A 115,343-nucleotide genomic window follows, 5' to 3' on the forward strand; every position below is an offset into this window, starting at 1 on the left:
CATGCCCAATCGCCCGACGATTACGTCTCGCTGGGCCGCGACGTGGAAAGCCAGGTGCTGGCCCGTGCCATCCACGCCCATATCCACCGCCGCGTCTTCCTGAACGGCAACAAGACCGTCGTCTTCCCCGCATCTCCCGGAAGCTATGCATCAGAAAGAATGGGATGACCTCTTGATGTCGCATACGCAAGGGGGCAAGCTGAACTTTCCTGCCAGGAAAGCATCCCCCGCGACACGATGACCGAACCCAACGACAAACTGACACAGAACCCGCACGCCCTGCGCGACACCCCCGAACGCAACCTTGAGGTCGCAATCGGGCGTGTCGTGCGGGAATTACGCAAACGCCAGCGCATGACCGGCTCTGATCTTGCCCAGCAGACGGGGCTTTCGATCGGGATGCTGTCCAAGATCGAAAACGGCGTGATCTCATCCTCGCTGGGGACGTTGCAGGCTTTGGCCAATGCGCTGCGTGTGCCGCTGGTCCAGCTTTTCACCGGCTATGCCGAGCCGCGGGGCGCCATGCATGTCAAGTCCGGCGAGGGGGTGGAAACGCCCCGCGCGGGCACGCGGGCCGGGCACCAATATCACTTGCTGGGCCATATCGGCTCGAACAATTCCGGCGTTGTGGTCGAGCCTTACCTGATCGTTTTGTCCACCGAAAGCGACCGTTTCCCGACCTTCCAGCACGAAGGCATTGAGATGCTTTACATGCTGGAGGGCACGGTCGGTTATCGCCATGCCGATCAGGTCTATCGGCTTGAGCCGGGCGATACGCTGCTTTTCGACGCCGACGCGCCGCACGGTCCGGTGGACCTGATCGAACTGCCCGCAAAATACCTGTCGGTCATCACCTATCCGCAAAGCAAATGAAAAACCGGGCGCCTTGCAGCGCCCGGTGATTTCTTGTCGCGATCCGTGGCTTACTTCGCGGCGGCCATCGCGCCCTGACGCACCGGCTGACCTTCGGTCTGCAGCGGCACGGGCGCACCGGCATAGACGCCATCTCCCAGCCGATAGCCGACCTCGCCATGCTCGCTGGTGTCCAGCCCGTCGAACTCGGTTTCCGCATCGACGCGTAGCCCGACCAAAGCCCCGGTGATCTTCAGCGCGATCCAGGTGGTGACCAGCGACACCGCGATGCTGAAGCCCATGATCGCCAGTTGCGGCACCATCTGACCCATCATTGTGCGGCCTTCGGGAAAACCCGTGCCCCCCAGCGCAGGCGCGGCAAAGATCACCGTCAACACGCCGCCGACCGCCGCGCCGACGCCGTGGACGCCGAACACGTCAAAGCTGTCGTCATAGCCGAAGCGGCGTTTGACAACCTCGACCGCGAAGACGCAGACCGGCGCGGTCAGGAAGCCCACCGCCACGGCACCTGCCGGGCTGACGAAACCGCAGGCGGGCGTGATCGCGACCAGCCCCGCGATGGTGCCCGAAACCAAACCGAAGGTGCTGGCCTTTTTGCGGTGCACCATTTCGGTCACCATCCAGCCAAGCGCGCCTGCGGCCCCGCCCAGCATGGTGTTCAGCATGATCATCGTGGCAAAGCCGTTCGCGGCCAGCGCGCAGCCGCCGCAGAATGCCAGCCAGCCCACCCACAGCATCGCGCCGCCGGAATAGGTCATCGTCATGTTATGCGGTGCCATCATCGTCTGGCCGTAGCCCTTGCGCGGCCCGACGACCAGCGCACAGACCAGCGCGGCGATACCTGCGTTCAGGTGGACGACGTTACCGCCCGCAAAGTCTAGCACGCCGACATTGAAAACCCAGCCGCCGCCCCAAGCCATATGCGCCATGGGCACATAGTTGATCATCAGCCAGATCGCCATGAAGACCAGCACGGCCACGAACTTCATCCGCTCGGCAAAGGCGCCGACGATGATGGGCGGCGTGATCGCGGCAAACATCATCATGAACAGGATATACATGTATTCGGGGATCGTGCCGACCAGACTGTCCTGCGTCACCCCGGCCAGAAAGAACTTGGCCGTGCCGCCGATCACCGCGTTCAACGAGGTTTCGCCGTCAAAGACCAGCGAATAGCCGAAAAAGATCCACAAGACGCAGATCAGCGAGATCGACGCGAAAATCTGTGTCAGCACCGAAAGCGCGTTCTTGCTGCGCGCCATGCCGGCATAGAACAGGCCAAGCCCCGGCAGCATCATCAGCATGACGATCAGCGCGCAGGTGGCGACAAAGGCGGTGTCCCCTGAACTCAGCACCGGCGCGGCATCCTGCGCCAGTGCAAAAGACGGGAGGGCGGCCAGAAGCATGGCCGAGAGGCAGGCTTTCCTTAGGTTCATCGCAAGTTACCCATCATGGCAATATGATCGTCTTTGATGATGGGTCAGCCGGACGGGAAATAAAGTTTCTTCGTGATCAATCGGCCCACCCGCAGCGGATTCCGGGAAACTGCCGCCAACGGCGTCAGTCTGCCCGGAATCACGCCAGCACGGGAATCCCGCGCTATAGCCGTGCGGTCATTTCGGGCAGGCAAAAGTCGAAATCGCAGCCTTGTTCCGCCTGAAGGATCGACTGCCGATACAGGCGGGCATAGCCACGCAGGCCGGTTTCGGGTTCTGGCACGGCCTCGGCCAGCCGGCGGGCGATTTCCTCGGGCGCGACCTCAAGCACAAGGCTGCGTGCGCTCGCGTCCAGCGCGATCATGTCGCCATTGCGCACAGCCAGCAGCGGCCCGCCTGCCGCCGCCTCGGGCGAGATATGCAGCACGATCGTGCCGAAGGCCGTCCCGCTCATCCTGGCGTCCGAGATGCGGACCATATCCTTGACGCCCGCCCGTGCCAGCTTTTTCGGGATCGGCAGATAGCCCGCCTCGGGCATCCCCGGCGCACCGATGGGTCCAGCGCGTTTCAGCACCAGAATGTCGTCGGCGGTCACGTCCAGATCGGGATCGTCCAGCCGTTCGGCCAGATCGGCCAGCGATTCAAAGACCACCGCCCGCCCCCGATGTTTCAGCAGCGCAGGTGTGGCGGCAGCGGTTTTCAGGATCGCGCCGCCGGGCGCCAGATTGCCGCCCAAGACCACCATTCCTTCGCCCGCGACGACGGGATCGGCAGCGGTGCGCACGACGTTTTGCGGCCAAGCGGCAGGCGCGGTGTCCAGATTTTCGCCCAAGGTCTGTCCCGTCACCGTCAGCGCGTCCAGCCGCAGGCTGTCGCGGATTTCCCGCAGGATCGGGGCAAGCCCGCCCGCGTTGTGCAGATCCTCCATATAGCCCTGACCCGAGGGTTTCAGGTCCACCAGCACCGGCGTTTCGCGGCCATATCGGTCGATGCTGGCCAGATCGACCTGAATACCCAGCCGCCCCGCCATGGCGGTCAGGTGAATGATCGCATTGGTCGAACCACCCGCGGCCATCACGGTGCGGAACGCATTTTCGAAGGCGGCGGGCGTCATGATCTGGGACGGACGCAAGCCTTCGGCGGCCAAGGCAACGGCGCGGGTTCCCGTCATCTCGGCGATGCGGCGGCGTTCGGATGATACGGCGGGGGCTGTCGCGCCACCGGGCAGCATCATGCCCATCGCCTCGACCGCCAGGGCCATGGTCGATGCCGTGCCCATCACGCCGCAAGTGCCGATGGTGGGCGCCAGATTGCCGCTGACCTCGGCGATTTCATCCGCGTCCAGTTCGCCCGCGCGGAAACGGCCCCAGAAGCGGCGGCAATCGGTGCAGGCCCCAAGGCGTTCGCCGCGCCACGATCCCGCCATCATCGGCCCCGTCACCAGCGTGATCGCCGGGATGTCGGCGCTGGCCGCCCCCATCAGCAGCGCCGGGACCGTCTTGTCGCAGCCGCCAATCAGGATGACGGCATCCATGGGCTGGGCGCGGATCATCTCCTCGGCGTCCATGGCCATCAGGTTGCGCAGATACATGGTCGAGGGGTGGGTGAAGCTTTCCTGAAGCGAGATGATCGGGAACGGCACCGGGATCGCCCCGGCCAGCAGGACACCGCGCGACGCGGCCTCGATCAGATCGGGCATATTGCGGTGGCAGGCGTTGAAGCCCGAACCGGTGTCGACGATGCCGATCACCGGGCGGTCCAGCGCGCTGTCGGTATGGCCCATGGCCTTGATGAACGCCTTGCGCAGATAGGCCGCGAATTCCGCGTCGCCATAATGCGCCACATTGCGGCGCAGCCCTTTTGCCTTGGTCATGATCCATCCCCTTGGTGTTTCGAAATTGGTTGCAGCGCCCCGTCTTATTGTCAATATTATTATTAATAATTTGGAGAGCCCGATGCTGCTGATCGCCACCCCCCTGCCCGCCGCTGTTGGAACCCGCGCCTTGCAAGAATTTTCCGCAGCCGCCGCGCCGGAAAACATGACGCAGCTTGTCGCGCCCGAAGGCACGCGGGCCGTGCTGCTGTCCTCGCGCCAGCGCGTGGATGCGGCGGCGGTGGCGGCCCTGCCCGCCAGCATCGGGCTGATCGCGACATGCAGCGTTGGCTTTGACCATATCGACCTTGCCGCCTGTGCCGCACGCGGGATCAAGGTCACGAACACGCCCGACGTGCTGACCGATGCGACGGCGGAAATAGCGATGCTGCTGATCCTTGCCGCCGCGCGGCGGGCGCGGGAATATGGGCAGATCATGGATCAGGGCTGGGGCAAGGCCTTCGCGCTGAACCAGATGCTGGGGATGCAGCTTTCTGGCAAGGTGCTGGGCATCGTCGGCATGGGCCGGATCGGGGGAGCGGTGGCGTATCGCGCGCAAGCCTTTGGCATGACGATCCTTTATCACAACCGCAACCGCCTGCCGCAGGACGCGGAATGCGGCACATATTGCGCCGATCTGGACGACCTGCTGGCCCGTGCGGATGTGGTGTCGCTGAACCTGCCCGGTGCCGGCAACCAGCCCTTGATGACGGCGGCGCAGTTCGCGCGGATGAAACCCGGCGCAATCTTTGTCAACACAGCCCGCGGTGGGCTTGTCGATGACGATGCGCTGCTTGCGGCCCTGGCCTCGGGTCATCTGGGCGGCGCGGGGCTGGATGTCTTCCGGGGTGAGCCTGCCTTTGACCGCCGCTATCTGGACCAGCCGCGCGCCTTTCTGACGCCGCATATGGGCAGCGCCACTCTGGACACGCGCGAGGCGATGGGGCATCGCGCGCTGGACAATGTCGCGGCTTTCCTTGCGGGCCGCACCCCCGCCGATCTGGTCACGAGGGCAGCATGACCGAAGAACCCGACGCCACAGCCATCGCCCGACAGCTTGAGGAGGACATCGTCCTTGGCCGCATCCATCCGCGCGAAAGGCTGCCCGAGGATGCGCTGATGCAGCGGTTCGGGGCCAAGCGTCACGTCATCCGCCGCGCGCTGCACGAACTGTCGGCGACCGGCGTGCTGGAACATGTGCCCAACAAGGGCGCGCAGGTCCGCGCCTTTACCGAGGCCGAGGTGCGCGACCTATACGAGCTGCGCGAATTGCTGGAGACCACGGCCGCTGCCCTGATCCCCCTGCCCCTTGCGGTGGACGACCTGACCCGATTGCGTGCCGCGCAGGCCGCCCATGATGCGGCGCAGGATCCGGCGGCGATCTTTCGCGCCAATCTGGCCTTTCACCGCACGCTTTTCGCGTTATGCCCCAACCCCTTTCTGGTTGAGGCGCTGGAGGCCGCATCCGCCCGCGCCCATGGCATCCGCTTCGCCTCGCTTCGCGACCCTGCGGCGGTTCAGGCCGCGCGCCAACAGCATCACGCGATGATCGCCGCGGCACAGCATGGCCACCGCGACGATCTTGTGCAGCTTTGCCGCGAACATCTGCCCGCGTCACGCGCAGCTTATCTGGCCTATGCCGTGACACCGTAGTCGCGCAACGCGGTTTGCGGCGAAATCAGCCCGGCCTCCAGATCCGCCAGCACTTCGGCGCGCGGGCGGTCGTGGGCATCACCATAACCGCCGCCCGAGGGCGAGATGTGGCGAAACACGTCGCCTTTTCTTAGCGGGTAGGGTTTCGTGACCAGCACCGGCAGTTCAATGACCTTGCCGTCCTGCATCAGCACGCTGACAGGCCCCGTGCCCTCGGCCCCGCCAAACAGGCCATGCGGGCGGAAATCGCGTTTGTCGGAACGCAGCGACATCATCCCCGGCTGTTCGCCCAGATATTCGTATTCGCGAATAAAGGCGTTTCCGCCGCGATGCCGCCCCGCCCCGCCTGTATCGGGCACGATGCCATATCGGCGGATGCGCAGGGGATAAGATGCCTCGATCATCTCGACCGGGACATTGGCCTGATTGGCCCCCATATGCGGGACGCCGACCTGCCCGTCATGCTCGGCGCTGGCGCCCCATGTGCCCATGACGGTTTCGGTAAAGACGAAGGCGCGGCCCTCGTGCCAGCCCGCGAATGTCGGCACGGTCGAGCCGCCCATACCATCCGCCGTCACCCGATCGGGCAGCGCCTGCGAAAGAGCACCGAACATCGCGTCGATCACCCGATACCCGGTGATCCCGCGCGCGCCGCAAGGTGCCGGATGGACCGAATTCACCACTGTCCCCTTGGGCGCGGTCACCGTCACCACCCGCTCGAACCCGTGGCAATTCGGGATGTCGGATTGCATCACGGACCGCAAGGCGGTGTAGACCGAGGCCTTGGTAAAGGGCAGCGGCGTGTTCACCCCACCCGCCACCTGCGGCGACGATCCGGTGAAATCCACGCTGATCGTGTCATCATGGATCGTCACGGCAAGCTGGATGACGATGGGCTGCGGATCCGCGCCCAAGCCGTCCATGTGATCGGTGAAATGATAGGTGCCATTCGGCAGGTCGCTGATCTCGGCCCGGCCCAGACGTTCGGCATAGTCGTGCAGCTGTTCAGCCGCGTCCAGCACCTGTTCGATGCCGTGGCGTGCGACCAGTTCCAGGAATGACCGCCGCCCGGCATGGCTGGCCGCCATCTGCGCGCGCAGATCGCCATGCACCATGTCCGGCACGCGGACGTTCAGCCCGATGATTTCCCAGATCGCATGATTCATCACCCCCCCATCGCACAGCTTAAGAAACGGCAGGCGCAACCCTTCCTGATAAATCTCCTCGGCCCCCAAGGCGTTCGAGCCGGGGACGATACCCCCCACATCGGCATGATGGGCCAGCGTCGTGGTCCATGCGACAAGCTGCCCATCGTGAAAGATCGGCTCGACGATATAGATGTCGGGCAGGTGCTGGCCATCAGCGGCATAGGGGTCGTTGCCGATGAAGACGTCGCCCGCGCGGATATTGCCGTGATAGCGCCGCATCAGGTGCTGCATCGCGTCGTAGAAACTGCCCAGATGCATCGGCGTCGTGACACCCTGCGCCAGCGTCTGCCCCTTGGCGTCGCAGATCGCCGTCGAATAATCCATACTGTCGCGCACAATGGGCGAATAGGCCGCGCGCATCAGCATCAGGGCCATTTCATCGGCAATGGCGTCAAAGGCGTTCTTCATCACCTCAAGGCGGATGGGATCAATCTGGCTCATTCCGCGGCCTCGGTCGCGCGGGCATGGGCCATGGTGGGAAGGGTCACGACGATATTGCCCTGACGGTCAAGCGATGCGGTGCAATCGGGTGGCAAGATGGTCGTCCCTTCATATTCCTCGATGATGGCCGGGCCTTGGCGCGGGCCTTGGGCCAGCGCGGCGCGGTCGATGACGGCAGCGTCGATACGGCCCCATTCCGGCCCGAAATAGACGCTGCGGCTGTGTTCCGGTGCCGGGGTCCGCGCACGGTATTCCGGCAGACCGCCCGCAGCCTTGGGCACGCGGGCCGTGACGCGCAGGCTGACGATTTCCACAGGCGTATCGGTCAGGCGATAGCCATAGGTCCGTTCATGCGCCTGATCAAAGGCGTCGCGGGCCTGTGCGGCGGCATCGGCTGTCAGGTCCAGCCCTTGGGCAAAGGGCAGCGTCAGTTCGAACGCCTGCCCGCGATAGCGGAAATCGGCTTCATGGATCAGCGTCACGGCGTCGATGGGCCGCGACAGCTCTGCCGCGACTTGCTGACCAAGTGCCGCAAGATCACCTTTCAGCCGCGCCGGGTCCAGATCGTCGATCCGGCGCAGAAATGCCTTGGAGGCCGAGGTTTCAATATCCGCGTAAAGCAGTCCCAAGGCCGAGAAAACGCCCGCGCCGGGTGGCACGATCACCGTCGAAACGCCCAAGGCGCGCGCAAGCGAAACCGAATGGATACCGCCATTGCCGCCAAAGGCGATCATGGCGAAATCGCGCGGATCGCGGCCCCGGAAGGTCGTGACCGACTTGACCGCCCGCGTCATCACGGTCGAGACCAGCTCATGCACGCCATGCGCCGCGCGGTCGAGATCGATCCCCATGGGTTCGGCCACGACACGCATCAGCGCCTGACGGCTAAGATCGGGATCGACCGGCACCGCACCGCCAGCCAAGGCCTGCGGGTTCAGATAGCCCAGCACCATATTGGCATCGGTCACGGTGGGCTCGGTTCCGCCCAAGCCGTAGCAGGCCGGGCCGGGACGCGCCCCCGCGCTGTGCGGGCCGACCTTCAAGGCCCCCGCCCGGTCGCGCCAGACGATCGAGCCGCCGCCCGCCCCTACCTCGGAGATGTCGATCACCGGCAGTTTCAGCGCGTAACCGCCGCCCTTCGCCAGTTTCGAGGACAGGCTGATGCCGCCGCCCACCTCGTAATCATCGGCGCGCAGGAACTGCCCATCCTCGATCAACGACGCTTTGGCGGTCGTGCCCCCCATGTCAAAGGCGATGGCGTCGCGAAAGCCTGCTTGCAGCATGGCCGCACGCGCGCCGATCACCCCGGCGGCGGGGCCGCATTCGACGATCTGGGCGGGCCGCGCTGTCACGGTGCGGCTGTCGATGATGCCACCCGCCGAATGCATCATAAAGAATTGCGGTGGCAGCCCGGCCGCGGCCAGCCGGTCGCGCAGCGAATCCAGATAGGTCTTGACCGGCGGACCCACGAAGGAATTGATCACCGTGGTCGAGGTGCGTTCGTATTCCCTGATTTCCGGCAGCACATCGACCGACAGCGACACGAATAGCCCCGGCAGGCGTTCCGCCAGCAATGCACCGATGCGGCGTTCATGCGCGGGATTGGCATAGGAATGCAGCAGGCAGACCGCCACCGCCTCAATCCCCGCCGCCTGAATGGCGTCGATGGCGGCGTGAACGCTGGCCTCGTCCAAGGGCGTCAGCACCTCGCCCCGGAAATCGACCCGCTCGGAAACCTCGAAACGCCATTTGCGCGGCGACAGCGCCGGGGGCTTTTCGTAAAGCGGGTCGTAAAGGCGCGGCACGCGGATGCGCCGCATTTCCAGCACGTCGCGGAAACCTTCGGTGGTGATCAGCGCGGTCTTTGCGCCCTTCCCCTCAAGGATGGCATTGGTGGCGACTGTGCAGGCATGCATGACCTCGCCGATGTCGGCGGGGTCCAGATTTTCAACCTCGATCAGTTCCAGAATCCCCTCGGCCACGCCACGGGCGTAATCTTCGGGGGTCGAGGCGACCTTGCGCGTGGCGATGGTTTCATCGGCCCGGATCAGCGCAATATCGGTGAAGGTGCCACCGATGTCGGCGGCAATGCGCAGTTTTTCTGCCATGCTTACATGTCTCCCAGCAGCAGGTCGGGCACGAACAGCACAAGGCCGGGCGCATAGGCGATGATGACCAGAACGGCGATCAGCGGGATCAGGAAGGGCAGGATCGCGGTGCAGACCTGATCGAATGTGATCCGCGATATTTTGGTGACGATGAATAACGACACCCCCACCGGCGGCGACACGATGCCGATCAGCAGGCCGTAGACCATGATCAGGCCGAAATGCACCCGGTCGATTTCGAAGTGATCGACCAGCGGCATCATGATCGGGATCAGGATGACCATGGCCGGGATGTTTTCCAGGACCGTCCCGATGATCAGGAAGAACACGATCACGATGAACAGGAAGACGTATTTGTTATCCGTCAGCCCGATCACCGACTGCGCCAGACGCTGCGGCACCTGATCATATGTCAGAACCCAGCTCATCGCCGCAGAGACGCCGATCACCAGCAGTACCGATCCGAACAGCATCACCGTTTCGGACACCGCGTGCCGGATGCCGACAAAGGACAGCGTGCGATAGGCGATACCAAGGATCAGCGTATAGGCGCAGGCGATCACCCCCGCCTCGACCGGCGAGGCGACGCCCGAAATTACCGATCCGATGATGATCAGCGGCGCCAGCAATGCCCAGCCCGAGCGGCTGAATTCCCCCGCGATCTTGCGGATCGGCTGACGCGGCGTCAGCGGCACGTTGTAACGCTTGGCAACGACGCGGTTATAGACCATCAGCGCCAGCACCAGTACCGTCCCCGGCCCGATGCCCGCCAGAAACATCCGCTCGACCGAGACCTGCGCGCCAAAGGCGTAGATCAGCAGCGGAACCGAGGGCCACATGGTCGGCCCGATGACCGAGCTTGCCACCGTCAGCGCCGCCGCGAATGAGGTCGGGTAGCCGCGATTTTCCATCTGCTTGATGACAAGGTTGCCGATCCCCGCCACATCCGCGATGGCCGAGCCGGTAACGCCGCCGAAAAACAGCGAACAGACCACGTTCACCTGCGCCAGACCCGCCTTCATATGGCCGACCATGCTGTTGGCCAGCGCAAAGATGCGGTCGGTCAGCCCGATCGCGGTCATCAGGTGGCCCGCGAGGATGAAAAACGGGATCGCCAGCAGCGCCGGGCTGTCGATGCCTTCAAGGATGTTCAGCGGAAAGACGTAAAGCGTGCGGAAACTGTCGGCCAGCCCGATCTGGGCAATCGCCGCCAGCGTGCCGATGGCCAGAGACAGGATGACCGGCACGCCAAGCACCATCAGGCCGATGAACAGGCCGAATATCGTCAGGGCTACCATTGCAACTGCTCCGTTTCATCGGCGACGGTGACCGCGCGCCAGCCAAAGGCCAGCACGGCCAGTTCCAGCAGAAAATGCACCACGATCAGCGCCGCCGAGAGCACCATCGGAATCGACAGCCAGTAGCGTTGCAGGCCCACCAGCTCCATCACACCGCGCTGACGTGAAAGGATCTGTGGCAGTTCCAAGACCAGCACACCGCAGACCACGATGCCGCAAATGGCCGCGATCATCTGAAAGATGCGATTGGGGCCGGGTCCGAAACGCCCGACGAAAAAGCCCAGCGTAATGTCCATGCCCCGGCGATACATCGGAAAAAAGGCCATGAACACGCACCAGACCATCATGACCCCGGTCCAGGCAGAAACCCAAAGCAGGCTGCCAAAGCCGAAATTGCGCATGACGATATTGACCATGTTCAGCGCCAACATCAGTGCCAACAGGATTTCGGCGCAGGTCAGCATGATGGTGGCGATGCCGTCCATGATGCGGTCCACCGGGCCAAGCCAGCCCGGTTCCGTGCCGCTGTCGCGGCTTTTGGGATCAGCCATTGGGTTTGTCCTTCGCAGCCTCGGCAGCTTCCAGAAGTCCCTCGGGCAGCTTGCCCGCCGCGTCCTGTGCGGCATACCATTCGGACATATAGCCAAACAGCGGATCAAGCGGCATGTCGGTGATCGTCACGCCCTTGGCCTCGACCGCCGCGCGCATGGCATCGGCGTTTTCCTTGATCAGCTTGGCGCTGTATTCGCCCGCCTCGGCATGGGCCTGCAGCAGCGCCTTTTGGTTTTCTTCGGACAGGTCGTCAAAGGCTGCGGCGTTCATCATGAACGGCAGGCCCTGCCAGAATTCGTTGGTCTGGGTGATATAGGGGGCCTGTTCGTAAAAACCCATCGCGGTCACCAGCGCGGCGGGGCTGGTCACGGCATCGGCCAGACCGCTTTGCAGGCCCTGATATGTCTCGGTCCATGCCAGCATCGCAAGCTCCGCACCCAGATGCGTCCATACGTCGATGGCCAGCTGGTCGGGATACATGCGCAGCGTGATGGACTTCAGGTCTTCATAGCTGCTCATCGGCTTTTTCGAGATCAGCACGCGATAGGGGCCGCGCACCACCGCCATCGGTTCGCCCAAGGGGCGGACCCCGGCAGTTTCTTCGGCTTCCTGAAACCAGCCTTTCACAAGGTCGCTTTCAGTGTATTTCACCCATTCCTCGCGCGTTTGGAACAGAAACGGCGGGGCGACCCACTTGATGTCGGGAACCCATTTCTGCAGGAAAAAGGCGTCCTCGGCGTAAAGGTTTACGGTGCCCAGTTCCAGCTGCTCAAGGATCGCGGCCTCTTTGCCAAGCTGCTCCGAGGGGAAAACCTGCACGTCCATATCGCCGTTCGACAATTCCCGCGCACGGTCGGCAAAGAACTGGAAGACTTTCCCCTCGGGGCTGTCGGCAGGCATCTTGTGGGCAAAGCGCCACGTTTCGGCATTGGCCAGACCCGCGCCAAGCACCAGTGCGGCGAATGCCGTGGCCAAGGGCCGAATTGCAGTCATGAAGCTCATCCTGTTGGTCCCTTTATGGATTTGATGTGAAGGGCGGTTTTCCGCCTCTTGAGGTTGGTTTATTCAGCGGCCTCCTGTGCGGCGGGGACAGCGCCCCATCCGCCGCCACCGGGCGTTTCAAGGATCACCGTCTCGCCATCGTTCAAGGTCAGCGAACCCTTTGCGGCACGTTCCAGCTTTTCGCCCTTGGCATCCACGGTCCAGTTGCGGCCAAGGCTGCCGCTTTCGCCGCCATGCAGGCCATAGGGCGCAAAGCGGCGGCGGTCGGTTTGCAAGGATACCCGCGCCTCGTGCCCGACGATCTGGATGGCACGGATGATGCCTTCGCCGCCCGCGTTCAGCCCCGCCCCGCCCGAGCCGTCGCGCAGTTCATAGCGCACGCAGCGCAGCGGATAGCTGATTTCCAGCGATTCAATCGGCGTGTTCAGGGTGTTCGACATATTGGCGTGCACGCCCGACATGCCCTGACCCATGGGCCGCCCGCCCTGCCCGCCGCCCGAGGTCTCGATATATGTATAGGCGCGGCCATTGCGGGGATCGACGCCCCCGATGCCGATCAGGTTCATCGTGCCGTTCGACGCGGCGGCAATGCGTTCCGGCGCGATCTGGGCAAAGCCCTTCAGCACGGTATCGGCCAGACGCTGCGTGGTTTCGGTATTGCCAGCGCAAACTGCGGCGGGCGCCTGCGCGTCAAGGAAGCAGCCCTTGGGGATTTTGACCGTGATCGGGCGCAGCACGCCCGCATTCGGCGGCAGGCTGGCATCCGTCAGCAACTTCAGCGAATAAAAGATCGAGGACCAGCACATCGGTGCAACCGCGTTGACGTTGCCCCGAACCTGCGGGGAAGTGCCCTCGAAATCAAAGATGAAGGCGTCGTCGGTCAGCTCGATCCGCAGCCGGATCCAGACCGGATCGTCGCTTGAGCCGTCGCTGTCCAGGCAATCCTCGGTATACCAGACACCGCGCGGCAGTTCGGCCATACGGGCACGCATCCGCCGTTCGGTATAGTCAAGGATCGCTGCCATGCCTTGTTCCAGCGCATCGGCCCCGAAACGTTCGGCCAGTTCGGCCATCCGGCGTTCCCCGATGCGCAGCGCGGCCAACTGGGCGTTCAGATCGCCGCGCCGTTCGTCCGGGGTGCGGACATTGGCCAGCACCATGGTCATGATGTCCTGCTGCAACGCGCCTTTGCGATACAGCCGGACAGGCGGGATGATGATGCCTTCCTGATAAATCTCGATCGAGCGGCCCGGCATCGAGCCCGGCTCCATCCCCCCCACATCGGAATGGTGCGCACGGCTTGCGACATAGGCGACATGGCGTCCCCCGATGAAGACCGGGGCGATCAACGTGATGTCGGGCAGATGCGCGCCGCCGACATAGGGGTCGTTCACGATGATCACGTCGCCTTCGTCCAGCGCCCCCGTCACGTCCAGCGTCGGACGCACCGCCCGCAGCATTGATCCCAGATGCACCGGCACATGTTCAGCCTGCGCCACCAATTCGGCATCGGCGGTGAAGATCGCGCAGGACGCATCCATGCGCTCTTTGATATTGGGCGAAAATGCCGTGTGCTTCAGCACCGCACCCATTTCCTGCGCTGTCGCCTCAAGGGCGTTGCGCAGCACTTCAAGACGGATTGGGTCGAACTCGGTCACTCTGCGACCTCCACGATGATATTGCCCGAGGACAGGATTTCGGCGCGGTCGCCGGGATAAAGGATGGTGGTGGCCGACACTTCCTCGATGGCGGCAGGGCCATTCAGCACGTTTCCGGCCAGCAGCGCATCGCGCGACCAGACGCTGGCCTGATGCCAGGCGCCGGTGTCACCACTGTCGCCGGGTTCGAAATAGACCGGGCGCTGACCCCGCAACGCAGCTTCCGGCGGCGTCGCCGTTCCGGCGGGAATTTCGGGCAGCAGCGGTTTTTCGATGCGCCCGATGCCTGTCACGTTGAAACCCACCACTTGCAGCGGAACATCGGGGTCGGCATGGCCGAAGCGGGCCAGATGCGCGGCGTTGAAGGCATCGGGCAACGCCTGCCACCAGCCGGGCTGAGTGGGATCGGTCTGGATCGGCAGCGCGAAGCTTTGCCCGACATAGCGCAGGTCGATGCGGATCTCGATCTCGCGCCGGGCGGGGTCAACGCCGTCTTCGGACAGATGGGCGTCGGCGCGGGCGCGCAGCGCGTCGATCAGGGCCAGCGCGCCTTCCTTGCCCAACTGGGCATAGGGGATGATGTGGGTTTCGACGAAATCATGGCGCAAATCCGAGATAAGCTGGCCCATGGCGCACAGGATGCCGGGTGTCGGCGGCACCATCACGCGCGGCATCTTCAGATCGCGTGCCACCGGACTGCCATGCATCGGACCCGCGCCGCCAAACGGCACCAGCGCGAAATCGCGCGGGTCATAGCCGCGTTCCACCGACACGACGCGGATGCCGCGCACGATATTGGCGTGCGCCACGCGCAGGATGCCCGCCGCCGCTTCCTCAAGCGTCAGGCCCAGCGGTCCGGCGATGTCGCGCTGGATGACGCGGGCAGCGCTGTCTACGTCCAGCGCCATGCTGCCGCCCAGCCGCGAATTGGCGTCAAAGCGGCCCAGCACGATATTGGCATCCGTCACCGTGGGGCGGTCGCCGCCACGGCCATAGCAGACGGGACCGGGCACGGCCTCGGCGCTCATCGGGCCGACGCGCAGGGCGCCGCCTTCGTCGATCCACGCGATGGACCCGCCACCCGCGCCGATGGCGTTGATGTCGATGACCGGCAACTGGATCGGCACGGTCTCCAACGATGCCGAGCGGGTGATCTCGGGTCGGCCCGAGCGGATCAGGCTGATGTCGGTGGACGTGCCGCCGATATCCATGGTGATGATGTCGGCAATCCCAGCGCTGGCCGCGACATGGGCTGCGGCGACGACGCCACCCGCCGGGCCGGACAGCACGGTATGCACCGGCTTTTCACGGGCGCTGTCCAAGCTCATCAGCCCGCCCGCCGCGTCCATCACCATCACAGGGCGATCGGCGGACAGGCCCAGACCGGTTTCCGCGTCCTGCAGGATGCCCGACAGCGTGCGCAGGTAATTCTCCATCACCGGGCGCAGATAGGCGTTCAGCACCGTGGTGCTGGCGCGTTCATATTCGCGGAATTCCGAATTGATGTCGGTCGAGGCGCAGACCGCGATCCCCGGCATCTCGGCTTCCAGAATGGCGCGGGCGCGTTTTTCGTGGCTGCTGTTGGCATAGGAATGCAGGAACAGGATGCCGACGGATTCGACGCCCGCCGCCTTCATCGCGGCTGCGGCGTCGCGGATATCAGCCTCGTTCAGCGGCTCCAGTTCCTCGCCCGCTGCGCCGATGCGGCCACGCGCGGTAAAGCACAGCTCACGCGGGACAAGCTGTTCGGGGCGAACAACGGTGATGTCGAACAGCGTCGGGCGGTTCTGGCGGCCAATCTGCAGCAGGTCGCGGAACCCGGTATTGGTCAGGAAGGCGGTGCGCGCGCCATTGCGCTGGATCACCGCATTGGTCGCGGTGGTCATGCCGTGGCCGACATAGGCCACCCCCGCCCCGGTGCCGCCTTGCAGGGCCAGCGCCTTTTTCAGCCCCTCGGCCGTTCCAAGCGCGCGGTTACCCGGCGTGGTCGAGACTTTCGAGACAGTGATACGACGGGTCACGGCATCATAGGCGATGCTATCCGTGAAGGTTCCCCCAACATCCGAGGCAACGCGAAATCTAAGATCGACGGGCACGGCATTTTCCTGTAACGATAACGTTACAGTTAGACTTACACAGAAATGATGCCTGTCAATAAAAAATTTTACCTGCCGGTGAACGAGTGGTCAGATATTGTTCACACTCGGAATTCGGTCCAAAGTTTGAGCAAGATGGAACGACCAGAGCAGACCAGCACCGCGCCCGCCGAAGATAACCGGCCGCAGAATCAGCACCAGCTTCGCAGCGAAGCGACCCGCGCGCGTATCCTTGACGCAGCGCACCGTCAGTTCGTGGCGAACGGTCTGGAAGGCACCCGGATGGAGGTCATCGCGACCGAGGCGGGGGTCAACAAATCGCTGGTCTATCGCCATTTCGGCAATCGCGAACAGCTGTACCGCGAAGTCCTGATGCTGGCCTATACCCGCGTTCGCGATGCCGAAGCCGCTTTGGAGCTGCCCGATGATCCGGTCGCAGCACTGGACCGGATGGTGTCGTTCACACTGGATTACTATCTGGAAAACCCTGATTTTCTGATCCTTGTCGGGATCGAGAACCTGAAGCACGGCGAACATCTGCGGCAGATCCGGCACGAAGGTCTGCATGTGTCCAGCCTGCTGGACATCATCCGCCGCATCACCTGCGCGGGAATTGAACAGAAGCTGTTCCGCGAGACGTTGGACCCTGTGGATTTCTACATGGTGATTTCATCGCAATGCTGGTTCACGGTCGCCACGCAGCATACGTTCGGCATCACGTTTGGCGTCGATGTGCTGGATCCCGACAATCTTGCAAAACGTCGCGCACTTATCTGCGACAACGTGCGCCGATTTGCGCTGCGCGACCCGGCAGCACATCCGGCAACCGCCCGCTAAGGCTGGAGCTGCAATTCCGTCTGCAGCTTGCGGATCAGGCGGGCTGCGGGCGATGCGCGGTTCCACATCAGCACGATCTCTCGGGACGGCATTTCCGGTGCAGGCAGCGGCAATCGGCGCACGCGCAGCCCTTCGGGCCAAGGCGGCGCCCAGTCGGGCAGGATCGACACCCCAAGTTCATTGCTGACCATGACCGCGATCGCTTCCAGCTGGTCCAGCTCCAGCCACTCGCGCAGGTTCAGGTGCTGCGCCTTGAGCCAGTTGTCCAGCAGACGGCCGCCCCAGTTATTCCGGTCGTAACGTATGAACGGGCGATCGCGCAGCAAGGCGGCAGGGTCTTCGTCCGCCCACGCCTCGGGACATAGCAGCACCATCGGCTCACGCCGCAGCACCTGAAATTCCATCGTCTTTGGGAAAGCGAATGGCGGCTGCACAAGGATGGCCGCATCCAGACTGTCTTTGGAAAGCTGACGATATAATTCGGGCGATGTGCCGGGCAGCACGAAGATGTCCAGATCGGGTGCCGCGCTTGTCAGGCGTCGCAGCGCAGGCGGCAAAAGCCCCGTCAAGGCGGTACTGATGGCCCCCAATCGCAGTTCGCCCCCCGGCTGGTCGGCCCGCGCAATCAGACGCAGCTGCCGCAGATCGGTCAGGATGCGCTGCGACTGGGCAATGATGGCATGACCCGCATCCGATGGCTGCACCGCACGACCGCTGCGCATCAGAAGCGGCGCGCCGATCTCTGCCTCAAGCGCCGCGATGCGTTGCGCAACGGCTGCGGGCGATATGCCCAGCCGCCGCGCCGCTTCGGCCATCGAACCGCGTTCGACCACGACAAGGAAAGTTTCAAGAAACTGCGTATCCATTCATATTTTATGAATCTTGAAGAAAGGAAAAGCCAGATTTTCTTTTCTGCCAGCACCAAGAAGGATGGCGCGCACGTTAAGGGAAGGAATGACGATGGATTTGGGCATCAGCGGCAAGAACGCTTTGGTCTTTGGCGGCGGCGGCGGTCTGGGTGGCGCGATTGCACAAAGTCTTGCAGCCGAGGGCGCGCAGGTCGTGGTTGCGGATATTGACGCCGAGGCAGCAGGCCGCACGGCGTCGGCAATCACCGCAGCCGGCGGCAATGCCCGCGCTGTGCAATGGGACATCGGCGATCTGTCGGTTTTAGCGGACCGCCTAGCCGAAATCGGCGCGGTTGACATTCTGGTCAACAATACCGGAGGCCCCCCGCCTACGCCCGCCCACGGCCAATCGCCCGAAAGCTGGTCGAAATATTTCGACAGCATGGTGCGTTCGGTCATCGCGGTGACCGATGCGGTTCTGCCCGGAATGCGCGAACGCGGCTGGGGCCGGGTCATCACCTCCACCTCCTCGGGCGTCGTGGCGCCGATTCCCAATCTGGGCATTTCGAATGCGCTGCGTCTGACCCTGGTCGGCTGGTCCAAGACGCTGGCCCGCGAAATCGGTCGCGACAGGATTACCGCCAATATCGTCCTGCCAGGCCGGATCGCCACGGGCCGCATCACGTTTCTGGATGAACAGAAAGCCAAGCGCGAGAACCGCTCGGTTGCCGAGGTCAGTGCCGAAAGCACGGGCAGCATTCCCGTCGGCCGCTATGGCGAGCCGCGCGAATACGGCGATGCGGTGGCATTTCTGGCCAGTGCGCGCGCATCCTATATCACCGGCTCGGTCATCCGCATCGACGGCGGCCTGATCGCCAGCATCTAAGGGAAGACATATGACGCTTGAAGCGAAAACCGTAAATATCCTTTCCGAAGTATCGACCGCAACGCTGACGACGGTGCTGCTGAAAAAGGGGCTGCGCAACGTCTGGATGCGCGGCACCATGCCGATCCGTCCGGGCCAGCCGCGCCTTGTCGGCCGCGCCTTTACCCTGCGCTTTGTCCCCGCGCGCGAAGATCTGGCAACGCCTGCAAGCTGGGCCTCGCCGATTTCGACCCGAGCGGCAATCGAAGCGATGCCCGAAGGCTGCATCGCCGTCGCTGGGGCAATCGGCGTGCTGGATGCCGGAATTTTCGGGGACATCCTGTGTAATCGCATGGTGCAGCGCAAGGTGGCGGGGCTGGTCACAGATGGCGTGATGCGCGACGCGACCGGGGTTCTTAGCACCGGCCTGCCCGTCTGGTGCGACGGCATCGCCGCCCCGCCTTCGGTGGCCGGGCTGACCTTTGTCGGCTGGCAGGAACCTATTGGCTGTGGTGGCGTCGCGGTATTCCCCGATGATGTCGTGGTCGTGGACGAAGATGGCGCCGTGATCATTCCCGCGGCTTTGCTTGACGACGTGCTGGCCGAAGCACCCGAGCAGGAACGCATGGAAGCATGGATCATGACCGAGGTGGATCGCGGCGTGCCGCTGCCCGGCCTTTATCCGATGAATGACGAAACCAAGGCGCGCTACGCCGCATGGAAGGCATCACAATGACCTTCGGCATCGACACCAAGGGCGTCTATCCCATCGCCGCGACCCCGTTTCATCCCGATGGCGTATTGGATACGGCCAGCATCGACCGGATGATCGACTTCTACCACGAGGCGGGCTCCACCGGCATCACCATCCTTGGCATCATGGGCGAAGCGCCCAAGCTGGAGCCCGAGGAATCGCTGGCAATCGTCAAGCAGGTCGTGGCGCGGTCGAAAATTCCGGTTGTGGTCGGCGTCTCGGCACCCGGCTTTGCCGCAATGCGCCGTCTGGCGCGTGACGCGATGGATCTGGGTGCGGGGGGCGTGATGATCGCCCCCGCCCCGCATCTGCGCACCGACGACCAGATCACCAACTATTTCAATCAGGCAGTCGAGGCGGTCGGAACGGATGTGCCCTGGGCACTTCAGGACTATCCGCTGACCCTGACAGTCCAGATGTCGGTTCCGGTCATCAGCAGGATCATGGCTGATCATGCATCCTGCATCATGCTGAAGGCCGAAGACTGGCCGGGGCTGGAAAAGCTGTCGGCGCTGCGCAAAGCTCAGGCCGAAGGGCGTCTGCGGCCGTTTTCGATCCTGACGGCAAATGCCGGGCTGTTCCTGGACTTCGAGCCTGAGCGCGGCTCGGACGGTGCGATGACCGGCTATGCCTTCCCGGATATGCTGGTTGAACTGGACGCGCTGCACCGCAAGGGCGAACGCGATGCCGCGCATGATCTGTTCGACCTGCATCTGCCGCTGATCCGGTATGAACAGCAACCGGTGGTGGGCCTTGCCGTACGCAAGCACGTCCTGATGCGCCGTGGGATCATCTCATCGGACACGCAGCGCAAACCCTGGCCCGCGCTGTCAGCCACGGCACGGGAGGAGGTCGACTACCTTCTGTCGCGCATCGCGCGCAAGGATCCCCGCGCCGCCATCTAAGCGATAGGGACATCGACAACGCCGGGCCTTTGGTCCGGCGTTTTGCTTTGCGCATGGACCGCGAAAACGCGGCCTGCTGTCAAATCAAGCGGTCATATGCCAAGTGCCGCCGAAAGCGGCAGCACAATGAGCAGACTCTCGTTTTCCACATTGCATACAATTTTTAATATTTATCGTCGCCAATTTTTCCATCTACTGCATCCATAGTTGGGCGGAGATGAGAGAAGACGATGGACGCAACCCCCAGACACCAGTTTGACGCAGTGAAGCTTTGGGAAGCTTCCGTTTCCTTTGGCCCGCCCGGTCGCGCTGTTCCGGCACTGCAGGAAACCAGCCTTTCGATCAAACAGGGCGAATTTCTGGCGCTGGTCGGCCCCTCGGGCTGTGGAAAATCGACGATCCTGCGGCTGGCGGCCGGGCTTCTGGAACCGACGACCGGCGATGTTCTGGTCGGCGGTCGCGAGGTCAAGGCCAAGGCGCTGCGTCTGGGGATGGCGTTCCAGAACCCGACGCTGCTGCCTTGGCTGACCATCGAAAAGAACGTCATGCTGCCCCTGCGGATCGTGCGGCCGTTCCGTCACGATTTTCGTCGCAAGAAACGTGGCGAATATCGCGACCGCGTTCACGCCATGCTGGACGATGTGGGATTGTCCAAATTCGCCAACCACTATCCCTGGCAACTGTCCGGCGGGATGCTGCAACGCGCGAACCTGTGCCGGGCACTGATCCACGAACCGCAGCTTTTGCTGCTGGATGAACCCTTTGGCGCGCTGGACCAGTTCACGCGCGAAGAGTTGTGGAACGCCATGCAGACGCTGTGGATGAAGCGCAAGCCCACGGTGATCCTTGTCACCCATGACCTGAAAGAGGCGGGCTTTCTTGCCACCCGCATCTGCGTCATGAGTGCGCGGCCCGGTCGGATCATCGACAACAGCCCGGTCGATTTCGCGCGTCCCCGCACCATAGCCATGACTTTCGAACCAGATTTCGTCGCCCTGAACCAAGCCCTGCGCGAAAAGATCATCGCCGCGCGCAGCCAGACCGCGGAACACGCAGCATGAGCAGTTATCAACTTCGCCGCCGCGCATGGGCGGCCGCTTTGATCGTCGCGTTCTTCCTGATGTGGGAAGTGCTGTGCCTTAGCCTGAACATCTCGGACCTGATCGTGCCGCGCCCCAGTCAGGTTTTTACGGTCATGGTCCAGCGGATGCCGGTGCTTTGGCCGCATATCCTGCAAACGCTGTGGACAACGATGATCGGCTTTGGGCTGGGCGTGATCGTCGGCGTGGTGATCGGGGTTCTGATCGGCACGTCGCGCATCGCTTATGACACGGCCTATCCCTTGCTGATCGGCTTTTCGTCGATCCCCAAGGTCGCGGTCGTGCCGATCTTCGTGCTGTGGTTCGGCGCGGGGCCTGTTCCAGCGATCCTGACCGCGCTGGCCATGTGCTTCTTTCCCATCGTCGTCAATATCGCCACCGGCCTTGCCAGCACCGAGCCCGAGTTGGAGGACGTGCTGAAATCCCTCGGCGCCTCAAAACTGGACGTGCTGGTGAATGTCGGCCTGCCCCGCACGGCACCGTTCTTCTTCGCTTCGCTGAAAATCGCCGCGACCTTCGCTTTCGTCGGCACGGTGCTGGCGGAAACGGTGGCGTCGAACAAAGGCATCGGCAACGTGATGATGTCCGCCTCGTCGAACTTCGATGTGCCGCTGGTCTTTGCGGGGCTGTTCATCCTCGCGTTCCTCGGCGTCGCTCTTTATGTGCTGTTTTCCCTGATCGAACAGCGTTTCGTCGGCTGGGCCAACCGCCGCTCGGACGCTGCTGCCTGACCCCCTTGCAAAACCGGAGATATGATATGTTCCAAAGACTTGCAGCATCCATCGCCCTTGGCCTTGCGCTGACGGGCACAGCCATGGCCGAAACCGATATTCGCTTCACGCTGGGCTGGAAGACCCAAGGTTCGGACGCGCCCATGCTTCTGGCGCTGAGCAAGGGCTATTTCAAGCAAGAGGGCCTGAATGTCACCATCGATCAGGGCGAAGGCTCGGGCGCGACGGTCACGCGCATCATGTCGGGCACCTATGATGCGGGTTTCGGTGACATCAACGCGATCATCCAGAACGCCGCGACCCGGCCCGAGGAAACCCCGGTCATGGTCTATCAGATGTGGAGCGTGCCGCCATTTGCCGTATCCTCGCGCAAGGAAACCGGCATTCAGACCCCGGCCGATCTGGTGGGCAAGGTGCTTGGCGGATCGCAAGGCACGCCGACGACGCGGCTGATCGCGGTTCTGGCCCGCAAGAACGGCATCGACCCTGACCAGTTGCAGGTGACGAACATGGCACCGAACCTGCAGGAACCCATGCTGATCAAAGGCGACATCGACGGCGCGCTGGTCTTTACCATCACAGGCTGGTTCAACCTGGTGAACAACCGCCAGGACCCGGAGGCAGATTACAACTGGCTGAATTTCGGTGATTTCGGGCTGGACCTGTATTCCAACGGCGTCATGGTTTCGCGCAGGCTGATCGCGGAAAATCCCGATGCGGTGCGCGGTCTGGTCCGGGCAATCAACCGTGCCGCAATCGAGATCGGCACCGATCCCGCCGCCGGGGCCGAGGCAATCATCGCCTATGACAATCTCGCCAAGGCCGATCTGGAACGCGACCGCATGATCTTTGCCTATGAACGCCTGATGCAATCCGATGAATCGGCCCGCATCGGGCTGGGCGATCTGGACGACGCGCGTCTGGCCCGTTCGATCGACATCGTGGCCGAAGGTTACGAGCTGCCCACAAAGCCGGAAGTGGCAGCGGTGTTTACCCGCGAATTCCTGCCGCCGCTTGACGATCGCAAGCTGGTCTATACCCCGCAATGAACGGTGCAGTCGTCATATCGCCCCACCGCGCCTCTGCTGAAGCCGGGGCGGACGTTCTGGCCCAAGGCGGCAATGCCATCGAGGCATTGGTCGCAGCAGGCGCGGCGCTGGCCGTGACCTATCCGCATTTCTGCGGATTGGGCGGCGATGCCGTCTGGATGGTCGCGGACGGGGCCGGGGCGGTTGACTGCTATCTGGGGATCGGGCAGGCCATCGCGGCCCCCGTGACAAGGATCGACCAGCGCGGCCCCGGCTCGATGCTGACCACTGCCGCGCTGGTGGATAGCTGGGACCATGTGCTGGCGCATTCCGCCACATGGGGCGGTCGCGCAGGTCTGCATGAACTGTTGCAAGCTGCCATTTCGCTGGCAGAAGATGGCTTTGCACGCTCGGCATCGCAAAAATTCTGGCAAGAGTTTCGGGGCGATACCATCGCATTCTGCAACGATGACTGGCTGCGCCAGCCCGAACTGGCGCAAAGCCTGCGGCTGATCGCGCGCGACGGTGCGCGCAGCTTTTACGAAGGCGCGCTTAGCCAGCGTATCTCGCGGGCCATGCGGGACGCGGGCGCGGCCATCAGCGCTGATGACTTGGCCGCGACGCGCACGCAGCGGGTCGCGCCGCTGCGACTGGACTATCGGGGGTTGACGCTGTGCGCTCCGCCGCCACCGACGCAAGGGGCAACGACTTTGCAGATCATGGGCATCCTGCGCGCCCTTGATATGGCGGGTTTTGCCCCCGATGGTCCCGACTTCCACCATCATCTGGTCGAGGCCGTGAAACAGGCATTTCTGGATCGCCCCCCCATCGCCGACCCGGATTTTACCGCGGTCGATGTGCAGGCGATGCTGGGCGCGCCGCAACTTGCCGCAGCCGCTAGCCGCATATCGGGCCGCGCAATGGACTGGCCGCAGCCGTGGCGTCAGGGGGATACCGCCTTTTTGGCCGCGGTGGATGCGCAGGGGCGCAGCGCATGTGTGCTGCAAAGCCTGTATTTCGACTGGGGCAGCGGCGTGATGCTGGGCGATACCGGCATTCTTTGGCAAAACCGTGGTGCGGCCTTCGATCTTGCGCCCGATCACGTCAATTGCATCGCGCCGGGCAAGCGGCCATTTTACACCCTGAACCCCGGCATGGCGCTGAAGGACGGCAGACCAACGCTGCTTTATGGCACGCAGGGCGCGGACGGACAGCCACAAACGCTGAGCCTGCTGCTGTCGCTGCTGATAGATCACGGAATGTCGCCTGCCAAGGCGCTGGCACGGCCGCGTTTCCTGCTGGGGCGCACGTTCTCGGATTCGCGCGATACGCTGAAGATCGAGGCGGGGTTGCCCGACACGACCACAGCCGCGCTTTGCGCGATGGGCCACGAACTTGCTCCGATCCCGGCATTCAGTCCGCTTGGAGGGCAGGCAGGCGTCGTTCGCATTGAGGCTGACGGCAGGATTGACGCGGCGCATGACCCGCGTAGCGATGGCGGTGCGATCTACGCGGGGGAACGATGCACGACCTGATGATCCGAAACGTGCGCATTGCCGGTGATACGCCTGCGGTTGACATCGCCGTCGATCAGGGCCGTATCAGCGCGATCGGCCCCGACCTTTCGGGCGCGGCGATGACGCAGACAGACGGGCAAGGCATGTTCGCCTTTCCGGGTTTCACCGACAGCCACATCCATCTGGACAAGGCCGATATTCTGGGGCGCTGCACCGCCTGCAACGGCACATTGGCCGAAGCCATCGCGCTGACCGCCGCAGCAAAGGCAGCCTTTACGCAGGACGACATATACCGTCGCGCCGCAGGTGTCGTCGAACGCGCCATCCTGCACGGCACGACCCTGATGCGCAGCTTTGTCGAGGTCGATCCGCGCATCGGGTTCCGCGCATTGGATGCACTTTGCGAATTGCGCGACCATTACAGCTTCGCCATCGACATCCAGCTTTGCGCCTTTGCGCAAGAAGGGCTGACGCAAGAGCCCAAGACCATCGGCATGTTGCACGAGGCGCTGACGCGTGGCGCGGATATGATCGGCGGCTGTCCCTATGCCGATCCCGACCCGGACCGGCATATCGCAACGATCTTCGACCTGGCCTGCGAATTCGACGTGGATGTGGACTTTCATCTGGATTTCGATCTGGACCCCGGCCATACCGACCTGCCCGCAGTCATCCGCGAAACCCGCGCGCGCGGCTGGCAGGGACGTGTCAGCATCGGCCATGTCACGAACCTGTCCGCGATGCCTTTGCCGCGGGTGGCCGAAATCGCAGCGGCATTGTCCGGTGCCGGGATCGCGCTGACCGTGCTGCCCGCCACCGATCTTTTTCTAACGGGACGCGACCATGACCGACTGATCCCGCGCGGCGTCGCGCCTGCGCATCTTTTGCGGGCCGAGGGTGTCGTGACCTCGATCGCTACGAACAATGTGCTGAACCCGTTCACGCCATTCGGCGATGCGTCGCTGCTGCGTATGGCCAATCTTTATGCCAATGTCGCGCAAATCTCGCGCGATGCTGATATGGACGCCGTATTCGCCATGATCGCCGAAGACGCCGCGCGTATTCTAAGGCGCGCGCGAACCCTGCATGTCGGTGCCGAAGCGGATATTGTCTTGCTGGACTGCACCAGCCGCGAGGCGGCTATCCGTGGTCTGCCCCGCGTGGCGATGGGGTGGAAGCGCGGCAGGCAAAGCTTTCACAACTTCCGTGGGCAGATTTTGCGACCGGCGGCTCCGAATACATCCGCATCCTTACCTATGCCTTGATCGCATGCAATATTCGCCCAAATTTACGCAAATCGGATGGGACCGCATGTCCACGACCAGCACAAGAAGCGACTCGATCTATGCCTCGCTGCGCCGCGCCATTCTTGAGCAGGCTTTGAAGCCCGGCACCAAGTTGCCCGAAGATTCTATCGGAGAAACTTTTGGCGTCAGCCGCACATCCGCCCGCAACGCTTTGGTGCGACTGGAAACCGATGGTCTGGTCGAAATGCGCCCGAACCGTGGTGCCGCCGTCGCGATGCCTGAATTCAACGAAGCCGAAGATGTCTTCGCCCTGCGGCGCTGTCTTGAACGCGAGGTGATCGAGCGGCTTTGCAGGCGGATGTCGAATGACAGTATCGATGCCCTGCGCAGCCATGTCCGGGAAGAGGAGCGCGCGTTGCGTGCATCAAGCCCGCGCTCGATCCGGCTGGCGGGCGAATTTCACATCCTGCTGGCCGAACTGACCGGCTCGGCCGAATTGACGGGCTTTGTCAGCCGGATCGTGTCCCGCGCCTCGCTGATCCTAGCGCGTTTCGGCCGACCGCATTCCGCCGAATGCGGCATCGACGAACATCTGCGCCTGATCGACGCGCTGGCCGCGCAGGATGCAGCTGCGGCGCTTGCGATCATGGACGCCCACCTGCACGCGGTCGAGGATCGCGCGAATTCCGATGATACCGGCAAGGACACCGATGTCGCGTCGATCCTTGGCCGCTATCTGAACGACCCGGACCAGCTGCGCTGACCTGCCGCCCGGCACAGGGCGACGGCGCTAGCCAGACATCTGCATGGCGCGATAACGCCGTTGGCTCTGGCCCAGATGTTCGCGCATCAGGCGACGTGCCGCTTCGGCGTCGCGGTCCTGGATGGCACCGATGACCGCCATGTGTTCGCCGTCCAGCGCAGCAAGATAGCCAGGATCTGCGGTCGGCTGACGCCCGACACCGGCACGCGGAATGACACCCGGCCCCAGCATCGTCAGTATCTCGACGAAACGCGGATTGCCCGATGCGGCAGCGATCGCCAGATGCAGCGCATAATCCGCCTCTGCCGCTATGCGTCCCGCAGCAACTTCGGCACGAAGATGTGCCAACGCTGTCAGGATATGTTCTTCCTGTTCCGGGGTGCAGCGTTGCGCAGCAAGGGCTGCCGCCTCGGCCTCGATGGCGATGCGCAACTCCAATAGCGAAAGCACCGACGAAAGCCGGGTCTGATCCACTTCGCGCAGCATCGGATATGCCGGCTGGGGCGGCTCAAGCACGAACACGCCCGAGCCCTGCCGCGACAAAAGCAGCCCATCCGCCCGCAGGGCCGCCACCGCTTCGCGGATGACCGTGCGGCTGACGCCGAATTCAGCCGATAGCAGCGGTTCGGTCGGAAGCTTGTCCCCCGGCCTGTATTCGCCGCGCTCGATTCGACCGCGCAAGGCCGCGACAAGTTCGGTCACACGACTAAGTTTGCCCGTGGCTTCGGCCAAGCTGCTCTCCGATGTTTTTAACTCAATGACGCCAATCGGCGGCAATGCCAAGCGGGTCGTATTAATTCATAATATCTATATTGATATTCATCATGTCAAAACTTAAGGTGAGGTGACACACATGACCAATGGATCGTATCATGATGACCCCTGAACAGATCAAGACCGCCCTTGGCTCGGGCCTGCTTTCCTTTCCGGTAACGCATTTCGACAAGAACGGCGCATTCGCGCCTGACAGCTATAAATCGCATGTCGAATGGTTGGCGGGCTTCAAGGCGCCGGTTCTGTTCGCCGCAGGCGGCACAGGAGAGTTCTTTTCGCTAAAGCCGGCTGAAATTCCGGCCATCGTCGCAGCTGCCAAAGAGGCATCGGGCGACACCGCCATTGTGTCAGGATGCGGCTATGGCACGGAAATGGCCATTGAAATTGCGAAATCTGCAGAAAAGGCCGGAGCCGACGGCATCCTGCTGCTGCCACACTATCTGATCGACGCGCCGCAGGATGGTCTTTACGCCCACGTCAAGGCAATCTGCCAGTCGGTTGGCATTGGCGTCATGGTATACAACCGGGACAACGCCGTCCTGCAGCCCGACACGCTGATGCGCCTATGCGACGAATGCCCGAACCTCATCGGATTCAAGGACGGCACCGGCGATATTGGGCTGGTGCGCCAGATCACCGCGCGTCTGGGGGATCGGCTGATGTATCTGGGCGGGATGCCAACTGCGGAATTGTTTGCCGAAGCCTATCTAGGTGCAGGCTTTACGACCTATTCCTCTGCTGTGTTCAATTTCGTGCCAGCTTTGGCGAATGAATTCTACACCGCATTGCGCAGTGGCGATCGCGCGACCTGCGACCGTCTTTTGAAGGATTTCTTCTATCCTTTCATGGCAATACGCAATCGCCAAAAGGGCTATGCCGTTTCAGCCATCAAGGCAGGTGTGCGCCTGCAAGGCTTTGCCGCAGGCAATGTGCGGACACCCCTGACCGATCTGACGCCCGAGGAGGAGGCGATGATGGAAAAGCTGATCGGAACGCATCGTCGCTGACACAAGGCCGCGCGCCGATCATTCATCATATGAATAAGGCGTAAGCATCCTATTTCGCGAAGACGATAGGACGGAACTGGCTGATCTCGCGGCTTGTCAGAAAGTTCCCTCACGCCCGTCACATTCGCGTTATGACCTCGCGATACCCAACAGTGGAAAAGCGTTGCCCTGTTGGAGATCGCCTGATGCTTGCCTTACGTCCTGATGGAGTGGAAGTCGTCGCGAAACCTTGGGGATTGGGGCGCCGTATCGCGACCTCGGCCCTGGCATTCATCGCCATCGGTTTCATCGTGTTCGCAGCCGCTGGCAGCAGCGACGAAGGGCGGCTGGAAGGGGCCGGTTCGACGCTGGCCAACCCGATCCTGCAACGGGTTTCGACATCATATCAAAGCTATCTGGCTGCGGACCGGGTTGATCTGGCAACGCAGCAGGGCCAAAGCGGCGATTGGGTCGCAGGCACGGGCGCGCTGGATTACGACCCCATCGGCTCGGTCGGGGGCCTGATCCGGCTGAACGATCCGGCAATGACATTTGCCGTGACCGAAGTGCCCATGTCGCCCGCCGAGCTGGAAAACGAAGGCCGCGTCCAGTTTCCGCTGATTCTGGGCGCGACTGCCCCCGTCATCAATCTTGACCTTGGCGGTGCCGATCTGGTGCTGAACGCGGATGTGCTGTCGGCCATTTATCTGGGCCAGATCACACGCTGGACCGATCCGGCCATCGCGGCGCTGAACCAAGGGATCGCGCTGCCCGATCAGGCCATCACCGTGAACCATCGCAGCGACGGTTCGGGGTCAAGCTGGACTTTCACCGGCTATCTGGCGAAATCGCCAGGCTGGACCGCAGGCCAGACCGCACAAACGAACTGGCCCACCGGCAATGGAGCCGAGGGCAGCCGTGGCATGATCGATGCCGTCAAGGCGACCGAAGGCGCCATCGGCTATGCCGAAATCGGTCAGGCAAGCCGTGCCGGACTTGGCGTGGTGCATCTGATCGACGGCGCGGGCAAACCCGTCGCACCCTCTGCCCAGACCATCCGCGCGGCGGCGACCGTCGCCGACTGGCGGCCCGATACGCAGAACGCCGCAGCCTCGACCGCGCAGGGCTGGCCGATGACCGCGACCGTCTATGTCGTGCTGCGCCGCGACAATGCGCAGAACGCCCGCGCGCTGGCCTTTTTCCGCTATTTCTACGCCGAAGCGGCACGCCGGGCGGATGCGCTAGGCTATGTCGCGCTGCCCGAAGAGGTGGTGCAGGCCGTCGAAGCCTATTGGGGCGAAACCGTTAACCAGCAGTCCTGAACCGGCGCATCGCGCTTATCAGAGGTGACATCGTGGAAGTCGATTTGTTCAAGGAAATACTCGTGCCCGTGATTGGGGGCCTGGGGATATTCCTGCTTGGCCTTGAATTCATGGCCAGCGGGATTCAGGCTCTTTCGGTCAACAAGATGCGGGAATGGCTGGCCAAGATGGCCGGAACGCCGATCAAGGGCGTGATGGCCGGCACGATCATCACCGGCATCATCCAGTCCTCGACCGCGATGACGGTTATGACCGTGGGCCTTGTGAACGCAGGGGTTCTGGGCCTGCGCTCGGCCATCTCGGTCATCATGGGGGCCAATATCGGCACGACGCTGGGCAACGGCCTGATCGCTTTGCCGCTGGGTCCGCTGGGGCTGCTGTTCGGCGGCATCTTCGCGACGATCTATTGCTTCGCGAAATCGGACCGGGTGCGCAACATCTCGTTGGCGGCAATGGGTTTCTCGCTGATCTTCTATGGCCTGAACCTGATGACCGGCGGTCTGAAGCCCCTGCGCAAGATGCCCGAGGTGCTGGAACTGATCCAGTCGCTTGACGCGGGCAGCTTTGGCGGGGTCATCGCCTGTGTGCTGATCGCGGCGCTGATCACGGCACTGATCCACTCCTCCTCGGCCACCATCGGCATCGTGATGGGTCTGGGCGCATCGGGCATCCTGTCGTGGGAAACTGCAATCGCCTTTGCGGTCGGCGCAGATCTGGGCACTACGATCACCTCGTGGCTGGCATCGCTGAACCTGTCCAAGAACGCCAAACGCGCGGCCTATGCCCATATCAGCTTCAACTTCATTGGGGTTGCGGTGGTGCTGGCGCTGTTCTTCCCGGCGATATGGCTGCTCAAGACCATGCTGGGCATTTGGGGCATTGATCCGGGCGCCGTCGTCATGGTGGACGGCAACGAAACCTATCCGGGCGTTCCGATCGTGATCGGCATCTTCTCGATCGTGTTCAACATCTTCAACGTGCTGATCCTGTTCCCCTTCGTGAACACCTTCGACCGCGTGCTGTCGCGTGTCGGCCACAGCGAGGCGGATGACATCGAAGATTACTCGGTCCCGCGCTTTCTGGACCGCAAGCTGATTGCCGATTTCAATTCGGCGCTGCCGACCGTCCAGCAGGAAGCACAGCGCCACCTGCAGGCCGGTGCGATCTTCCTGGACATCGCGCGTGACAAGAAAGGTGCGCCCGCCGATCCGGTGGAACACTACAACGCGACCGACCAGCTGAGCCGTGAGATCCGCTCGTATTCCTCGCAACTGTTCCAGGATGGATTGTCGCGCGACCAGTTGGATCTGGTGGCCTCGCTGATCGAGGAAGTGGACTTCACCTCGGCCCTGTCCGAGTCGCTTTACCAGATCGCCCGCCGCGTCAAGCGCGAGCCCTTCTCGGAGGCGGCACGTGAGGTTCTGGGGCTGGGGCTGGAGCGTCTGGACCAACAGATGAACACGGTCCTCTTCGCGCCGGGTATGCAGGCGCGGATGCCGGCGGGCCACAGCGTCGTCCCCGATGTCGAGGAACTGCGCTGGAAAGCCCTGCAAAGTCGCGACGTGGCTGCTGGTGAAAAAGGTGCACTGGTCGCCCTGCTGGGGTCAATCGAACGCGCGGAAACCCTGATCGAGCGGATCAAGGCCGAACGCGCCTCGGTCGATCGCGAAGCCATCATCCGCAGCGCAGGCATACCGCCGTCGATGCCGTCGCAAAGCCGTCTGGACCGCGAAGACCCATCGACTGGCGGGTTGGTTCCGGCGGAATAAGCCGCCATCCCACAATCCAAGAACGGACCCGGTCGTATGGCAGGGTCCGTTTCATATTTCCAAGCACTGTCGCAACCAAGTTATCGGGGCTGCATATGGCCGACACTTACGGCATGCAGACTAAGCGCATCCTGCATCATATTGATTCTTGGACAAAGAAGGACGCGACATGAAAGACAATCGTGACATCGAAACCAGCTTTGAACTGGCCGCCTTCGTCGCAGAACTGCGCCGTCTGGCAGATGAGCTGGAAGCCAGCGGCAGCTTTTCAATCGAGCTGGACGGCGAGATGGTCGAAGTGCCCGCCGGTGCCAGCTTTTCGGTCGAGCACGAGCGCGAAGACGGCGCTGAGGAGCTGGAATTTCAGCTGAAATGGGGCGTCAAGGTCGAGGACGAGGATGAGGGCGACGACGCCCCCGCCGAAGATCACGCCGAGGCTGCCGACGCACCTGCCGACGCCGATGCCCCGATCGAACAGGAAGCCCTGACCGAAGAAGCCGCCGAGCAGCCCACCGAGACGCTGGCCAAGGACGAAGAGAAGGTCTGACCTGACGCTTTGGGGTCCGAACCGCATCCCGCAGTTCGGACCCCGTTTCTTCATGTGGGACCATTCAGGTCGGGTCGTCGCGATGGATGTCGTGGACCGTCATTCCGATCGACTCGGGCGGCTTTTCCAGCCAGGGGCGATGACGCAGGGTCCGCACCGTGTCGCGATAGCCGGAATCCCAATGCTCCCGCATCGACATGCCCGAGAATTCGTAATCCTTGGCGTCGTTTTCATAGATGCGCGGCTGATAGATCAGCTGGACGATATTGACCTGCGGCACGTCTTCCATACGGCGCAGGAATGCCTTGTCATCAGGCGTCAGCTTGTCTTCGGGGACTTTTTTCAGCGCCTCGTGCAGGCGGAGCTGCACGTTGTGCAGGCGGCGGAAGGTGTCGGTGTTGTTGCGCGTTCGGCTGGAATACATGATGTCCTTGTGCCGCGTGGTCACTGCGCCCATGTCGCGGGGCAGCGCCCCCCGTGCGCTGAACAGGTCGATCTGAAAGGCCAGCGTGTCGCGCAGACTGTCCTGTTCCAGCAGGTATTGCAGCGGCGTGTTCGACACGATGCCGCCATCCCAGTAATGTTCGTTGTCGATTTCGACCGCCGGGAAAGCAGGCGGCAGCGCCCCCGAGGCCATGACATGGCGCGCGTCCAGCCGTTCCAGCGCACTGTCGAAATAGCGGAAATTTCCGGTGGCGACATTTACCGCGCCAACACTAAGCCGCCGCTCGCCATCATTCACGATGCGCCAGTCCACCAGACGGTTCAGCGTCGTTTCCAGTTCGGCCGTGTCGTAAAAGCTGGTGGCACCGCTGGCCCCTGCCATGGCGAACCACGGGTTGGTCTGGCGCGGCGCGAAGAAACCCGGCAGACCCGTCATCATGGTCATCATCGCGCTGTGCTGGTTGCGCAAGCGACGGAAATAATCGCCTTCGGGCGTATAGGCCCAGACCTTGCGACGCGACACGGTTTCCCAGAAATCGCGCAGCCGGTCCAGTTGGTCACCCGGACGGTTGCCCGCGATGATGGCCGCGTTGATCGCGCCGATGGACACACCCGACAGCCAGCTTGCACTGATGCCCGCCTCATGCAGCGCCTGGAACACGCCTGCCTGATAGGCTCCAAGCGCGCCGCCGCCCTGCAGGACCAGCGCAACAGTGTGATAGGGCTTCAGGATTTCGGCGATATGCAGCGCGTGGCTTTTTTCCTCCGCAGATGCGTCTTTCATTCCGCGCCCTCCAGATAGTCAAAGACGACCTCACCCATATCCAGCGTCAGGTCGGCGGTGAAATGCAGGGCCGAGACGACCTCAAGCACCGGCAGGCGGGCCACGTCTGCGATGACATGGCGAAACAGTTGCAGATCGGCGGGGCCGGTCCATGCCTCTTTCACCGTGATGTCGGTCAGGTGATAGCGGACCAGTTCGCAGATGCGGGGTGTTGCATCAACATGCGGGATGATCTTGACTAGAAAGTTCGGCTTTTCCATCGCGTGCCGCACATCATCGGTGCTGACCGGCTGGTGCTTGTAGCCCATGGTCGCCGTCGCACACAGGACCGAGCCGTAATGCAGCGTGCCCAGCACAACCTCGCCCTCGTGCGAGATCTTGGGCTGCGCCAGTTTCTTGGGGAAACCCCAGATTTCGCGCCCACCCGCGATGGGCGCGTCGTCATCCAGGTACATCGCATGGACATAAACGCCGTCCTGATCGCCGAAGCGCACCGGGATGACCTGCCCGGATTCGGTGTAGTCGCCAAATCCGGTGGAATCCGGCATGCGGATGAATTCGTATTTCACCAGCGGCTCAGTGATCTCCAGCGGTTCGGGGACCACGGCGCGCAGCGCATCCATGTCGGTGCGATAGGTGATGATGACATATTCGCGGTTAAAGAACCGATACGGCCCCTTGGGATAGGCCGGATTGGTCAGGGGCATCGCATAGGCGTTGCGGATGTCTTGGGGCTTCATGCTGCGTTCCTTAATGCGCGGTCCAGCCGCCTTCGATGGGCAGGATCGCCCCGGTGATCGACGCCGCGCCGTCCGAGCACAGGAAGCCCGCGAATGCGGCAACTTCGTCGATCTGCACGAATTTCTTGGTGGGCTGGGCGGCCAGCAGCACGTCATTAATGACCTGTTCGCGGGTCAGTCCACGTGCGGCCATGGTGTCGGGAATCTGGCTTTCGACCAGCGGCGTCCAGACATAGCCGGGGCAGATCGCATTGACCGTGATGCCCTGTGCCGCTACCTCAAGCGCCACGGATTTCGTCAGCCCGGCAATGCCGTGCTTGGTCGCGACATAGGTCGATTTAAACGGCGAGGCGACCAGCGCATGGGCCGAGGCCACGTTGATGATCCGCCCCCATCCCGCCGCTTTCATATGCGGAACTGCCGCCTTGATCGCATGGAACGGCGCGGCAAGGTTGATCGCCATGATGGCCGCGAACTTGTCATCGGGGAATTCGTCCACAGGCGCGACGAACTGAATGCCCGCATTGTTGACCAGCACATCGCAGCCGCCGAATTCGCTGGCAGCCAGTGCGATCATGTCGCGAATGTCTTGCGGCTGAAGCATGTTGGCGGGGGAATAGATGCAGCGGATGCCGAAATCGGCTGCGATACCCGCGCGGATCGTCTCGATCTGATCGGCGTCACCCAACCCGTTTATGACCACGTTCGCGCCCACCCCGGCCAGCGCACGTGCCACGCCAAGGCCGATGCCGCTGGTCGATCCCGTGACGACGGCGGTCTTTCCAGCCAGAAAATTCGAGGAAATCATGACGGCTCCCTATGTCCCATGACGGAGTTCACGGGAAAGAGAGCACTGGGTTGCAACAACGCCGCAAAGCCCCGGCCCTTCGGCGTGAAATGCGGCCGCGTTACATTTGCGGGGTTGTGCCGTAACGCGCGATGCAAGCTGCTTGTCCGCCCGCCTGCAAACCGGCAAGACGTTTTTGCAAGGCATCGCGTTTGCGCAACTCGGCCGCGGGATCAATCGGCACGCGGGTCCGCACGGTATCCGGGCCACCATAGCAGCTGCCGTAACCCAAGCCCACGCGGCCCGACCGGTAGCCCCCAGCGCAGAAGCTGAAGCCGGTGCCGCCCCTGACTTCGTTTTCCCATGCATAGCCACGCGCCAGATTTTCATTCACCTCGCCCAGCAGGCGGGTGACGGCGCGTTCTTCGGATGACACGCTGGCCTGACACCGCTCGGCAGGGGTTCCGCAAGCGGCAAGGCCGAACAGCCCAAAACATGCGATAGCGATTGAAACAGGCTTCATGGCAGCGCCCCCGATCCGATGATCAGATCCAGACTGAAAACCGCCGGATCGCAGATTTGGTTCCTGTTTCGCCGGGGCGGGGCGTTTCGCAAGGCCATAAGGCGCGAATTCCTCATAACTGAACGATTCGGCCCAATTCCGCCTGTTCGGCGGCTTTTGCCAAGAAAAATACCGCTTAGGGAAAATTTGGGCAGGCGTGCAGGCCGATAAGTCAAAGTCTTTGTATGAACGACATTAACACGCGATAAAAATGCTCTTGTTGGTGTCAATATTAGGGAAATGTTGTGGTGTCACAAGTTCAGTTTTACAATTACAGGTTGTATGCACTGGGGATAATTGGGATGCTTGGGGCCAGCTTTTCAGCCCTCCCCCTCTCCGCACAGACGAGCAAAATGCCTGATCTTTCAAAATACGAACTTGTTTTCAAAGACGATTTCGACACGTCTTTGAATGCCTATCGCGGCACGACCGGATTGTGGTCCACATCAGCGCGCCGCGATGACATCATGACCAATGGTCCAAAATCGGTATTCCTGTCCGATGCCACCAAAACGGGTGACGGACAAAAAATTGGCATCAACCCGCTCAAGGTATCGGACGGGTCGCTGCATATCAGTTCGGGCGTCATCCCCGACAGCAAGCTGCCCTTGGTGCAAGAGGCGCTGACCGACATCGGTCGCGGTGCCCATGCCGAGAACGTGAAATATTATACCGGCATGGTTTCGACTGCCGATACCTGGGCGCAGGCCTATGGCTATTATGAAATCACCGCCGAAATTCCCGTCGGCCAAGGGCACTGGCCCGCATTCTGGTTGGCCCCGGCAGGTATCGGCTGGCCGCCCGAGATCGACATCTTCGAAATTTACAGCAAAGGCGTGGGGGGCACGACGACGCCCAAGGATAACACCTTCTCCAGCGCGTCATTCTTTGACCGGGTGGATGTGAACGGTAATCCCACGCAATCGGTTGATTATACGAACCCTTATGATCTGGACGAAAACGGCAACCCCCGTGATCCGATGATCAAAAACCTGCAGGGCGGCGAGCAGTATGTCTTTCAGCACACCACCAATGCCCTGACCGAATTCGGTGCGGATATCTATTCGGGCAAATGGACCTGGGCGGCAGAATGGACGCCGGATTACATCGCGTTCTATTTCGGCAAGGATCGCGATTCTATGGTCGAGATCTATCGCACACCGACGCCTGATGACCTGACGACGCCGATGTATACCATCATCAACGACCAGATCAGCTCACATTGGGGCTGGGATCCGGTCGAAGGGCTGGATCACCTGACCTTTGCCAAAGGCAATGATTTCAGCATCGATTCGGTGTCTGTCTATGCCTACAACCCCGAAAACATCATCACCGCTCAGCGAATCGGCGACGTCATCATCGATGATGAGACCAGCTCGCGCATCACAGGGTCGACCGGCGACGACATCATCGTCACCGGCGGCGGCGCCGGGCAGGACTTTGTGGCGCTGGAGGGCGGGGCCGATATCCTGCATTTCACGCGCGGCACGGGCAATGCCATCGTCTCGGGCTTTGGCGCAGATGACCGCGTGGTGCTGGAAGGCTTTTATTTCGACGGCGCGAATGGGGCCATGTCGCGGCTGACGCAGGTTGGCGACGATGTATGGCTGACCAACGGCGCCTATCCGGCGGACCCGCAGACCATCATCTTCCGCGATACGCGGGTCGAGGATTTCACGCCCGAGCAATTCGTGGTGCGCTGGTCGGTGACACCCGATGTCTGGTCCAGCGTCGCCATTCCCGACACCCGCCTGCATGACGCCGACGGCGACGGCGCTGTGCGTGCGGACCCGGCAGGCAGCCGCATGGTCGATGCGGGCAGCACCTATCAGGGCGCTGTCACGCTGCGCGGTGGTGCCAGCGGCGACGAATATTACGTCTACAAGCCCAATACGGTGATCCGCGAAGCCACCGATCGGGGCGTGGATACCGTTTATGCTGCCCACAGCTTCCGGCTGCCCGACAATTTTGAAAACCTTGTCGCAATCAATGGCACCAGCAACGTGACCCTGACCGGCAACACGCTCGACAACCGGATCGAGGGTAACGCCAACTCCAACACTTTGCAGGGCGGGCTGGGCAATGATCTGATCATCAGCCACGCCGCCGACACGATCGTCCACGCCTTTGGCGACGGGCATGACGTCGTGCTGGGCTTTGACGACGCCGACACCCTGCGCCTCAAGGGCTATGCTGTCACTGATCCCCAGGCCCTGCTGGCGCGGCTGGTGCAGGACGGGGACGATGTGCGGCTGGATCTGGGACAGGGTGGCTCGATCACCTTCCGCGATACCCTGCTGGCCGCGTTCGATGCCGACAGCTTCGACATCATGTCGGGCACGAACGAATTCGGCGAATCGACCCGCGACCCCTATGCCCGCCCCTCGACCGGCGGGGTTGGCGGTCCGGCCATCCTGCCGCCGCCGCCCGCCAATCCCGACGGCAAGCTGATCGAGGGGGGCATCGGCAACGATACCCTGCGTGGCGGCACGCTTGGCGACGTGATGCTGGGCCATGACGGCAATGACCTGATCCGCGGCTTTGCGGGCAATGACTGGCTGGACGGCGGCAAGGGGTCGAACCACCTGAATGGCGGCGACGGTCAGGACACGCTGATCGCGCAGGGCCTGAATGACACGCTGCATGGCGGCACCGGCAATGACCTGTTCATCCTGAGCCACGAGGCGCGGGGCAGCATGATCATGGATTTCGAACTGGGCGACCAGATCGACATCAGCCGCTTTGGCTGCTCGGCCGACGACATCCGTCTGACCAAGATGGGCGGCTGGATTCAGGTCGCGATGGAGGAAGGCGATGCGCTGACCGAAATCCTGCGCGTCCGCACCAGCACCCCGCAGCATCTGGAAGACGCGCTGCTGTTTGCCTGACAACCCCGCCCCTGTCCGTCACGGCTGTCCGTCAGGGCGCGGACAGGGGCAATTCGGGAATATCCAGCCCCGGAAACATCTGCCGCACTTCGCGATAATCATGCTGCAATTCGGCGACGATCCAGTCGCGCACCTCCTCGACGATGGGTCGCAGGGGTTTGCCCGATGACTGCACAAAGCAGCAATGCCGCTGGGTCACTTGCCTGCGCATATTGGCGGGCACCAGATCGCCATGCCTGATCCAGTGGCCCACCACACTAAGCCAGCCCCAGGCCACGCCCTGCCCCAGCAGCGCCGCCTGCACCACGATGGCATAATCGGCAAAGATCAGGGGATTTGCGGCGATCATCTCGGACCCGGCCACCAGATCATGGGGCGAATAGGGTTCGCCTTCGGACAGCTTGATCAGCGTTTCGCCTTCGGTCGGGTCGGTGCGGCGGGCGCGATAGACCGGGCTGCAAATCGGGATCAGCACCTCGGGCATGATCGGAATGACGCGGTCGCGCGTTTCCTTGCCGCGCAGGAACCGCATCCCGAAATCCACGTCATCAACGGGGCCGCTTAGCGGACCCATCAGCAACTGGAACCGCAAATCGACGCTGGGGAACGCCGCCTTGAAGCGCATGATCCGCGGCATCAGCCAATGCGTGGTGAATGCTGTCGAAACCGAGATGGTGACCGTATCGACACCCTTGCCCCGATCCTCGATTTCCGCCAGCGCGCCTTCGATCTGCGCCACGGCCCGGCTGGTCGCATCGTAAAGCAGCCGCCCATCCTCGCTTAGCGTGACGCCGGTGCCGCCCCGCTGGAAAAGCTGCGTGCCCAGATGCTCCTCAAGGCGCTGCATCATGCGGCTGACGGCGGCAGGCGTCACGTTCAATTCTTCGGACGCGCGCGAGAAATTCCGCAACCGCGCCGCTGCCTCAAAGGCGAAAAGCGCGTTCATCGATGGAATCTGGCGGCGGATCGTCTTCATTACACCATGTAACAATCCCCGCGATTTTTTTTCAATTGCCCGCGCGTCATTTTTTCGTCACGCTTATTCTTAACAAGGCAAATAATGCCGAATGATTACCAACGGGAAATTCGCGATCAGCAAGCTGCCGGATCAGGCGCGCAGGATGTGTTTACATTCCTGCGCAAGTTCCCGGCTTGCCCGACCGCCAGAGAGGAAGTCCAATGCCCACGTCCCTGCATCCGCAAAAGGTTGGCGTAACCATCCGCAACGCGGTGAAACGCTATGGCACGTTTTCCGCATTGGACGATGTCAGCATCGATGTGGCGCCGGGCGAATTCCTTTCGATCCTTGGCCCGTCCGGGTCGGGCAAGACGACGCTGCTGGGGCTTTTGGGCGGCTTCGTGCAGCCCACCTCGGGCAGCATCCATCTGGGCGATACAGACATCACCCACATGCCGCCGCACAAGCGCGACATCGGCATCGTGTTCCAGAACTATGCGCTGTTTCCCCACATGACGGTGGGCGAAAACATCACCTTTCCGCTGCGCGCCCGCCGGATGCCCAAGGATCAATGGCCCGCCAAGCTGAATGCGGCGCTGGAGATGGTCGAGCTTACAGGCTATGCCGACCGCGCCATCTCGGCCCTGTCGGGCGGTCAGCGTCAGCGCGTCGCGCTGGCCCGCGCCATGATCTTCGAGCCGCGGCTGATCCTGATGGACGAACCGCTGTCGGCGCTGGACAAGCAGTTGCGCGAAACCATGCAGCTTGAACTGAAGCAGTTGCACGCGAAACTGGGCGCGACGATCATCTATGTCACCCATGACCAGCGCGAGGCGCTGACGATGTCCGACCGCATCGCCGTGATGAAGAACGGGCGGCTGGTGCAGGTGGACAGCCCCAAGGAACTGCACGACCGTCCCTGCGACAGCTTTGTCGCCAGCTTCATCGGCGAAGCGATGCTGCTGCCGGTCACGCGAAACGGCGCAGGTCTGTCGCTGGACGGTCAGGCCCTGCGTTCGGCCCATCCGCTGCCTGCCGGGAACGACCTGTTCCTGACGGTGCATTCCGAAAAGCTGGCCTTTGCCGGCCCCCAGACCGCGCCCGAGGCGAACCTGCTGCCGGGCCGCGTCGAAAGCTGCCTGTATCAGGGCGAAAGCGTGCGGATCTTCGTCACGCTGGATGGCGGGCAATCGGTCAGCCTGCGCCTGCCCTCGAACCATTCCGGCTGGCAGATGATGCCCGAACAGGGCCAGCCGGTCACGCTTGCGCTGCATCCCGAAGACACGATCGTCGTGCCCAAGGCAGCCTGAAACCCCACCGAAAAACCCAAATCTGACAAAGGAACGGGAACATGAAACTCACCGATTTCAAGGTGATGACCTTTGACGTGGTCGGCACATTGATCGATTTCGAAACAGGGGTGCTGGACGCAATCCGCAGCCTTGGCGGGCCGAAAGCCGAAGCCGCCAGCGATTACGAGATCTTTGAGCCCTATCTGCGCGGGCGTGACAAGTTCTATGGCCGTTCGTCCTTTGCGTTCCGCGATGTCTATCTGTCTATCGCCGAGGAAACCGGCTTTGACAATTCGGAAGCCATCGCGAACGCCTTCCAGCTTTCGGTGCTGCGCTGGCCGGCATTCGCGGATTCGGTTCAGGCACTGGCCCGGCTGCGCCAGAATTTCCGGCTGGTCGCGATGACCAATGCCGACCGCACCGCCTTTACCGCCTATGAGCACACGCTGGGCCGTCCCTTCCACGACGCCGTGACCTGCGATGAGACCGGCTATGCCAAGCCCGCGCCGGAATTCTTTGCCTTCAACAAGGGGCGTCAGTCGGCTTTTGGCTACAAGCAGTCGGAAATCCTGCATGTCGCGCAAAGCCAGCACCACGACATCGGCGTGGCACGTGAACTCGGCTATACCACCTGCTGGATTCAGCGCCGCGCGGGTCAGGAAGGCTTCGGCGCCTCGCCCATTCCGAAGGTGGTGACGACGCCGGATTACCACTTCACCACGCTGAAGGAACTGGCCGACGCAGTAGATGCCGAACTGGCCGAAAAGCGTCTGGGCGCGGCAGCCTGAGATGACCACCCTGCCCCCGCTGCCCGATATTCAGTCGCTGTGGCAAGACACCGCGCCACCCGCACCCACCCCGCAACCGTTGGCGGGCGACATGCAGACGGATATTGCAATCATCGGCGGGGGCTATACCGGGCTGTCGACCGCGCGGGCGCTGGCCGCGCGCGGGGTCGATGCCGTGGTGCTTGAGGCGAACCGACTGGGTTGGGGCGCATCGGGGCGCAATGGCGGCGTGGTCTCGGGCAAGTTCCGGCTGGGCTTTGCCGAGATGGCACGGCGCTGGGACATCGACACCGCCCGGCGGATGCATGACATCGGGGTCGAGGCGACCGAGAATATCGGCACGCTTCTGAACGCCTATGGCATTGATGCGGATTACCGCGCCTCGGGATCCTTGCGCTGCGCCCATCGCGCGCAGGCACTGGAGAGCCTGCGCGCCGAATGCGACTGGCTGCGCGGCACGCTGGGCGATGATGCAGTGTCGATCCTGTCGCCCGAGGAAATGGCGGCAGAAACCGGATCACATGATTTCTGCGGCGGGATGCTGAACCGCCACGGCGGCATTGTGCATCCCTTGAAGCTGCATCGGGGTCTGGTGGCGGGGATGCGCCGCGATGGCATCCGCATCTTCGACACCAGCCCGGTCACCGCGATCGAACGCACGGACAGCGGCGTTCGCCTGCACACCCCCGGCGGCACGGTCAACGCGCGGCAGGTGGTGATGGCGACCGATGCCTATGCCAGCCTGACCCCGGCGACCCGTCCGGTGGAACGCCGGGTGGTGCCCTTCCGCTCGGCCATGATCGCGACGCAGCCGCTGACCGGCACGGCGGGCGAGGCGCTGCTGGCACAAGGTCGCAGCTATACCGAGACCCGGCGCATGATGCGCTGGTTCCGCAAATCCGGCGACCGGCTGCTTTATGGCGGCCGGGGCGCCTTTGGCAAGGATGACAGCCCGGCCGCCTTTGCCGCACTGGAACGCGCCATGTTCAGGCAGTTCCCGCAATTGCAGGGGCTGGCGGTGACGCATCGCTGGTCGGGCCTTGTCGCGATGACCATGGACAGCCTGCCGCATCTTGGGCGGCTGGACGACCGCATGGTCTATGCGATGGGCTATAACGGCACCGGTGTCGCGCTGTCCAACTGGATCGGCCCGCATGTCGCCGAACTGGCGCTTGGCGGCACGTCTCAGGCCGCGCTGATGGGTCAGCTGCCCTTGCCGCAAGTCCCCTTCTACCCGATCCGCGAGGTGGGCGTCCGACTGGTCGCCGGCTGGTATCAGTTCCTTGACGCGATCGGCAAATAAGACCGAAAAAACATAACACAACGGGAAGGTAAGACCATGAATATCAAGTTCAAGACGACCGCCCTGACCGCGCTGGCACTGTGCCTTGCAGGCCCGGCGCTGGCTGCCGAAATCACCTTTGTGTCGCAAGGCGGCGCCTATCAGGAAGCGCAGACCAAGGCGATCCTTGATCCCGTCACCGAAAAGACCGGGATCACCGTCAAACAGGACAGCAGCCCCGACGCATGGCCCGTGCTGCGCACCCAGACCGCGACCGGCAAGCCGATCTGGGACGTGATCGACACCCCCACCAAGGACTGCATCCGCGGCGGCGAACAGGGCATGATCGAAAAGCTGGACATCGCCAATATGCCCGTCGTCGCAGCCATGCCTGCGGAACTGCGCAACGACTGGTCGGTGGCATACGAATTCTATTCCAGCGTGCTGGCCTATAATGCCGATGCCTATGGCGACAACCCGCCCCAAAGCTGGGCCGATTTCTGGGATGTCGAGAAATTCCCCGGCACCCGCGCCCTGCGCAACCACCCCCTTGCCACGCTGGAGGCCGCGCTGATGGCCGATGGCGTTGCCCCCGCCGACATGTATCCGATGGATGTGGACCGCGCCTTCAAGAAGCTTGAGGAGATCAAGCCCCATATCAACGTCTGGTGGACCTCGGGCGCGCAGTCGGCGCAGCTTCTGGCGGATGGTGAGGTGGACATGACCATGGCGTGGAACGGTCGTGTTTCTGCGGTGAAAGCCGAAGGTGCCGCAGTCGATTTCACCTATAATCAGGGCATTCTGCAATATACCTCGCTTTGCGTGCTGAAGGGTGCGCCGAACCGCGACACGGCGATGAAATTCATCGACGCCGCGATGTCGCCGGAAATTCAGGCGAATTTCCCTGAATACATCGATTACGGCCCCGGCAACCCCGCCGCCTATGACACCGGCAAGATCAGCGCCGAACGCGCGGCGGAAATGCCCAACTCGCCCGACAATGCCGCGAAACAGGTGCTGAACTCGGCCGAATGGTGGAGCAGCCCGGAAGGCGACAAGGCCCTGGAACGTTGGGCCGCCTTCGTCCAGCAATAAGCGCCACGGGGCGGCGTTTGCACGCCGCCCCCTTCCCGACCGAACCGGAACGAAGCATGTCGAACGCATCCACCCCCGAGGAACGGCGCGAACGCCGGATGATCCTTTTGCTGCTTGCCCCCGCACTGATCGTCGTGGGTCTGCTGCTGATTACCCCGCTGGTCTGGATGGGCTGGCAATCCTTTCGCGGCCCCGAGGGCTTCACGCTGGCGCATTACGCGCGGTTCTTCACCGATACCGTCTATCTGTCGTCCTTCGTGCAGACGTTCCGCATCGCGTTCCTTGTGACCATCGCTGCGATCCTGATCGGCTATCCCATCGCCTATGTCGCCGCGAAATCGCAGGGCATCTGGCCGCCGATCATTCTGGGGCTGGTGCTGCTGCCGTTCTGGACCAGCGTTCTGGTGCGCGCCTATGCGTGGCTGATCCTGCTGCAACGGCGGGGCATCGTGAACACGGCGCTGACCAAGGCGGGTGTGATCGACCAGCCGCTGATCCTTGTGAACAATGAATTCGGCACGGTCATGGCGACGCTGCATATCCTGCTGCCCTTCATGGTGCTGCCGCTTTACGCCACGATGAAGAAAATCCCGGCCGAGCTGGAGATGGCGGGCGCAAGCCTTGGCGGCGGCGGCGGGCTGGTGTTTCGCAGCGTGTTCCTGCCCCTGTCGATGCCCGGCGTGATCGCGGGATCGGTGCTGGTCTTCGTGCTGACGCTGGGCTTTTACATCACGCCCGAATTGCTGGGCGGCGGGCGGACCTTCCTTGTCTCGATGCTCGTGTCCCGCAATATCGAGATCTACAACGAATGGGGCGCGGCCTCGTCCATCTCGGTCGTGCTGCTGGTCATGGTCTTCGCGATCTTCCGGCTGGCCAGCATGATCATCCCCTTCGAACGCATTATGGGGACCAAGTAAGCCATGCAACTGACCCCCTCATCCCTCGCGCTGCGCATATTCGTCGTCATCGCGCTGCTGTGGCTGATCATCCCGGTCGTCATCATCGTGCCGATGTCGTTTTCCAGCGCCCGCTTTCTGGCCTTCCCGCCGCCCGGCTGGTCCCTGCGCTGGTATGAAAGCTATCTGGGCGATCCGGCATGGATGGCCGCCACCCGCACCAGCCTGATCATCGCGGTCAGCAGTTCGCTGATCGCCACGGTGATCGGCACGGCGGCAGCCTATGCCCTGAACATGAGCCAGTCGCGCTGGGTCCGCAACTTGCAGGTCGTGCTGCTGCTGCCCTTGGTCGTACCCATTGTCATCACCGCTGTCGGCATTTTCCTGATCTATGCGCAGGTGAGCCTGATCGCGACGATGACCGGGCTGATCCTTGCGAACGTGATGCTGGGGATGCCCTATGTCATCACCTCGGTGCTGGTCGGCCTGCGCAAGTTCGACCCGACGCAGGAAATGGTGGCGCGCAGTCTGGGCATGAACCGCTGGCGGGCATTCTTTACCGTGGTGCTGCCGCAGATCCGGCCTTCGGTCATCACCGGGACGCTGTTCGCGTTTATCTCGGCGCTGGATGAAACCGTTGTGGCGATCTTCATATCCGGCGGCGACAACCAGACCCTGACCAAACGCATGTTCACCGCCCTGCGCGATGAGATCGACCCGACCATCGCGGCGATTTCCACCATGCTGACGGCGATTTCCTTCCTGATGGTGATCCTGATGGCGCTGAATTCGCGCAAGTCGCGCTGATGCGGACGGATGTGCTGATCCTTGGCGGCGGCTCGGCCGGTTGCGTGCTGGCCGCGCGCCTGTCCGAAGACCCGCGGCTGACCGTCACGCTGGTCGAGGCCGGGCGCGACATCCTGCCCGACACCCCGCCCGAGATTGCGTCCCGCTATCCCGGTCGTGCCTATCTGGACCCGCGCAATATCTGGCAGGGCCTGTCGGCCCGCTATGCCGGGGCGCAGCGGCGCTACGAACAAGCGCGGATCCTGGGCGGCGGGTCGGCCATCAACGCGCTGATGTCGAACCGTGGCGCACCTGCGGATTACGACGAATGGGCGGCGCTGGGGGCGGATGGCTGGGACTGGAACGCCGTCCTGCCCTATTTCCGCAAGCTTGAGGCGGATCGCGATTTCACCGGCCCCATGCATGGCGACAGCGGCCCGCTGAAAATACGCAGACCCGACGATGCGGCACTGTCGCCCTTTGTTGCGGGTGTCATGCGGACGCTGGACAGGCAGGGGCATCCGACGCGCCCCGATCAGAACGGCCCTTGGCAGGACGGCACATTTCGCGGCGCGGTCGGCCAGTCGGACAATGGCACGCGCCAACCCACGTCGCTGGTCTGGCTGACGCCTCAGGTCCGGGCGCGGCCCAACCTGCGCATCCTGTGCGACCACCCCGCCCGCCGCCTGCTGTTGGACGGGCGTCGGGTGATCGGGGCGGAAATCACCGCGCTCTCGGGTCCGCTGCAAATCCATGCCACGCGCACCATCCTGTCGATGGGGGCAATCCACAGCCCCGCGATGCTGCTGCGTGCGGGCATCGGCCCCGCTGCCGATCTGCAAGCCCTTGGCATTTCGCCCGCAGCAGACCTGCCGGTGGGCCGCAACCTGATGGAACACCCGTCCATCGCGATCGGCGCTTGGCTGCCACCGGCATTGCGCGTGCGCGACGACGGCGAACATCACGAACAGGGCGTCTGGCGCTATTCGTCCGGTCTTGCGGGAACGGGTGACATGCACGGAGCGATCCTGTCACGCTCGGGGTGGCATTCGGTCGGGCAGCGGATCGGTTCGATCTTCTTCTGGGTCAACAAGTCGTTTTCGCGCGGCCAGCTTCGGCTAAGCTCGGCCGATCCGCAGGCCGAGCCGCTGGTGGATTTCAACATGCTGTCCGACCCACGCGACCTGCAACGCCTGAAGGACGCGATCCGCATCGGCGCGCAGGCATTGTCCGGGCATAAGACGGTTTTCCCGACCAGCTACACACCGCGGGTCGCCCGCGTGGCAGCGCCGGGTCGGTGGAACGCGCTGCAGCGGGGCGCGCTGTCGGCCTTGCTGGATGGTGCAGGTCCGCTGCGGGCCGGGCTGATCCATGCGCTGATCACGCAGGGCGTCACGCTGCGCAGCTTGCTGGCCGACGACGCCGCGCTGGAAAGCTTCGTGCGCGCGAATGTCGGCGGCACGTGGCACTGCTCGGGAACATGCCGCATGGGCGGCGCCGGTGACCCAGCGGCCGTCACCGGGCCGGATGGCGCGGTTCACGGCATTGCGGGCCTGCATGTCGTCGATGCCTCGCTCATGCCATCGATCCCCTGCGCGAACACCAACATCCCCACCATCATGCTGGCCGAACGCATCGCGGACATGCTGAAGGCACGCGCCAGCCTGCCATGACCCGCGCCGTTCCATCACGCGGACCCAGCGCATACCAAGACCGAGGATAACATGACCAAGATCGTCCCGATCGACACCAACCCCACCTTTGCCCCCGTTCACAGCGTCCCCGATGCCGAACGGCTGATCAGCGGCTCGCCGGAATTCGCGACCTGGGAAATGGATACCGCCCGCGATGGCCGCATCAGAACCGGGGTCTGGCAGGCCACGCCGGGCGAAACCCGTTCCGTCAAAGGCGAGACGTTCGAGTTTTGCCATATCATTCAGGGCGTGGTCCAACTGATCCCGGCGGACGGGTCCGATGCGTTGACCTTTCGCGCGGGCGACAGCTTCGTGATGAAGCCCGGCTTCGTCGGTGTCTGGAAAACCATCGAGACGGTCCGCAAAATCTACGTGATCGTCGGTTGAGCTTGCGGACGCAATTGCCGCCATACCTAATCCGTTCTGATCGAATTGTGAGGAAAAGATGCCCCATCGCATAGCCCTGATCCCCGGCGACGGGATCGGCGTATCCGTGACCGACGCCGCGATGGCCGTGGCCCACAAAGCCGCGCCGGGACTGTTGCAGACCCAGACCTTCGCGTGGTCCTGCGAGACGTATCTGGAAACCGGACGCATGATGCCCGAAGACGGCATCGACACCCTGCGCGGCTTTGATGCGATTTTCCTTGGCGCGGTCGGGTGGCCTGCCAAAGTGCCCGATGCGGTATCGCTGCACGGGCTGCTGCTGCCGATCCGCAAGGCCTTCGTGCAATATACCAATATCCGCCCGCACCGCCTGCTGCCCGGCGTCCAGGGCCCGCTGCGCAAGGACGGCTTCGACATCCTGTGCATCCGCGAAAACACCGAGGGCGAATATTCCGGCGCCGGCGGCCGCGTCCATCAGGGCACGGGCGACGAGGTGGCGGTCGAAACCGCGATCTTTACCCGCGCGGGGGTCGAACGCATCCTGCGCTTCGGGTTCGAACAGGCGATGGGGCGGCGCAAGAAGCTGGCCTCGGTCACGAAATCCAACGCCCAGAAATATTCGATGGTGTTCTGGGACGAGGTGACGCGCGATCTGGCCGCCGAATTCCCGCAGGTCGAGGTCAGCCATTACCACGTCGATGCCATCGCAGCCCGCATGGTCATGGCGCCCGAAAGCCTTGATGTGGTCGTGGCCTCAAACCTGTTCGGCGACATTCTGACCGATCTGGGCGCGGCGATTCAGGGCGGGCTTGGCTTCGCGGCCTCGGCCAATATCGACCCGACGCGCAAGGGTCCGTCGATGTTCGAACCCGTCCACGGCTCGGCCCCCGACATTGCGCATCTGGGCATCGCCAACCCCATCGCCGCGATCTGGTCGCTGGTGATGATGCTGGAACATCTGGGCGAAGGCCCCGCCGCCGCCCGCATCATGGCCGCGGTCGAGGCCACCACCGCCAAGGGCATCGGCACCGTGCCGGGGCAGGATACCACCGATCAGATCACGGCGGCGATCCTGTCCGCTTTGGAGGCATGATGAAAGATATGGCCACGCTTTCCGATCCCGATCTGCTGCGCCAAGCGGCGCTGATCGGTGGCCAATGGGTTGCCGCCGACAATGGCGCGACGGTCGATGTGACGAACCCCGCCACCGGCGCGGTCATCGGCAGCGTTCCCGACATCAGCGCGGCCCAGACCCGCGCCGCGATCGACACCGCCGATGCCGCCTTTCAGATGTGGCGCAAGCGCCCCCATGCCGAACGCGCCGCCCTGCTGGAGCGCTGGCACGACCTGATGCTGGCGCATTCCGACGATCTGGCGCTGATCCTGACCATGGAACAGGGCAAGCCGCTGGCCGAGGCCAAGGGCGAAATCGCCTATGGTGCCAGCTTCGTCAAATGGTTCGCGGCCGAGGCCCTGCGCCTTGACGGCAGCGTCATCCCCGCGCCGACCGGCGACCGCCGCATCCTGACGCTGAAGGAACCGGTGGGCGTGTCGGCGATCATCACGCCGTGGAATTTCCCGAACGCGATGATCACCCGCAAGGTCGGCCCCGCACTGGCGGCGGGCTGTACCGTGGTCATCAAGCCCTCGGACTTCACGCCGTTTTCCGCGCTGGCGCTGGGGGTGCTGGCCGAGCGTGCCGGGATCCCCTCGGGCGTCATCAACATCGTCACCGGAATGCCTGCCGAAATCGGCGCGGAGTTGACCGCCAACCCCACGGTGCGCAAGGTCAGCTTCACCGGCTCGACCCGCGTGGGGTCGCTGCTGATGGCGCAATCCGCGCCCTCGGTGAAGCGGCTGTCGCTGGAACTGGGCGGCAATGCGCCCTTCATCGTCTTCGACGATGCCGATCTGGACCGCACGGTCGAAGGCGCGATTGCGTCGAAATTCCGCAATGGTGGCCAGACCTGCGTGTGTTCGAACCGCATTCTGGTGCAGGCGGGCGTGCATGACGCCTTCGCCGAAAAGCTGTCGGCCCGTGTCCGCGCGATGAAGGTCGGCCCCGGCACCGATGCGGGGGTGGATATCGGCCCGATGATAAACCGCGCCGCCATCGACAAGATCGAACGCCACATCGCCGATGCCGTGGCCAAAGGCGCGACCATCGCCGCGCAGGCGCCGGTGCCTGCGGGCCAATACGCCGCGCCGACCGTCCTGACCGGTGCCACCACGGATATGGAGCTGGCTGCCGAGGAAACCTTTGGCCCCGTCGCCCCCCTGTTCCGCTTTGACACCGAAGAACAGGCCATAGCCATCGCCAACGCCACCCCCTTTGGCCTTGCCGCCTATTTCTATACCGAGGACATCCGCCGCGCCTGGCGCGTGGGCGAGGCCTTGGAATTCGGCATGGTCGGCCTGAACACCGGCGCGATTTCCACCACCGTGTCGCCTTTTGGCGGCGTCAAGCAATCGGGGCTGGGTCGCGAAGGCGCGCGGCAGGGCATCGACGAATACCTTGAGGTCAAAGCCTTTCACATGGGGTTATAAGGCTGGTCAGCATTCCCCGCCGCAGGCCGGACGCGATGACGAATACCGCAAGACGAGGCGCAGTTGACCCAAGCCCCCATCTTTCAGCCCATGGGCCCGGAACATCTGGACGGCGCCCTGCAATTGTCGCGCGCGGCCGGCTGGCCGCACAGGCGCGAGGATTGGGAGTTGGTGCTTGGGATCAGCCAAGGCGTCGTGGCGCTGAAGCAGGCGCTGGTCATGGCGACCGCGCTGGTCACGCCCTTTGGCAATGTCGGGATGGTCAATATGATCATCGTGGATCAGCGGATGCGCGGCTGCGGCTTCGGTCGTCAGATCATCGGACAGGCCATGGCACTGATCCGGCCTCGGGAATGGCGGCTGGTCGCGACCCCTTCGGGGCTGCCGCTTTACGAAAAGTTGGGCTTTGCCGCCTGCGGCCCTGTCCAACAGCATCAGGGCACAGCGCCGGACCTGCCCGCGCCTTTGGGGATCCGCTGGGCGACTGACGCCGACATCGCCGCCATTGCGCAGATGGACGCCGATGCACTTGGCGCGGATCGTCGCAGCCTGCTGGACGCCTTGGCGCAACCGGGGCGGATCGCCTTGAAGCCGGGCAAAGGCTACGCCGCCATTCGCGCCTTTGGTCTTGGTGAGGTCATCGGCCCGGTCATCGCTGACGATCTGGCCACGGCGCAGGAACTGATCGCCTTTCTTTTTGGCGGACGGGCTGGCAGTTTCATCCGCATCGACACCACCGAGGATTGCGGACTTGGCCCTTGGCTTGCACAGATCGGACTGCGCGTGGTGGATCGCCCCGTCGCCATGCAGACCGGCACGCCGGCAAAGCCCGGCACCCATACCCGCTTCGCGCTGGCCGCGCAGGCCCTTGGCTAAGACCGAACAGGAGCAAACATGCTAAGTAATTCGCTGATCGAACTGGACCGCGCGCATCTTGTCCATCCCGTCGCCTCGTGGCGCGGCCATGAAAAGACCGGGGCGCGGATGCTGGTTTCCGCCAAGGGCGCGACGGTGACGGATGCGCAAGGCCATCAGCTTCTGGACGGTTTCGCGGGGCTTTGGTGCGTGAATGCGGGTTATGGCCATGAATCGGTGATCGAGGCGGCGACCAAACAACTGCGCGAATTGCCCTATGCGACCGGGTATTTCAGCCTTGGATCGGAACCCGCCGCACGTCTGGCGGCGCGCCTGGCCGAACATGCGCCGGGCGACCTGAACCATGTCTATTTCACGTTGGGCGGTTCGGACGCGGTGGACAGCACAGTGCGTTTCGCGCGCTATTACTGGCATTCGCGCGGGATGGCGCAGCGCGATCAGTTCATCTCGGTCGCGAATGGCTATCACGGGTCATCGACCGTGGGCGCGGGTCTGACGGCGCTTCCGGTCTTTCATGCGGGCTTCGGAATGCCCTTGGACTGGCAGCACAAGATTTCGTCGCACTATGCCTATCGCAATCCGGTGGGAACGGACCCGCAGGCGATCATCGACGCCTCGGTCGCGGAACTGCGCGCCAAGATCGAAGAAATCGGCCCCGACCGCGTGGCAGCGTTCTATATTGAGCCGATCCAGGGCTCGGGTGGCGTGATCGTGCCGCCCAAGGGCTGGGTCTCGGCGATGCACGCGGTCTGCAAGGAACACGACATCCTGTTCGTCGCGGATGAGGTCATCACTGGCTTTGGCCGCACCGGCCCGGTCTTTGCCAGTATCGAGGAAGGCATCGTGCCAGACATGATGACCACGGCCAAGGGCCTGACTTCGGGCTATGTGCCGATGGGCGCGGTGTTCCTGTCGGATGGGGTCTATAACACCATCGCGGATGGCGCGGGGGCGGCGGCGGTGGGCCACGGCTATACCTATTCCGCCCATCCGGTCAGCGCCGCCGTGGGTCTGGCCGTGCTGGACCTTTACGAAGGCGGGCTGTTCGACAATGGCGTCAGGATGGGACAGCGCCTGATGGCCGGCCTGCAATCGCTGCAAGATCACCCGCTGGTCGGCGATGTGCGCGGCCGCGGTATGCTGGCCGCGATCGAGATGGTGGTGGACAAGGACAAAAAGACGCCGCTGCCCGCCGCCGCCGCGCCTGCCGTTCGTGTCTTTGACCGCGCATGGGACAATGGCCTTGTCGTGCGCGCCTTTGCCCAAGGGGTCATCGGCTACGCGCCCCCCCTGTGCTGCACCGAGGCCGAGATCGACGCCATCGTCGAACGCACCCGCCTGTCGCTGGATCAGACGCTGGCCGATCCCGATGTGCGCGCGGCGATGGCCTGATGGCGGTCCTGTTTCTATCCGATGCCGCGCGGGGCGAGATTTTCCGCGCGGCCTTCGCCAAGGCCCTGCCCGATGTGGAATTCCATGTCGGTCAGGCGCCGGACCCGGCTGCCGTGCGCTGGATCGTCAGCTGGACCGCGCCCGACCTGAGCCTTTATCCCAATCTTGAGCTGATCTTTTCGACGGGTGCCGGTGTGGATCAGTTCGATCTGACCACGATCCCGCCGCAGGTCGGCATCGTGCGGATGCTGGACGCGCATATCGGCCAGCAGATGTGCGAATATGTCGTCATGGCGACCCTTGCCCTGCATCGCGACCTGCCGGTCTATCTGGCACGGCAGGCGCGTGGCGAGTGGCAGGAATCGCGCAACGTGCCCGCCAGCCAGCGCCGCGTCGGCGTGATGGGTCTGGGCCAGTTGGGCCAGGCCGTGCTGGAGGCGCTGCGCCCGCTGGGGTTCCGGCTGTCGGGATACAACCGCTCGGCCCGGCAGATCTCGGGGGTGGATTGCTTCACCGACCTGCAAGCCTTTTTGGCGCAGACCGATATCCTGATCTGTCTGATGCCGTTGACCGACCAGACGCGCGGCATTCTGGATGCGCGACTGTTCGCCGCCCTGCCGCAAGGCGCAAGGTTGGTCCATGTCGGGCGGGGCGCGCAACTGGTGACGGATGACCTGATCGCCGCGCTGGACAGCGGGCATCTGGCCGCAGCCATGCTTGACGTGACGAACCCGGAACCTTTGCCGCCGGACGCCCCAGTCTGGCATCATCCGGGTGTGATCGTAACACCGCATATCGCATCGCGGACTGACGACCATACCGGCGCGGCTCATGTCGTCGCAGGCGTGACGGCGTGTCTGACAGGGGCAGAGATTCCCGGCCTGACCGATCGCCTGAAGGGCTACTGAAACCGTCCCGTCTGCTGGGGCCATTGCGCGGCTTGAAGAATTTCCGACAGTTCATTGGCCCGCAGCGGGGCTGGCAAAACCCCATGCACTGTAACACTGACATAGCTAATCTATGTCATATCGGCCCGCTTGACGGTTCCCCGAAAGCAGCTTTCGGGCAAGCATGAACCAGAAGATTGTGCATTCACGATTGGAGGGTCGCCATGCATCTGTTTCAGATGCCCTTGCTCAGCCCGTCTTCGCCATGCGATGCCGCCCCAAGGGCAACATGATCGGCCGTCCCGAGGTCGGATCGGCAATAACCCGGCTTTCAAGGCCAAAGACGTGGCGCACATTCGCCTCGGTCAACACATCCGCGGGGGGGCCAGATGCAAAGATGCGTCCGCCCGCCATCGCGACAAGATGATCGGCGTAGCGTGCGGCAAGGTTCAGGTCGTGCAGCACCATCACGATGGTCGTGCCGCGCTGTTGGTTCAGATCGATCAGCAGATCCAGCACCTCGACCTGATGACTGATGTCCAGAAACGTCGTCGGCTCGTCCAGCAGCAGCACCTGCGTCTGCTGCGCCAAAGCCATGGCGATCCAGACCCGCTGACGCTGGCCACCGGACAATTCGTCCACCGGACGCTCGGCCAGTTCCACGATATTTGTCGCCTCAAGCGCCTGCGCCACCGCTTCGTCATCCTTGCGACCCCAGCGTGAGATCATGCCATGATGCGGATGCCGCCCGCGGCTGACCAGATCGGCGACGGTGATGCCTTCCGGGGCGATGGGCGACTGGGGCAGCAAGCCCAGCACCTGCGCCAACTGCCGAGGCGCGGTGCGGTGGATAGACTTGCCGTCCAGCAGCACCTGCCCGTGGCGCGGTGGCAGCAGGCGCGACATGGTGCGCAGCAGGGTCGATTTGCCGCAGGCGTTCGCGCCCACGATGACGGTGATCTGACCGGGCGGAACCTGAAAATCCAGCCCTTCGAGAATGATCGTATCGGCATAGCCCGCAGACAGCTGATGGGCGGACAGGGAATGTTTGGTCATGACGTTCAGGCTCCGCTGCGATGGGCGCGCACGATCAGGAAAATCAGATAGGGCGCGCCAAGTGCCCCGGTGACGACGCCGACTGGGTAGCGGCTGGGCAGCAGGAACTGCCCGACGTAATCGCCCGCCAGAACCAGCACTGCGCCGACCAGCGCCGCAGGGATCAGCAGTGAGCCTTCGCTGCCAAAGATCCGCGCGGCAATCGGGGCCGACAGAAAGGCCACGAAAGCGATCGGTCCGGTCACCGCGGTTGCAACCGCGATCAGCCCGACGGCCGCGATGATGACCATGACGCGCGTGCGGGTCACATGCGTTCCAAGGGCAGCGGCGCTGTCATCGCCCAGCCGCAGCGCCTGCAAATCGCGCGAGCGGCTCATGAGCAGCCCACCAAAGATCAGCAATGAGATCAGGATCGGCAAAGACTGCCCCAGCCGCGCGCCGTTGACGCTTCCGGTCAGCCAGCGCATCGCCTCTTGCAAGTCCCAGGCGGGGGCGCGGACCAGAACGTATGAGATGAAGCTGTCCAGCATGGCCGAAACCCCGATGCCCACAAGGATCAGCCGCGCGCCTGCCACGCCGTTGCGCCACGACAGGCCATAGATCGTCAGCGCAACCCCCAGGCCCGCTGCGACGGCAAAGATCGACACCGCAGCGCCGTCCAGCCGCAAGACCACGATGGCAAAGACCGCAGCCGCACTTGCACCCGAACTGATACCGATGATGTCGGGGCTGGCCAGCGGGTTGCGCAGCATGATCTGGAACGCCGCACCGCCAAGGCCAAAGCTTAGCCCCGCCAGCACGGCCAGCACCGCACGCGGCAGCCGCAACTGGCCCACGGTGAATGTCGCGCCCGGCACATCGTGACCCATCAGCACGCGGATCACGTCGCCCGGCGGTGTGAACGACTGGCCCAGCATCAATGTCAGCGCAAATCCCGTAACCAGCAGCGCCAGCAAGGCCAGCACGACCCGCGCGCGCCTGCGGACGCGGCGGATACGGCCGGCGGCAACGATATCGACCGAGGCCATGCTCATAATTCGCGGACCTTCTGACGGCGGACGATCCAGATAAAGAACGGCGCGCCGATAAAGGCGGTGACGATGCCAACGTCCAGTTCATTCGGCCGCGCGATCAGGCGGCCCGCAATATCGGCGCAGGTCAGCAGCGCCGCGCCCACCAGCGCCGAAAACGGCAACAGCCAGCGGTGATCGACCCCGAAGAGCAGGCGGCACAGATGCGGCACGATCAGCCCGACAAAGCCGATGGGACCGCAGATCGCCGTGGTCGCTCCGCATAGTAGGATCGCTCCCAATGCGGCCATGGCGCGGGCCAGTGCCACACGCTCGCCCAGGCCCGCCGCCAATTCATCGCCCAGGGCCAGCGAATTCAGCTTGCGGGCCGTTGCCATGCTGATCAGGAACCCCGCCACAAGGAATGGCAGCACCACCGACAGTCGGGCGAATGTGGCGCCGCCCACACCGCCGACCTGCCATTGGCGGATGCCGCCCGCGATGTCGCCCCGTGTCAGCACCACAGCGATTACCAGCGATGCGAACGCGACCGAGGTGGCGACCCCCGCCAGCGCCAGCTTCAGCGGCGTGGCCCCACCGCGCCCCAGCGAGCCGATCACGTACACAAAGACCGCAGTGAACCCCGCCCCAAGGATCGCGACCCAGATATAGGCGTTGGCGGTGGTAATGCCGAACCACGCCACACCCACGGCAATCGCCAGCGATGCGCCCATGTTCACGCCAAGAATGCCCGGATCGGCCAGCGGATTGCGGGTGATGCCCTGCATGATCGCGCCCGACAGCCCCAGCGCAGCCCCAGCCAGCAAGGCCATCAGCGTGCGCGGGATACGCGCTGCAACCGCCGCTTGCCCCACCGTATCGACCCGGCCCGCCAGCGCCGCCCAGATCTCGGACCACGAAACCGATCGTGTGCCGATTGCGACGGACCCTGCGCACAAGGCGACCAGCACAGCCAGAACCAGCGCCAGCCAGAAGACCCGGCTGCGGCTGGACCGCAAAACCAGCGCCGCGTCAGTTGCCATCGGACTTGCGCGCAGCCTTGGCCAGCAGATCGACGTAATCGTCCAGCACCCATGAAATCGAAAGCGGTGTCGGGTTCGAGGCCGTGCCCACCGGATCGCTGCCCAGCATGACCAGACCATCATTCGCGACCGCAGGCATATGCGCCATCAGCGGATCGGCCTTGAGCGCGTCGAACAGCGCCTTGCTGCCATAGGTCACGACGACATCCACGTCGTCGAACGCATCGATCCGCTCGGCGCTGATCCCGCCCGAGAATTGACCGGGTTGCGTCGCCTGAACCACGCTTTTGGGCGAGGTAAGACCCAGATCGGCAAAGAATTTCACCCGCGTATCGTTGGCCGTGTAGAAATTCACCCGGCTAAGGTCGGTCGTATCCAGATGCGTGATGAACATGGCGGATTTGCCGCGCAGCTCGGGGTGCTTGGCGACGCTGGCCTCGATCTCGCCTTCGATCCGGGTGATCAGGGCATCGCCCTCGGCCGCCATACCAAGGCCCGCGCTGTTCATGCGGATCGTGTCGCGCCAGTCGGTCGCCCATGCGCTGTCGGGATAGGCGATGACCGGGGCAATCTGGCTAAGCGTGTCGTAATCAGCCTGCGTCAGTCCGGAATATGCGGCAAGGATAACATCGGGACGGGTCGCGGCCACCGCTTCGAAGTCGATGCCGTCGCCTTCGTCGAACAGAACGGGCTTGTCGCCGCCCAGTTCGGCCAGTTTTTCCGACACCCAAGGCAGCATACCATCGCCATCGTCATCGCCGAAATTCGCAGCGGCCATGCCGACCGGGACGATACCCAAAGCCAGCGGAACTTCGTGATTGGCCCAGGCGACAGTCGCCACCCGCTCAGGTTTCTGCGTCAGAACGGTCGTGCCAAGCGCGTGCTTGATCGTCACCGGATAGGTAGTCGCATCATCCGCCCATACCGGCGCGGCAAGCATCAAGGGCAGGCACAAGGCCGCTAGTTTCGCGGCGTGACGAATGGGCATCTGAAGGCTCCCATGACGGATTTGTGCCGGGCTTTCCAGTTTCGAGTGCGTGCGTCAACCTGCGCTTGGATAAAAACCACCTAAAACTGTCGATTTCCGCAGATTCCGACAAAAAACCTTGGATTCTTCAAGACAGCACATCGTTGAAGGGCTACGAGGCGCGGGAATGATACCGGACCATTTGCGCCGCCATCGTCGCCCGCACCCAAATCGGGGCTGTCGGGCGGGCAGCGCAGATGGGTTCGCCATCATCGGGCACGCCAATGGACTTTGCGTTTCGCATTAACGCCGCCAGCCAGCCCCTGTCAAAAGATGAACATTGTGGAACTTGAACCATGCCCAAAAAACAATCCGCCCGCCGCGCCGGGACGACGGGGACCAATTTCGCTAAGGCAGCATTGCTGGGTTGCACCGCAATTGCGCTGATCCCAGCCGCAGCTATCGCGCAACAGGCACAACCGGTTGTGCTGGATCAGGTCGTGATCGAAACCGTTGCGGGCGATGACGACGCGAATTCCATCGTTGCGACCACGACCACGGCAGGCAGCAAGATGCCCACCGACATTCTGGACCTGCCCGCATCGGTTTCAGTCATTACCTCCAAGGACATTCAGATGCGCGGCGCCAGCACGGCCGAGGAAGTGCTGCGCTACAGCGCCGGTGTCGTCTCGGACTTCTATGGCGGCGATGACCGTTTCGACTATTACAAGGTCCGCGGCTTTGACGCCTCGGTGTTCCGCGACGGCCTGCCCATGCAAAAGGCGTTTGGCGGCATCCGCGAGGATACATTTGCCTATGAGCGGGTCGAGATCGTCAAGGGCGGCAACTCGACGATTTCCGGCCCGTCCGAACCCGGCGGCATGGTCAACTACGTCACCAAGCTGCCGCGCACCATGCGCTTTGGCGAGGTCTATGCCACGGTCGGATCGTTCAATCATGCCGAGGTCGGTGTCGATTTCGGCGACAACCTTACCAGCGATTCCACCCTGTCCTATCGCCTGACGGCCCGCGTGCAGAAATCCGACAAGGAGCTGGATTACAGCAAGGACGACGCAACGCTGGTCATGGGCGGCCTGACATGGCGGCCCAGCGACGCAACCAGCCTTAGCCTTGTCGTGGAGCACATGAAGCGCGACGGCTCCAGCGGCTCGGGCTATCCCCAAGACACGGATTACGATCGCGACGTGTTCTTTGGTGAGCCGGACTTTAACTATGTGGACAATGAACGCAATTCGGTCAGCGTCCTGTTCGACCACGATTTCGGCGGCGGGCTGAAACTGAATGCGAACCTGCGTTACAGTGACGAAGATCGCGGCTTCGGCTATGTCTATGTGGGCGACAGCCCGGCGACCGACCTGATCGACCGTTATTACTTCGCCTCGGCAGGGTCGTCCCATTCGCTGCTGGCAGATGCGAACCTGCAATATGAACGCGACTTAGGCCAGATCCGCAGCCGGACGCTTGGCGGGGTGCAGTATCGCGACGAAACCTCGTCATCCAAAACGTGGTGGGCGCCCGCGCAAGGTCTTCCGGTGGGATCGGGTCCGATCTATTCGGGCGGTATCGATCTTGACACTCTGGACCCGATTTCGACGCAGGATAACGACGATCAGATCACCTCGCTTTACGTCCAGCAGGAACTGACATTCGACGACCGCTTTATCGCGACCATTGGTCTGCGCAACGATTGGATGGACCTGACGCGCAATGGCACGGATGGCGAATTCAACAAGACCACCGGACGTTTCGGTCTGACCTATAAGGTCACGCCCGAAATCTCGACCTATTTCAGCTATTCTGAATCGGTCCTGCCCGCAGGTCTGACGGTCGAGCCGGAGGAAGGCGAACAGTATGAGCTGGGCGTGAAATACCGTCCGGCTGGCATGAACGCGCTGTTCACCGCTGCGGTCTATGATCTGAAAAAGACCAACATCACCCGGACGGATGCAACGACGAACCCGCCCGTCCAACGCACGATCGGCGAAATCCGCGCACGTGGCCTGGAACTGGAAGCCCGCGCCGAACTTAGCCCGGTGCTGAACCTGACCGCATCCTATGCCTATACCGACACCGAGATTACCGATCGCTTGTCGGCCAATCAAGGTAATCAGCTGGCACTTGTGCCGCTGCATTCGGCCTCGGTCTGGGTGGATTACACGCTGGCCGGAAACGGCACGCGCGGCGATATGAATTTCGGCCTTGGCGCACGCTATACCGGCACGTCCTATGGCGGCGACGACAATGCCAAGAAATATCCCGCAGCGATTATCTTCGACGCGGCTTACAGCTATGACGTGACCAAGGATACGTCGATGACGCTGAACGTCTCGAACCTGTTCGACGAAAAGCACGAACAGGCGGCATCGGGCGCGATTACGTATAATCCGGGTCGCGAAATCGGGCTGACGCTGCGCCGCACCTGGTGACACCACCAGCCCCATCCGCCTGTAGCGGGTGGGGCGTCCTAACGCAGCAGGCGCGTTCGGCGCCATGCGGCAGGCGTATTGCCCGTCATCTGGCGAAAGGCGCGCGTCAGATGCGCCTGATCCGAAAAGCCCAGCCGCGCGGCCACATCGGACAGGGCCAGCTCCCCCTCAAGAAGCAGCTTCTGCGCCAGTTCGATCCGCTGGCCCATCTGCCATTGCAGCGGTGTCTTGCCGGTGGTTTTCTTGAACACATTGGCAAACCAGCTTTCCGACAGGCCCACTGCGGATGCCATTTCCGCCACGCTTAGCCGATGATCGGAACTGGCGCCCATACGGGCAAGCAGCCTGTTCATCTGCGCCTGCGTCAGCCCGCCCATTGCCGGGACAGTTTCCCGATCCTCGGCTGGGATGTCCAGCAGACCCGCAATAATGCTGCCGACAAGGCTTTCAGCATAGACCCCGTGGCGCGAGGGCTGCGCAATTTCATCGACCAGCAGCCGGGCCAAAGTCTGAAGGTTGTCTGTGTCCTGAATTTCGACCGGACAGCGCAGGGCGGCAAGCGCCGCCGAACGCCCCAGCGAGTGCGACAGAAAGCGTAGCGCACGATCGTGATGCAGGTGCAGATCCAGATGCGAAAAGCTGTGCGCCGCCGTGAAACTGGTCCAAAGCGGCGCACCCGCAGGCACATAGACCGCCCGCGTCATCGGGCGGCAGGCCCGCCCGAAACTGTCGGGTTGGTCCGACATGCGGATATGCGCTGAAACGTCGTTGAAGAATATGACGATGCGCGGATCTGGGGACAGATAATAGGCCCGTGCCCCCGGATTCCCCTGCGCGTCCCAGAACACGCTCATCATCCCGTCAAGCCCGCGCCATTTCGGCAGCGCGGCACGGATACCCTCGGTGTAACAGGTCATGGAATGCCGATAGCCCATTGCCAGAAGCCCTTGCCTCCCCTGAATTGTAAGGAAGGACAGCATACCTGTCCGGCAAAGCCTGCCGACACTGGGGAGCGATCCACGGTCACGAATACTGGGCGATTTACCCCCGCTGTGCAACAAGCCCAGACCAGATGCCTGCGCGCGCGTGGCAATCCTGCCGCGACCGCCGCGTCCGGCGCATCCCGGTCCGGCAACCAGTGATTGCATTGCCGTCTTGTTTTGAAAGATTCTGTTCGGATACCTGCGATAAACACCACGCGGACTTGGCAAATGGCCGCTAAGGCGTAATAAACACCTGCGTAGCCAGACGATGAAGTTATGCCAAAAGAGATCGAACGAAAGTTCCTTGTCGCCAACGAACTTTGGCGAAACAAGGTTCAGCGCCATGTCAAATTGCGCGATGGACTGCTTGCTTTTTCAGACGGCAGGAAAGTTCGCATCCGCTTTTATGACGACCGTGCCACGCTGACCGTCAAGGGCAGGCGCAACGGGATCAGCCGGGACGAATTCGAATACGATATTCCGTCATGTGACGGGCTGGTCCTGCTGGAGGATCATTGCGACCGCGAGGTCTTGGAAAAGACCCGCTATCACCTGATTTTCGAAGGGTTCGACTGGACCATCGACGAATATCACGGCCTGCTTTCGGGTGTCATGCTTGCCGAAATCGAGCTGCCTTCGGAAGATGCGAAATTCTCGCGGCCTCCTTGGCTTGGCCCCGAGGTGACGGGCAAGCAGAAATACCGCCAGACCAATCTGGTCAAGGCATTCGCGCACAGAAAGCTTGCAACTAACGCGGGCGAATAGGCAGTGGGGGCGACGGTGCCGCCCCCTGCTTTGATCCTAGCCCAGCGGCACAGCCCCGAACAGCACGGCACCAAACAGCATGACGCAGACCAGCAGCGACGACCATTTCAGCGTGAAACGCTGGTGGGCGCCGAATTCGACCTTGGCAAGCCCCGTCAACACATAGGCCGCAGGCACCAGCGGGCTTAGCATGTGGACCGGCTGGCCGATCAGCGATGCACGGGCGATGACCTCGGGCGGGATGCCGTAATGGGCGGCCGCCTCGGCCAGAACCGGGACGACGCCAAAGTAGAAGGCATCATTCGACAGGAAGAACGTGAAGGGAGCCGACAGCACTGCGGTGATCAGCGGGATATAGCTGCCCGCACTGTCCGGGATCAGCGCAACGACGCTTTTGGCCAGCGCATCCGTCATTCCGGTGCCCATCATGATGCCGGTGAAGGCGCCTGCGCCAAACACCACGGCGACCACGGCCAGAACCGAGCCTGCATGGGACGCGATCCTGTCCCGCTGGTCGTTGACATCCGGGAAGTTGACCAGCATCGCGATGCCAAAGCCCACCATGAAGACCAGTGCCAGCGGCACCACATCCATGACCAGCAGGATCATCATTGCACTCGTCAGGGCGACGTTGAACGCCTGCAGCCAGCCCGGACGGATCACGACGGCGCGCGTGGCCTCGTTCACCTGACGCTCAAGCTCGGCCTCGCTGACGGATGCGTAATCCAGAGTGCCAAGGCGGCGGCGTTCCTTCATCCCGAAATAGGCGGCGATGGCCAGGGCGGCGGCGCAGGACATCACCATGGCGGGCAGCAGCGGAACGAAGGTCTGGCCGACATCGGTATGCAGCGACGACATGACGCGTGCCGTCGGCCCGCCCCAAGGTGCGATGTTGATGATCGCGTTGGGCATGACCGTCACGGCGGGCAGGATCAACGGGTTGATCCCCAGCTTCAGGTGCAGCGGCATCATCGCCGTCACGACCAGCAGATAGGTGGTTGAGCCATCACCATCCAGCGAGATGACCATCGACAATGCACAGGTGCCGACGATGACCCGCAGCGGATCGCCATGACAGGTCCGCACGACAAAGCGCACCAGCGGGTCGAACAGGCCCACATCGATCATCAGCCCGAAATACAAAATCGCGAACAGCAGCAGCACCGCCGTGGGAGCGATCTTGCGCAGCCCGTCCATGATAAGATCGGGCACTTCGGGTCCAAAACCGGCCAGCACCGCAAAGATGATCGGGATCAGGATCAGCCCGATCAGCGCCGAGACGCGACCTGTCATGATCGCAGCCATGAAAACAAAGATCATGGCATAGGCAAGGAATGTAAGCATGAAGTCTCCTTGTTCACCTGTGGCTGGGCCAAAGGTGTCTGGGGTCGTCAAGGGGCGGCAAAACCGCCAAAGATAAGGATCAGGGGCTGCGCCCGTCAGGGAACGCCAAGCTGCGCAAGGCGGGCGCGGGCGGTTTGGGTCAGGGTCGCGATCTCGGCCTCAAGCGCGGGGCCGGTGACGGGCTTGGCTTGCAGATGATAGCGTTCAAGAATGCGGGCATAGTCGGCGCTGGCCATGAGGCGGGCCAGATGTGCCTGCCACCATGCGAAATCCTGATCGCTGACATGCGCGCCCATATAGACGCCGCGCATCACGGGCCAGTCCAGAGGCACACCCTGTTCGCGCGCGGTCGGCACATCCGACAAGTCGCCGGGCAGGCGCCTGGGCGCAAAGACGGCAAGGATGCGCAACGGTTTTCCGGCATCCATCCCGGTGCGGGCATCGCCCATATCGTTCATGCAGGCCTGCACGAAACCTTCCAGCAGCGCCTGCGTGCAACTGCCCGCGCCTTCAAAGGCGACAAAACGCAGCTTGCGATGGTCGATGCCAGCAAGCTCGGCGGTCATCGCCCCACGCATCCAGTCCTGCCCGCCGATCGTGCCGCCACCACCGATGGCGATGCGCTGCGGTTCCTTGCGCATGGCAGCCAGCAGCGCAGGCAGATCGGCCCAGGCAGCATCGTCGCGCACGACGATCGCGCCGTAATCCTGCGCCAGCTGGGCCAGCCAGCGCACCTCGCCTGCGTGATGATCACCAAAGCTGCCTTTGGCGAGGTTGTAGATCGTGCCCTCGGAAAAGGCGACCAGCGTATTGCCTTCGGCAGCGCGGGTGCCGGTCATGGCGTTGAAGGCGACCGCGCCGACCCCGCCCGGCATATAGCCGCGCTGAAGGGGCTGTGGCAGGATGCCTGCACCGTCCAGCACCTGAGCCAGCATCCGGCAGGTCAGATCAAAACCACCATCGGGCTGGGCTGGGGCGATGCAGGTGGCAGAACCGTCCGGAGCGGTTTGCGCATGAACCATGCCGGGCAGCACAGCCGCCAGCAGCAGGACAAGCCCAAGCCACAAGTTCCGCATCCGGTATTCCCCCCTTGAAACCATGCGCGGGAAACCCCGCCCTTCTCCTCCGGCAGCCCTATTAGCGCGGCGAAGCTGTCAGATAGCTTACAAAGCCGGACAGCATCGGAGAAAATTTCAATTTGCCTGCGGCAGCTTCAGCGTGACCTGCAAGCCGCCGTCATCGCGGTTGCGTGCGGACAGCCTGCCGCCATGCGCCTTGGCCACCGATTGCACCAGTGCCAGCCCCAGCCCATTGCCGCCTTCTGTGCGGAAGCGTTCACCCAGGCGGGCCAGACCTTCGCGGCTCATGCCCGGTCCATCGTCGCTGATGTCGATGGCCAAGCCGTCCGGGTCCAAGGACAAGGCCAGCCGGATCGTGCCGCCTTTGGGCGAATGGCGGATGGCGTTGTCCAGAAGGTTGCTCAGCGCCTCATAGATCAGGGTTTCATGTCCGATAAGCGTCGGGGACAGCTCGGGCAGGTCCAGATCCATAAGAAGCCCCTTGCGCCGCGCCGATTGCAGATGCAGGCGCGCGACTTCGGACAGGATGCGGGCGGGATCGACGGGATCGCCCTGCCCGGTCGTCGTCGCATCCGCACGGGCCAGCGCCAGCATCTGCGAGGTCGTGCGGGTCGAACGTTCGATGACGGGTCGCATGGCCTCCAACGTCGCCCTGCGTTCGGTCGGGTCGTCGGTTTGCAGCGCGTAATCAAGCTGCATCCGCAGCACGCTGATCGGTGTGCGCAGCTGGTGCGAGGCGTCGTCCAGAAACCGTCGCTGCGCCCCCGCCAGTGCCGCGTGGCGCAGCAGCAATGCGTTGAAACTTTGCACCAAGGGGCGGACCTCGGCCGGAAGCTGGCTTTCGTCTAGGGGCGACAGATCCTCGGCCCCGCGGCTGTCGAAGCGTTGGCGCAGTCGTTCCAGCGGACGCAGCGCGAAACCGATGCCCAGCATCATCAACGCAAGGCCAAGGAATGTCGTCACCACATCGCGCCAGAATGCGGCATCGCCAATACGGTCCAGAAACGCCTGACGCGAGGCCGCCGTCTCGGCCACCTCGATCACGACGTCCTGCGCCTGTGCTGCGCCATAAAGCGGGGCGGCCAGAGTCGTGCGCAGCGCGCCGATGCGGACGTTCTGGTCAAGATATTCCGCGTTGTAGAACAGCGGCACACCCGTCGCCAGCTTTGGCGCAGGTGGCAAGGCCACGTCGCCGATCTGCACCAACCCATCCTGCGACGACACGCGGAAATAAACCGTGCCCGCCGATGTCGCCTGCAGGCTGGCAAACAGCGCATAAGGCAGTTCGACCCCCAGCCCGCCGCTTTTCGTCGAGATGTTATCCTCGATCGCGCGCAGCGCCCCGTCCAGCGTCCGGTCATAGGCGCTGTTGGCCAGTTCGCGGACGTTCACCTGCGTCAGCCACCATGATGAGCCGAAAGAGAACAGGATCGTCGGCACCATCCAAAGCGCGACGGTGGCCCGTAGCGACAGCCTAGCCCGCGTCATCGGCTTCAAGGAAATAGCCAAGGCCGCGCATGGTCACGATCCGCAGATCAGAGCCTTCGAGCTTGCGGCGCAGGCGATAGATCATCACCTCGACCGTTTCAGGGTTCATGCTGCCGTCCTCGCCGATCAGGCGGTCGAGGATATAGGTTTTCGACAACGGCTCGCCGGGGCGCATGATCAGCAGATGCAGCACGGCATGTTCGCGGGGCGTCAGCACCAAGGGCGTTCCCGAAAGCCAGAACTGCCGCGACGCCTGATCATAGGACAGCGCACCACAGGCAAAATTCCCGGTGGCCCGCCCATGACTGCGGCGGACCAGCGCGACCAGCCGCGCCTCAAGCTCGTCAATGGCAAAGGGTTTGGTCAGGAAATCATCGGCCCCGCCATGCAGCAGCGCCACCCGCTCGGCCAGATCGTCGCGGGCAGTGGCGACCAGAACCGGGGTCGTGCCGCCCATGGCGCGGATGCGCGACAAGACGCCCGCCCCGTCCAGATCGGGCAGTCCAAGGTCCAGGATGATCGCGTCATATTCCTCGGCCAGACCGCGCCGTGCGCCCAGCGTCCCGCTTTCTTCCCATTCGGCAAAGATGTTGCGGCTGGACAGCGACTTGACCAGCCATGTCGCAAGATCGGCATCGTCCTCGATCAGCAGGCAGCGCATTCCGTCCCCTTGTGCGGCATTCGCCGGTAAAATGCCGCAACAGCGCGCCTTGCGCAATCTTAAGGCCGGGCCGCCCTGCCCCGCCTAAGCCTGCCAAAGCGCGCGCACCGCATCGCGCATCAGCAGCGCGTCCTGCCAGCGGTCGCTGAGATCGTTACCGTCCGGCCCGGTGATCGCATAGGGCTTTGGCCCCAATTCGCAGGTAAAGACCAGTTCCGCATCTGGCGCAGCCCGGCTTTTCCAGTCGCGAAACCCCGTGCCCCACCAGTCCAGAAACAGGTCCAGCCATGGCCGGTGATGCGGGAACGATATTTCGACCTGAACCTGTTCGCGCGACGCGACGCGCCCGTGAAAGGCCCATGTGTTTCGCAGGATACGGCGGATCGGTTCGTGGTTTTCTTCGGTCACCGGAAAGGCGAATTCGCGCCCGACCAGAAAATGCGACAGATCCGCCAGCAGCGGCAGATCAGGCCGCGCCTCCAGCAGGTCCAGCGTAAAGAACAGATCGGTGGTCATGCGGTCGCGATGCGTCTCGATCAGCACCGGGATGCCCGCCTGATCGGCCAACCCCATCCAGCCGTCCAGCAGCGGCAGGCAATCCGCCATACGGCGCGGGCGAATATCGGGCTGCAGGTCCAGATGCGCGACGGGAAATTCGGCGGCAAGTTCCAGCGGCAGGCGCAGGTCATCCACCGTTTTGGGAAAGCACTGCCCTTCGATCCGCAGGCCGGTGCCGGCAAGCGCACGGTTCAGCCGGACGACCCCTTCGCGGCTGGTGTAATGCGCACTGACACCATCAAAGCCGGCCTCGGCGATCATGGCGATATTTTCTTCAAGGCTGCGTTCCTGCCCATCGGTATGGCGCCGCTCCATCGCCCAAAGCGATTGGAAGATCAGAAGGTTCTGGGTCATGCGGCCTTCCTTGCCTTAAGCAGGGATTTCAGGCCGACACTCGGATCAGCAAGGGATGCCGCATCGACCGACTGCCCGCCCGCGATCAGCATCTCGGCCAGCTTGATGTCGCGCGCGACCGCATTTCCCCGGCCAAGCCCAGCCGCGGCGATCAGGCGGTCGCCCTGCAGATGAAACTCGATCTCGGTCCCGTCGGGATGGCTGCGCAGGATGGGCGCGTCCTGCGGGGTTCCCACGACCTGCAGGCCCAGATCGTATTGATCGGACCAGAACCACGGCAGCGCGGCAAAATCCTGCGCCTGTCCCAGCATGTTCAGCGCGGCAATCTGCGCCTGATCACGGGCATTGCGCCAGGTTTCATATCGCTGGCCCGCGATGGCCGCGCAATCGCCCGCCGCAAAGATATGCGGGTCCGAGGTCTGGAGCCGCGCATTGATCAGGATCCCGTTGCCGACTGCCAGCCCCGCCAGACTTGCCAACCCCAGATCGGGCACAACGCCGATGGCGCTGACGGTCAGTGTGGCAGGGATATGCGTCCCATCAGCCAGCGTGACGCCCGCGGCGTCGATACCAGCGATGGCCTGACCGAAGTGAAAGCGCACCCCCTCGGTTTCGTGCCGCTGATGCAGGCGGGCGGCGAAACGGGGCGGCACGGCGCGTCCCAGCGGCGCGGGGCCAAGCTCGATCACGGTGACGGGCAGGCCGCGTGCGCGCAGCACGGCGGCCAATTCCATCCCGATCAGGCCCGCGCCGATAATGGCGACCGGGCCGGTGGCCCCGGCAAAGACCCGCGCGGCATCGGCATGGCTGCGGAAATCCAGCGCATGTTCCGCGCCCGGACAGGTCAGCCGACGCGGCTGTGCCCCAGTGGCAATCAGCAGCTTGTCATAGGGCAGCTCTCGGTCCGCCAGCCGCACGATCCGCAAGGCCGGGTCGATCGCGGCGATGGTCGTGCCGGGCATGTAGGCGATGCCTGCACCCTCCAGCGCAGCCTGATCGCAGATCGTCTTGCGCTGCACCCCGTCCCCATCAGGTTTGGACAGCGGCGGGCGTTCATAGGGCAGCCCGTGTTCGGCGCCGATCAGGGTGACGGCGCCGGAAAAACCCGCCTCGCGCAATGCAAAAGCGGCACGAGTGCCGCATTCGCCCGCGCCGATGATGATCATGTTCATGTCGCTTCTCCGATCAAAGGGGCCGGCGCGGGGGATGCCGCGCCGGTCAGGGGGATCAGTTCCGGCCCGCGTAGCGCGCCATGCTGTCGGGGGTCACCAGTTCGAACGGGACCATCACGCTTTGTTCGATCCGCTCGCCCTTGGCCAGCGCAAGCGCCGCATCGACCGCGCCCGCCGCCTGCCCTGCCGCGTTCTGGAACACCGTCACATCCAGATCGCCCGCCTGCATCGCGGCCAGACCGTCCGGCGTCGCGTCGATCCCCACGACCACGACATCATCCATCGAGACACCCGATGCTTTCAGCGCCTGAATCGCCCCGATCGCCATTTCGTCGTTATTGGCAAAGATCGCGTCGATGGGGCGGCCCGCCGTCAGCCAGTTCGTCGTCAGGTCCATCGCATTGGTGCGTTGCCATGCGGCGGGCTGTTCGTCGGCAATGGTCACCCCCTTGCAATCGCCCGCCGCCAGCGCGTCATGCACGGATTGCGAGCGTTGGCGCGCGGCCTCATGCGCCAGATCGCCCATCAGGATATAGGCTTGGGCATCCGAAGCCTTGCCTTTGGCGACCAGCAATGCGCAGGCGGCATCCGCCCCCAGTTTGCCGGATTCCGTTTCGCGCGAACCGACATAGGCCTGCGCTGCGGGCAGGCTGGCGATATTGGCCGGCTCAAGGTTCAGATAGACCAGCGGGATACCCGCCTGTTCCGCCGCAGCCGAGATGCCGGGTGCGGCCGAGGTATCGGCCAGCGTCACGATCATCGCATCCACCCCCGAAGCGATGAAGTTGTTCACCTGATTCAGCTGCTTTGCCACATCGGTCTGCGCGTCCTCGACCTGAAGCTCGACGCCCGCCTCGGAGGCGCGTTTGACAATCCCTTCGCGCAGAAGCGTCTGGAAGTTGTTGTCGAAACTTTGCATCGATACGCCTATCGTTTGCGCCTGTGCCCCGCATGTCATCAGCGCGGCCAACGCGGCGGCCAGCAAGATCTTGTTCATGTTCCCCTCCCTTTTTTGGGCGCCGGTTCGCCCGTTCCGTGCCGGAGCCTTGCGGCTGCAGGTGCGGTGATTGCCGACTTACAGGGCCACGCGAACCTCGCCCTGAACCACCTCGACGGCATAGGTTTTCAGATTGGCGCAGGCAGGCAGGCGCAGCGCCTCTCCGGTGCGATAATCGAAGGCGCCGGAATGCTTGGGACACTCGACTTCGTAATCCATCACCAGACCGTCGGCCAAATGGATCGCTTCGTGCGTGCAAAGCCCGGCGGTGCAGTAAACGCTGTCATCGGGCGCGCGATAGATCGCATAAGTCCGTCCGGCATGGTCGAAGCGGATGGCGCCTTCCTGTTCGATGTCGTCCAGATGGCAGGCGGTGACCCAGTTCACGGTATCCCTCATTCGGTGGCTCCATTGGCTTGCTTGCGGGCTTCGCGGGCTGCGAGCTTTTCCTTGCGCTGGCGGTAGCGGGCCTGCATCCGCGCCTCGCCTTCGGCAGAGCCGTCGTGCCAGGTGCCGAACCACTTATCCAAGGGGATCAGAGCATCGCCGTAATTCACCTCGAAATACTTGTGGTGCAGGTAATGGGCATATGCGTGGCTATCGATCAGCTTGTCGTCACCAAGTTCAACCTTGTCGAAGCCGACATGGCCGGGGATCGCGCCAAAGCCCGCGTAATGCAGTTGATACAGCATCAGGATCGGGTTCGACGGCAGGATCAGGTGCCAGAACGCCGTTCCCAGATACATCAGATGTTCGACCGGATGCATTGACAGCGACGACCACGGCGAAGGGTTCACCGAATTATGGTGCACGGAATGCACCCATTTATACAGGAACGGCGTGTGGATCAGGCGATGCACGCAGAAAAAGTGGAATTCGTGGATGATCGGCACAACCAGCGCGACCAATGCCAGCGTCCACGGATTTTCCGCGAAGCTCAGCCAAGGCGCATAGCCGTTGGCATAGGCCCAAAGCATCACAACCTCGATCCCGGTCCAGATCGTGACGCCCGACAGGAAGGTTCGCAGGATGTTGTCGATATTCTGGCTTTCGAACCAGAACGCCTTGCTTTTCTGATCCGCGGGAAACTTGCCGTTGTATTTGAAGCGGTTTTCCTGACGCTTCAGCACGTAAAGATGCAGCTCGAATGCGCCGTAAAACAGCAGGACGCAGATCGCGTTGACAGCGTAAAGCCATGCCGCCCAGCCGATGCCGATGGTCTGCATCCGTTCGACCGGCGGAATGACCCACGCCCAATAGGCAACTGCGGACGCGGCAAAGATGGCGTTCCAGGGAAAGAAATAATGCGGGATCCAACGCAGCAGCGCCCGAAGGCGTGGCGGAAACTGGAACAGAGGCGCAGTCTGGACCGGCTCATTCGGGGACCAGTCGCCGCGCTTGTTGCGCTTGCCGTATTTCAGATCATCCATGAGCCTACCCCCTGCTGAATGCGTCAGAGAGGGCGCTTGCCTGCACCATGGCCCTTGGACCGTTCCCTCCCCTAGTAGCCAAGGATTTAGCAGCGAGGATCAGAGCAGGCCAAAGCTGCGTTGATCAGATTTGATCAAAGGCTTTCAGCGGTGATGGTGACAAAGCGGATGGGGCTGGTATCGGGTTCGATCCCGGTCAGCCCGATACGGCGCAGGACCAGGTCGATGGCGCGGCGGGCCTGCGCCTCGGGGGCCTGATCCAGAACCACGTCCATCACCCCGTCACGCAGGGCGCGGTCGGTGTAATCGGTCAGCTCATGCCCGACATAGAAGATGTCCCTGCCCCGCGGATCACGTCGCAGCACGTCGATCAGCGCGGCATTCGCGCCGCCCGCATTGTAAAGCGCGGCCATGTCGGGATGACGCTTCAGCGCCGCGAACAGCAGATCGGCACTGCGGCTTTCGTCGTCAAGGCTGAAGCCCATCCAGTTGAATTCCAGCCCCTTGGCCGGGTGATCGCGCAGATAATCCGAAAAGCCGGCGATCCGCTCTCGATGCACGCGATAGATCGGATGGCCCAGTGCCATGACCGGCCCCCTACCCCGCGCCATGCGCGCGGTAAACAGCGCCGCGCTGCGCCCTGCCGCGTAATTGTCGATCCCGACGAATTCGCCCGCACGATCCGAGGCGCGCGTGACCACATTGACCACAGGCAGACCGTTCGCGGCCACCGCTTCGACAGCGGCGCGGATTTCGGGATTGTCCGGCACAGCAAGGATCAACCCCGCGCGGCGCATTGCGGTCGATGCAATGCGGGTGGCGATCTGGCGGGGGTTCATTTCTTCGGTAAACGTGCGATGGACGACGATCACCGGATCAAGCGTCGCAGCGATGCGTTCGAACGCCTTGCCCAAGCGGCGATAAAACGTCGTCTCGGGGCGGACCAGCATCACCTCGATCCGGTAAAGACCATGATGCGAGTCGGGCAGCTTCTTTGAATAATTCAGCGCACGCGCGGCAGTCACGACCCGTTCGACCAGTTCCGGGCGCACGCCACCCCGGCCGTTCAAGACCCGTTCGACCGTCGCCGTGCCGACACCGGCACGCTGCGCGATATTTTGCAGGGTCGGTTTGATCATATCGGACTCGCATCGCCAAAGACATCGCTGAAAAGCTGCGCGGGGTGATCAAGATGACCCCGCGCAGATGATGAATATTTGCATCTTTCATGCCTTATCCGCATAATTATTGATATATGCGGATAACATGAACATCACGCCTCACCGCGCAGAACACGCTCCACTGCGGTCAGCACCCGGTCCATCAGATCGCGATCGAGGTCAGAGCCGGTCAGTCGGATCAGCAGCCCCTGCGAGTCGCGCTTGTGCTGCAGATGAACACCTTGCGCGACGGCGACAGCCGTTCCGCTGGAGACTTGGCGCGGGCGACCGCCGCGTGCGTTGTCCCTACCCCCTGTTTCAGCGATCACAGCAATAGGCTCAATCGAACGCCATTCATCCTCGGCGCTTTCGATCGCGTCAGACGACAAGGCAGCACGCAGACGCTCGGCCATGCCCGCACGCAAAGCTGTCGCAAGCCGCAAGCCCTGCCGTTCACTAAGCGCCTGCGGGAACTTCAGCAGATCGCCAAGCTCCTCGTGGATCAGCGCAAAGGACCGCAGCTTGGATCGCTTGGCCTTGGAGCCTGATGCAAACAACGCATCCACTGCCGCCTCGACCGTTTCAAACGCGCCATTTTCGGCGGCGACCACGGCCACCCGGCCACGCTCATACTGGCTAAGTCCGGCGCGGATTTCGTTCTCTTCGACCATCGCGACGAACGCCTCGGCTGAGCCTTCGGCTTTGCGAACCAGCGCGCGGATTGTCAGATATTCCTCGCGCCCGGTTTCGGCCAGCAACGCACGCACCGCGCCCAGACGACGATACCCCGAGATCAGGCCGTAACGCTGCTCGCCCTGTGGGACGGCAAGCTCGAAAATCTCGATGGGCAGCCGCAGACCGTGACTGCGGATAGAGGCCTTAAGTTCGGCCATCTCCTCGGGATCCAGAGACATCCGGTCGCGGACCATCTCATCAGCCACGATATCGGACAGCGCAATGTCGCGAACCAGAAGCCCGCGGGCCTCGGCATCGCGCAACCGTGCGGCGTCTTTGCGATCCCGCGCCTGCTCGGCCCGTTCATCGGTGGTCGCGGTCTGCGTCAACGCGGCAGCCTCGGCGGCGACGGTCGCGATTGGTGCGGCCAGACCCAGCGGATCTCGTCGGGTTTCGCGCGCGAAACCTTCTTCGATCTCGCGGAGCTGATCCTGCGTCGGGGTTTCAAGCTGCCTGCGTTTAGCCATTATTCTTTTCCTTCATCGCCAGATCGCGCCACCAGGCACCGATCAATATCTCCTTCACCTCGGCATAAGTCCGGTCGAATGTTTCACGACCACGCGAATACGTCTCGCGATTGAAGTCGCGATAATCTGCCTCATAGATCCCATTGACCTGCTCGCCGGCCTGACCGACCAGGGCTGTATAGTCCTGTCGGTATGTCGTCATGAAATCGCCGAAATATGCCTGAATGACATTGGCCAGATTGGTCTGCTGCGCAGCATCAAAGCGCGTGATGATCGCGCGGACGACATCCCATTCGAATTTCATCTCAGGCAGACCCTGCCTGCGCCTGACCGAATTTTCCCCATCCTCGATACTGGCAAAAGTCGAATACAGCATGTCAAAGAAGCGCCCGGTCGAGTCAAACTCCAGGAACGACGCCCCCAGAGGCACCAGCAGAATATCCGCTGCCGCCAGCGCGTTTATCGTCAAATAACCCAGCGCTGGCGGGGTATCCAGCAAGATGATGTCATATTGCTCAAGCAAGGACTCGCGTTCCAGAAAGCCGGTCAAGGCATCCCAAAGCGGCCAACCACGTAATGTCATCCGCCAGACAGGAATCTGAAACTCGGCCCAATAAAGGTTTAGCTGCGCACCGATCAGATCGATGTTTGGCCAGTGGGTTTTCTGGATCACATCGCTGGCAGAAACCTTCAGCGCCTCGGACAAGGTTTCATCGAAGGGCAGGGGGGCTTCGCCCTGCGCGGCCCTGACCTTGTTCTCGGCCTCGAGCGCAAGCGCGTAATCCTTGGCCAGCAGCGGGAATACGGTCTGCCATTCATCCGCAACCTTGCCGCCCATGATCGAGGTCATGGAGCCCTGGCTGTCCAGATCGATCACCAGCACGCGATAGCCGTCAAGCGCGGCAGACATCGCAAGATGCGCGGCCGTCGAGGTCTTGCCAACGCCCCCCTTGAAGTTCGCCACTGCTATGACCTTTGCGGGCAGATCCTTTGGCCGGAACGGGCGGTATTCCTTGCTGCTGGCACCCTCTTCGGCAAAGAAGTTACGCAGCGAAATCACTTCCTCAAGCGTGAACCACTTCGTGCCGCCTTCGCCGATGCCTTGCGGCAGATCCGGGTTTTGCTTCAGCACGCGCCGCAGATGAGCCGGAGCGACAGGGATCAGATATTTGCATATCTCCCAAGTGGAAAACTTACGCAGCCGTTTTGCTCCATCGGGTGCATAACCCCGTTTCGCCAGATCGGTGCGGCCACGTGCAGCAAATGCCGCGGCTTTCGCGAATCGCGCCGTGTCGATAGGATCACCAAGACGTGTCGCTGCCTCGCGTGGATCCAGGCTGAAATATGGTGGAAGCAAAGATTCGGGTTTTTTTGACATATTCAGGTGGCCTGTATGATGTGCGCCATTCGGGCGTCTGTGGTGCGAAGTATCGCACATCGTTCTTAGCTATGGAATCGATAAGGGGCATTTCGCGAAAAGATTGGGGTTTCGCAGCGAAAACCCTAAATCATCGCTTTCAGCCGCAACACAAATGTTGAGATTCTTTAAGCAGCTTTAGAATCTTTATTGCGCATTACCAGTTGAATTTTATTCTTATATTCAGTTATAGGAACCCGGTTACAGGCGCTAAGGTGCCTGTTTTCAGGACGTAAGGCATCCGGTTGCGGGATAAACGGCTCCGATTCGCAGTAATTTGGGCCCCTACGTGCAGGATGCCGTGTTTTTCCCAATGATTTTGCGAAACCTGCCAACGTCGGCGAACATGGCTACCGCAAACGGGTTCCTATGCTGTATGTGCTAGGACCGAAAGGAACCCACCTACAGGATGGGCAGCACTCAAGGAACAGGCACCTAACTTGGTATTGCCGCAAGGTGCCTGCGCATGTCATGATCTATCGCAGAATCCGGCAAACGGGTCACCGAAAGGGGCAAGATGAACGAGCGTGCGATGAACCTGACCGGCGCCCTGCGGCGCGGGTCAGTCAAAAAAAATGTTGCCGCCATCCATGTGTCGGGCAAGCTGACGCTTCTGCAGCGCAAGCTGTCGAATGTGCTGCTGTTGAATGCCTATGACAACCTGATGACCCGGCCAAGCCATCGGATCGATGCACGGACCTTGTGCATGATGATCGGCTATAACTCGAACGACATGGAGACGCTGAAGCAGGCGCTGCGCAGTCTGGCCGAGACTTTGGCCGAATGGGACATGCTCGACGAAAAGGGCAAGCAGGAATGGGGCGTGTCGGCATTGCTGTCTTATGCGCGGCTGCGGGGCGGTGTTTGCGAATACGCCTATTCGCCCGCACTGGCCGAAAAGCTGCATGACCCAAAAGTTTTCGCGCTGATCAACCTGAACATCCAGAAGCGCTTTTCCAGCGGTCATGCCCTGGCACTTTATGAGAACTGCTACCGCTTTGTCAGGACAGGCAGCACGGGTTGGTGGTCGATTGACCTGTTCCGCCGCCTGATGGGGGTCGATGGCAGTGCCTATTATGAAAACTACAAGCATCTGAACGCCAAGATCATCAAGCCTGCGGTGGCCGAGGTGAACAGCAATTCAAACATCATCGTCACCCCCGAAACCCGCAAAGAGGGCAGGGCGGTCGTCGAGATCCGTTTTCGCATCAAGGAAAACCCGCAGCTTGCGATGTTCGACATCGACGATCAGGAAGGTGTGCGCAAAAGCCCGACCTATGCGCGGCTGGTGGAACTGGGCGCCAGCGACCGTCTTGCCCGCCAATGGATCGCCGAGCATGGCGAGGGGTATGTGGGGCAAAAGCTCGACTATGTCTCCGCGCAAAAAGGCGTGGAAAGCCCGGTCCGCTATCTGTCCGTCGCGCTCAAGGATGATTTCACGCCCGAGCCTGCGCCGGTGACCGTCAGCCCGGAAATGCGGGCGGCGGTGCAGTTGCTGGTGCAGGATCGCGCCGAGGCGGACGATCGGGCCGAGGCGCAGCGCCGCGCGCGCGATGCGGACCGGCGCTGGCGGGCCACGCGGATCGACCGGGTTCGCGAGATCGCCGAAAGCCGCAACCCGACCCAGCGCGATGCCGATCGGCGCATGTTCCTGTCGCGGTTGGAAGATGAATTGGGGCGGTCGGATTTTGTGCGGCACGGCTGGGCCTCGGCGCTGAACGCACGCGAGATCATGGCATTCTGGGAAGACATGGTTCCCGGTATTTTCGAAGATGTGGACGACCGTCAGGGCTAGCCCGACAGCGCCTGCGCCATCTGCAACAATTGGTCACGCGCATCCGACCGGCTGCGCCCGGCAGTATCGTCGGGATGCTCGATAAAGGCGCAGGTCAGCACGCCGATGGCCTCGCCCTCGATCCCGGCGACAGGCACGCTTATATCTGTCACGCCATATAGCTGGCCCGAGGGTTCTGCCCGCCAGCCCTGTTGCCGAAGCTGGCTCAGATGGCTTTCGACCCGCGCCAGTTTGGCGGGGGCATCGACGACGCCCCAGATGCCCAAAGTATCGACCGCACGGGCAGGGGACTGAAACGCCAGCAGTGTCAGGCCCGATCCGGTGGTGAACAGATCGACCTGCCCACCCAGCCGGGCGCGAAATTCCCAATGCCCGATCGGGCTGGCCTGTGCGACCACGATCCCAGTGCCCTGTTCCGGGACGACCAGATGGCAGGATTGCCGCATCTCACGCGCGAATTCGTCCATCATCGGCTGGGCTTGCGCCACCAGCCGCCGCAGCGGCGGATGCCGCGTGGCCAAAAGATACAGCTTCATCGTCAGCGCATAGCGGTCGCCGCCCTCGATCCGGGTGACATAACCTCGGGCGACCAGCCGTTCCAGCATTCGGTAAATCTGCGATGGGCTTAGCCCCATTTCCTTGACGATTTCGGCCCGCGTCAGACCGCGCGCTTGGTCGGAAAGCACTTCAAGAATATCCAGACCCTTGTCCAGCGCGGGGGCACGATATCTGTCAGCACTGTCCTGAATATCGTCGGCCATCGCGGTCGCTCCAAGGAATCGCTTGCTTGGGTTATTCATATGTAGATAGCTTATTCATATAAGAACCGCAGCGAAAGGCCCAAGAGGGGGTGGAAGCAGGCGGTAATCGTTGCTTTGGGAGGGGTGGCGATGAGATTTCGGAACGCGACGCGCCATGTCCGATGCCTGCCTTTGGCAGCGCATGTCGGGATGATCCTATGACCGATCTTGTGCGGATGGAGGGCATCGACAAGCGGTTCCCCGGCGTTCATGCGCTGAAATCCGTAGGCTTCGATCTGCGCCCGGCCGAGGTCCACGCGCTGATGGGCGAAAACGGTGCCGGGAAATCGACGCTGATGAAGATCCTGTCCGGCGTCTATCACCCCGACGAGGGCCGCATCCTGATCGACGGGGCCAAGGTGGCTTTGCCCACGCCCGGCGCGGCGCAGGCACTTGGCATCGGCATCATCCATCAGGAACTGGCCCTGATGCCCGACCTGACCGTGGCGCAGAACATCTGGATCGGGCGGGAACCGCGCCTGTCCCTTGGCCGTATCGATGAGGCGCGTCAGAACGCTGACACCGCCGCATTGTTTGCCGCGATGAACATCCGCATGGACCCGCGGGCCCGTGTCGGCGGCCTGTCCATCGCGCGTCAGCAGATGGTGGAAATCGCCAAGGCGCTTAGCCACCGGTCCCGCGTCCTCATCATGGACGAACCGACCGCCGCGCTGAACGATGCCGAGATTGCCGAGCTGTTCACCATTATCCGCCAGCTTCGCAGCGAAGGCGTCGGCATCATCTATATCAGCCACAAGATGGACGAGATTCGCCAGATCGCCGACCGCGTGACGGTGATGCGCGACGGCGCCTATGTTGGCACGGTTCAGGCGGCGGACACGCCGATCTCGCGGATCATCCAGATGATGGTGGGGCGCGAACTGGCCGATGCCGCTGCGACCATCCCCGATTTGGCCGGGTCCGGGACCGCGCTGGAGGTCCGCGACCTGACGCGCGGCACGGAATTGCGCAAGATCAGCTTCACCCTGAAACGCGGCGAGATTCTGGGCTTTGCGGGCCTGATGGGGGCGGGGCGCACCGAACTGGCCCGCGCGATCTTTGGCGCGGAACCAGCCGACGGCGGCGAGATTCTTGTGCAAGGCCGCGCGGTGACGATCCGCAGCCCCGCCGACGCGGTGCAGGCGGGCATCGGCTACCTGTCCGAGGATCGCAAGCATTTCGGGCTGGCGCTGGGGATGGACGTGCGCGCGAATATCGCCATGGCCAGCCTGCCGCGCTATGCCGACCGCATCGGCCGCATCCGCGAACCCGAGCTGGCCCGCATCGCCCGCGATTATATACAGACGCTGGCCATCCGCACCCCCGGCGACCGGCAGGAAGTCCGACTGTTGTCGGGCGGCAACCAGCAGAAGGTGGTCATCGCCAAATGGCTGCTGCGTGATTGCGACATCCTGATCTTTGACGAACCGACGCGCGGTATTGATGTGGGCGCAAAGGCCGAAATCTATCGCCTGCTGGGCGAATTGGCGGCAGAGGGCAAGGCGATCATCGTCATCAGCAGCGAATTGCCCGAGGTGCTGCGCCTGTCCCATCGCATCGCCGTGATGTGCGAAGGCCGGCTGACCGGCATCCTGCCCGGCGGCGCCTCGCAGGAACAGATCATGGAACTGGCCACCCGTCGCGAGACGCTGGCTGCGGAATGAGGGACCAAGCATGAGTGAGAAACAGGCCCGCAGGGGCGCAGCACAGCAGAAGCTTCTGGCCTTTGCCAGCCTGATCGTGCTGGTCGTCGGCTTCTCGCTGGCAAGTCCGGCCTTTTTCCGCATCGACAATATCATGTCGATTCTTCAGGCCACATCTGTGAACGGCGTGCTGGCGGTCGGCGTCACACTGGTCATCATTACCGGCGGGATCGACCTGTCCATCGGCACGCTGATGACTTTTTGCGCCGTCATGTCGGGCGTGGTGCTGACATGGGGTGGAATGCCCCTGCCGCTGGGCGTCATCGCGGGGATCGCGACGGGGGCGCTTTGCGGGCTGATCTCGGGGACGCTGGTTGCCAAGGCCAAGATCCCGCCCTTCATCGCCACTTTGGGGATGATGCTGATCCTGAAGGGGCTGTCGTTGATCGTCACCGGCACCAAGCCCATCTATTTCAACGATACCGAGGGTTATACGACCATATCCCAAGGCTCGCTGATCGGGTCGATCATCCCGCAATTCCCGCTGCCGAACGGAGTGCTGATCCTGTTCATCGTCGCCGCCGTTATTGCATGGGTGCTGGGGCGCACGGTGTTGGGACGCTATACCTTCGCGCTGGGATCGAACGAGGAAGCCGTGCGCCTGTCCGGCGTCGATACCGACCGCTGGAAAATGGCGATCTATGCCTTGGCGGGCGGCATCGTGGGGATCGGGGGCATCCTGATCTCCAGTCGTCTGAACTCGGCCCAGCCAGCGCTGGGGCTGGGATATGAGCTTGAGGCGATCGCAGCCGTGGTCATCGGCGGCACGTCGCTGGCCGGGGGCAGGGGCACGATCTTGGGCACGCTGATCGGCGCGCTGATCATGTCGGTCTTGACCAATGGCCTGCGCGTCATGTCGGTCGCGCCGGAATGGCAGACGGTCGTGACCGGCGCCATCATCATCGTCGCCGTCTATGCCGACCAGTTGCGGCGGCGGGCGGCGGTCTGACTTCAACCTTGGGAGGGGATGGAATGTTTACCAGACGGGGAATGATCGGCGCGGCGACCGCGCTGGCGCTGATGACCGGGGCAACCGGAGCCATGGCGCAGGACAAGATGTCCGTGGCGCTTATATCCAAAGGCTTCCAGCACCAGTTCTGGCAGGCGGTCAAGCAGGGCGCTGACAAGGCCGGGGCCGATCTGGGCGTCGATGTGACGTTCGAGGGGCCGGATAACGAAACTCAGGTCGACAAGCAGATGGACATGCTGGCGGCGGCCTTGGCCAAGAAACCGTCGGCCATCGCGCTGGCGGCGCTGGACAGCCAGGCGGTGATCCCGCAGCTGAAACAGGCGCAATCGGCAGGCATTCCGGTTCTGGCCTTCGATTCAGGCGTCGATAGCGACATTCCGGTGGCGACGGCCAGCACCGACAACGTGGCGGCTGCGGCCATGGCTGCCGACAAGATGGCAGAGCTGATCGGCGGCTCGGGCCAGATAGCGGTCGTGGCGCATAGCCAGACCTCGGCCACCGGCATCGACCGGCGCGACGGTTTCGTCAATGAGATCAAGGAGAAATACCCCGAGATTCAGATCGTCACCATTGAATACGGCGACGGCGACCATCTGAAATCGACCGAGATCACCAAGGCGATCCTTGCCGCCAATCCCGACATCAAGGGGATCTTCGGCACCAATGAGGGCTCGGCAATCGGCGTGCTGAACGGCGCGCGCGAAATGAACTCAAAGGTCGTCGTGGTCGGCTTCGACAGCGGCAAGGCGCAGAAGGACGCGATCCGCTCGGGCGCAATGGCGGGTGCAATCACGCAGAACCCGGTCGGCATCGGCTATGAAACCGTCAAGGCCGCCGTCGCCGTCGCCAAGGGCGAGACGGTGGCCAAGAACATCGACACCGGCTTTTTCTGGTACGACAAGTCGAATATCGACGCGCCCGAAATCGCCGCTGTTCTTTACGATTGACAACCGGGGGCCACGCGCCCCCGCACTGAAAGGCACGGCATGACCCGTATCACAGGCCTGCGCACGGTGGATGTGCGCTTTCCGACCAGCGCGCATCTGGACGGCTCGGACGCGATGAACCCGGACCCGGATTACTCCGCGGCCTATGTCATTCTGGAAACGGACGGCCCGCATCAGGGTCACGGCCTGACCTTTACCATCGGGCGCGGCAATGAAATCTGCATTGCCGCGATCGAGGCGCTGCGGCCCTTGGTCCTTGGCCTTGATCTGGGCTGGGTCGCGCAGGATATGGGTCGGTTCTGGCGCCACATCACCAGCGACAGCCAGTTGCGCTGGATCGGCCCGGACAAGGGCGCGATCCATCTGGCGACGGGCGCGGTGGTCAATGCCGTCTGGGACTTGTGGGCGAAATCCGAGGGCAAGCCGGTCTGGCAACTGGTCGCCGATATGTCGCCCGCCGAATTGGTGCGCTGCATCGATTTCCGCTATCTGACCGATTGCATCACCCCGGAATGGGCGCTGGACTTCCTGACCGCTCAGGCGCGGGGCAAGGCGGATCGCATCGCCACCCTGCGGGCCGAGGGCTATCCCTGCTATACCACCAGCGCGGGTTGGCTGGGCTATGACGACGCCAAGCTGCGCCGCCTGTGCCGCGAGGCGGTAGATGCCGGGTTCCGCCACATCAAGATGAAGGTCGGCCGCGATCTGGACGATGACATCCGCCGCCTGACCATCGCGCGGGACGAAATCGGCCCCGACGTGAACCTGATGATCGACGCCAATCAGGTCTGGGAGGTGGATCAGGCCATCGACTGGGTGGGCAAGCTGGCCTTCGCGAAACCGTGGTTCATCGAGGAACCGACCAGCCCCGACGACATCGCGGGCCACCGCGCCATCCGCGCCGGCGTGGCCCCGGTGCAGGTCGCCACAGGCGAGATGTGCCAGAACCGCATCATGTTCAAGCAGTTCATCATGGAGGGCGCGATCGACGTGGTTCAGATCGACGCCTGCCGTCTGGGCGGGTTGAACGAGGTGCTGGCCGTGATGCTGATGGCCGCCAAACACGGGCTGAAGGTCTGTCCCCATGCGGGCGGCGTGGGCCTGTGCGAATATGTCCAGCACATGTCGATGATCGACTATCTGTGCATCGCGGGCACCCGCGAGGGCCGGGTCATCGAATATGTCGATCACCTGCACGAACATTTCCTGGCCCCCTGCGTGATCCGGGATGCGGCCTATATGCCGCCGACCGCGCCGGGCTTTTCCATCCAGATGCATGAGGCGAGCCTTGAAACCTACCGCTTTCGCGGGGGGGCCTGATGGATCTGCATCTGCAAGGCAGGGTGGTGATCGTGACCGGCGGCGGCTCGGGCATCGGGGCCGGCATCACCGAAGTGCTGGCCGAAGAAGGTGCGCGTCCGGTCATCGTCTCGCGCAGTGCGCCGGACGGGGAATGGTTGGCGCGCACGGGGGCGGATTTTGTTCAGGCCGAACTCTCGGACGATGCTGCTTGCCGCGCGGCGGTGACGGCCATTCGCGAAAAGCACGGCCCGGTCTATGGGTTAGTGAACAATGCAGGCGCGAATGACGGCGTGGGGCTGGACCGTGGACCTGACGATTTCCGCGCCAGCTTGGATCAGAACCTGATCCATTACTTCACCATGCTGCAAGCGGTGCGGGATGATCTGCGCAGCCAGCAGGGTGCGGTCGTCAATATCAGCAGCAAGACGGCGCTGACGGGGCAGGGCGGCACCTCGGCCTATGTCGCGGCCAAGGCGGCGCAACTGGGCCTGACGCGGGAATGGGCGGTCGAGTTCCTGCCCGACAACGTCCGCGTCAACGCCATTGTCGTGGCCGAGGTGATGACGCCGCTTTACCGCCGCTGGCTGGACACACTGCCTGATCCGCAGGCGGCTCTGGCACAGATCACTGCCCGGATCCCTTTGGGCAAGCGCATGACCACGGCGCGAGAGATTGCGGATAGCTGCGCCTTCCTGCTGTCGGATCGCGCCAGCCATATCACCGGGCAATGGCTGCATACCGATGGCGGCTATCTGCATCTGGACCGCCGGATCGGCTAGCCCTGCGGCATTCCCAGATGCTGGCGCATTGCCTCGGCCGCCGAAGGGGCGATCAGCGAGCCGTGCGATTCATCGGGATGGGGGCGATAGGTGACGCGCAGCCCGCCGATCCCCGAAAGCGCGGTGACGATTTCAGGCGTCTCGGGCTGCGGATTGGTATCACCGCGCCGCTTGCCGCCCGAACGCGCGATCAGCAAATCGGTCGGCTGTGCCAACTGCCCGCCCGCAGCGGCGATGCCGCCCGCGAATGCCACAGCTTCCCGCATCGCCTCGCCCGAGTTCCACCATGTCGAAGGGTCCGCAGCTGCGAAATGCCGAAACAGCCGGGGGCGCGTGAACAGGGCGTGCAGCACGAAAAGCCCACCCAGCGAATGGCCGTACAGCGTCAGGTCATCGGCGTTCAGCGCCACTCGCCCGCCCAGTTCAGGCAGCAGCTGGCGTTCGATCATCATCAGCAGCGCCTCGCGCCCGCCTGTGGGGCGATCACCGGGACCGCGCAGGCGTTCTCCGGTCGGCACCACCGGCTGCATCGCGGTCGAGGTCAAATCGTTCCACCGGCGATCCGTGTCGAAACGATGCCCGCCGGGATAGCCCACACCCACCAGAACCACCGGCGCATCGGGGGCCAGCATCTGACGATGATGCCAGAATATGGGGAATGTCGCGTTGCCATCGACCGCGATAATCGCGGAATAGCCCTGCGGTGGCGCGGGCACGGACGGCATACCGACCAAGATTTCCCAAGGGGCGGCGGATGGGCCGATCTGGAAGGTCGTCGCGCGCGGATCGTCGATGATCTCGGCGGGTCCGTCGCCCGGACGGCGACGCTGTTCCTGTGCCAGCGCACCTGTGGCAAGGACAAGGGGAAGCGCGGCCAACAAGCCGCGGCGCGAAAGGGGATAGGTCATGAATAGCTCCGACAATTCCGCGTCTTCTGGCGAAAGTGGCTGGAGCAACGCAGGCGCAAGCTAGCAAGCCCGCCGCCGGATGAACAGGCCGCCGCGCCGATATTGAAACGCGGCGGCGGGCATCGTCATATCAGATCAGGACCGGAACCGGAGTTTGCAATGTCACCATCCCCCGACGCCATCGCGGCCGATCTGCTGCCGCGCCTGATGACGCTTGCGGCCAAGGGGCGACAGCTGGTCGCATTGGCAGGCCCGCCGGGCAGCGGAAAATCCACCATCGCCGAGGCTTTGCACCGCGCCATCAACGCGCATACGCCCGCCACCTCTGCGATCCTGCCGATGGACGGGTTCCATTACGACGATGCGGTTCTGCGCGAACGCGGCGCGTTGTCGCGCAAGGGCGCGCCGCATACCTTCGATGTCGGCGGGTTTCGCGCCCTGTTGGCGCGTTTGCGCGCCAATGCCGAGGCAGAGATCGCCGTGCCGGTCTTTGACCGCCGCCTTGAAATATCGCGTGCGGGCGCACGGATCATTCCGCAAACCACGCCGTTGATCATCGTCGAGGGGAATTACCTTCTGCTGGACAGCCCGCCCTGGACGGAACTGGCCGGGCAGTTCGATCTGACGATTGCGCTGGATGTGCCGATGCCCGTCTTGCGCCAACGGCTGATCGGGCGCTGGCTGGATCACGGCATGACCCTGACCGAAGCCGAGGCGAAGGCATTGGGCAACGACCTGCCCAACGCGGAAACGGTGCAGGCACATGGCCGCGCCGCCGATATTACCCTGACGATGGGTGGGGAGGGCGAAGGGGATTGACCCCTTCGCCGATGTTTTAGCCTTAGCCGATGCGGCCGCCGCCCTGTTTGGTGATCGCAACGACCGCCGGACGAACCGGCATCGCGTCGTTGAAGTCCGGCCAACGGGTGGACAGATCCTCGTAATAGGACGGGCGACCGTGGCCTTCCCAATCATCGCCGCCGTCGCCGGGGTGCTGGACTGCGACGAACATCGTGCTCATGTCCTCGGTCGGGCAGGGGCCGCACATCTCGGCGCCGACCGGAACCCGATAGAACAGGCGCGAGGTGCCGCGCGCATCGCCTTCGATGTCCACGGCCCACAGACCGTCCGTCCGCCCCGTATCGCCCACCGAGTTGCCGTCGGTCGAAACCCACAGGCGGCCATCGGCGTCGATCGCGGCGTTGTCGGGCATCCCGAACCAGCCGTTCTTGGTCGTCTCGGTCGAGAAGGTCGCACCGACTTCGGCCACCGAAGGATCACCGCATTGCAGCAGGATTTCCCAATTGCCGGTGGTGGCGGTGAAATCGCCGTCGGTTTCCAGAATTTCGACGATGTGACCAAAGGCGTTGTTGACGCGCGGATTGGCCGAATTCGCCTCTTCGCGCTTGGTGTTGTTGGTCAGCATGACATAGGCGCGGCCCGTCGCCGGGTTCGGCTGGATGTCCTCGGGGCGGTCCATCGGCGTGGCTTCCAGCAGGTCGGCGGCGCGGCGCGCCTCGATCAGGATGTCGGCTTGGCTGTTGAAGCCATTTTCTGCGGTCAGCGGGCCTTCTCCATGCACCAGCGGCAGCCACACCATTGAGCCGTCTTCGTCAAAGCGCGCGACGTAAAGCGTGCCTTCGTCCAGCAGGTCCATGTTCGCGGCGCGGTCTTCAGCGTTGAATTTGCCGGCGGTCACGAACTTGTAGACGTAATCGAAACGCTCATCATCGCCCAGATAGAAGACGACGCGGCCATCCTTGGCGACGACGCTTTCCGCGCCTTCATGCTTAAAGCGGCCAAGCGCCGTGCGCTTTTTCGGGACCGAGTTCGGGTCCATCACGTCCACCTCGACGATCCAGCCAAAGCGGTTGGCCTCGTTCGGTTCCTGACCGACATCGAAACGCTTGTGGAAGTTGCCCCACTGATAGTCGCCGGCCGGAACGCCCAGACGCTTGTAGTTGGCGGCTTCGGCATGTTCGGCAGGCAGCTCACCGATGAAATAGCCGTGGATGTTCTCCTCGGCCATGATGTAGGTGCCCCAGGGGGTCACGCCGCCCGCGCAGTTGTTGAACGTGCCGAAAACCTTGCGGCCTTCCGGGTCATCCGAGGTCTTGACGCGGTCATTGCCCGCAACCGGACCGGAAAGCTGCATCTCGGTCTTGACGGTGATGCGGCGGTTCATCGCGCCGTCCAGCACGGGCTGCCATTTGCCATCGACCTTGCGGATTTCGATGACCGTGCCGCCATGCGCGGCCATTTCGATGTTCACGCGGTCTTCGGTGGCGTCGGCCACCTCGATCTCGCCATCCTTCAGGGTGACGATGCCGGGGAACATCAGGTGTTCGTTGGTATATTCGTGGTTCACGACCAGCAGGCCATGATCCGCCGCGCCTTCCAGCGGGATGAAGCCCACGAAGTCGTTGTTATAGCCGAACTGGCGTTCCTGCGCGGCTTCGGTCTGGGCGGTCGGGTCGAATTCCGGCGCATCCGCGAAAACCTTGTCGCCCCAGCGCAGCAGCACGTCAGCGTCGTAACCCTCGGCGACGTGGTGATTGGCGTCCACGCCCGCTTCGACTTCGGGGAAGTTGAAGACCGATGCGGACTGCGCCCGCGCTTCGTCCGCGGCAAGGATTGCCAGCGGCGAGACGGTCGCGGCGATCGCGGCCGATGCCATCGAGCCTTTCAGAAAGCCGCGGCGCGAAAAGCGCGCAGCGATGATGTCGCCCATCGTGCGGTTCTGGGTCGGGTTCAGGCCCGGACCGTCGGCTTCTTCAAGTTTCGAGGTGCGGAAAATGTCGCTTTGGCGCATGGTCATCGGTGCTTTTCCCTGGCAATTTTGCTTGGTGCGGCTGTTCTAATTGTCAAATGCAACAGAATGTTGGCAGGATGACGCTTCTGCGTTTGCGAGGTCGCAAATGTCATAGGTCCATCCGGTATGGCAGACTATCGCCAGTGACCGGGGCGACGGTTCGACATTCCTGCGGCGCCATGCCCATCTGCCTGCCATCGACGGAGAAATTAATGATTGCGCTGGAAAATACCCGTTTGCGGGTCGAACTGACCGAACAGGGTGCCGAGTTGCAATCCGTGCGCACGCTTGTCGATGACGCCGAATGGCTGTGGCAAGGCGATCCGGCATGGTGGACAGGGCGCGCGCCCCTGCTTTTCCCGGTCGTAGGCCTTAGCCCCGATGGCCATGTCGAGATCGACGGCAGGCGTTATCCGATGGGTTCGCACGGGTTCGCGCGTCACAGTCGGTTCCGCACGATGGCTGCGACCGACGATGCCGTGGCCTTGATGCTGGAGCCGAGCGAGGTGACGGCGCAAAGCTATCCTTTCCGGTTCGCATTGATGATGATCTATCGTCTTGATGGGGATTGGCTGCGCTGTCTGGCGACCGTGACGAACCATGACGATTGCGACATGCCGTTTCAGTTCGGCTTTCATCCGGCCTTTGCCTGGCCCCTGCCGGGAATGCAGGGACAAACGCATCGCGTGACCTTGGCAGACGGCGGCGCTCCGGCCATGCACCGCCCGGATGCGACCGGGCTGATCGATGAAGCCGTCCTGCCTTCGCCTTTTGATGATGGTGTGCTTGAGATTTCAGCGGGGCTGTTTACCGGGGGCGCGATGGTCTTTCCGCATGGTGCTGGCCGCAGCTTTACCTATGGCACCGACACGAAGCGGGTGCAGATGCAGGTTACGGACCTGCCGAATTTCGCGCTGTGGCAAAAGCCCGGTGCGCCGTATCTGTGTCTTGAGCCTTGGCACGGAATGGCCCCCTTTCCCAGTCAAGGCGCGGCGCTTTCGACGCGCAACTTCAGCCAGACCCTTGCACCGGGGAAAAGCGCCAGTTTCGGCATGGACATGCGTTTCGTCCCGGCGTGAACCGCGTTGCACTTGGGGGACGGGAATGCGAACAGGAAGCCCGATGAAAATTATCGGGAAGCTCTCGCATGGGGCAGACAAGCTGGGGCGATACGCCCGCGCGATATGGTCGGGTGTCGCGCGTCTTTCACTGGCTGGGTGCGGGGCTGCTGATCTGGCAATTCGCAGTGATCGGGGCCTATCGCCTGATCGGGCAATCGCCGCTGCTGGACAAGATTGCGGGGCTTGGCCCGTCGCATGGCGTGGTCGGGCTTTATGTGCTGGCTTTGGTGATCGCGCGTGCGATCTGGCGCTGGCGAAACCGCCAAGCCCGCCCGCGACATCAAGGGCTGCTGGGCCGTGCCGCGCGGATCGGGCATTTGGCGTTTTATGCGCTGATGTTCGCCATTCCCGCGCTGGCATTGCTGCGTGCCTATGGCAACGGCAAGGGCTGGAACCACTGGGGCATTCAGATCGTCCCCGCGACGGGGCATGAGACGGGCTGGATGGTTCAGGCCGCGAATGCCCTGCATGGCGAATTGGCGTGGCTGCTGCTGGCGCTGATCGCGGGGCATGTGCTGATGGTCGTGGTCCATCATCTGTGGCTGCGCGAGCCGCTTTTGTCCCGCATGGCAGGCCGCCTGAAATGAGAAATGCCGCCCCGGTCGGGGCAGCATTCTGTCTGTGCCTGATGGCGGCTTAGTGTGGCTGTTTCGCCCGCACCGCAGCAACCTCGGCGGCGGTGACGGCCGATGCGTCGTTGCCCCATGCCTTGCGCAGGAAGCTGGACAGTTCGGCCACTTCTTCGTCGTTCATGCGGTCGGCATAGCCTTGCATGACCAGATGCATCGGACGTTTCGCAGTCGAAGGCACCTCGGCCCCGTTCAGGATGACCGAGATCAGCGGCGAGACTTCCGAACCCGTGACGATGTGGTTCGCCGCCAGTTCCGGGAAGATCTCGGGTGCGCCCTTGCCCGACACAAAGTGACAGGCCGCACAGTTGTCCAGATACAGACGCGGACCCAGCGCCATGTCCGGCGCGGCTTCGGTCAGCATCTTTTCGGTTTCCTTGCCCGCATCGTCTGCGTCCAGCGCGGGCAGGGCGCGCGTCTCAAGCGTGGCAAAGTTTTCGGGCATTTCGACCGGCGCACCATCGGCCCCCTTCAGGAAGGCGGCGATGGCAAGGTTGTCCTGATCGGTCAGATGCTGAAGCGAATGCTCGACCACCAGACCCATCTCGCCGTTGGCAGTCGAATGGATGTTGCGGCCAGTCGCCAGATAGGCGGCCATTTCCGCGACATCCCATTTCTGCGGCGCCGAATCCGGGCCACGCAACGCGGGCGCGTTCCAGCCATCGACCACGCCGCCGGTCAGGAAGTTGGCGTCGGCAACCGACACACCATCCTGCGCCATCAGCATATCTCGGGGGCTGTGACAGGCCGCGCAGTGGGCCGGACCTTCCACCAGATACTGACCGCGCTGTTCAGCCTCGGTCTTGCCATCTGCCGGGGTGAAGCCCGCATCATGGGTCAGGGCCAGCCAGTTCCATGCGCGGATACCGAAACGCATGTTGAAGGGGAAGGAAAGCTTCGTTTCCTCGACCTTGTTCTGAACGGCGGGCACTTCGTGCATGAAATAGTCGTAAAGCGCGCGAACGTCTTCTTCGGTCAGCTTGCGATAGTTCTCGTAAGGCATGGCTGGGTAAAGATGCGCGCCGTCGGCACGGATGCCGTCGTAAAGGGCCGCACGGAACTGGTCCAGCGTCCAGTTGCCGATCCCGGTTTCGGGATCGGGCGTGATGTTCGTCGCCCAGATCGTGCCCATCGGGCTGGCGATCGCGCGGCCACCGGCGAACGGCTCGCCGCCGTCAGCCGTATGACAGGCCAGACAGTCCGAGGCATACATGACGTATTTCCCCTGACCCTCGGCGGGTTTCCAGTCGTCGGGCAGTTGCGCGACGGGTGCGGTCGTCTGCACCGGCACGAAGGCAAAGGCCAGACCGCCCACGACACCGACCGCCGCCAAGGCGGCGATGATACGAAGAGATTTGCTCATTACCTGACTCCTCAGACCAGCGGGCGGGGGTTGGACAGATACTGCGTGCGGATCGCATGGGCCGTGTGATAGGCCAGACCGCCCACAAGCCCGGTCGGGTTGTATTGGGTGTTCTGCACGAAGTTCCCTGCGCCGGTGACGAAGATGTTATGCTTGTCCCAAGCCTGGCCGAACTTGTTGACCGCACCTTCGCGCGGATTGGCCGACATGATGTGACCGCCCGTGTTATGCGTGGTCTGATAGGGGCGGACGTCATATTGCGCACCGTCACCCTTAAAGGCCGACTGCATCAGGTCGGGCGCCATGGTCTTTGCCAGTTCCTCCATCTTGCCTTTCATGAACTGGTTCATGCGCAGGTCGTTGGGGTTCCAGTTGAAGGTCATCCGCATCAGCGGACGGCCATGGCGGTCCTTATAGGTCGGGTCAAGGTCCAGGTGGTTCGTGCGATAGGACATGTGCGACCCGTGTGAGCCGATGGACATGGCGTGGCCATACCATTCACCGACGGCCTTTTTCCAATCCGCACCCCAGGCCGGCGTGCCCTTGGGCAGCGGCATCGAGCGGATCGGCTGGCCGTTGGTCTGACCCGAGCGCCAGTAAGCGCCGCCGATGAAGCCTTCGCGCCCGAAATCGATCTGGTTCACACCGAAATCGTCGATCGACATACCGTTCGCGCCGGTGCCGATGAAGGGGTTGAACTCCTCATTCTTGTAGAACATCGTCACGCCACCATTCATCTGGTAGGCGTAGCTTTTCCCGGTCACACCCTCGCCGGTGACGGCGTTGTAGGGTTGGCCGATGCCCGATACCAGCATCAGGTGGACGTTGTTCAGCTGATAGGATGCCAGAATGACGATGTCGGCGGGCTGGAAGACCTGTTCCTGCGTCTTTTCGTCGAAATAGGTGACGCCGGTGGCCGTCTTGCCATCCTCGGCCATTTCGACCTTCAGCACTTCGGATTCGGTGCGATAGCTGAAATTTGGCATCCGCTTCAGCGCGTCCAGAATGGTCGTCTGCGGCGAGGATTTCGAATATTGATAGCAGCCATAGCGTTCGCAGAACCCGCAAAGGTTACACGGGCCCATCTGCATGCCGTATTCGTTGACATAGGCGGTCGAGGCGATGCCGCCCGGTGCCTTGAACGGGTGATAGCCCATGGCTTTCGCCGCATCGGCGAATTTCTGGCCGTCCCAGGTGGTGGGCATCGGCGGCATGGGGAATTCGCGCGAACGACGGCCTTCGAACGGGTTGCCGCCTTCGATGATCTGGCCGTTCAGGTTGCCCGCTTTGCCCGAAATGCCTGCGACATATTCGAAGCGGTCAAAGAACGGCTCCATTTCGTCATAGGTCACGGGATAATCGGCCAGCAGCATGTCTTCGGGGATGATCCCTGCGCCCCAGCGTTCCATGACATAGGACCGCAACTGCATTTCTTCGGCCTGCGGACGCCAGTTCAGCCCGTTCCAGTGCGTGCCTGCACCCCCGACGCCATTGCCCGGCAGGAACGATCCGAAGCTGCGATAGGGCAGCGCGGTTTCCGCCTCGTTGCGGCGGATGGTGACGGTTTGCTGGCTGGCGCGCTGCATCATTTTCAGACGCACGCCATAGCGCAATTCATCAATCATCTGCGGATATTGGAAGTTCGGCACGGTGGCCTGATCGTGGCCACGCTCCAGCGCGACGATCTCAAGACCTTCCTGCGCCAGTTCCATGCCAAGGATCGCGCCGGTCCAGCCAAGGCCGACGATCACGACGTCTTTTTTCTTTTCCTGACGTGCCATCGGTTATGCCCTCTCGCCTTTGATGGAAACCGGCCCAAGCGGGTAGCGGACATTGTAGCGCGTCGCCCATTCGCGATAGCTCGCGCGTGCGCCGGGAAAGCCGATATAGCTCCAGGATTGCATACCGTGGTTGCCGCCATACATCGGGTCGGCGAAATAGCCTTCCTTTGTGTTGGCCAGCAGGATCGTGAAAAAGTCGCGCAGTTCCGGCTGAAGACCCACTTCGTCATTGTCCAGCGCGGCCAATGCTGCGTCCTTCTGCGCGTCGTCCAGCGCAGTGAATGCCTTGCCGTGCTGGCCTTCGCACCATGCGTTGAACGCCGGGATCGCCTGACGATAGATCTGCGCCGGGTTCAGCGGTGATTGCCAGCCCAGCAGCGGATCGGCTGCAGGATCATGCGGGCCGACCATATACCAGTCATCCGCACGACCGTAATCGCTCGCAAGCTGGCCGTCGATGAAAACGGGCACGCGGGCTTCGATGGCGCCGGGGCCTTCGCCGCCCGACGGAATCAGCCGTGCGGTCGCGGCGATGACGAATGCCCATTCCTCGGGGGTGAAATAGGCGCATTCATATTCTTCAAGCGGCGCCGGTGGTTCCACGGGCTGAGCCTTGGCCGAAACGGCCAGACCTGCCAGTGCGACACCTGCGGCGGACCCCTTCAGGAATCCACGACGACTGGGATATCCGGGAAGATCGGTCATTTTATTCTTTCCTGCCGATTATTCTGGGTGGGAATGTCCTAAAGACATGGGTGCGGTCTTATGTCGCTGCGACAAGATGCGCAATGCGCGACAGGATGATTCGTCAAATCAGGGGTTTGCACCGATCAAGGTCAGATTTTTTCGTTACAGATGCGAACGAACGCGCCGCGCATCGCCATCGAATCCGCATAAAGCAACGTCTTTCGGGATTTGAAATGTAATCCTTTTCAGCCGCTATGAAATCCTTTACATCTTGGGCAGTTCCGCCGGGAGGGCGGGGCGCGGATCTGGGAGAGTTTCATGACCTATCACACATCGACGCTGCGTGCTTTGCTTGCCACGGCGATGTTCGTTGCAGCGCCGGTCGCGGCCGTCGCACAGGAAGCGCGCGTCACGGGTGAACTGCCGATCGCGGTGCAGATGTATACGCTGCGCGACCACGGCACGCTAGATGAACAGCTTGCCGCCGTGCAGGCTGCGGGCATTACTGCGGTCGAAACCGTCGGCACGCAGAAAGTCTCGGCCGAGGAGTTGAAGGCGGCGCTGGACAAGCACGGCATCAAGGCGATCTCGACCCACGCCCAGATCGACGATCTGCGCAGCGATCTGGATGGCGTCATCGCGTTCAACAAGGCGATCGGCAACGACACCATCATCGTCCCGCATCTGAAGCCCGAAGCGCGTCCGACCGACGCCGCTGGCTGGACCGCACTGGGCGAGGAACTGAAAGGCATGTCCGACAAGCTGCAAGCGCAGGACATGCAGCTTGGCTATCACAACCACGATTTCGAAATGGTGGACATGGGTGGCAAGACCGCGCTGGAAGTGATGATGGAAGCGGCGGGCGACGATGTCGTGGCCGAGCTTGATCTGGCATGGGTGTCGCGCGGCGGGTTTGATCCGGTCGAATATCTGGACCGCTTCGATGGCCGCGTCTTCGCGATCCACGCCAAGGACAACGCCCCGGCTGGCGAAGCCGCGGACGAAAAAGGCTTCAAGGCCCTGGGCGAAGGCGTCATGGATTTTGCCAAGATCCTGCCCGCAGCCGAGGAAGCTGGCGCCAAATGGTATATCATCGAACATGATCTGCCCAAGGATGCCGCCGCCGTCGTCAAGACCGGCGCGGAATACCTGACCAAGAACCTGCCGGAAGGCGCCACCCGCGACTGATCTGCGCGGGGAAATGCGAAACGGGCCGCAGCGATGCGGCCCGTTTTTTCATGCCGTGCCGGGTGCTTAAAGCGGGCGCACCCAGATGTTGCGGAAGCTGACATCCGCATCGTGATCCTGCAACTGGATCGGCGCGCAATCATGCGCCTTGTAGCGGGGCAGGCCGATATATTCCGTGCCGCCCTGCAATTCCGCATGGTTCTGCACCACGACGCCGTTATGCATCACGGTCAGATAGGCCGGTTTGCGCAGGCTGCCATCTTCGGCAAAGATCGGGGCTTCGAATACGATGTCATAGGTCTGCCATTCGCCCGGCGCACGCGATGCGTTCACCAGTGGCGGGTGCTGCTTGTAGATCGAGCCCGCCTGACCGTTCACATAGGTCGGGTTGTCATGGCTGTCCAGCACCTGCACCTCATACAGCGATTGCAGGAAAATGCCGCTATTGCCGCGATCCTGACTGTCATGGCCCTGATCGTTCGGAGGAGAGCGCCATTCGACGTGCAGTTGCACGTCGCAGAACGATTCCTTGGTGCGGATGTCGCCCTTGCCGCGTGCCACGGTCATCGCACCATCCGCGATGTTCCATTCGGCAGCGCCGCCTTTGGTCGATTCCCATGCGTCCAGATTGTCGCCACCGAACAGCACGACGGCATCGGCGGGTGGCTGATTTTCGGGCGTGGCGACCAGTTTCGGAACCGGCTCCCAATATTCGGTGACTTCGGCCCGCGCGCGGCGTTCCTCGCGCGTCAGCTCGGCCTCCTGAGCGGCGGCGGTGGTCGCGACCAGCAGCGCCAGCAGGCTTGCGGTATATTTCATCATTTCCCCCCTTCGATAAAAAGAAAGGCCCCGGCGCAATGCCGGGGCCGATGGTCGTATCAGGTTGCCCAGGCGGGTTCACCGTTATAGGCCAGATCGCCGATATATTCGCCCGGCACCGCCTCATAGCGCAGCACCTCGTTCGATCCGACTTCCGAGGTGAAGAAGCCGAACAGCACCAGCTGATGCAGCGGCGTGAACCAATGCAGATCGGCATTCTTGGCCGCGCGCCCCTCGGCCTTGGCCTTGGCCGCGCCTTCGGCAGATGCGGTGCGCGCTTCGCGGGCGATACCGTCCAGCAGGGTGGTACGTTCATCCGCCGACATCTGCATGAAGTCCTTGCCCTGTGCAGTGGCTGCGGATTTCAGGTTTTCCATCGCGGTGCGGAAACCCTGCTGGTCCTGCGCCGTATAGCAGTCGCTGACATAGACGGTCATGAAAGCACCCACGGCGGCGTCCTTTGCGCCGGGCGTGTCGGTCTTCGGGATGATGACCTCGGCGACCTCGTCAAGGAACGCGGTGTCTTCGGCGGAAAAGGCGTTCGTGCCCGCCGTGGTCGGGTCGTAAGCCATCGCCCGACCGCCGATCATGGCGGTGCCGGTGACGGCGGCGATCATGGTCAGGAAATCGCGACGCAGCATCTTACAGCTCTCCTTTCTTCAGACTATCGACGGCATGTGCCGCGGCCCGCGCGGTCAGCGCCATATAGGTCAGCGAGGGGTTCACGCAGCTGGATGAGGTCATGCAGGCTCCGTCCGTGACATAGACGTTCGGCGCGTCCCAGACCTGATTGTTGCCGTTCAGGACCGAGGACTTGGGATCGCGGCCCATGCGCGCCGTGCCCATCTCATGAATGCCCATGCCGACGCCGTAGTCGCGTTCCGTGCCTTTCACGTCCTTGATGCCAGCGGCCTCTAGCATGTCGATGGCATCCTGTTTCATATCGACGCGCATCTTGCGTTCGTTCTCGCCCAGCTCGACGCTGATCGCCAGGACCGGCAGGCCCCATTTGTCGGTGGTCGAGCGGTCCAGCGCGATGTGGTTATCGTGCGAGGGCAGCATTTCGCCAAAGGCGGTCATGCCGATGGTCCAGTCGCCGGGTTTCGACAGCGCGTCTTTCAGATCCTTGCCCACGTTCAGTTCGGCAATTTCGCGCTTCCAGCCCTGACGGCTGGCCGAACCCTGATAGCCGAAGCCGCGGGTATAGTCGCGCTGTTCACCATCCAAGTTGCGGAAACGCGGGATGTAGAAGCCCGCCGGACGACGACCGAAATAATACTTGTCGTCAAATCCCTCGACCCGGCCTTCGGCACCGACGCGGAAATGGTGGTCCATGACGTTATGGCCCAACTCACCCGAGGACGACCCCAGACCGCCTTCCCACACATCGGTGGCCGAGTTCATCAGAACCCAGGTCGAATTGAAGCTGGAGGCGTTCAGGAATACCACTTTCGCCGTGTATTCATAGGTCTGGTTGGTTTCGGCGTCGATCACCTCGACACCCTTGGCGCGCTTGGTGTCCTTGTCATAGATCACGCGGCTGACGATCGAAAACGGGCGCAGCGTCAGGTTGCCCGTGGCCATCGCCACCGGCAGCGTCGCCGATTGCGTGCTGAAATAGCCGCCATAGGGGCAGCCCAGCCAGCATTTGTTGCGATACTGGCAGTTGACGCGGTTCTGTTCCGGCTTCGGCTCGGTGATGTTGGCGACGCGCGAATTGATCAGGTAGCGCTTGCCGCCGAAGGACTTGCGCAGCCGCGCGGCCACGTCCTTTTCGACGATGTTCAGCGGGATCGGCGGCAGGAACTGCCCGTCGGGTAGATGGTCCAGCCCCTCGACCGAACCCGAGATGCCTGCGAATTTCTCGGCATGGTCATACCAAGGCGCGATGTCGGCATAGCGGATCGGCCAGTCGGTCGCGATGCCGTCCTTGGCATTGGCCTCAAAATCCAGGTCGGACAGGCGATAGCTTTGCCGTCCCCACATCAGCGAACGGCCACCGACATGATAGCCCCGGAACCAGTCGAAACGCTTCTTTTCGATATAGGGGCTGTCCTTTTCGTTGGCCCACATGCCGAAGGTCTGTTCGTTCAGCGCATAGTCGCGTTTCAAAACCGGATAGTTATCAACCATCTCCTGCGTGGCCACGCCGCGATGCGGATAGTTCCACGTCTCATTGTCGGCGTTCACGTAATCGGTGACGTGTTCGATATTGCGGCCGCGTTCCAGCATCAGAACCTTCAGACCCTTTTCGGTCAGCTCTTTGGCGGCCCAGCCGCCGCTGATCCCGGAACCGACGACAATCGCGTCGTAATGCATGTTTTCTGCCATCTTGCTGTCTCCCTCGATAGCTGGCGGTATTCAGACGTCGCAGGTCAGCACGGCATCGCGCAAAGCGGTTTCGGCTGCCTGTGGTTCTTTTGCGGTGGGGACGAATTCCTGCGCGACATAGCCCTGAAAGCCTGTCGCAAGGATCGCGCGGCAGATCGCCGGATAGTTCAGTTCCTGCGTATCGTCCGGCTCGTGCCGCCCCGGATTTCCGGCGGTGTGGTAATGGCCGAAATGCGGGTGATGGTCGGTGATCGTGCGGATCACGTCGCCTTCCATGATCTGCATGTGATAGATGTCGTAAAGCAGCTTGAAATGCGGCGTGCCCAGACGCTGGCTTAGCGCGACACCCCAGGCCGAGCGGTCGCACATGTAATCGGGGTGGTTCACCCGCGAATTCAGCAGCTCCATTACCAGCGTGACGCCTGCCGCCTCGGCCACGGGCAGGATCTGGCGTAGCCCGGCTTCGCAATTCGCAAGGCCGGTCTCATCGCTCATGCCGCGGCGATTGCCGCTGAAGCAGATCAGGTTCGTGTATCCGGCATCCGCGACCAGTTTGATATGGCGGGTATAGCGTTCGACCAGTTCGGCGTGGTTCGCGGGCTCGGCCCAGCCATCCTCAAGGCTGATTTCCGCGCCATTGCACATTGAGCTGTCCAGCCCGGCGGCCTTCAGCGCAGGCCAGTCCTCGGGGCCGCACAGGTCGATGGCCTTCAGCCCGACGCGCTTGCCCATCTCGCAAAGGTCCTGGATCGAAAGGTCTTTATAAGTCCAGCGCGCGACGGAATGGTTGATATTTCCTTTCAGCACAGGGGCATCCTGCGCCAGCGCCGCTGTCGCAAAGCCCATGCCCATGGCAGATACGCCCAAGGCGGCAGAACCCTGAAACAGCCCGCGCCGCGTCATGCCATGCGACATGCCGCCTTGTTCCGAAAAATCGGTCATGGTCTCCTCCCCAGAATAGCGATGCCGATCCGGCCTGATGGTCCCTTGTGGATCGGGGTAAATTTCTGAAACCGTTTACATCCCAAGACGCGCGCGGGCCTGAATGGGCGTCCTTCCTGTAACCACACTCCTCATGTGGGTCAGTCGGGCCATTGGCCATGCCTTACGGATTTACCGATCTGCCTGCTTTGGCCCGGAATCACGCCTGATGCGGCCCAATCCCCATCATTCTCCCCCAACTCCTCCGACAACCGCATGGTGAAAGTTATGCCATGTAATCGGTTTCAAATGAGCGTGACACAGCCTGAAATGGTTTACAACCCGGTTTTTTCAGATATTTCTGTTTCATCCAAGGAGCATGACCGCGTGCCGCAAGAAGCCCGACCGCCCCGTATTCAGGATGTTGCAAAGCTTGCGGGGGTGTCGGTCGCCACGGTCAGCCGCGTGCTATCCAATCCTGCCATCGTATCCGCTGCGACGCGCGAAGCCGTGCGCGATGCGATCAGGCAGACCGGCTACACGGTGAATTTCACGGCGCGGAACCTGCGTCAGCAGCAGGTGGGCAGCGTGCTGGCCTTGGTTCCGAAACTGGCAAACCCGTTCTTTTCGCAAATCCTGTCGGGCATCGCCGAGGTGCTGCGCAAGCAGGGTCTTAGCCTTCTGGTGCTGGATACGCATGGCGCGACGGATCAGCCCGATTTGCAGGCCATCGCGCCTTACCTGAACCGGTCGCGATCCGACGGGGTGATCGTTCTGGAAGGCGGGCTTGATCCCGCGCTATTTGCGCGCCCCGGTTGCCCGCCTGTCGTACAGGCCTGCGAATGGTCCGAGGGGCTGGATGCGCCGCGCGTGCTGGTGGACAATGCCGAAGGCGGCAGGCTTGCTGCAGCGCATCTGACCGGATTGGGTCATCGCGACATCCTGCATCTGGCGGGTCCGCGCGACAACACGCTGTCGCAATCGCGGCGCGTCGGTTTTCTGGAAGGTCTGAAGGCGGCGGGCCTGTCCGATACCCGCCGGATCGAAGGCGACTTCTCCATGCGCGCAGGACATGAGGCGGCCAAGGCGGTGATGGCAATGTCCCGGCGACCTACGGCTATTTTCTGCGACAGCGACGAAATTGCGGTCGGGCTGATCAATGGCCTTGTCGCCGGGGGGCTGCGGGTTCCCGACGATATTTCGGTCATGGGCTTTGACGATATCGAACTGGCCGCCTATGTCATGCCGCCTTTGACCACGATCCGCCAGCATCGCGCCCCCTTGGGTCGTCGCGCGGCCGAGGTGCTGTTGGCGCGGATGCAGCAAAAGCAGCATGATGACAGCACGGTCTTGCCCGTAGAACTGGTGGTGCGCGGCAGCACGGCAGCGCCTGCGCGTTAACCCCCAGACTGCGCACTGGCGGCGGATAACGCTTTTCTGCCATGTGATTGTCACAAAACAGAATGGGCGTGCTGAACTTAACGTGTTCGGCCCCGCCGATGTTGATCGGTTTTGCCGCATCGGTTAGCAAAGTCTTAAGCTTCGGCCCCGCTTGGCCGGACTGGCGGCGCGGATTTGCCGATCCCGAAGCCGCCCTTGCGATTGTCTTGCTGGTTTGGTGAATTGGCGGCTTCCCGCGCGGTCCTTGGAAAAGGCCGGACGGCTTGGCACAACTATGGGGCGGTGCAATGCTGCAGTCGGTCGGAAAGGCTTGGCGTATTCTGGGGCGCGAAGGCGTCTCGGGGGCGATGAACCGGGTGCGTCACCGCCGCGACGGTGTGCTGCTCAGCGATCCCGGAAACCGCCCCGAACGCTGTTTCGTGCTGCTGGGCGAAGGCGTGTTGAAAACGCAATTCCGGACCGAGCTGAAGCGGCGGCATCTGTTGTCGAAAGCGGAGGGACCGAAGGCCGCGCAAAAGATCGTCTTCAACCCGCTGCCCACGGAATTCGACGATACCTCGATCGCTGCGGCGGTGCTGGACGAAGACTACCTGAACCGCATCCGCCCCGAGGATCATGAGATTTTGCAGGGCATCGCATCGGGCTGCGCGTTGATCGTCACCTCGGACGCTGCGCTGCGCCGCGCGTTGGCCCTGGGTGCGGCGCTGCGCGACATCAGCATCGTGCCGCAATCCGCCAAGCGTGCGGCGATCCGTTTGGCCATCGGGCGCTGGCTGGTTTATGCGGGGCTGATGCCGCCTGAAACATATCTGGACGATCTGCTGGCTTTTGCGCCGCCGATCCGCAGCCGGGGCCGGGTCTGCATCAGCCTGCCGGAATATCTGGACCGCCGCGAAGGCTTTCTGGACGGCAATGCCGGCAATTTCGCGATGTTCAACGGCATCCGCATGTTGCCCGCATGGAAGGGCTGCGCCTGGAGCTACAAAGCCATAGCGACCAAGGCGCTGCAGTCGGGCGCGCGCCGCCTGACCATCTGCGAAGACGACGCCTTTTTCGGGGCGGATTTCCAGCAGTATTTCAATGCGGTCAATCGCTATCTGGACCGTGCCGACTGGGACGTCTTCAACGGCGTGATGACCCGCATCGAAGGACGACCCGAAATCATGATGCGCCGCAAGCTGGGCGCGAACCACATCATCCACACGCCCCATATGATGGGGATGGTGTTCAACGTCTACAACCGCACAGCGCTGGAATGGATCGCGGACTGGGATCCCCAAGGTGGCGGGGCACAGACGAACACGATCGACGAATGGCTGAACGCCATGCCGGGGCTGAAGGTGGTATCCGCCGTCCCATTCCTTGCCGGTCACCGCGAGGACGCGCATTCGACCATATTCGGCTTCAAGAACACCCGCTATAGCGGCATGATCCGCGCGACCGAGCGCGAGATTCTGGCACTGGTCGATCCCGCCTAACTGCCAGCCATCCGGCGATAATATACCGCCATCTTGTCGCGCAGCTTGACCTTCAGAAAGCGTGGCGCGGGCCATTGGAAAAAGCGTTCGTCACGCAGCTTTGCAACATCGCGGCCCTGCACATCATGGACTGGACAGCCGCGACGGTCCGCCAGATGCGCCATAATGGCCGCGGCCGAGCCAAGCTCCATCCATGTCGGCTCCATTCGGATCGAGCCGAAGGCGACATGCGTGGCCGACACCCCGCAGACGGAAAAGAAGTTCCCGCAATCCTCGGGGTGGGGCAGCACGATCCATGCGGGCAGGGAATAACGATGCGCATCCAGCGTAAAGAACATGCCTTCGCGCACGACATTCGTGCCGGAATGGTTCGCGCGCCAATGCACCGGCTTGCAATCAAGGTGATACTTCGCCTCGCATAGCGCGTCTTCGGGCGATGCGCCGCCGTTTTCGACGTCCTGCTGGCGAAAGACGTGCTGCCCCTGCAGCCTGCGCCCTTCGCGGACATAGACATCGGGGGGCAGATGCCCCGAGGTTTCATATTCATCGGCGGGCAGGCCGAAATCGGACATGAAATCGCGCACGCCCTGCGGCACCGATGCATCGGTCTGCATGAAATACAGCAGCGCCTGCGTATAGCGGCGAAACTCCTCGTTCAAAGCGCGGCGGCGGTCGGGCGATGCCTCTATCCAGCCTTGCGTCAGCACGGGATTGTTCAGCGGCGCGGCGGGGCCGGAATTCATGTCGAACTTGCCATTGGGCAGTGCGGCAAGGTTGAAATAGGCCGATTTCCATGTCGTCCCCAGCATTGGAATCTGTTTGGCGGCAACGCGACCGTTGCGGATCGTCCGGCCCAGCAGGCGAAACAGCTCGAACCGCGAAAAATCGAAATTGGGGGGCGCGGTGATCGGAACCCTGTTCGCGGCGATATTCGTCAGGGTGGGGCGGATGCAATAGCTTTGCACCTGCATATCCGCAGCACCGACCGCATCCCATGACGGCGGCTGGACAAAGGGCAGCAATGCACCATCCCGGCGCGGCATGATTTCGCGTCGCGAGGTCCATGGCAGCATGGCGCGATATGGCTGACGGCCCGCAAGCCCTTCGTCATATTCATCACGCCCTTCGCGACCCAGCCGATGACGTATCCCGCCCATCGCCATAAGATCGCCCTCATATGATGCATCCACCCACCAGCGGCCCGTCACGCGATGGCCGTCCGACAACACGGCGGCGGTGATGCGGCGATCCTGACGCTGCACGCTGGCAATGTCGCGTTCGGTCGCCAGATGCACCTCGCTTTCGTCCAGCATGGCGCGGAACACCTTCAGCGCGATGCGGCTTTCGATGCGCGCGGGCAGGGTCGGCAGGGCATATTCGTCCCGCACGGCGCGGAAAAACTCCAGCGCGACACCGTTGATCAACGAATCGTTCAGGATGTCGGCGGCATTCAACCCCGATGTCATCATGCCGCCCACCCGCGATGACGGCTCGACCAGCAAGGTGCGCAGCTTCAGCCGCGCGCCGGTGATGGCGGCCATGATGCCCGCAGGCGTGGCACGATAGACCACAAGGTCATAGTTCTGGCGTAGGATCGGCAAAGATTCAGCCCTTGATCAGCACGCCGAAACGCTTGTTCACGATGCAGACAAAATCGTGATGCTCCATCCGCATCATGGCGCGGAACCCTTCGCGGGCGGATTCGGAATAGGACAGATCATCCACCACAATCATGGATTTCGGTGCCATCCAGCCCACCAGCGATTTGAAGCTGCGCAGCAGCGCGTCCTTTTCATGCATGGCGTCGATAAAGGCGAACCCGATCTGCGCCGTGCCCGCAAGCTGACGCGCAAAGCCCGCGAAATCGCCCTGCACGACCCGAGAGCCGGGATCGATCAGAACGACCGATGCCTGCGCCAGTCGCGCATATTCCGAAATTTCAAAGGAAATCAGCGTGCTGCCTTCCTTTCCGCGGGTCGCCGCTGCCAGATACATCGACGAGATGCCAAAGCCCGCGCCATCCTCGACGATCAGGCGGGGATCGGCGGCGCGGGCCAGATTGTGCAGCACCGCACCATAGGCGGGCGAAATCGCCAGCGTGTCCGACGACACCATCCCCGGCCCTTCGCGCCCGGCATGGGCATTGCCGCCATAAGACCCGTGCAGCGGATGCGGCGCATAATGACGCAGCACCGCGCGGCGATGGGCGATGACCGAAAGCACCTCGGCATCCAGCGGCTTTTCGATCACCTTGCGAAAGCGCGCCCGATCCCATGTGGCCGAGTTTTCGCGCAGATATGTGACGGCGAACCGCGCCGCCCCCGCTTTCGGTTCAGGGGCGGGGGCTTCGGCAGAAGCGGCCTCGGGGGTGGTGGGGGCTTCCTCGGGCGGATTGGTGTCGCCTGGAATCTCGTCCATCATGGGAAAGGCCTTGGTGTCAGTCACGCGGTCCGCCTATGTTACCTAGGAAAAGGTGAAGTTTGCCAGCCATTCCTGCGCATCCCGCCGCGTCTGCGCAGTCACCGTGAAGGGTGCGGCATCCAGCAGGGCAGGCAGGTCGATGGGCTTTTTCGCAAGCAGGAAACGGTCATGCGCAATGCTGTCATGGTCGATCGACAGGAATTGCGACAGATCGACCGCATCGGGCGCGCGGTCATGCCCGATCGACTGGTAATAGTCGTCGAACTTGATGCCATCGCCATGGATCTGGCTGGCCGAGTTGGTGACTGTCGCCAGACAGGCCGGGATGCCATAAGCCTGTGCGATGATGACCCCGTGCAACGAGGATGAGATGATGCGTTCGCAATCATGCATTTCGTCCAGAAATGCCTCAATCTCATCATAGCCCAGACGGCGGATGTCGATGCGTTTCACGCCGGTTGCGACGGGCGTGGCCATCTCTTCATGCGTGAAATGCAGGATCAGGCCGGTCTTGTGGCGCGGCTTGGATTTGCGCGGATACAGGATCGGCAAAAGCCATGCCGGGTCGCCATAGACCTCGGGGCAGATGCCGCCGTTTTCGATGATCAGATCGCGGGTCAGCGGGCCGCGCACCGCATGATAGGTCGCGCCTGCCGCCAGTGCATCGCGCGAATTGGGCGTGCCGCTGCCCCACACATGGCTGCCGTCCTTGGCGTATTTGATGACCGAGCCGATAGCGCAAAGCCCGACGCCGCGCCCGGCCCATTTCGGGGGGATGCCGGTCGCCTTTTCGACGATATAGGGGTTCACGATGTCGCCCAGATTGCCGGGATAGGGTTGCTCCCACCAGAAAAGCTGCACCCGGTCGGCTGCCGCCACGCCCTGCGCTTCGGCCCGGCGGTCCAGCGATGCGCGAAACAGGCGGCTGCGCGAAAAGCTGATGACGGCTTCGTTTCCGGTCTGGGCGATTTCGCTGAACAGCCGGTCGGCCTGTTCCCATTCGCCCTTGTCCAGCGCCTGAAGCAGCCGAAAGCGCAGCGCATATGGGAACAGGTCTTGGTTGTCGCGATAGCGTTCCAGATTGACTTCCAGAACAGCGGGATCATTGAACTTGGCCGAGATTTCCAGAAGCTTGTGATAGCTGCCGAAATCCTCGGGGTTGCGGGTCAACAGCGCGTGGTAATATTCGCAGACCTGCGCGCGCTTACCTTGGCGCGCTGCCTCGCGGATCAGGTCAAGGATGACGGCCTTCTGGCTTTCGGGGCGCAGGATGTCGGGGCTGTGCTGCAAGACCTTGCCCTTGAATTCCTTTACGTTTCCGCTGTCGCCATGCAGGAAATATGCGCCGGGATTTTCGGGATCCTGTGGCCGGGAAATATCATTGGGCGACAGCACCAACAGGCGCGGACGCGCGGTCGTACGGCGAAACGCTTCCTCCAGGATATAATCGTCGGTGAAATCGCCCGTCGTATCCTGTTCGACCCGCTTGCATTCGTAAAGCAGCTCCAGCGTTTCGCGCGTATAGTTCAGGATCAGATAGCCCGGATGGAAACGACGCGCGTAAAGCGCGAAGTTTTCCTGCGGCAGAAAGCGAAAGCCGCGCATGAACACGCCTATGTCGTAAGATCGCCCAGCAAGGTTATCGACATTGCGCAAAAGCTTGGTGTCCACATCGACCCACATGATCGACGCGCGGTGTTTCAGCAGCATCTTGCGATAAAAGCGAACCTTGGCACGGCAGATCTCGCTCCAGCTGGCGTCAGTGCGGAATGCGATGGGCTGAATATCGTGCCGCATGCCCAGTTCGTCGCAACGGGCGCGCAGCTCATTGGCCTTTTCTTCGTAATATCCGCCCTCGGTGTAAAAGCTGACAACGGTGATCCGGGGGCGCACAGGTTCGGTCCGGCCGCGCAGATAACGCAGCATGGAATCGGGCAGGAGTTTTTTGGCCAGTCGCACCGAAAACGGTGCGGGCGTAGGTCGGAAAAAGGCTGTGGTGGGCGTGGTTTCGGTCATCTGATCAGCTTCCTGCGAGGGGATTTCATCACCGCAAAGTTGCGGCATGTCGAAAGAATGATTAGGTCACTGCAAATCGGGCACTCATTCACTTTTTGCCGCGTCAGCAAAGACGGGAGGGGGCGGCACATACTGGTCCAGTCCGTTGATCGCGGACGTCTTGTCTTTTGCCTTGGGCCAATGCGCCGGCCCTGGGTCGTTGCTTTGGCCCGGACCTAGCGTTGCGCAAGGTCGCGATGCCATTTCGTCAGAAGCGCAAGCCCGCTTCCGAAAAGCACGGTGGCAATCAGCACCACATAGATCGGCTCGACATATTCCGCGCGATAGGTCGAATAGAAACCCGAGCGGTTGGTGCCCACGATATGGATCAGCGGATTATACCAAAGCACGGTGCGGAACCCCTCGGGCATACTGTCGAAGGGGATAAAGATGCAGGAAATCAGGAATAGCGGGCGCGTGATGATCGCCCAGACGTTCGCCCAGACGGGAAAGCGCCGCATCAGGAAACAGTTCGCGCAACCGACGCCAAGCGCCAGACCACCCGACATCAGGAACGCCAGAACGACCAGCGGCACGTTCACGATCAGCTCGACATTGTCGTACCAGATGATGCCTGTCAGCACGATGACAAAGACCATTGCGTGAACCATGCAGGCCAAAAGGAACCGCGCAAAGATCGCGTCGACAAAGGTGACGCCGGGATAGAACAACAACTGTTTTGAGAATTGCAGCGACTGCGCCACCTTTTTCGAGATGTCCAGAAACATCAGGAACGGCAGCAGCCCCGTGGCATAGAACAGCGCAAAGCTGGACCCCATTGGCGGAATGCGCACGGCCAGCGAAAAGATCACCGTCAGCAGCGCGATGCCACCCACCGGCTCAAGGATGGTCCAGACGAAGCCGCCCGGCGATTTGCCGTAGGATGTGGACATCTCGCGAAACATCAGCGCGCTGATGGTGCGCCATGCCGGCCATTGGCGCAGCGGGTGATGTTGGGGCAAAAGACCTTGCTGCATCGGCTCAGTCCTCGTCGTCATGGGCGCCGCTGGCGCCGATATTGGCCAGATGCGTCTCGATCGCTTCGTCCACATCCTCGAAATAAGTCAGGCGACCGTGGTGCAGCACCGCCGCTGATTTGCAGACCGACCGGATCATGCTCATGGAATGCGACACCATGATCGCGCCGCTATTCAGCAAGCGGTTGCGGAAATAGGCTTGGCTTTTGTCGCGGAAATTACCGTCGCCGACCGATGTGACCTCATCGACCAGATAAGTGTCGAAATGGATGCCCATCGACACGCCAAAGGCCAGCCGCGACCGCATCCCCGACGAATAATGGCCGAAGGGCAGATACAGGTGATGCCCAAGGTCCGAAAACTTGGCGACGAACTGCAGAAGCTTCTCGGCGTCGATATTGTAGACGCGGGCGATGAAACGGGTGTTCTGCGCCCCCGTCAGGTCGGGGTGGAAACTGCCCGCAAAGCCCACGGGCCATGACACGCTGCCGGTGGTCACGACCTTGCCGCGGTCCGGGCGCACGACACCCGCGATCATGCGCAGCAGCGTCGATTTGCCCGCCCCATTATGGCCCAGCAAGCCCACACTGGCCCCGGTCGGAAAAGTCACGTTCACATCGTGCGCCACCACGGTGGTGCGGCCGTTGACCGTGAAGCTTTTCGAAAGGTTCTCCAGCCGGATCATCAGTGGCGGTCGCGGTTTGAATAGCCGATCAGCACAAGGCTGAGCCAGCCGATAAAGATGAACACCGTCGCCAGCAACGTCACCATCAGACGGCGCGGCCGCGTCGCCGTTTCGGGTGTGGTCGGTTGCACGAAGGTAGCCAGATACCGGTTGTCCTGCTGTGATTTCGACCGTGCCGCCTCGACCCCGGCCAGCGCGAGGCTGTAGCTTTTCTCGGCCAGTTCCAGATCAAGCTGCAGCTTGGTGTATTGGTCGATGACCGAACTGAACGTGACTTCGCCCTGCGGGCCGCCGACATAGCTTTGCTGTTCCTGTTCAATGCGCTGTTGTAGCACATTGACCCGCATCTGGGCCTGATTGACGCGCACATCCGCCGTGCCCTGCTGGCGCAGGGTCTCAAGCTGGATCATTGCCTCGGTCAGTTCCTGCGAAAGCCCGGTGACGATGGTGGCATTGGTGGCGACGACGGCCTGCGGGTCGATCAGCTTGTATTGGTCGCGGAACTTGGCCAGCGCGACGCGCGCATCTGCCAGTTGGCCTTCGGTCTGGTGCAGATCCCGCTGAGCATAGCGCAGCACGTTGTCGCGCGCCTCGTCCGAGATCGAGTTGACCAGCCGCGCCGCTGCCTTGTGCACCCCCTGCGAGATGCGGTTGGCATCTTCGGGCGTAAAGGCGCGGGCCTGGATCTCGGTCATGCCGGTCGCGGCATCGACGCTGATCGTGACCATCTTGCGCCAATAGGCGACCAGCTCCTCTTGGTTGGAACCGTCGTGCAATGCGAAGACCGGATCACCCGATGCCTTGGTAAAGATGCCGCGCAGGTCGATGTCTTGGTCAAGTTGTGCCACAAAATTCGGGCTGCGCAGGTATTTGTAAAGGATCTGCGCGTCGGTGGTGGCATTGCCCACCGACGACAGCCCGATCCCGGCCAGCAGCCCGACATTCTGCGCCTCTTCGTCGCGCACGACGAATGAGACTTCGGACACATACTGATCCTTGGCAATGACGAACATATAGGTCGCAACCAGCAGCGACGGCAGCGCGAACAGCAGCATAAAGCTGCCAAGCAGCAGCGTGTGCTTTTTTGTCCAGACCGCACGCCCCACGGCAGGGGGGATGCGCGGATTGGCGGATTGCACCCGCGGCGGCGGCGTTTCCAGGTCTTTCATCGGTTCCCCTCCTTATTGTTGCGAGGGTTGAAGCATGCGGTCGAACATGGCCGCAGCTTCGGTCAGGGCCGCATAGATTTCGTCCATGGCGGTCTTAGGGATACGTTCATTTTCGACCAGATCGGGCAGTGCGCGCTGGCGCAGGTCGTGGCCGATGGTTTGCGGCATCCGCTCGGGCAGGCCGACGCCTGCGGCATAGTCGCGATATTTCATCTGATCGCCCGCCACCGCATCCTCGAACCCGTCAAAGGTGATCAGGGCAACGGGGATGCCATAGGCCTGACAGGTGATATAGACATGCATCGCGCTGGTCAGCACGGCGTCGTATTGGCCAAGCCTTGCGATGAACGCCTGAATATCGGCGCGCCGCGACAGCAGGACCGACAGCTCATCCACATGCTCGGGCAGCCGCAGCGAGATGTTGCGATGTGCGAAGTGACGCACCAGCGCCAGCCGCCCGTTCGTCGACGCGGGACGCTCCAGCGGGATAAGACGCGGCAGGATCGCCGCCGGGTCGCCAAAGCGTTCCACTTGCGGGCCGCCCGCCGCTGCGACCAACTGCGCCGAATACGGGCCGCGAAGCGAGATATAGGTCGCATCCGGCGCAATCTCGGCATCGGCACGGCTGAAACCTGCGCCTACGACGATCGAACTGGCCTGCGCAAAACGCCCGATCGAGCCGATGCCGATCAGATGCGGTCTGGCACCGATTTCGTCATGGCGCTGGAACCGCACCGGACGCTTCAGCGCGTCGTGAAAGACCAAAGGCGACAGCCAGTCGCCGTAATTACCGGGATAGGGCTTGTCCCACCACAAAAGCGGCAGCGCCGTTTCGTCATCGCCCGAATAATCCAGAAATGCCTGTGCCGCGCCGATCACCGCCCGGTCCGCATTGCCCAGAAGCCTGCGCGAGGAGATGTCGGCCAACCGCGCCTCGACCGCATCGCGGCGGCCTTCGCGGGCGTCGTGGACGATGTTGTAGATGCTGCGCTGCGACAGCTGGCGCGATGCGGGCAGGGTGGGCGACAAAAACTCGGTCAGCCCGATTTCGTCGGACAGCCTGCGCAGCGGCACGGCAAGACGCTGCGGCAGCGCCTCTTGGGTCTGGCGCGCGACCTTCAGCGCCATCGACTTGACGCCGCCCTTGGTCGCCGTGCTGCGTGCGGCGCTGTTGCGCGTGTGCTGCGCAGCCAGCCCCTTGAACGTCGCCACATTGCCGCTGGAGCCGAAATAGAAGAACGGCCTGCGCCCGGTATCGGGCTGGTCGGCACGCCCCAGCAGCATGGAAGAAGGGATCATCTGGAAGGTCAGTTGGTCGGCATTCTTGCGCCACGCCTCCTCGAAAAAGAAGTCGTCGGTCGCGCGCAGCGTCATGCTTTCGCAGGCCAGATGCGCATCGCGGATATAGGCGCGGGCGGCGGGCGTCGTGTTGATGCCCCAAAAGCACGGCTCCCAGAAACGCGCGCTGCTGCCATAGCCGATCCGCATCGGATGGCCGAAGCCGCGCTGGAACCCGATGATGTCCGCCGAAAACCCCGAAACGAAATCCGGCAGATAGTCGATGTCGCAATCGACATCGATCCAGAAGATCTTGCGATCCGGGTTGCGGTCGCAGACCGAATGCAGGAACGGGATCTTCTTGCGGCAGATCTCCAGCCATTCCTCGTCCGGTGCCTTGGGCACTTCGGCGATCTCATGCGCGACGCCCAGCCTGTCCAGCGAGGCGCGCAGATTGGCCGCAGACCGGGCGTAGTATTCGTCCGGCGTATGGAAAGAACAGAACAGAACGTCTGTTGTCATCGGGCCACCAAAGGGCATGTTCGCTTACTTTCCACTCGTCCTGTCAGCGCGGCAGAGAGCCACGCTGCGTAAGCGTCATCTGGTAAACCGCTTTGTTCAAAGCTGGCAACCGGGGGGGCCATAGATCGGCAAGAACCATCCTTTCGGATATGGTTCTTTGGGTAAGCAAAACGGTGTAATACCCCAGGTTTAGAAGAAAATTCTACGGTTTTCAGGGGTCGGAAACGGGGCTTTCACAAGCCCGCATCACGCCTGTCGGGCTGGGCTGGGCGGTGAACTCCGCCCGTGTCGCGAAACCAAAACGGCAAGGTTTCGCGCAAACAATTTAGGCAATGATCACCGTTACGTGACTACAATGCTGCATAGCGGCGAAACGCGGCTGAGGGCCGTCCCTGAGCGTCGAAAAACGCCGATGTGGACAGCGGGCTGCCATCGCCGTAAGTGCCGCTGGCCAGCCAGGCATAACCTTTGATCCAATTGGTGCGATCCATGAACGCGGTGATCTGCGACATGAAATTCAGCGTCGCTTTGGCGTCATAGCGGTTACGTTTACCGCCATTGGCCGCGCGCCAGTCCGCCACGGCGATCTCGGTCACCCAAAGCGGCCTGCCGTAAAGGCGATACGTCTCCTCCAGCCGCTCGATCACCTGTTCCGCATGGGGCGCGGAATAGCTGTGCACCCCGATGGCGTCGATCTTCAGCCCCCGCTTGTCGGCCTGCAGCATGAAATTCGTCATCCAGCGCCCCCGCGCGTTCACGCAGGAAGGCGAGACGATCTCATCCGCCAGATTTTCGATGTTGGGCCAGGCGTCCAGGGCATCCGGCACCGACATGTTCGCCTGATTGCGCCCATCGGGTTCATTGAAGCCGAACAGGATCGGGGGGCGTCCGCTTAGACTGCGAAGTCGCGCCGGGCTGCGCGCGTCGTTCCAACCCCAGATCATCGGCGCAAACGGGATACGGACCGAGGGGTAGGGCGTCAGGTTCCAGTTGTAATACCAGCCGCAATTCAGTTCGGGTCGATACAGTTTCTCGGCCCCGCAAAAGCCTTTCTTCCGGCTGGGCGTCAGGGCGATGGCGGGCATGGCGGCCATGCTGGCCAACCCTGCAAGGCCAAGCTTCACGAATGAACGTCGGGAAAGTTCTGATCGGGTCACGGATTCCGCCTATGAAAATGCCTGATGGAAAAATCGGGCCGCTGCCCGGTTCCAAGACCTACGCGCCGCGCCGCAAGATGTCAGGTAAGAAACTGCCCGTAAAACTAGCACCAGCTTCAGCGTTTGCTGGGCCATATTTCGACATTTGGTAGCAAACACCCGCATTTTTACCCGTAAAACTTCCAGCGAAAGTTCAAAAAAATGGCCGCGCAAGGTGGCCATTTCAGCGCTTTCTAGGGTCGTCCAGAGATCTAACGGAGGTGGATCAGCCCCTTCGACGCTCGTTCTCACGGCGTCAAATCCCAATTCGCTAGATGCTCGCCCGACTTTTGGAATCTACCCGGCAATTAGCGTCCGCAAAAGAGTCCGGCATTCGGCAATGGTCATCCAGGTGTCTGGCAAGTCATTGAGTTCCGGCACCAGGGTATACGGGTGGCCGGGATCGCCTTGCTCTCTCGTTCGGTAGACAAGTCTGAGATTGTGTTCGGGACAGGTGGTCACGAATTCCGCGATGAGCCCTGTCGCAGCTGTGCGCAAGAAGCGCTCGATCTTACCCCGCAACCAAGGCATGCCAGCGACCGTCTTCACATGCGAGATACCCAGAGCGGCAAGAATGACTTCGCGCTCGCGAAGGGTGAAGGCGGGCGCGCAACGCCGGATCCGCGCGGCACTTGACGCGATTTGCATCACCCCTTCCGATCATTTCGGAATGCGGGCAACCACCTTGATCTCAAAATCGAATCCGGCCAGCCAGTTGACGCCGACAGCCGTCCAGTTCGGATAGGGCTTCGACGGAAGGATGTCGTCCTTGACCTTCAGGACCGTTTCAAACTGGGTATCGGGATCTGTATGGAACGAGGTGACATCCACGATATCCTCGAACCCCGCGCCTGCCTCGGCCAGCGTTCCGGCAAGGTGGTCGAACGCGCGCCGGACCTGAACTTCGAAGTCTGGCTCTGGCGAGCCGTCATTGCGGCTGCCGACCTGACCCGACACGAACAACAGGTCCCCTGCACGGATGGCGGCAGAGTAGTTGTGCTTTTCGTAGATTGCCTTCATGGCACTATCCTTTCATGGGTTTATCGGTCCAGAGAGTCCGGTTGCCGTCGATGAAATCGCGCAAGGCGACAGGCGCGCGCCGCGTCAGGCGCGCGACGCAATAGGTGACGCGATCCTCTGCGCCTGCGGCGATGCGGCTGTCCATTGCGGCCAAGGTTCGGGCATAGGCATCATCCATTCCCTGCGCCCGCCAGCGCGCAGCACAGTCTTCCTCGGTCAGGGCGACGTGCCTGACAGGGATGCCCAGACTTGCAGTCAACGCGGCCGCGACCTCGTCGTAACTTAGCGCCTCGGGACCGGTCAGGATGTGATCGCGGTTCCACGCTGTGTTGGACGTCAGCGCCGCCACTGCGGTCGCGGAGATGTCGCCAGCGTCGATGAACCCGCAGCGCCCCTGGCCGGTCGCGGTGAAGATCACCCGATCCTGCATGATCGACCGGCGATGTTGCGTCATCAGGTTCTGCATGAACCAGCTTGGGCGCAGCACTGCCCATTCCGCCGCGTGGGCAGCAATCCACGCATGGACCTCGCCCATCATCGGATCGCCCGGTTCAAGCATGGAGGAGCTGAGCAACACGAACCGCTTTACCCCATTGGCAAGCGCGGCCTGAAGAATGGGGACCATCACCCGCCCATGATCGCTGCGATCCGTGGGGGCGACGATATAGACCGCCTGCGCACCCTCAAGCGCGTTCGATGCAAGCGCAGGGGCCGCCCAGTCGAACGCTACTTCGCCTGCCGCTGAAGGCCTGCGAGTGCCGATGCGGTGCGGGATGCCAGCGGCCGCCAAAGCCGCCGCCACCTTCCCGCCGGTCATTCCCGTGCCGCCGGTTACGAAAATGTCACCCATTCTTCAGAACTGCAATTACCGCGTCCGCACCGCCCGTCGCGGACAGGACAACCAACGGATTCCAGTAGTCGCGGTATCTGCTGATCAGGCCGCCCTCGATATCGATCACCGACACATAGGTCTGATCGTAGCGCGCGCCGTCCTTGTTCGCATGGGCCTTCCCAGTGAATTCCAGCACCGCATGCCGCCCATCGGCCGACAGGATCGCGCGGTCCAGCACCATCGCCTCGATGGTGAACAGCGCGCCGACTTTGGGCAGGTAGTCCGCAAGCGCCGCCTTGCCTTCGATAACTGTCAGGCCGTCCGGCAGCGCAAAGGGAAATTCGAAACTGACATCGTCGGTCATCATGTCAAGCAGCCCAGCCGCATCCGGCCTGATCGCGTCGCCCAGACCTTGGCGCAAAAGGGCCGAGAGGCTGGGAAAGTGGTCGTGGTTCGTCGTCATCGCACTTCACTCCGCTTCAATGGAACGCTATCGTTCCGTCCATATTGGAGCGCGATGGATGGAACGCAAGAGTATCGACCACAAAATCTCCCGCAAGCCGAGTGGGGCGGCGGTGATCCGCACGGATTTGACCGACGCGCTGTTCCGGGCCTTGTTCGAGGAATGGGCGCAGACCGGCTATGCCGCGATCAGTCTGGAACGCGTGGCTGCGCGGGCCGGTGCGGGAAAGGCCGCGATCTATCGACGCTGGCCCTCGAAACGCGAATTCGCATCGGCGGCGATAGAACGGTCGGCGCCGGGGCTTGGCGGCTTCGGCGATCACGGATCGCTGGAGGCGGATATTCTTGCGTATCTCACGATGACGAGGCGCGTTCTGCGCCATCCTCTGGTGCGGCGCATCCTGCCGGACCTGCACGCGGAACGCATGCGGTCGGGCGATCTGGCCCCGCTGCTGGACCATGTCGCGACCACGCGGCGGACCGCAGGCCAGGCAATGCTAGACCGCGCCATCGCGCGGCACGAGCTGCGTCCCGACATCGACCGCGAGTTCGCCTTCGATCTCATCCCCTCGCCGCTTTACTGGCGGATGATCGTGCGCTGCAGGCCGATCGGGCGCGCGGATCTTGAGCGGCAGGCGGCAGTCATTGCTAATGCCCTCCGGTCGTGTTGACGCCATGACGGGCAGAAACAAGGCCAACGCCATCGCATTCTATAAGCTGATGTTCGATGCCTGCCGCCCCCGCGAGGCCATCGAGCACTATGTTGGCGACACCTACATCCAGCACAACCCGCATGTCGCGGACGGCAAAGAGGCCTTCATCGCGTATTTCGAGCGCATGGCCATCGAACATCCGGGAAAGTCGGTGACCATCAAACGCGCCATAGCCGAGGGAAATCTCGTCGCGCTCCACTGTCACCAGATCTGGCCGGACGGGGACGATTACGCGGGCATCGACATCTTCAGGTTCGACAAACACGGGAAGATCGTGGAGCATTGGGACGTCCTGCAACCAATCACCGGACATTCCGCCAACGACAACGGCCTGTTCTGACGTCACCAGCGTTCATCAGAGACAACTACTTTGTAAGCCGATGAAGGTGGACTAGGCTAGGTCGAGGGTGGAATGTATGTGCCGGCTGCTGTTCGCAATCGAGATTTTCAGCGTGGCTTGCGGAAGTCGCTCATATGTATTCGGCCTGTTTCTCGGCTCGCGAGCCGTGGCCATTCTGGGGTTACCCACGCGCCGCGGTCTGGCCGATATGTGCGCCGCCATTGCCGATGGGCGGCCGCATCGCGGCAACGATACGCTTGCCTTGCATGTGGTCGAAATTCTGACGTCAATCGTGGACTCGGGGCAGCAGGCCAAGTTCATTGACCTGACCACGACTTGCACCAGGCCCGATCCACTGACGCCGCCTTTGGCACAAGCGCTGATGGCGGCCCCCGAAACCCCGGCCTTGCGGCCACGATTGTAAGGGTCAGACGATGACTTTGCCCATGCCTGTTCTGGATACGCATTGCCATTTCTGGGATTTATCCCGTGGAGATTACGACTGGTTGAACGGCTCGGGCGGGCCGCTTGCACCGATCCGGCGCGACTTCCTGCCTGCCGATTTCCCCGCCGCGCATCGTGTGATTGCGGTTCAGGCGGCGGCGACGCTGGCGGAAACCGATTTCCTGCTGGAACTGGCCGCGCAGAACGATGCCATCGCGGGCGTCGTGGGTTGGGTCGATCTGACGCGGCCCGGAAGCGTGACGGTCCTGCAGGACCGCGCGGCCAATCCGCTGTTCAAGGGTATCCGCCCGATGTTGCAGAACATCGCCGATACCGACTGGCTTATGACCCAGGCCCGCCCCGAGGTGATCGAGACGGTCACCCGTCTTGGCCTGCGCTTTGACGCCCTGGTGACGGAACGCCATCTGCCTATGCTGGAACGTTTTGTCGCAGCCCATCCCGACCTGCCGGTGATGATCGATCATTGTGCCAAGCCGCAGCCGGGCGCACGACCGGAATGGGAAAAGGGGATGCGGGCGCTGGCCCGACACCCTCGGGTCATGTGCAAATTCTCGGGTCTGCCGAGTGAACTGTCGCCCGCGGAGCGCGTGGCGCCGCAGGCGGCGGTGGTTCATGTGCTGTCGCAATTGCTGGAATGGTTCGGCCCGGAACGGCTGGTCTGGGGCAGCGACTGGCCGGTGCTGACGCTGGCCGCCAGCTATCTGGACTGGCAATCGCTTAGCCGCGATGTGCTGGCGCATCTCCCGCAGGACCAACAGGCCGCGATTTTCCACGGCAATGGCGCACGGTTCTACGGTATCTGAACACCAAAGGGGATATGGGGCATGGATATGGGGCTTAAGGACAAGGTGGTCATAGTGACCGGCGGGGGATCAGGCATCGGCGCCGGCATCACCGAGGTGCTGGAATGCGATCAGGAGGACTTTCTCAGAGGCGATGATCGGACCTTCATCCGCCGTGATGCCTTGCCGAAAGGGGTCGGGATCGGGACTTTGGCGGACCTGCAGCGTCTTGGCCTCATCGTCTGTGGCGTGAGCCGGTGGCGGCAAAAGGAGGGTTTCCGG

The 115,343-nt window shown here is 62.6% G+C and carries 105 protein-coding genes and 1 pseudogene (1 of these 106 running past the window's edge); 51 read left to right on the forward strand and 55 right to left on the reverse strand.

Features of this window, described 5'->3' with window-relative positions; translation table 11 throughout:
* Together purU and FN835_RS12965 are read left to right on the forward strand one after the other, a co-directional pair.
* Window positions 1–168 (forward strand): annotated as a pseudogene (gene purU / locus FN835_RS21615) (formyltetrahydrofolate deformylase); the annotation flags it as partial.
* Between the two features lie 69 nt (window positions 169–237).
* Window positions 238–873, forward strand: a complete 636-nt coding sequence (locus FN835_RS12965; protein WP_142663655.1) for a helix-turn-helix domain-containing protein — start codon at window positions 238–240, stop codon at window positions 871–873.
* Between the two features lie 50 nt (window positions 874–923).
* Here FN835_RS12965 and FN835_RS12970 read toward each other — a convergent pair whose 3' ends face one another.
* Window positions 924–2,309 (reverse strand): ammonium transporter, encoded by a 1,386-nt coding sequence (locus FN835_RS12970; RefSeq protein WP_142663656.1) that lies wholly within the window; start codon window positions 2,307–2,309, stop codon window positions 924–926.
* A gap of 163 nt (window positions 2,310–2,472) precedes the next feature.
* Window positions 2,473–4,182 carry an IlvD/Edd family dehydratase gene (locus FN835_RS12975; protein WP_142663657.1) on the reverse strand — a complete coding sequence of 570 codons (1,710 nt, stop codon included), beginning with the start codon at window positions 4,180–4,182 and terminating at the stop codon, window positions 2,473–2,475.
* Window positions 4,183–4,264: 82 nt separating this feature from the next.
* Here FN835_RS12975 and FN835_RS12980 point away from each other — a divergent pair, with 82 nt between their 5' ends.
* Both FN835_RS12980 and FN835_RS12985 read left to right on the forward strand, forming a co-directional pair.
* Window positions 4,265–5,203, forward strand: a complete 939-nt coding sequence (locus FN835_RS12980) for a 2-hydroxyacid dehydrogenase (protein WP_185958666.1) — start codon at window positions 4,265–4,267, stop codon at window positions 5,201–5,203.
* The gene (locus FN835_RS12985; protein WP_142663659.1) at window positions 5,200–5,835 is read left to right on the forward strand and encodes a GntR family transcriptional regulator; all 636 of its coding nucleotides are present in this window, start codon (window positions 5,200–5,202) and stop codon (window positions 5,833–5,835) included. Before FN835_RS12980 ends, FN835_RS12985 begins: the two co-directional genes overlap by 4 nt.
* Here the strand turns inward: FN835_RS12985 and FN835_RS12990 are convergent.
* The 7 genes from FN835_RS12990 to FN835_RS13020 form a co-directional block, all read right to left on the reverse strand.
* Window positions 5,817–7,484: a hydantoinase B/oxoprolinase family protein gene (locus tag FN835_RS12990; RefSeq protein ID WP_142663660.1), complete on the reverse strand. Its 1,668-nt coding sequence runs from the start codon at window positions 7,482–7,484 to the stop codon at window positions 5,817–5,819. The genes FN835_RS12985 and FN835_RS12990 overlap by 19 nt on opposite strands.
* Window positions 7,481–9,592: a hydantoinase/oxoprolinase family protein gene (locus FN835_RS12995; RefSeq protein WP_142663661.1), complete on the reverse strand. Its 2,112-nt coding sequence runs from the start codon at window positions 9,590–9,592 to the stop codon at window positions 7,481–7,483. Before FN835_RS12995 ends, FN835_RS12990 begins: the two co-directional genes overlap by 4 nt.
* Window positions 9,593–9,594: 2 nt before the next feature.
* Complete coding sequence (locus FN835_RS13000) at window positions 9,595–10,890, reverse strand: TRAP transporter large permease (RefSeq protein WP_142663662.1); 1,296 nt, start codon at window positions 10,888–10,890, stop codon at window positions 9,595–9,597.
* Window positions 10,884–11,441, reverse strand: coding sequence for a TRAP transporter small permease (locus FN835_RS13005; RefSeq protein ID WP_185958667.1), 558 nt, complete (start codon window positions 11,439–11,441; stop codon window positions 10,884–10,886). The genes FN835_RS13000 and FN835_RS13005 overlap by 7 nt, the downstream gene beginning before the upstream one ends.
* Window positions 11,434–12,435 carry a TRAP transporter substrate-binding protein gene (locus tag FN835_RS13010; RefSeq protein WP_246098732.1) on the reverse strand — a complete coding sequence of 334 codons (1,002 nt, stop codon included), beginning with the start codon at window positions 12,433–12,435 and terminating at the stop codon, window positions 11,434–11,436. The genes FN835_RS13005 and FN835_RS13010 overlap by 8 nt, the downstream gene beginning before the upstream one ends.
* Before the next feature lie 68 nt (window positions 12,436–12,503).
* Window positions 12,504–14,102 (reverse strand): hydantoinase B/oxoprolinase family protein, encoded by a 1,599-nt coding sequence (locus tag FN835_RS13015; protein WP_142663665.1) that lies wholly within the window; start codon window positions 14,100–14,102, stop codon window positions 12,504–12,506.
* Window positions 14,099–16,198: a hydantoinase/oxoprolinase family protein gene (locus tag FN835_RS13020; RefSeq protein WP_142663666.1), complete on the reverse strand. Its 2,100-nt coding sequence runs from the start codon at window positions 16,196–16,198 to the stop codon at window positions 14,099–14,101. The genes FN835_RS13015 and FN835_RS13020 overlap by 4 nt, the downstream gene beginning before the upstream one ends.
* A 135-nt stretch (window positions 16,199–16,333) precedes the next feature.
* Here FN835_RS13020 and FN835_RS13025 point away from each other — a divergent pair, with 135 nt between their 5' ends.
* Window positions 16,334–17,035, forward strand: coding sequence for a TetR/AcrR family transcriptional regulator (locus FN835_RS13025; protein WP_142663667.1), 702 nt, complete (start codon window positions 16,334–16,336; stop codon window positions 17,033–17,035).
* Here FN835_RS13025 and FN835_RS13030 read toward each other — a convergent pair.
* Entirely contained in the window at window positions 17,032–17,901 is an 870-nt protein-coding gene (locus FN835_RS13030; RefSeq protein ID WP_142663668.1) for a LysR family transcriptional regulator, read from the reverse strand. The two genes, FN835_RS13025 and FN835_RS13030, sit on opposite strands and share 4 nt — an antisense overlap.
* Window positions 17,902–17,995: 94 nt before the next feature.
* Between FN835_RS13030 and FN835_RS13035 the strand changes: the two genes are divergently transcribed.
* The 9 genes from FN835_RS13035 to FN835_RS13075 all read left to right on the forward strand — a co-directional run bounded on the left by FN835_RS13035 (window position 17,996) and on the right by FN835_RS13075 (window position 26,793).
* On the forward strand, window positions 17,996–18,769 hold the full coding sequence (locus tag FN835_RS13035; protein WP_142663749.1) for an SDR family oxidoreductase: 774 nt from the start codon (window positions 17,996–17,998) through the stop codon (window positions 18,767–18,769).
* 10 nt (window positions 18,770–18,779) lie between these two features.
* A complete protein-coding gene (locus FN835_RS13040; protein ID WP_142663669.1) occupies window positions 18,780–19,484 on the forward strand; it encodes a ribonuclease activity regulator RraA in 705 nt (234 codons plus the stop codon).
* A complete protein-coding gene (locus FN835_RS13045) occupies window positions 19,466–20,407 on the forward strand; it encodes a dihydrodipicolinate synthase family protein (RefSeq protein WP_246098733.1) in 942 nt (313 codons plus the stop codon). The genes FN835_RS13040 and FN835_RS13045 overlap by 19 nt, the downstream gene beginning before the upstream one ends.
* 230 nt (window positions 20,408–20,637) lie before the next feature.
* Complete coding sequence (locus FN835_RS13050; protein WP_142663670.1) at window positions 20,638–21,468, forward strand: ABC transporter ATP-binding protein; 831 nt, start codon at window positions 20,638–20,640, stop codon at window positions 21,466–21,468.
* On the forward strand, window positions 21,465–22,238 hold the full coding sequence (locus tag FN835_RS13055) for an ABC transporter permease (protein WP_142663671.1): 774 nt from the start codon (window positions 21,465–21,467) through the stop codon (window positions 22,236–22,238). The genes FN835_RS13050 and FN835_RS13055 overlap by 4 nt, the downstream gene beginning before the upstream one ends.
* Window positions 22,239–22,264: 26 nt before the next feature.
* Window positions 22,265–23,287: an ABC transporter substrate-binding protein gene (locus FN835_RS13060; protein WP_142663672.1), complete on the forward strand. Its 1,023-nt coding sequence runs from the start codon at window positions 22,265–22,267 to the stop codon at window positions 23,285–23,287.
* Window positions 23,284–24,801, forward strand: coding sequence for a gamma-glutamyltransferase family protein (locus tag FN835_RS13065; protein WP_142663673.1), 1,518 nt, complete (start codon window positions 23,284–23,286; stop codon window positions 24,799–24,801). Before FN835_RS13060 ends, FN835_RS13065 begins: the two co-directional genes overlap by 4 nt.
* A complete protein-coding gene (locus FN835_RS13070) occupies window positions 24,789–26,048 on the forward strand; it encodes an amidohydrolase family protein (RefSeq protein ID WP_142663674.1) in 1,260 nt (419 codons plus the stop codon). Before FN835_RS13065 ends, FN835_RS13070 begins: the two co-directional genes overlap by 13 nt.
* A gap of 46 nt (window positions 26,049–26,094) precedes the next feature.
* On the forward strand, window positions 26,095–26,793 hold the full coding sequence (locus FN835_RS13075; RefSeq protein ID WP_142663675.1) for a GntR family transcriptional regulator: 699 nt from the start codon (window positions 26,095–26,097) through the stop codon (window positions 26,791–26,793).
* A 27-nt stretch (window positions 26,794–26,820) separates the two neighbouring features.
* Here FN835_RS13075 and FN835_RS13080 read toward each other — a convergent pair whose 3' ends face one another.
* Window positions 26,821–27,525 (reverse strand): FadR/GntR family transcriptional regulator, encoded by a 705-nt coding sequence (locus FN835_RS13080; RefSeq protein WP_185958668.1) that lies wholly within the window; start codon window positions 27,523–27,525, stop codon window positions 26,821–26,823.
* A gap of 143 nt (window positions 27,526–27,668) precedes the next feature.
* Between FN835_RS13080 and kdgD the strand changes: the two genes are divergently transcribed.
* The 4 genes from kdgD (at window position 27,669) to FN835_RS13100 (ending at window position 32,191) form a co-directional block, all read left to right on the forward strand.
* Entirely contained in the window at window positions 27,669–28,574 is a 906-nt protein-coding gene (gene kdgD / locus FN835_RS13085; RefSeq protein WP_142663752.1) for a 5-dehydro-4-deoxyglucarate dehydratase, read from the forward strand.
* A gap of 185 nt (window positions 28,575–28,759) precedes the next feature.
* Window positions 28,760–29,875 (forward strand): phosphate ABC transporter substrate-binding protein PstS, encoded by a 1,116-nt coding sequence (gene pstS / locus FN835_RS13090; RefSeq protein WP_185958669.1) that lies wholly within the window; start codon window positions 28,760–28,762, stop codon window positions 29,873–29,875.
* Window positions 29,876–29,937: 62 nt separating this feature from the next.
* Window positions 29,938–31,644 (forward strand): Na/Pi cotransporter family protein, encoded by a 1,707-nt coding sequence (locus tag FN835_RS13095; protein ID WP_246098734.1) that lies wholly within the window; start codon window positions 29,938–29,940, stop codon window positions 31,642–31,644.
* A gap of 169 nt (window positions 31,645–31,813) precedes the next feature.
* Window positions 31,814–32,191: an amphi-Trp domain-containing protein gene (locus FN835_RS13100; protein WP_142663678.1), complete on the forward strand. Its 378-nt coding sequence runs from the start codon at window positions 31,814–31,816 to the stop codon at window positions 32,189–32,191.
* A 64-nt stretch (window positions 32,192–32,255) separates the two neighbouring features.
* Here the strand turns inward: FN835_RS13100 and FN835_RS13105 are convergent, their stop codons facing one another.
* The 4 genes from FN835_RS13105 to FN835_RS13120 all read right to left on the reverse strand — a co-directional run bounded on the left by FN835_RS13105 (window position 32,256) and on the right by FN835_RS13120 (window position 35,469).
* Window positions 32,256–33,419, reverse strand: coding sequence for a patatin-like phospholipase family protein (locus tag FN835_RS13105; RefSeq protein WP_142663679.1), 1,164 nt, complete (start codon window positions 33,417–33,419; stop codon window positions 32,256–32,258).
* Window positions 33,416–34,159, reverse strand: coding sequence for an acetoacetate decarboxylase (locus FN835_RS13110; RefSeq protein WP_142663680.1), 744 nt, complete (start codon window positions 34,157–34,159; stop codon window positions 33,416–33,418). Before FN835_RS13110 ends, FN835_RS13105 begins: the two co-directional genes overlap by 4 nt.
* A 10-nt stretch (window positions 34,160–34,169) precedes the next feature.
* Window positions 34,170–34,967, reverse strand: a complete 798-nt coding sequence (locus tag FN835_RS13115) for a 3-hydroxybutyrate dehydrogenase (protein ID WP_142663681.1) — start codon at window positions 34,965–34,967, stop codon at window positions 34,170–34,172.
* A gap of 100 nt (window positions 34,968–35,067) precedes the next feature.
* Window positions 35,068–35,469 (reverse strand): hypothetical protein, encoded by a 402-nt coding sequence (locus FN835_RS13120; RefSeq protein WP_142663682.1) that lies wholly within the window; start codon window positions 35,467–35,469, stop codon window positions 35,068–35,070.
* A gap of 392 nt (window positions 35,470–35,861) precedes the next feature.
* Between FN835_RS13120 and FN835_RS13125 the strand changes: the two genes are divergently transcribed.
* Entirely contained in the window at window positions 35,862–38,396 is a 2,535-nt protein-coding gene (locus tag FN835_RS13125; protein WP_185958670.1) for a family 16 glycosylhydrolase, read from the forward strand.
* Between the two features lie 31 nt (window positions 38,397–38,427).
* Here FN835_RS13125 and FN835_RS13130 read toward each other — a convergent pair whose 3' ends face one another.
* Window positions 38,428–39,342, reverse strand: a complete 915-nt coding sequence (locus FN835_RS13130) for a LysR substrate-binding domain-containing protein (RefSeq protein WP_221930420.1) — start codon at window positions 39,340–39,342, stop codon at window positions 38,428–38,430.
* 233 nt (window positions 39,343–39,575) lie between these two features.
* On the opposite strand from FN835_RS13130, the gene FN835_RS13135 reads away from it, so the two are divergent.
* From FN835_RS13135 to FN835_RS13195, 13 genes are all read left to right on the forward strand, one after another.
* Window positions 39,576–40,664 carry an ABC transporter ATP-binding protein gene (locus FN835_RS13135; protein WP_142663685.1) on the forward strand — a complete coding sequence of 363 codons (1,089 nt, stop codon included), beginning with the start codon at window positions 39,576–39,578 and terminating at the stop codon, window positions 40,662–40,664.
* A gap of 41 nt (window positions 40,665–40,705) precedes the next feature.
* Window positions 40,706–41,434 (forward strand): HAD-IA family hydrolase, encoded by a 729-nt coding sequence (locus FN835_RS13140; protein ID WP_142663686.1) that lies wholly within the window; start codon window positions 40,706–40,708, stop codon window positions 41,432–41,434.
* A 1-nt stretch (window position 41,435) separates the two neighbouring features.
* The gene (locus FN835_RS13145; protein ID WP_142663687.1) at window positions 41,436–42,737 is read left to right on the forward strand and encodes an NAD(P)/FAD-dependent oxidoreductase; all 1,302 of its coding nucleotides are present in this window, start codon (window positions 41,436–41,438) and stop codon (window positions 42,735–42,737) included.
* Window positions 42,738–42,773: 36 nt separating this feature from the next.
* A complete protein-coding gene (locus tag FN835_RS13150; protein ID WP_142663688.1) occupies window positions 42,774–43,811 on the forward strand; it encodes an ABC transporter substrate-binding protein in 1,038 nt (345 codons plus the stop codon).
* Window positions 43,812–43,867: 56 nt separating this feature from the next.
* The gene (locus tag FN835_RS13155) at window positions 43,868–44,728 is read left to right on the forward strand and encodes an ABC transporter permease (RefSeq protein WP_142663689.1); all 861 of its coding nucleotides are present in this window, start codon (window positions 43,868–43,870) and stop codon (window positions 44,726–44,728) included.
* A gap of 3 nt (window positions 44,729–44,731) precedes the next feature.
* Window positions 44,732–45,514: an ABC transporter permease gene (locus FN835_RS13160; RefSeq protein WP_185958671.1), complete on the forward strand. Its 783-nt coding sequence runs from the start codon at window positions 44,732–44,734 to the stop codon at window positions 45,512–45,514.
* Window positions 45,514–47,166 carry a GMC family oxidoreductase gene (locus FN835_RS13165; protein WP_142663690.1) on the forward strand — a complete coding sequence of 551 codons (1,653 nt, stop codon included), beginning with the start codon at window positions 45,514–45,516 and terminating at the stop codon, window positions 47,164–47,166. Before FN835_RS13160 ends, FN835_RS13165 begins: the two co-directional genes overlap by 1 nt.
* 51 nt (window positions 47,167–47,217) lie before the next feature.
* The gene (locus FN835_RS13170; RefSeq protein ID WP_142663691.1) at window positions 47,218–47,574 is read left to right on the forward strand and encodes a cupin domain-containing protein; all 357 of its coding nucleotides are present in this window, start codon (window positions 47,218–47,220) and stop codon (window positions 47,572–47,574) included.
* 58 nt (window positions 47,575–47,632) lie between these two features.
* The gene (locus tag FN835_RS13175) at window positions 47,633–48,667 is read left to right on the forward strand and encodes a tartrate dehydrogenase (RefSeq protein WP_142663692.1); all 1,035 of its coding nucleotides are present in this window, start codon (window positions 47,633–47,635) and stop codon (window positions 48,665–48,667) included.
* Between the two features lie 8 nt (window positions 48,668–48,675).
* Window positions 48,676–50,121, forward strand: coding sequence for an NAD-dependent succinate-semialdehyde dehydrogenase (locus FN835_RS13180; protein ID WP_142663754.1), 1,446 nt, complete (start codon window positions 48,676–48,678; stop codon window positions 50,119–50,121).
* Window positions 50,122–50,184: 63 nt separating this feature from the next.
* Window positions 50,185–50,997 carry a GNAT family N-acetyltransferase gene (locus FN835_RS13185; protein ID WP_246098735.1) on the forward strand — a complete coding sequence of 271 codons (813 nt, stop codon included), beginning with the start codon at window positions 50,185–50,187 and terminating at the stop codon, window positions 50,995–50,997.
* Between the two features lie 18 nt (window positions 50,998–51,015).
* Window positions 51,016–52,389, forward strand: a complete 1,374-nt coding sequence (locus FN835_RS13190; RefSeq protein ID WP_142663693.1) for an aminotransferase class III-fold pyridoxal phosphate-dependent enzyme — start codon at window positions 51,016–51,018, stop codon at window positions 52,387–52,389.
* Window positions 52,389–53,297, forward strand: coding sequence for a 2-hydroxyacid dehydrogenase (locus FN835_RS13195; protein ID WP_142663694.1), 909 nt, complete (start codon window positions 52,389–52,391; stop codon window positions 53,295–53,297). The genes FN835_RS13190 and FN835_RS13195 overlap by 1 nt, the downstream gene beginning before the upstream one ends.
* A 228-nt stretch (window positions 53,298–53,525) precedes the next feature.
* Here the strand turns inward: FN835_RS13195 and FN835_RS13200 are convergent, their stop codons facing one another.
* Genes FN835_RS13200 through FN835_RS13215 form a run of 4 tightly spaced genes read right to left on the reverse strand, consistent with a single transcriptional unit; the run spans window position 53,526 to window position 57,373 of the window.
* Window positions 53,526–54,332 carry an ABC transporter ATP-binding protein gene (locus FN835_RS13200; protein WP_142663695.1) on the reverse strand — a complete coding sequence of 269 codons (807 nt, stop codon included), beginning with the start codon at window positions 54,330–54,332 and terminating at the stop codon, window positions 53,526–53,528.
* 5 nt (window positions 54,333–54,337) lie between these two features.
* The gene (locus FN835_RS13205; RefSeq protein ID WP_221930424.1) at window positions 54,338–55,360 is read right to left on the reverse strand and encodes a FecCD family ABC transporter permease; all 1,023 of its coding nucleotides are present in this window, start codon (window positions 55,358–55,360) and stop codon (window positions 54,338–54,340) included.
* A 2-nt stretch (window positions 55,361–55,362) separates the two neighbouring features.
* Window positions 55,363–56,385 (reverse strand): FecCD family ABC transporter permease, encoded by a 1,023-nt coding sequence (locus FN835_RS13210; RefSeq protein ID WP_142663697.1) that lies wholly within the window; start codon window positions 56,383–56,385, stop codon window positions 55,363–55,365.
* Window positions 56,375–57,373: an iron-siderophore ABC transporter substrate-binding protein gene (locus tag FN835_RS13215; protein WP_142663698.1), complete on the reverse strand. Its 999-nt coding sequence runs from the start codon at window positions 57,371–57,373 to the stop codon at window positions 56,375–56,377. The genes FN835_RS13210 and FN835_RS13215 overlap by 11 nt, the downstream gene beginning before the upstream one ends.
* A 335-nt stretch (window positions 57,374–57,708) precedes the next feature.
* Here FN835_RS13215 and FN835_RS13220 point away from each other — a divergent pair, with 335 nt between their 5' ends.
* Window positions 57,709–59,799, forward strand: coding sequence for a TonB-dependent siderophore receptor (locus FN835_RS13220; protein ID WP_142663699.1), 2,091 nt, complete (start codon window positions 57,709–57,711; stop codon window positions 59,797–59,799).
* A 38-nt stretch (window positions 59,800–59,837) separates the two neighbouring features.
* On the opposite strand, the gene FN835_RS13225 is transcribed toward FN835_RS13220, so the two are convergent.
* Window positions 59,838–60,716, reverse strand: a complete 879-nt coding sequence (locus FN835_RS13225) for a helix-turn-helix domain-containing protein (RefSeq protein ID WP_246098736.1) — start codon at window positions 60,714–60,716, stop codon at window positions 59,838–59,840.
* Between the two features lie 342 nt (window positions 60,717–61,058).
* Between FN835_RS13225 and FN835_RS13230 the strand changes: the two genes are divergently transcribed.
* Window positions 61,059–61,547 carry a CYTH domain-containing protein gene (locus tag FN835_RS13230; RefSeq protein WP_142663701.1) on the forward strand — a complete coding sequence of 163 codons (489 nt, stop codon included), beginning with the start codon at window positions 61,059–61,061 and terminating at the stop codon, window positions 61,545–61,547.
* A gap of 36 nt (window positions 61,548–61,583) precedes the next feature.
* Here FN835_RS13230 and FN835_RS13235 read toward each other — a convergent pair whose 3' ends face one another.
* The 12 genes from FN835_RS13235 to FN835_RS13290 form a co-directional block, all read right to left on the reverse strand.
* Window positions 61,584–62,891, reverse strand: a complete 1,308-nt coding sequence (locus FN835_RS13235; RefSeq protein ID WP_142663702.1) for a CitMHS family transporter — start codon at window positions 62,889–62,891, stop codon at window positions 61,584–61,586.
* 95 nt (window positions 62,892–62,986) lie between these two features.
* Entirely contained in the window at window positions 62,987–63,967 is a 981-nt protein-coding gene (locus FN835_RS13240; protein ID WP_185958672.1) for a Bug family tripartite tricarboxylate transporter substrate binding protein, read from the reverse strand.
* A gap of 117 nt (window positions 63,968–64,084) precedes the next feature.
* Window positions 64,085–65,458, reverse strand: coding sequence for a sensor histidine kinase (locus tag FN835_RS13245; RefSeq protein ID WP_185958673.1), 1,374 nt, complete (start codon window positions 65,456–65,458; stop codon window positions 64,085–64,087).
* Entirely contained in the window at window positions 65,445–66,119 is a 675-nt protein-coding gene (locus tag FN835_RS13250) for a response regulator (protein WP_142663704.1), read from the reverse strand. The genes FN835_RS13245 and FN835_RS13250 overlap by 14 nt, the downstream gene beginning before the upstream one ends.
* Window positions 66,120–66,203: 84 nt before the next feature.
* Window positions 66,204–67,031 carry a sugar phosphate isomerase/epimerase family protein gene (locus tag FN835_RS13255; RefSeq protein ID WP_142663705.1) on the reverse strand — a complete coding sequence of 276 codons (828 nt, stop codon included), beginning with the start codon at window positions 67,029–67,031 and terminating at the stop codon, window positions 66,204–66,206.
* Window positions 67,028–68,203, reverse strand: coding sequence for an NAD(P)/FAD-dependent oxidoreductase (locus FN835_RS13260; protein WP_142663706.1), 1,176 nt, complete (start codon window positions 68,201–68,203; stop codon window positions 67,028–67,030). The genes FN835_RS13255 and FN835_RS13260 overlap by 4 nt, the downstream gene beginning before the upstream one ends.
* A gap of 55 nt (window positions 68,204–68,258) precedes the next feature.
* Window positions 68,259–69,200 carry a substrate-binding domain-containing protein gene (locus FN835_RS13265; RefSeq protein WP_142663707.1) on the reverse strand — a complete coding sequence of 314 codons (942 nt, stop codon included), beginning with the start codon at window positions 69,198–69,200 and terminating at the stop codon, window positions 68,259–68,261.
* Between the two features lie 78 nt (window positions 69,201–69,278).
* Window positions 69,279–69,599, reverse strand: a complete 321-nt coding sequence (locus tag FN835_RS13270; RefSeq protein ID WP_221930421.1) for a MocE family 2Fe-2S type ferredoxin — start codon at window positions 69,597–69,599, stop codon at window positions 69,279–69,281.
* Window positions 69,596–70,630, reverse strand: coding sequence for a sterol desaturase family protein (locus FN835_RS13275; RefSeq protein WP_142663708.1), 1,035 nt, complete (start codon window positions 70,628–70,630; stop codon window positions 69,596–69,598). Before FN835_RS13275 ends, FN835_RS13270 begins: the two co-directional genes overlap by 4 nt.
* A gap of 134 nt (window positions 70,631–70,764) precedes the next feature.
* A complete protein-coding gene (locus FN835_RS13280) occupies window positions 70,765–71,769 on the reverse strand; it encodes a LacI family DNA-binding transcriptional regulator (RefSeq protein WP_142663709.1) in 1,005 nt (334 codons plus the stop codon).
* 134 nt (window positions 71,770–71,903) lie between these two features.
* Window positions 71,904–72,992 carry a ParB/RepB/Spo0J family partition protein gene (locus FN835_RS13285; RefSeq protein WP_142663710.1) on the reverse strand — a complete coding sequence of 363 codons (1,089 nt, stop codon included), beginning with the start codon at window positions 72,990–72,992 and terminating at the stop codon, window positions 71,904–71,906.
* A complete protein-coding gene (locus FN835_RS13290) occupies window positions 72,985–74,370 on the reverse strand; it encodes an AAA family ATPase (RefSeq protein WP_142663711.1) in 1,386 nt (461 codons plus the stop codon). The genes FN835_RS13285 and FN835_RS13290 overlap by 8 nt, the downstream gene beginning before the upstream one ends.
* 556 nt (window positions 74,371–74,926) lie before the next feature.
* Here FN835_RS13290 and FN835_RS13295 point away from each other — a divergent pair.
* Entirely contained in the window at window positions 74,927–76,204 is a 1,278-nt protein-coding gene (locus FN835_RS13295) for a replication initiation protein (RefSeq protein WP_142663712.1), read from the forward strand.
* Here FN835_RS13295 and FN835_RS13300 read toward each other — a convergent pair.
* Window positions 76,201–76,965, reverse strand: coding sequence for an IclR family transcriptional regulator (locus FN835_RS13300; protein ID WP_142663713.1), 765 nt, complete (start codon window positions 76,963–76,965; stop codon window positions 76,201–76,203). The two genes, FN835_RS13295 and FN835_RS13300, sit on opposite strands and share 4 nt — an antisense overlap.
* A gap of 197 nt (window positions 76,966–77,162) precedes the next feature.
* Between FN835_RS13300 and FN835_RS13305 the strand changes: the two genes are divergently transcribed.
* From FN835_RS13305 to FN835_RS13325, 5 genes are read left to right on the forward strand one after another with little or no spacing between them, the layout of a single operon-like run.
* Window positions 77,163–78,668, forward strand: a complete 1,506-nt coding sequence (locus tag FN835_RS13305) for a sugar ABC transporter ATP-binding protein (RefSeq protein WP_142663714.1) — start codon at window positions 77,163–77,165, stop codon at window positions 78,666–78,668.
* Window positions 78,669–78,678: 10 nt separating this feature from the next.
* Window positions 78,679–79,656, forward strand: coding sequence for an ABC transporter permease (locus FN835_RS13310; protein ID WP_142663715.1), 978 nt, complete (start codon window positions 78,679–78,681; stop codon window positions 79,654–79,656).
* Window positions 79,657–79,679: 23 nt separating this feature from the next.
* On the forward strand, window positions 79,680–80,624 hold the full coding sequence (locus FN835_RS13315) for an ABC transporter substrate-binding protein (RefSeq protein ID WP_142663716.1): 945 nt from the start codon (window positions 79,680–79,682) through the stop codon (window positions 80,622–80,624).
* Window positions 80,625–80,663: 39 nt separating this feature from the next.
* The gene (locus tag FN835_RS13320) at window positions 80,664–81,944 is read left to right on the forward strand and encodes an L-fuconate dehydratase (protein WP_142663717.1); all 1,281 of its coding nucleotides are present in this window, start codon (window positions 80,664–80,666) and stop codon (window positions 81,942–81,944) included.
* Entirely contained in the window at window positions 81,944–82,705 is a 762-nt protein-coding gene (locus FN835_RS13325) for an L-fucose dehydrogenase (protein WP_142663718.1), read from the forward strand. Before FN835_RS13320 ends, FN835_RS13325 begins: the two co-directional genes overlap by 1 nt.
* Here the strand turns inward: FN835_RS13325 and FN835_RS13330 are convergent.
* Window positions 82,702–83,613, reverse strand: coding sequence for an alpha/beta hydrolase (locus tag FN835_RS13330; RefSeq protein ID WP_142663719.1), 912 nt, complete (start codon window positions 83,611–83,613; stop codon window positions 82,702–82,704). The genes FN835_RS13325 and FN835_RS13330 overlap by 4 nt on opposite strands.
* A gap of 159 nt (window positions 83,614–83,772) precedes the next feature.
* Between FN835_RS13330 and FN835_RS13335 the strand changes: the two genes are divergently transcribed.
* On the forward strand, window positions 83,773–84,432 hold the full coding sequence (locus FN835_RS13335; RefSeq protein WP_142663720.1) for a nucleoside triphosphate hydrolase: 660 nt from the start codon (window positions 83,773–83,775) through the stop codon (window positions 84,430–84,432).
* Window positions 84,433–84,454: 22 nt separating this feature from the next.
* On the opposite strand, the gene FN835_RS13340 is transcribed toward FN835_RS13335, so the two are convergent.
* Window positions 84,455–86,431, reverse strand: a complete 1,977-nt coding sequence (locus FN835_RS13340) for a PhoX family protein (protein ID WP_142663721.1) — start codon at window positions 86,429–86,431, stop codon at window positions 84,455–84,457.
* A 206-nt stretch (window positions 86,432–86,637) separates the two neighbouring features.
* Here FN835_RS13340 and FN835_RS13345 point away from each other — a divergent pair, with 206 nt between their 5' ends.
* Both FN835_RS13345 and FN835_RS13350 read left to right on the forward strand, forming a co-directional pair.
* Complete coding sequence (locus FN835_RS13345; RefSeq protein ID WP_185958674.1) at window positions 86,638–87,504, forward strand: aldose 1-epimerase family protein; 867 nt, start codon at window positions 86,638–86,640, stop codon at window positions 87,502–87,504.
* A gap of 68 nt (window positions 87,505–87,572) precedes the next feature.
* Window positions 87,573–88,133: a cytochrome b gene (locus tag FN835_RS13350; protein ID WP_142663723.1), complete on the forward strand. Its 561-nt coding sequence runs from the start codon at window positions 87,573–87,575 to the stop codon at window positions 88,131–88,133.
* 49 nt (window positions 88,134–88,182) lie between these two features.
* Here the strand turns inward: FN835_RS13350 and FN835_RS13355 are convergent, their stop codons facing one another.
* The 3 genes from FN835_RS13355 to FN835_RS13365 are packed head-to-tail and all read right to left on the reverse strand — an operon-like array spanning window position 88,183 to window position 92,024.
* On the reverse strand, window positions 88,183–89,538 hold the full coding sequence (locus tag FN835_RS13355) for a cytochrome c (protein WP_142663724.1): 1,356 nt from the start codon (window positions 89,536–89,538) through the stop codon (window positions 88,183–88,185).
* An 11-nt stretch (window positions 89,539–89,549) separates the two neighbouring features.
* Window positions 89,550–91,319 carry a GMC family oxidoreductase gene (locus tag FN835_RS13360; protein WP_142663725.1) on the reverse strand — a complete coding sequence of 590 codons (1,770 nt, stop codon included), beginning with the start codon at window positions 91,317–91,319 and terminating at the stop codon, window positions 89,550–89,552.
* Window positions 91,320–91,322: 3 nt separating this feature from the next.
* On the reverse strand, window positions 91,323–92,024 hold the full coding sequence (locus FN835_RS13365; protein WP_142663726.1) for a gluconate 2-dehydrogenase subunit 3 family protein: 702 nt from the start codon (window positions 92,022–92,024) through the stop codon (window positions 91,323–91,325).
* A gap of 300 nt (window positions 92,025–92,324) precedes the next feature.
* Between FN835_RS13365 and FN835_RS13370 the strand changes: the two genes are divergently transcribed.
* Window positions 92,325–93,194: a sugar phosphate isomerase/epimerase family protein gene (locus tag FN835_RS13370; protein ID WP_142663727.1), complete on the forward strand. Its 870-nt coding sequence runs from the start codon at window positions 92,325–92,327 to the stop codon at window positions 93,192–93,194.
* A gap of 66 nt (window positions 93,195–93,260) precedes the next feature.
* On the opposite strand, the gene FN835_RS13375 is transcribed toward FN835_RS13370, so the two are convergent.
* Genes FN835_RS13375 through FN835_RS13390 form a run of 4 tightly spaced genes read right to left on the reverse strand, consistent with a single transcriptional unit; the run spans window position 93,261 to window position 97,286 of the window.
* A complete protein-coding gene (locus FN835_RS13375) occupies window positions 93,261–94,013 on the reverse strand; it encodes a 3-keto-disaccharide hydrolase (RefSeq protein ID WP_142663728.1) in 753 nt (250 codons plus the stop codon).
* Between the two features lie 59 nt (window positions 94,014–94,072).
* Window positions 94,073–94,654, reverse strand: a complete 582-nt coding sequence (locus FN835_RS13380) for a gluconate 2-dehydrogenase subunit 3 family protein (RefSeq protein WP_142663729.1) — start codon at window positions 94,652–94,654, stop codon at window positions 94,073–94,075.
* A 1-nt stretch (window position 94,655) separates the two neighbouring features.
* Window positions 94,656–96,344 (reverse strand): GMC oxidoreductase, encoded by a 1,689-nt coding sequence (locus FN835_RS13385; RefSeq protein WP_142663730.1) that lies wholly within the window; start codon window positions 96,342–96,344, stop codon window positions 94,656–94,658.
* A 30-nt stretch (window positions 96,345–96,374) separates the two neighbouring features.
* On the reverse strand, window positions 96,375–97,286 hold the full coding sequence (locus FN835_RS13390) for a hydroxypyruvate isomerase family protein (protein WP_142663731.1): 912 nt from the start codon (window positions 97,284–97,286) through the stop codon (window positions 96,375–96,377).
* A gap of 366 nt (window positions 97,287–97,652) precedes the next feature.
* On the opposite strand from FN835_RS13390, the gene FN835_RS13395 reads away from it, so the two are divergent.
* Window positions 97,653–98,666, forward strand: coding sequence for a LacI family DNA-binding transcriptional regulator (locus FN835_RS13395; RefSeq protein ID WP_246098737.1), 1,014 nt, complete (start codon window positions 97,653–97,655; stop codon window positions 98,664–98,666).
* A 263-nt stretch (window positions 98,667–98,929) separates the two neighbouring features.
* Entirely contained in the window at window positions 98,930–100,144 is a 1,215-nt protein-coding gene (locus FN835_RS13400; RefSeq protein WP_185958675.1) for a glycosyltransferase family 25 protein, read from the forward strand.
* Here FN835_RS13400 and FN835_RS13405 read toward each other — a convergent pair.
* From FN835_RS13405 to FN835_RS13460, 12 genes are all read right to left on the reverse strand, one after another.
* On the reverse strand, window positions 100,141–101,745 hold the full coding sequence (locus FN835_RS13405) for an FAD-dependent oxidoreductase (protein WP_142663733.1): 1,605 nt from the start codon (window positions 101,743–101,745) through the stop codon (window positions 100,141–100,143). The two genes, FN835_RS13400 and FN835_RS13405, sit on opposite strands and share 4 nt — an antisense overlap.
* 4 nt (window positions 101,746–101,749) lie before the next feature.
* Window positions 101,750–102,589 carry an O-methyltransferase gene (locus tag FN835_RS13410; protein WP_142663734.1) on the reverse strand — a complete coding sequence of 280 codons (840 nt, stop codon included), beginning with the start codon at window positions 102,587–102,589 and terminating at the stop codon, window positions 101,750–101,752.
* Window positions 102,590–102,607: 18 nt separating this feature from the next.
* Window positions 102,608–104,581, reverse strand: coding sequence for a polysaccharide pyruvyl transferase family protein (locus FN835_RS13415; RefSeq protein WP_185958676.1), 1,974 nt, complete (start codon window positions 104,579–104,581; stop codon window positions 102,608–102,610).
* A 215-nt stretch (window positions 104,582–104,796) separates the two neighbouring features.
* Window positions 104,797–105,618 (reverse strand): ABC transporter permease, encoded by an 822-nt coding sequence (locus FN835_RS13420; protein ID WP_246098738.1) that lies wholly within the window; start codon window positions 105,616–105,618, stop codon window positions 104,797–104,799.
* Window positions 105,602–106,282 carry an ABC transporter ATP-binding protein gene (locus FN835_RS13425; protein WP_142663736.1) on the reverse strand — a complete coding sequence of 227 codons (681 nt, stop codon included), beginning with the start codon at window positions 106,280–106,282 and terminating at the stop codon, window positions 105,602–105,604. Before FN835_RS13425 ends, FN835_RS13420 begins: the two co-directional genes overlap by 17 nt.
* On the reverse strand, window positions 106,282–107,451 hold the full coding sequence (locus tag FN835_RS13430) for a KpsE/RkpR family capsule polysaccharide export protein (protein WP_142663737.1): 1,170 nt from the start codon (window positions 107,449–107,451) through the stop codon (window positions 106,282–106,284). The genes FN835_RS13425 and FN835_RS13430 overlap by 1 nt, the downstream gene beginning before the upstream one ends.
* 12 nt (window positions 107,452–107,463) lie before the next feature.
* Window positions 107,464–109,251 carry a polysaccharide pyruvyl transferase family protein gene (locus FN835_RS13435; protein WP_185958677.1) on the reverse strand — a complete coding sequence of 596 codons (1,788 nt, stop codon included), beginning with the start codon at window positions 109,249–109,251 and terminating at the stop codon, window positions 107,464–107,466.
* A gap of 350 nt (window positions 109,252–109,601) precedes the next feature.
* Window positions 109,602–110,408, reverse strand: a complete 807-nt coding sequence (locus tag FN835_RS13440; protein WP_185958678.1) for a glycosyl hydrolase — start codon at window positions 110,406–110,408, stop codon at window positions 109,602–109,604.
* A 336-nt stretch (window positions 110,409–110,744) separates the two neighbouring features.
* On the reverse strand, window positions 110,745–111,095 hold the full coding sequence (locus FN835_RS13445) for a transposase family protein (RefSeq protein WP_142663740.1): 351 nt from the start codon (window positions 111,093–111,095) through the stop codon (window positions 110,745–110,747).
* Window positions 111,096–111,107: 12 nt separating this feature from the next.
* Window positions 111,108–111,467 (reverse strand): RidA family protein, encoded by a 360-nt coding sequence (locus tag FN835_RS13450; protein ID WP_142663741.1) that lies wholly within the window; start codon window positions 111,465–111,467, stop codon window positions 111,108–111,110.
* Between the two features lie 4 nt (window positions 111,468–111,471).
* Complete coding sequence (locus tag FN835_RS13455; RefSeq protein WP_142663742.1) at window positions 111,472–112,317, reverse strand: NmrA family NAD(P)-binding protein; 846 nt, start codon at window positions 112,315–112,317, stop codon at window positions 111,472–111,474.
* Window positions 112,310–112,762: a nuclear transport factor 2 family protein gene (locus FN835_RS13460; RefSeq protein WP_142663743.1), complete on the reverse strand. Its 453-nt coding sequence runs from the start codon at window positions 112,760–112,762 to the stop codon at window positions 112,310–112,312. The genes FN835_RS13455 and FN835_RS13460 overlap by 8 nt, the downstream gene beginning before the upstream one ends.
* 58 nt (window positions 112,763–112,820) lie before the next feature.
* Here FN835_RS13460 and FN835_RS13465 point away from each other — a divergent pair, with 58 nt between their 5' ends.
* The 5 genes from FN835_RS13465 to FN835_RS21450 form a co-directional block, all read left to right on the forward strand.
* Window positions 112,821–113,432: a TetR-like C-terminal domain-containing protein gene (locus FN835_RS13465; protein ID WP_142663744.1), complete on the forward strand. Its 612-nt coding sequence runs from the start codon at window positions 112,821–112,823 to the stop codon at window positions 113,430–113,432.
* Window positions 113,433–113,436: 4 nt separating this feature from the next.
* Window positions 113,437–113,814 carry a nuclear transport factor 2 family protein gene (locus tag FN835_RS13470; protein ID WP_142663745.1) on the forward strand — a complete coding sequence of 126 codons (378 nt, stop codon included), beginning with the start codon at window positions 113,437–113,439 and terminating at the stop codon, window positions 113,812–113,814.
* Window positions 113,815–113,890: 76 nt separating this feature from the next.
* Window positions 113,891–114,238, forward strand: a complete 348-nt coding sequence (locus tag FN835_RS13475; RefSeq protein WP_142663746.1) for a hypothetical protein — start codon at window positions 113,891–113,893, stop codon at window positions 114,236–114,238.
* Window positions 114,239–114,248: 10 nt separating this feature from the next.
* Window positions 114,249–115,082, forward strand: a complete 834-nt coding sequence (locus FN835_RS13480; RefSeq protein ID WP_246098739.1) for an amidohydrolase family protein — start codon at window positions 114,249–114,251, stop codon at window positions 115,080–115,082.
* A 21-nt stretch (window positions 115,083–115,103) separates the two neighbouring features.
* A protein-coding gene (locus tag FN835_RS21450) for a hypothetical protein (RefSeq protein ID WP_221930423.1) crosses the window boundary here: on the forward strand, window positions 115,104–115,343 show its 5' portion. The gene runs 51 nt beyond the window's last position; 240 of the gene's 291 nt are visible here — the first part of the coding sequence; its start codon is at window positions 115,104–115,106; the stop codon falls past the right edge of the window.

The organism is Paracoccus laeviglucosivorans (assembly GCF_900182695.1).
Taxonomy (GTDB): Bacteria; Pseudomonadota; Alphaproteobacteria; order Rhodobacterales; family Rhodobacteraceae; genus Paracoccus; species Paracoccus laeviglucosivorans.

Bases quoted from the DNA above. Each gene is read 5' to 3' on its own strand.
- FN835_RS13270 (WP_221930421.1), bottom strand. From the start codon at position 69,599: ATGAGGGATACCGTGAACTGGGTCACCGCCTGCCATCTGGACGACATC.
- FN835_RS13265 (WP_142663707.1), bottom strand. From the start codon at position 69,200: ATGAACAAGATCTTGCTGGCCGCCGCGTTGGCCGCGCTGATGACATGC.
- FN835_RS13045 (WP_246098733.1), top strand. From the start codon at position 19,466: ATGGAAGGCATCACAATGACCTTCGGCATCGACACCAAGGGCGTCTAT.
- FN835_RS13105 (WP_142663679.1), bottom strand. From the start codon at position 33,419: ATGAAAGACGCATCTGCGGAGGAAAAAAGCCACGCGCTGCATATCGCC.
- FN835_RS13375 (WP_142663728.1), bottom strand. From the start codon at position 94,013: ATGAAATATACCGCAAGCCTGCTGGCGCTGCTGGTCGCGACCACCGCC.
- FN835_RS13035 (WP_142663749.1), top strand. From the start codon at position 17,996: ATGGATTTGGGCATCAGCGGCAAGAACGCTTTGGTCTTTGGCGGCGGC.
- FN835_RS12970 (WP_142663656.1), bottom strand. From the start codon at position 2,309: ATGAACCTAAGGAAAGCCTGCCTCTCGGCCATGCTTCTGGCCGCCCTC.
- FN835_RS13470 (WP_142663745.1), top strand. From the start codon at position 113,437: ATGACGGGCAGAAACAAGGCCAACGCCATCGCATTCTATAAGCTGATG.
- FN835_RS12990 (WP_142663660.1), bottom strand. From the start codon at position 7,484: ATGAGCCAGATTGATCCCATCCGCCTTGAGGTGATGAAGAACGCCTTT.
- FN835_RS13475 (WP_142663746.1), top strand. From the start codon at position 113,891: ATGTGCCGGCTGCTGTTCGCAATCGAGATTTTCAGCGTGGCTTGCGGA.
- FN835_RS13455 (WP_142663742.1), bottom strand. From the start codon at position 112,317: ATGGGTGACATTTTCGTAACCGGCGGCACGGGAATGACCGGCGGGAAG.
- FN835_RS13025 (WP_142663667.1), top strand. From the start codon at position 16,334: ATGGAACGACCAGAGCAGACCAGCACCGCGCCCGCCGAAGATAACCGG.
- FN835_RS13130 (WP_221930420.1), bottom strand. From the start codon at position 39,342: ATGAACGCGCTTTTCGCCTTTGAGGCAGCGGCGCGGTTGCGGAATTTC.
- FN835_RS13165 (WP_142663690.1), top strand. From the start codon at position 45,514: ATGCGGACGGATGTGCTGATCCTTGGCGGCGGCTCGGCCGGTTGCGTG.
- FN835_RS13100 (WP_142663678.1), top strand. From the start codon at position 31,814: ATGAAAGACAATCGTGACATCGAAACCAGCTTTGAACTGGCCGCCTTC.
- FN835_RS13460 (WP_142663743.1), bottom strand. From the start codon at position 112,762: ATGACGACGAACCACGACCACTTTCCCAGCCTCTCGGCCCTTTTGCGC.
- pstS (WP_185958669.1), top strand. From the start codon at position 28,760: ATGCTTGCCTTACGTCCTGATGGAGTGGAAGTCGTCGCGAAACCTTGG.
- FN835_RS13150 (WP_142663688.1), top strand. From the start codon at position 42,774: ATGAATATCAAGTTCAAGACGACCGCCCTGACCGCGCTGGCACTGTGC.
- FN835_RS13170 (WP_142663691.1), top strand. From the start codon at position 47,218: ATGACCAAGATCGTCCCGATCGACACCAACCCCACCTTTGCCCCCGTT.
- FN835_RS12985 (WP_142663659.1), top strand. From the start codon at position 5,200: ATGACCGAAGAACCCGACGCCACAGCCATCGCCCGACAGCTTGAGGAG.
- FN835_RS13240 (WP_185958672.1), bottom strand. From the start codon at position 63,967: ATGCGGAACTTGTGGCTTGGGCTTGTCCTGCTGCTGGCGGCTGTGCTG.
- FN835_RS13060 (WP_142663672.1), top strand. From the start codon at position 22,265: ATGTTCCAAAGACTTGCAGCATCCATCGCCCTTGGCCTTGCGCTGACG.
- FN835_RS13195 (WP_142663694.1), top strand. From the start codon at position 52,389: ATGGCGGTCCTGTTTCTATCCGATGCCGCGCGGGGCGAGATTTTCCGC.
- FN835_RS13145 (WP_142663687.1), top strand. From the start codon at position 41,436: ATGACCACCCTGCCCCCGCTGCCCGATATTCAGTCGCTGTGGCAAGAC.
- FN835_RS13465 (WP_142663744.1), top strand. From the start codon at position 112,821: ATGGAACGCAAGAGTATCGACCACAAAATCTCCCGCAAGCCGAGTGGG.
- FN835_RS13075 (WP_142663675.1), top strand. From the start codon at position 26,095: ATGTCCACGACCAGCACAAGAAGCGACTCGATCTATGCCTCGCTGCGC.
- FN835_RS13140 (WP_142663686.1), top strand. From the start codon at position 40,706: ATGAAACTCACCGATTTCAAGGTGATGACCTTTGACGTGGTCGGCACA.
- FN835_RS13155 (WP_142663689.1), top strand. From the start codon at position 43,868: ATGTCGAACGCATCCACCCCCGAGGAACGGCGCGAACGCCGGATGATC.
- FN835_RS13430 (WP_142663737.1), bottom strand. From the start codon at position 107,451: ATGAAAGACCTGGAAACGCCGCCGCCGCGGGTGCAATCCGCCAATCCG.
- FN835_RS13250 (WP_142663704.1), bottom strand. From the start codon at position 66,119: ATGCGCTGCCTGCTGATCGAGGACGATGCCGATCTTGCGACATGGCTG.
- FN835_RS13050 (WP_142663670.1), top strand. From the start codon at position 20,638: ATGGACGCAACCCCCAGACACCAGTTTGACGCAGTGAAGCTTTGGGAA.
- FN835_RS13115 (WP_142663681.1), bottom strand. From the start codon at position 34,967: ATGATTTCCTCGAATTTTCTGGCTGGAAAGACCGCCGTCGTCACGGGA.
- FN835_RS13290 (WP_142663711.1), bottom strand. From the start codon at position 74,370: ATGTCAAAAAAACCCGAATCTTTGCTTCCACCATATTTCAGCCTGGAT.
- FN835_RS13200 (WP_142663695.1), bottom strand. From the start codon at position 54,332: ATGACCAAACATTCCCTGTCCGCCCATCAGCTGTCTGCGGGCTATGCC.
- FN835_RS13450 (WP_142663741.1), bottom strand. From the start codon at position 111,467: ATGAAGGCAATCTACGAAAAGCACAACTACTCTGCCGCCATCCGTGCA.
- FN835_RS13245 (WP_185958673.1), bottom strand. From the start codon at position 65,458: ATGACGCGGGCTAGGCTGTCGCTACGGGCCACCGTCGCGCTTTGGATG.
- FN835_RS13425 (WP_142663736.1), bottom strand. From the start codon at position 106,282: ATGATCCGGCTGGAGAACCTTTCGAAAAGCTTCACGGTCAACGGCCGC.
- FN835_RS13350 (WP_142663723.1), top strand. From the start codon at position 87,573: ATGGGGCAGACAAGCTGGGGCGATACGCCCGCGCGATATGGTCGGGTG.
- FN835_RS13215 (WP_142663698.1), bottom strand. From the start codon at position 57,373: ATGCCCATTCGTCACGCCGCGAAACTAGCGGCCTTGTGCCTGCCCTTG.
- FN835_RS13230 (WP_142663701.1), top strand. From the start codon at position 61,059: ATGCCAAAAGAGATCGAACGAAAGTTCCTTGTCGCCAACGAACTTTGG.
- FN835_RS13295 (WP_142663712.1), top strand. From the start codon at position 74,927: ATGAACGAGCGTGCGATGAACCTGACCGGCGCCCTGCGGCGCGGGTCA.
- FN835_RS13135 (WP_142663685.1), top strand. From the start codon at position 39,576: ATGCCCACGTCCCTGCATCCGCAAAAGGTTGGCGTAACCATCCGCAAC.
- FN835_RS13260 (WP_142663706.1), bottom strand. From the start codon at position 68,203: ATGAACATGATCATCATCGGCGCGGGCGAATGCGGCACTCGTGCCGCT.
- kdgD (WP_142663752.1), top strand. From the start codon at position 27,669: ATGACCCCTGAACAGATCAAGACCGCCCTTGGCTCGGGCCTGCTTTCC.
- FN835_RS13345 (WP_185958674.1), top strand. From the start codon at position 86,638: ATGATTGCGCTGGAAAATACCCGTTTGCGGGTCGAACTGACCGAACAG.
- FN835_RS13355 (WP_142663724.1), bottom strand. From the start codon at position 89,538: ATGAGCAAATCTCTTCGTATCATCGCCGCCTTGGCGGCGGTCGGTGTC.
- FN835_RS13000 (WP_142663662.1), bottom strand. From the start codon at position 10,890: ATGGTAGCCCTGACGATATTCGGCCTGTTCATCGGCCTGATGGTGCTT.
- FN835_RS13070 (WP_142663674.1), top strand. From the start codon at position 24,789: ATGCACGACCTGATGATCCGAAACGTGCGCATTGCCGGTGATACGCCT.
- FN835_RS13065 (WP_142663673.1), top strand. From the start codon at position 23,284: ATGAACGGTGCAGTCGTCATATCGCCCCACCGCGCCTCTGCTGAAGCC.
- FN835_RS13210 (WP_142663697.1), bottom strand. From the start codon at position 56,385: ATGGCAACTGACGCGGCGCTGGTTTTGCGGTCCAGCCGCAGCCGGGTC.
- FN835_RS13205 (WP_221930424.1), bottom strand. From the start codon at position 55,360: ATGGCCTCGGTCGATATCGTTGCCGCCGGCCGTATCCGCCGCGTCCGC.
- FN835_RS13030 (WP_142663668.1), bottom strand. From the start codon at position 17,901: ATGGATACGCAGTTTCTTGAAACTTTCCTTGTCGTGGTCGAACGCGGT.
- FN835_RS13340 (WP_142663721.1), bottom strand. From the start codon at position 86,431: ATGACCATGCGCCAAAGCGACATTTTCCGCACCTCGAAACTTGAAGAA.
- FN835_RS13315 (WP_142663716.1), top strand. From the start codon at position 79,680: ATGTTTACCAGACGGGGAATGATCGGCGCGGCGACCGCGCTGGCGCTG.
- FN835_RS13310 (WP_142663715.1), top strand. From the start codon at position 78,679: ATGAGTGAGAAACAGGCCCGCAGGGGCGCAGCACAGCAGAAGCTTCTG.
- FN835_RS13380 (WP_142663729.1), bottom strand. From the start codon at position 94,654: ATGCTGCGTCGCGATTTCCTGACCATGATCGCCGCCGTCACCGGCACC.
- FN835_RS13180 (WP_142663754.1), top strand. From the start codon at position 48,676: ATGGCCACGCTTTCCGATCCCGATCTGCTGCGCCAAGCGGCGCTGATC.
- FN835_RS13275 (WP_142663708.1), bottom strand. From the start codon at position 70,630: ATGGATGATCTGAAATACGGCAAGCGCAACAAGCGCGGCGACTGGTCC.
- FN835_RS13125 (WP_185958670.1), top strand. From the start codon at position 35,862: ATGCCTGATCTTTCAAAATACGAACTTGTTTTCAAAGACGATTTCGAC.
- FN835_RS13285 (WP_142663710.1), bottom strand. From the start codon at position 72,992: ATGGCTAAACGCAGGCAGCTTGAAACCCCGACGCAGGATCAGCTCCGC.
- FN835_RS13360 (WP_142663725.1), bottom strand. From the start codon at position 91,319: ATGGCACGTCAGGAAAAGAAAAAAGACGTCGTGATCGTCGGCCTTGGC.
- FN835_RS12980 (WP_185958666.1), top strand. From the start codon at position 4,265: ATGCTGCTGATCGCCACCCCCCTGCCCGCCGCTGTTGGAACCCGCGCC.
- FN835_RS12965 (WP_142663655.1), top strand. From the start codon at position 238: ATGACCGAACCCAACGACAAACTGACACAGAACCCGCACGCCCTGCGC.
- FN835_RS13335 (WP_142663720.1), top strand. From the start codon at position 83,773: ATGTCACCATCCCCCGACGCCATCGCGGCCGATCTGCTGCCGCGCCTG.
- FN835_RS13225 (WP_246098736.1), bottom strand. From the start codon at position 60,716: ATGACCTGTTACACCGAGGGTATCCGTGCCGCGCTGCCGAAATGGCGC.
- FN835_RS13190 (WP_142663693.1), top strand. From the start codon at position 51,016: ATGCTAAGTAATTCGCTGATCGAACTGGACCGCGCGCATCTTGTCCAT.
- FN835_RS13445 (WP_142663740.1), bottom strand. From the start codon at position 111,095: ATGCAAATCGCGTCAAGTGCCGCGCGGATCCGGCGTTGCGCGCCCGCC.
- FN835_RS13370 (WP_142663727.1), top strand. From the start codon at position 92,325: ATGACCTATCACACATCGACGCTGCGTGCTTTGCTTGCCACGGCGATG.
- FN835_RS13320 (WP_142663717.1), top strand. From the start codon at position 80,664: ATGACCCGTATCACAGGCCTGCGCACGGTGGATGTGCGCTTTCCGACC.
- FN835_RS12975 (WP_142663657.1), bottom strand. From the start codon at position 4,182: ATGACCAAGGCAAAAGGGCTGCGCCGCAATGTGGCGCATTATGGCGAC.
- FN835_RS13005 (WP_185958667.1), bottom strand. From the start codon at position 11,441: ATGGCTGATCCCAAAAGCCGCGACAGCGGCACGGAACCGGGCTGGCTT.
- FN835_RS13420 (WP_246098738.1), bottom strand. From the start codon at position 105,618: ATGACGACGAGGACTGAGCCGATGCAGCAAGGTCTTTTGCCCCAACAT.
- FN835_RS13255 (WP_142663705.1), bottom strand. From the start codon at position 67,031: ATGACCCAGAACCTTCTGATCTTCCAATCGCTTTGGGCGATGGAGCGG.
- FN835_RS13175 (WP_142663692.1), top strand. From the start codon at position 47,633: ATGCCCCATCGCATAGCCCTGATCCCCGGCGACGGGATCGGCGTATCC.
- FN835_RS12995 (WP_142663661.1), bottom strand. From the start codon at position 9,592: ATGGCAGAAAAACTGCGCATTGCCGCCGACATCGGTGGCACCTTCACC.
- FN835_RS13010 (WP_246098732.1), bottom strand. From the start codon at position 12,435: ATGACTGCAATTCGGCCCTTGGCCACGGCATTCGCCGCACTGGTGCTT.
- FN835_RS13480 (WP_246098739.1), top strand. From the start codon at position 114,249: ATGACTTTGCCCATGCCTGTTCTGGATACGCATTGCCATTTCTGGGAT.
- FN835_RS13055 (WP_142663671.1), top strand. From the start codon at position 21,465: ATGAGCAGTTATCAACTTCGCCGCCGCGCATGGGCGGCCGCTTTGATC.
- FN835_RS13435 (WP_185958677.1), bottom strand. From the start codon at position 109,251: ATGACAACAGACGTTCTGTTCTGTTCTTTCCATACGCCGGACGAATAC.
- FN835_RS13415 (WP_185958676.1), bottom strand. From the start codon at position 104,581: ATGACCGAAACCACGCCCACCACAGCCTTTTTCCGACCTACGCCCGCA.
- FN835_RS13365 (WP_142663726.1), bottom strand. From the start codon at position 92,024: ATGACCGATCTTCCCGGATATCCCAGTCGTCGTGGATTCCTGAAGGGG.
- FN835_RS13305 (WP_142663714.1), top strand. From the start codon at position 77,163: ATGACCGATCTTGTGCGGATGGAGGGCATCGACAAGCGGTTCCCCGGC.
- FN835_RS13330 (WP_142663719.1), bottom strand. From the start codon at position 83,613: ATGACCTATCCCCTTTCGCGCCGCGGCTTGTTGGCCGCGCTTCCCCTT.
- FN835_RS13040 (WP_142663669.1), top strand. From the start codon at position 18,780: ATGACGCTTGAAGCGAAAACCGTAAATATCCTTTCCGAAGTATCGACC.
- FN835_RS13390 (WP_142663731.1), bottom strand. From the start codon at position 97,286: ATGACCGATTTTTCGGAACAAGGCGGCATGTCGCATGGCATGACGCGG.
- FN835_RS13280 (WP_142663709.1), bottom strand. From the start codon at position 71,769: ATGATCAAACCGACCCTGCAAAATATCGCGCAGCGTGCCGGTGTCGGC.
- FN835_RS13385 (WP_142663730.1), bottom strand. From the start codon at position 96,344: ATGGCAGAAAACATGCATTACGACGCGATTGTCGTCGGTTCCGGGATC.
- FN835_RS13220 (WP_142663699.1), top strand. From the start codon at position 57,709: ATGCCCAAAAAACAATCCGCCCGCCGCGCCGGGACGACGGGGACCAAT.
- FN835_RS13235 (WP_142663702.1), bottom strand. From the start codon at position 62,891: ATGCTTACATTCCTTGCCTATGCCATGATCTTTGTTTTCATGGCTGCG.
- FN835_RS13110 (WP_142663680.1), bottom strand. From the start codon at position 34,159: ATGAAGCCCCAAGACATCCGCAACGCCTATGCGATGCCCCTGACCAAT.
- FN835_RS13120 (WP_142663682.1), bottom strand. From the start codon at position 35,469: ATGAAGCCTGTTTCAATCGCTATCGCATGTTTTGGGCTGTTCGGCCTT.
- FN835_RS13160 (WP_185958671.1), top strand. From the start codon at position 44,732: ATGCAACTGACCCCCTCATCCCTCGCGCTGCGCATATTCGTCGTCATC.
- FN835_RS13300 (WP_142663713.1), bottom strand. From the start codon at position 76,965: ATGGCCGACGATATTCAGGACAGTGCTGACAGATATCGTGCCCCCGCG.
- FN835_RS13325 (WP_142663718.1), top strand. From the start codon at position 81,944: ATGGATCTGCATCTGCAAGGCAGGGTGGTGATCGTGACCGGCGGCGGC.